The sequence below is a fragment of the Halomonas sp. H10-9-1 genome (assembly GCF_040147005.1).
GTDB lineage: Bacteria > Pseudomonadota > Gammaproteobacteria > Pseudomonadales > Halomonadaceae > Halomonas.
On record NZ_JAMSHO010000001.1, the window covers coordinates 1,191,920 to 1,306,034 of the forward strand.

General features: G+C 65.6%; 103 protein-coding genes and 2 tRNA genes (2 of these 105 cut by a window edge). 69 read left to right on the forward strand and 36 right to left on the reverse strand.

The window, feature by feature from the left end; translation table 11 throughout:
• Positions 1-141, reverse strand: partial view of a peroxiredoxin gene (locus tag NFH66_RS05360; protein ID WP_349608928.1) — the beginning only. The gene continues 336 nt to the left of window position 1, outside the view; 141 of the gene's 477 nt are visible here — the first part of the coding sequence; its start codon is at positions 139-141; its stop codon lies beyond the left edge, outside the window.
• A gap of 187 nt (positions 142-328) precedes the next feature.
• On the opposite strand from NFH66_RS05360, the gene NFH66_RS05365 reads away from it, so the two are divergent.
• Both NFH66_RS05365 and NFH66_RS05370 read left to right on the forward strand, forming a co-directional pair.
• Positions 329-1,408 (forward strand): NAD(P)-dependent alcohol dehydrogenase, encoded by a 1,080-nt coding sequence (locus NFH66_RS05365; protein ID WP_349608930.1) that lies wholly within the window; start codon positions 329-331, stop codon positions 1,406-1,408.
• A gap of 556 nt (positions 1,409-1,964) precedes the next feature.
• The gene (locus NFH66_RS05370; RefSeq protein WP_349608932.1) at positions 1,965-2,711 is read left to right on the forward strand and encodes a hypothetical protein; all 747 of its coding nucleotides are present in this window, start codon (positions 1,965-1,967) and stop codon (positions 2,709-2,711) included.
• A gap of 544 nt (positions 2,712-3,255) precedes the next feature.
• Here the strand turns inward: NFH66_RS05370 and cap2-3 are convergent.
• Positions 3,256-5,481: an anti-phage 6A-MBL system cap2_3 protein gene (cap2-3, locus tag NFH66_RS05375; RefSeq protein WP_349608934.1), complete on the reverse strand. Its 2,226-nt coding sequence runs from the start codon at positions 5,479-5,481 to the stop codon at positions 3,256-3,258.
• A gap of 2 nt (positions 5,482-5,483) precedes the next feature.
• Positions 5,484-6,587 carry an anti-phage 6A-MBL system MBL-fold protein gene (mblB, locus tag NFH66_RS05380; protein ID WP_349608936.1) on the reverse strand — a complete coding sequence of 368 codons (1,104 nt, stop codon included), beginning with the start codon at positions 6,585-6,587 and terminating at the stop codon, positions 5,484-5,486.
• 396 nt (positions 6,588-6,983) lie between these two features.
• Between mblB and NFH66_RS05385 the strand changes: the two genes are divergently transcribed.
• The 6 genes from NFH66_RS05385 to NFH66_RS05410 all read left to right on the forward strand — a co-directional run bounded on the left by NFH66_RS05385 (position 6,984) and on the right by NFH66_RS05410 (position 12,130).
• Positions 6,984-7,334 carry a hypothetical protein gene (locus tag NFH66_RS05385; RefSeq protein ID WP_161432549.1) on the forward strand — a complete coding sequence of 117 codons (351 nt, stop codon included), beginning with the start codon at positions 6,984-6,986 and terminating at the stop codon, positions 7,332-7,334.
• 51 nt (positions 7,335-7,385) lie between these two features.
• The gene (locus NFH66_RS05390; protein WP_349608938.1) at positions 7,386-8,234 is read left to right on the forward strand and encodes an MOSC domain-containing protein; all 849 of its coding nucleotides are present in this window, start codon (positions 7,386-7,388) and stop codon (positions 8,232-8,234) included.
• Complete coding sequence (locus NFH66_RS05395) at positions 8,231-10,129, forward strand: hypothetical protein (protein ID WP_349608940.1); 1,899 nt, start codon at positions 8,231-8,233, stop codon at positions 10,127-10,129. Before NFH66_RS05390 ends, NFH66_RS05395 begins: the two co-directional genes overlap by 4 nt.
• 80 nt (positions 10,130-10,209) lie before the next feature.
• On the forward strand, positions 10,210-10,650 hold the full coding sequence (locus NFH66_RS05400) for a YtoQ family protein (protein WP_232912410.1): 441 nt from the start codon (positions 10,210-10,212) through the stop codon (positions 10,648-10,650).
• A gap of 47 nt (positions 10,651-10,697) precedes the next feature.
• On the forward strand, positions 10,698-11,054 hold the full coding sequence (locus tag NFH66_RS05405; RefSeq protein WP_349608942.1) for a DUF488 domain-containing protein: 357 nt from the start codon (positions 10,698-10,700) through the stop codon (positions 11,052-11,054).
• Positions 11,055-11,155: 101 nt separating this feature from the next.
• Entirely contained in the window at positions 11,156-12,130 is a 975-nt protein-coding gene (locus NFH66_RS05410; protein ID WP_349608944.1) for an alpha/beta hydrolase, read from the forward strand.
• An 11-nt stretch (positions 12,131-12,141) separates the two neighbouring features.
• Here NFH66_RS05410 and NFH66_RS05415 read toward each other — a convergent pair whose 3' ends face one another.
• Positions 12,142-12,957, reverse strand: a complete 816-nt coding sequence (locus NFH66_RS05415) for a M15 family metallopeptidase (RefSeq protein ID WP_349608946.1) — start codon at positions 12,955-12,957, stop codon at positions 12,142-12,144.
• A gap of 178 nt (positions 12,958-13,135) precedes the next feature.
• On the opposite strand from NFH66_RS05415, the gene NFH66_RS05420 reads away from it, so the two are divergent.
• The 4 genes from NFH66_RS05420 to NFH66_RS05435 are packed head-to-tail and all read left to right on the forward strand — an operon-like array spanning position 13,136 to position 20,638.
• On the forward strand, positions 13,136-15,262 hold the full coding sequence (locus NFH66_RS05420) for a class I SAM-dependent DNA methyltransferase (RefSeq protein WP_349608948.1): 2,127 nt from the start codon (positions 13,136-13,138) through the stop codon (positions 15,260-15,262).
• The gene (locus NFH66_RS05425; protein ID WP_349608950.1) at positions 15,259-16,416 is read left to right on the forward strand and encodes a restriction endonuclease subunit S; all 1,158 of its coding nucleotides are present in this window, start codon (positions 15,259-15,261) and stop codon (positions 16,414-16,416) included. Before NFH66_RS05420 ends, NFH66_RS05425 begins: the two co-directional genes overlap by 4 nt.
• Positions 16,413-17,399 (forward strand): Fic family protein, encoded by a 987-nt coding sequence (locus tag NFH66_RS05430; protein ID WP_349608952.1) that lies wholly within the window; start codon positions 16,413-16,415, stop codon positions 17,397-17,399. The genes NFH66_RS05425 and NFH66_RS05430 overlap by 4 nt, the downstream gene beginning before the upstream one ends.
• Positions 17,399-20,638, forward strand: coding sequence for a type I restriction endonuclease subunit R (locus NFH66_RS05435; protein ID WP_349608954.1), 3,240 nt, complete (start codon positions 17,399-17,401; stop codon positions 20,636-20,638). The genes NFH66_RS05430 and NFH66_RS05435 overlap by 1 nt, the downstream gene beginning before the upstream one ends.
• Before the next feature lie 88 nt (positions 20,639-20,726).
• Here NFH66_RS05435 and NFH66_RS05440 read toward each other — a convergent pair whose 3' ends face one another.
• From NFH66_RS05440 to NFH66_RS05460, 5 genes are all read right to left on the reverse strand, one after another.
• Complete coding sequence (locus tag NFH66_RS05440) at positions 20,727-21,167, reverse strand: DUF411 domain-containing protein (RefSeq protein WP_349608956.1); 441 nt, start codon at positions 21,165-21,167, stop codon at positions 20,727-20,729.
• 277 nt (positions 21,168-21,444) lie between these two features.
• Positions 21,445-22,092 (reverse strand): response regulator transcription factor, encoded by a 648-nt coding sequence (locus tag NFH66_RS05445; RefSeq protein ID WP_349608958.1) that lies wholly within the window; start codon positions 22,090-22,092, stop codon positions 21,445-21,447.
• Positions 22,089-23,654, reverse strand: coding sequence for a PAS domain-containing sensor histidine kinase (locus NFH66_RS05450; RefSeq protein ID WP_349608960.1), 1,566 nt, complete (start codon positions 23,652-23,654; stop codon positions 22,089-22,091). Before NFH66_RS05450 ends, NFH66_RS05445 begins: the two co-directional genes overlap by 4 nt.
• Positions 23,654-24,322 (reverse strand): 2OG-Fe(II) oxygenase, encoded by a 669-nt coding sequence (locus tag NFH66_RS05455; protein WP_349608962.1) that lies wholly within the window; start codon positions 24,320-24,322, stop codon positions 23,654-23,656. The genes NFH66_RS05450 and NFH66_RS05455 overlap by 1 nt, the downstream gene beginning before the upstream one ends.
• 19 nt (positions 24,323-24,341) lie before the next feature.
• Positions 24,342-24,977 (reverse strand): CoA pyrophosphatase, encoded by a 636-nt coding sequence (locus NFH66_RS05460; RefSeq protein ID WP_349608963.1) that lies wholly within the window; start codon positions 24,975-24,977, stop codon positions 24,342-24,344.
• Positions 24,978-25,055: 78 nt separating this feature from the next.
• Here NFH66_RS05460 and NFH66_RS05465 point away from each other — a divergent pair, with 78 nt between their 5' ends.
• The 16 genes from NFH66_RS05465 to NFH66_RS05540 all read left to right on the forward strand — a co-directional run bounded on the left by NFH66_RS05465 (position 25,056) and on the right by NFH66_RS05540 (position 42,037).
• Positions 25,056-25,613: an NUDIX hydrolase gene (locus NFH66_RS05465; protein WP_349608965.1), complete on the forward strand. Its 558-nt coding sequence runs from the start codon at positions 25,056-25,058 to the stop codon at positions 25,611-25,613.
• 51 nt (positions 25,614-25,664) lie between these two features.
• A complete protein-coding gene (locus tag NFH66_RS05470; RefSeq protein ID WP_349608967.1) occupies positions 25,665-26,621 on the forward strand; it encodes a sugar-binding transcriptional regulator in 957 nt (318 codons plus the stop codon).
• A gap of 150 nt (positions 26,622-26,771) precedes the next feature.
• Entirely contained in the window at positions 26,772-28,091 is a 1,320-nt protein-coding gene (locus NFH66_RS05475; protein ID WP_349608968.1) for an ABC transporter substrate-binding protein, read from the forward strand.
• Positions 28,092-28,154: 63 nt separating this feature from the next.
• Positions 28,155-29,045: a carbohydrate ABC transporter permease gene (locus NFH66_RS05480; RefSeq protein WP_349608970.1), complete on the forward strand. Its 891-nt coding sequence runs from the start codon at positions 28,155-28,157 to the stop codon at positions 29,043-29,045.
• 15 nt (positions 29,046-29,060) lie between these two features.
• Complete coding sequence (locus NFH66_RS05485) at positions 29,061-29,957, forward strand: carbohydrate ABC transporter permease (RefSeq protein ID WP_349608971.1); 897 nt, start codon at positions 29,061-29,063, stop codon at positions 29,955-29,957.
• A gap of 109 nt (positions 29,958-30,066) precedes the next feature.
• On the forward strand, positions 30,067-31,215 hold the full coding sequence (locus NFH66_RS05490; protein ID WP_349608972.1) for an ABC transporter ATP-binding protein: 1,149 nt from the start codon (positions 30,067-30,069) through the stop codon (positions 31,213-31,215).
• A 9-nt stretch (positions 31,216-31,224) separates the two neighbouring features.
• Complete coding sequence (locus NFH66_RS05495) at positions 31,225-31,893, forward strand: HAD family hydrolase (protein WP_349608973.1); 669 nt, start codon at positions 31,225-31,227, stop codon at positions 31,891-31,893.
• A gap of 47 nt (positions 31,894-31,940) precedes the next feature.
• Positions 31,941-32,729 carry an L-iditol 2-dehydrogenase gene (locus tag NFH66_RS05500; RefSeq protein ID WP_349608974.1) on the forward strand — a complete coding sequence of 263 codons (789 nt, stop codon included), beginning with the start codon at positions 31,941-31,943 and terminating at the stop codon, positions 32,727-32,729.
• Positions 32,730-32,732: 3 nt separating this feature from the next.
• Positions 32,733-33,686: a sugar kinase gene (locus NFH66_RS05505; protein WP_349608976.1), complete on the forward strand. Its 954-nt coding sequence runs from the start codon at positions 32,733-32,735 to the stop codon at positions 33,684-33,686.
• Positions 33,683-34,963 (forward strand): D-tagatose-bisphosphate aldolase, class II, non-catalytic subunit, encoded by a 1,281-nt coding sequence (locus NFH66_RS05510; RefSeq protein WP_349608978.1) that lies wholly within the window; start codon positions 33,683-33,685, stop codon positions 34,961-34,963. The genes NFH66_RS05505 and NFH66_RS05510 overlap by 4 nt, the downstream gene beginning before the upstream one ends.
• Positions 34,964-34,973: 10 nt before the next feature.
• Positions 34,974-35,723 carry an SDR family oxidoreductase gene (locus tag NFH66_RS05515; RefSeq protein WP_349608980.1) on the forward strand — a complete coding sequence of 250 codons (750 nt, stop codon included), beginning with the start codon at positions 34,974-34,976 and terminating at the stop codon, positions 35,721-35,723.
• A 49-nt stretch (positions 35,724-35,772) separates the two neighbouring features.
• Positions 35,773-36,411 (forward strand): nucleoside triphosphate hydrolase, encoded by a 639-nt coding sequence (locus NFH66_RS05520; RefSeq protein ID WP_349608982.1) that lies wholly within the window; start codon positions 35,773-35,775, stop codon positions 36,409-36,411.
• Between the two features lie 50 nt (positions 36,412-36,461).
• The gene (locus NFH66_RS05525; RefSeq protein ID WP_349608984.1) at positions 36,462-37,949 is read left to right on the forward strand and encodes a mannitol dehydrogenase family protein; all 1,488 of its coding nucleotides are present in this window, start codon (positions 36,462-36,464) and stop codon (positions 37,947-37,949) included.
• Positions 37,949-39,442, forward strand: a complete 1,494-nt coding sequence (xylB, locus tag NFH66_RS05530; RefSeq protein WP_349608985.1) for a xylulokinase — start codon at positions 37,949-37,951, stop codon at positions 39,440-39,442. The genes NFH66_RS05525 and xylB overlap by 1 nt, the downstream gene beginning before the upstream one ends.
• Positions 39,443-39,461: 19 nt before the next feature.
• Entirely contained in the window at positions 39,462-40,412 is a 951-nt protein-coding gene (tal, locus tag NFH66_RS05535) for a transaldolase (protein WP_349608986.1), read from the forward strand.
• A 107-nt stretch (positions 40,413-40,519) separates the two neighbouring features.
• A complete protein-coding gene (locus tag NFH66_RS05540; protein ID WP_349608987.1) occupies positions 40,520-42,037 on the forward strand; it encodes a mannitol dehydrogenase family protein in 1,518 nt (505 codons plus the stop codon).
• Here the strand turns inward: NFH66_RS05540 and NFH66_RS05545 are convergent.
• Positions 41,992-42,303, reverse strand: coding sequence for a YqfO family protein (locus tag NFH66_RS05545; protein WP_349608989.1), 312 nt, complete (start codon positions 42,301-42,303; stop codon positions 41,992-41,994). The genes NFH66_RS05540 and NFH66_RS05545 overlap by 46 nt on opposite strands.
• Before the next feature lie 264 nt (positions 42,304-42,567).
• Between NFH66_RS05545 and wrbA the strand changes: the two genes are divergently transcribed.
• From wrbA to NFH66_RS05560, 3 genes are all read left to right on the forward strand, one after another.
• The gene (gene wrbA, locus NFH66_RS05550) at positions 42,568-43,173 is read left to right on the forward strand and encodes an NAD(P)H:quinone oxidoreductase (protein ID WP_349608990.1); all 606 of its coding nucleotides are present in this window, start codon (positions 42,568-42,570) and stop codon (positions 43,171-43,173) included.
• 279 nt (positions 43,174-43,452) lie between these two features.
• A complete protein-coding gene (locus NFH66_RS05555; protein WP_349608992.1) occupies positions 43,453-44,448 on the forward strand; it encodes a lipid A deacylase LpxR family protein in 996 nt (331 codons plus the stop codon).
• Between the two features lie 161 nt (positions 44,449-44,609).
• A complete protein-coding gene (locus NFH66_RS05560; RefSeq protein ID WP_349608994.1) occupies positions 44,610-45,452 on the forward strand; it encodes a fructosamine kinase family protein in 843 nt (280 codons plus the stop codon).
• Between the two features lie 3 nt (positions 45,453-45,455).
• Here the strand turns inward: NFH66_RS05560 and NFH66_RS05565 are convergent, their stop codons facing one another.
• From NFH66_RS05565 to NFH66_RS05575, 3 genes are read right to left on the reverse strand one after another with little or no spacing between them, the layout of a single operon-like run.
• The gene (locus NFH66_RS05565; RefSeq protein WP_349608996.1) at positions 45,456-46,571 is read right to left on the reverse strand and encodes an ABC transporter permease; all 1,116 of its coding nucleotides are present in this window, start codon (positions 46,569-46,571) and stop codon (positions 45,456-45,458) included.
• 1 nt (position 46,572) lies between these two features.
• On the reverse strand, positions 46,573-49,302 hold the full coding sequence (gene rbbA, locus NFH66_RS05570) for a ribosome-associated ATPase/putative transporter RbbA (RefSeq protein WP_349608998.1): 2,730 nt from the start codon (positions 49,300-49,302) through the stop codon (positions 46,573-46,575).
• A complete protein-coding gene (locus NFH66_RS05575; protein ID WP_502878637.1) occupies positions 49,299-50,135 on the reverse strand; it encodes an HlyD family secretion protein in 837 nt (278 codons plus the stop codon). Before NFH66_RS05575 ends, rbbA begins: the two co-directional genes overlap by 4 nt.
• A 12-nt stretch (positions 50,136-50,147) precedes the next feature.
• Here NFH66_RS05575 and NFH66_RS05580 point away from each other — a divergent pair, with 12 nt between their 5' ends.
• Positions 50,148-50,438, forward strand: a complete 291-nt coding sequence (locus tag NFH66_RS05580; RefSeq protein ID WP_245678664.1) for a hypothetical protein — start codon at positions 50,148-50,150, stop codon at positions 50,436-50,438.
• Positions 50,439-50,470: 32 nt separating this feature from the next.
• Here the strand turns inward: NFH66_RS05580 and NFH66_RS05585 are convergent, their stop codons facing one another.
• From NFH66_RS05585 to NFH66_RS05605, 5 genes are all read right to left on the reverse strand, one after another.
• Complete coding sequence (locus tag NFH66_RS05585) at positions 50,471-51,082, reverse strand: ABC-type transport auxiliary lipoprotein family protein (RefSeq protein WP_176760213.1); 612 nt, start codon at positions 51,080-51,082, stop codon at positions 50,471-50,473.
• 71 nt (positions 51,083-51,153) lie between these two features.
• Positions 51,154-52,092 carry an MlaD family protein gene (locus tag NFH66_RS05590; protein WP_349609001.1) on the reverse strand — a complete coding sequence of 313 codons (939 nt, stop codon included), beginning with the start codon at positions 52,090-52,092 and terminating at the stop codon, positions 51,154-51,156.
• A gap of 2 nt (positions 52,093-52,094) precedes the next feature.
• Entirely contained in the window at positions 52,095-52,886 is a 792-nt protein-coding gene (locus NFH66_RS05595) for an ABC transporter ATP-binding protein (protein ID WP_349609003.1), read from the reverse strand.
• Positions 52,883-54,004, reverse strand: coding sequence for an MlaE family ABC transporter permease (locus tag NFH66_RS05600; RefSeq protein ID WP_349609005.1), 1,122 nt, complete (start codon positions 54,002-54,004; stop codon positions 52,883-52,885). Before NFH66_RS05600 ends, NFH66_RS05595 begins: the two co-directional genes overlap by 4 nt.
• Position 54,005: 1 nt before the next feature.
• Positions 54,006-54,848: an alpha/beta fold hydrolase gene (locus tag NFH66_RS05605; protein WP_349609007.1), complete on the reverse strand. Its 843-nt coding sequence runs from the start codon at positions 54,846-54,848 to the stop codon at positions 54,006-54,008.
• Between the two features lie 124 nt (positions 54,849-54,972).
• Here NFH66_RS05605 and NFH66_RS05610 point away from each other — a divergent pair, with 124 nt between their 5' ends.
• From NFH66_RS05610 to NFH66_RS05625, 4 genes are all read left to right on the forward strand, one after another.
• On the forward strand, positions 54,973-56,475 hold the full coding sequence (locus NFH66_RS05610; protein WP_232912893.1) for a TolC family outer membrane protein: 1,503 nt from the start codon (positions 54,973-54,975) through the stop codon (positions 56,473-56,475).
• Positions 56,476-56,592: 117 nt separating this feature from the next.
• The gene (locus NFH66_RS05615) at positions 56,593-57,858 is read left to right on the forward strand and encodes an efflux RND transporter periplasmic adaptor subunit (RefSeq protein WP_349609009.1); all 1,266 of its coding nucleotides are present in this window, start codon (positions 56,593-56,595) and stop codon (positions 57,856-57,858) included.
• Entirely contained in the window at positions 57,855-61,034 is a 3,180-nt protein-coding gene (locus NFH66_RS05620) for an efflux RND transporter permease subunit (protein WP_349609011.1), read from the forward strand. The genes NFH66_RS05615 and NFH66_RS05620 overlap by 4 nt, the downstream gene beginning before the upstream one ends.
• 185 nt (positions 61,035-61,219) lie before the next feature.
• Positions 61,220-61,888 (forward strand): hypothetical protein, encoded by a 669-nt coding sequence (locus tag NFH66_RS05625; RefSeq protein WP_349609013.1) that lies wholly within the window; start codon positions 61,220-61,222, stop codon positions 61,886-61,888.
• Positions 61,889-61,901: 13 nt separating this feature from the next.
• Here NFH66_RS05625 and NFH66_RS05630 read toward each other — a convergent pair whose 3' ends face one another.
• Complete coding sequence (locus NFH66_RS05630; protein WP_349609015.1) at positions 61,902-62,510, reverse strand: TetR family transcriptional regulator; 609 nt, start codon at positions 62,508-62,510, stop codon at positions 61,902-61,904.
• A gap of 378 nt (positions 62,511-62,888) precedes the next feature.
• On the opposite strand from NFH66_RS05630, the gene NFH66_RS05635 reads away from it, so the two are divergent.
• Positions 62,889-63,920 carry a succinylglutamate desuccinylase/aspartoacylase family protein gene (locus NFH66_RS05635; RefSeq protein ID WP_089676833.1) on the forward strand — a complete coding sequence of 344 codons (1,032 nt, stop codon included), beginning with the start codon at positions 62,889-62,891 and terminating at the stop codon, positions 63,918-63,920.
• 30 nt (positions 63,921-63,950) lie between these two features.
• On the opposite strand, the gene dusA is transcribed toward NFH66_RS05635, so the two are convergent.
• On the reverse strand, positions 63,951-64,946 hold the full coding sequence (dusA, locus tag NFH66_RS05640) for a tRNA dihydrouridine(20/20a) synthase DusA (protein WP_349611667.1): 996 nt from the start codon (positions 64,944-64,946) through the stop codon (positions 63,951-63,953).
• 128 nt (positions 64,947-65,074) lie between these two features.
• Here dusA and NFH66_RS05645 point away from each other — a divergent pair, with 128 nt between their 5' ends.
• Positions 65,075-65,680 carry a hypothetical protein gene (locus NFH66_RS05645; protein WP_349609018.1) on the forward strand — a complete coding sequence of 202 codons (606 nt, stop codon included), beginning with the start codon at positions 65,075-65,077 and terminating at the stop codon, positions 65,678-65,680.
• Between the two features lie 25 nt (positions 65,681-65,705).
• Here NFH66_RS05645 and NFH66_RS05650 read toward each other — a convergent pair whose 3' ends face one another.
• Entirely contained in the window at positions 65,706-66,302 is a 597-nt protein-coding gene (locus tag NFH66_RS05650; RefSeq protein WP_349609020.1) for a helix-turn-helix domain-containing protein, read from the reverse strand.
• A gap of 404 nt (positions 66,303-66,706) precedes the next feature.
• On the opposite strand from NFH66_RS05650, the gene gltX reads away from it, so the two are divergent.
• The 3 genes from gltX (at position 66,707) to NFH66_RS05665 (ending at position 68,420) form a co-directional block, all read left to right on the forward strand.
• Positions 66,707-68,185: a glutamate--tRNA ligase gene (gene gltX, locus NFH66_RS05655; protein WP_349609022.1), complete on the forward strand. Its 1,479-nt coding sequence runs from the start codon at positions 66,707-66,709 to the stop codon at positions 68,183-68,185.
• Between the two features lie 59 nt (positions 68,186-68,244).
• Positions 68,245-68,320: transfer RNA gene (locus NFH66_RS05660), tRNA-Ala, on the forward strand.
• Positions 68,321-68,344: 24 nt separating this feature from the next.
• Positions 68,345-68,420, forward strand: a tRNA-Glu gene (locus NFH66_RS05665).
• A 406-nt stretch (positions 68,421-68,826) separates the two neighbouring features.
• On the opposite strand, the gene NFH66_RS05670 is transcribed toward NFH66_RS05665, so the two are convergent.
• Positions 68,827-69,717: an NAD(P)-dependent oxidoreductase gene (locus tag NFH66_RS05670; protein WP_349609024.1), complete on the reverse strand. Its 891-nt coding sequence runs from the start codon at positions 69,715-69,717 to the stop codon at positions 68,827-68,829.
• 168 nt (positions 69,718-69,885) lie between these two features.
• Positions 69,886-71,169: a citrate synthase gene (gene gltA, locus NFH66_RS05675; protein WP_349609026.1), complete on the reverse strand. Its 1,284-nt coding sequence runs from the start codon at positions 71,167-71,169 to the stop codon at positions 69,886-69,888.
• A 450-nt stretch (positions 71,170-71,619) separates the two neighbouring features.
• Here gltA and sdhC point away from each other — a divergent pair, with 450 nt between their 5' ends.
• The 16 genes from sdhC (at position 71,620) to NFH66_RS05755 (ending at position 90,386) form a co-directional block, all read left to right on the forward strand.
• Complete coding sequence (gene sdhC / locus NFH66_RS05680; protein WP_349609028.1) at positions 71,620-71,997, forward strand: succinate dehydrogenase, cytochrome b556 subunit; 378 nt, start codon at positions 71,620-71,622, stop codon at positions 71,995-71,997.
• Positions 71,991-72,338, forward strand: a complete 348-nt coding sequence (sdhD, locus tag NFH66_RS05685; RefSeq protein WP_349609030.1) for a succinate dehydrogenase, hydrophobic membrane anchor protein — start codon at positions 71,991-71,993, stop codon at positions 72,336-72,338. Before sdhC ends, sdhD begins: the two co-directional genes overlap by 7 nt.
• Positions 72,339-72,341: 3 nt before the next feature.
• Positions 72,342-74,114, forward strand: coding sequence for a succinate dehydrogenase flavoprotein subunit (sdhA, locus tag NFH66_RS05690; protein WP_349609032.1), 1,773 nt, complete (start codon positions 72,342-72,344; stop codon positions 74,112-74,114).
• Positions 74,115-74,140: 26 nt separating this feature from the next.
• The gene (locus NFH66_RS05695) at positions 74,141-74,845 is read left to right on the forward strand and encodes a succinate dehydrogenase iron-sulfur subunit (RefSeq protein ID WP_349609034.1); all 705 of its coding nucleotides are present in this window, start codon (positions 74,141-74,143) and stop codon (positions 74,843-74,845) included.
• A 267-nt stretch (positions 74,846-75,112) separates the two neighbouring features.
• The gene (locus tag NFH66_RS05700; protein WP_349609036.1) at positions 75,113-77,947 is read left to right on the forward strand and encodes a 2-oxoglutarate dehydrogenase E1 component; all 2,835 of its coding nucleotides are present in this window, start codon (positions 75,113-75,115) and stop codon (positions 77,945-77,947) included.
• 42 nt (positions 77,948-77,989) lie between these two features.
• The gene (gene odhB, locus NFH66_RS05705; RefSeq protein WP_349609038.1) at positions 77,990-79,522 is read left to right on the forward strand and encodes a 2-oxoglutarate dehydrogenase complex dihydrolipoyllysine-residue succinyltransferase; all 1,533 of its coding nucleotides are present in this window, start codon (positions 77,990-77,992) and stop codon (positions 79,520-79,522) included.
• Positions 79,523-79,585: 63 nt separating this feature from the next.
• Positions 79,586-81,025, forward strand: a complete 1,440-nt coding sequence (gene lpdA / locus NFH66_RS05710) for a dihydrolipoyl dehydrogenase (protein WP_349609040.1) — start codon at positions 79,586-79,588, stop codon at positions 81,023-81,025.
• A 141-nt stretch (positions 81,026-81,166) separates the two neighbouring features.
• Complete coding sequence (gene sucC / locus NFH66_RS05715) at positions 81,167-82,333, forward strand: ADP-forming succinate--CoA ligase subunit beta (protein ID WP_349609042.1); 1,167 nt, start codon at positions 81,167-81,169, stop codon at positions 82,331-82,333.
• Positions 82,333-83,205: a succinate--CoA ligase subunit alpha gene (gene sucD, locus NFH66_RS05720; RefSeq protein WP_349609044.1), complete on the forward strand. Its 873-nt coding sequence runs from the start codon at positions 82,333-82,335 to the stop codon at positions 83,203-83,205. The genes sucC and sucD overlap by 1 nt, the downstream gene beginning before the upstream one ends.
• Before the next feature lie 95 nt (positions 83,206-83,300).
• Positions 83,301-84,092 carry a M48 family metallopeptidase gene (locus tag NFH66_RS05725; RefSeq protein ID WP_349609046.1) on the forward strand — a complete coding sequence of 264 codons (792 nt, stop codon included), beginning with the start codon at positions 83,301-83,303 and terminating at the stop codon, positions 84,090-84,092.
• Positions 84,093-84,473: 381 nt separating this feature from the next.
• Complete coding sequence (locus NFH66_RS05730) at positions 84,474-85,793, forward strand: IS1380 family transposase (protein WP_161430326.1); 1,320 nt, start codon at positions 84,474-84,476, stop codon at positions 85,791-85,793.
• A 160-nt stretch (positions 85,794-85,953) separates the two neighbouring features.
• On the forward strand, positions 85,954-86,733 hold the full coding sequence (locus NFH66_RS05735) for a decaprenyl-phosphate phosphoribosyltransferase (RefSeq protein WP_349611668.1): 780 nt from the start codon (positions 85,954-85,956) through the stop codon (positions 86,731-86,733).
• Positions 86,730-87,701 carry a lysylphosphatidylglycerol synthase transmembrane domain-containing protein gene (locus tag NFH66_RS05740; RefSeq protein WP_349608576.1) on the forward strand — a complete coding sequence of 324 codons (972 nt, stop codon included), beginning with the start codon at positions 86,730-86,732 and terminating at the stop codon, positions 87,699-87,701. Before NFH66_RS05735 ends, NFH66_RS05740 begins: the two co-directional genes overlap by 4 nt.
• The gene (locus NFH66_RS05745) at positions 87,698-88,999 is read left to right on the forward strand and encodes an FAD-binding oxidoreductase (RefSeq protein ID WP_349608577.1); all 1,302 of its coding nucleotides are present in this window, start codon (positions 87,698-87,700) and stop codon (positions 88,997-88,999) included. Before NFH66_RS05740 ends, NFH66_RS05745 begins: the two co-directional genes overlap by 4 nt.
• The gene (locus tag NFH66_RS05750) at positions 88,996-89,751 is read left to right on the forward strand and encodes an SDR family oxidoreductase (RefSeq protein WP_349609049.1); all 756 of its coding nucleotides are present in this window, start codon (positions 88,996-88,998) and stop codon (positions 89,749-89,751) included. Before NFH66_RS05745 ends, NFH66_RS05750 begins: the two co-directional genes overlap by 4 nt.
• The gene (locus NFH66_RS05755; RefSeq protein ID WP_349609050.1) at positions 89,748-90,386 is read left to right on the forward strand and encodes an HAD-IB family hydrolase; all 639 of its coding nucleotides are present in this window, start codon (positions 89,748-89,750) and stop codon (positions 90,384-90,386) included. Before NFH66_RS05750 ends, NFH66_RS05755 begins: the two co-directional genes overlap by 4 nt.
• Before the next feature lie 558 nt (positions 90,387-90,944).
• Here NFH66_RS05755 and NFH66_RS05760 read toward each other — a convergent pair.
• Positions 90,945-92,147: an ISL3 family transposase gene (locus NFH66_RS05760; protein ID WP_349607353.1), complete on the reverse strand. Its 1,203-nt coding sequence runs from the start codon at positions 92,145-92,147 to the stop codon at positions 90,945-90,947.
• Positions 92,148-92,284: 137 nt separating this feature from the next.
• Here NFH66_RS05760 and NFH66_RS05765 point away from each other — a divergent pair, with 137 nt between their 5' ends.
• From NFH66_RS05765 to NFH66_RS05775, 3 genes are all read left to right on the forward strand, one after another.
• Positions 92,285-92,743, forward strand: a complete 459-nt coding sequence (locus NFH66_RS05765) for a hypothetical protein (protein WP_349609052.1) — start codon at positions 92,285-92,287, stop codon at positions 92,741-92,743.
• Positions 92,744-92,830: 87 nt separating this feature from the next.
• Positions 92,831-94,192, forward strand: coding sequence for an IS1380 family transposase (locus NFH66_RS05770; RefSeq protein WP_349609054.1), 1,362 nt, complete (start codon positions 92,831-92,833; stop codon positions 94,190-94,192).
• A gap of 175 nt (positions 94,193-94,367) precedes the next feature.
• Positions 94,368-94,685 (forward strand): hypothetical protein, encoded by a 318-nt coding sequence (locus NFH66_RS05775; RefSeq protein ID WP_349609056.1) that lies wholly within the window; start codon positions 94,368-94,370, stop codon positions 94,683-94,685.
• A 223-nt stretch (positions 94,686-94,908) separates the two neighbouring features.
• On the opposite strand, the gene NFH66_RS05780 is transcribed toward NFH66_RS05775, so the two are convergent.
• The gene (locus tag NFH66_RS05780; protein ID WP_349609058.1) at positions 94,909-96,270 is read right to left on the reverse strand and encodes an IS1380 family transposase; all 1,362 of its coding nucleotides are present in this window, start codon (positions 96,268-96,270) and stop codon (positions 94,909-94,911) included.
• Between the two features lie 12 nt (positions 96,271-96,282).
• Here NFH66_RS05780 and NFH66_RS05785 point away from each other — a divergent pair, with 12 nt between their 5' ends.
• Positions 96,283-96,684, forward strand: coding sequence for a hypothetical protein (locus NFH66_RS05785; protein WP_349609060.1), 402 nt, complete (start codon positions 96,283-96,285; stop codon positions 96,682-96,684).
• 188 nt (positions 96,685-96,872) lie between these two features.
• Here the strand turns inward: NFH66_RS05785 and NFH66_RS05790 are convergent, their stop codons facing one another.
• The 9 genes from NFH66_RS05790 to NFH66_RS05830 form a co-directional block, all read right to left on the reverse strand.
• Positions 96,873-97,196 carry a type II toxin-antitoxin system PemK/MazF family toxin gene (locus NFH66_RS05790; protein WP_253026867.1) on the reverse strand — a complete coding sequence of 108 codons (324 nt, stop codon included), beginning with the start codon at positions 97,194-97,196 and terminating at the stop codon, positions 96,873-96,875.
• Positions 97,193-97,426 (reverse strand): antitoxin MazE family protein, encoded by a 234-nt coding sequence (locus NFH66_RS05795; protein ID WP_349609063.1) that lies wholly within the window; start codon positions 97,424-97,426, stop codon positions 97,193-97,195. Before NFH66_RS05795 ends, NFH66_RS05790 begins: the two co-directional genes overlap by 4 nt.
• A gap of 110 nt (positions 97,427-97,536) precedes the next feature.
• A complete protein-coding gene (gpgF, locus tag NFH66_RS05800) occupies positions 97,537-98,556 on the reverse strand; it encodes a glucosaminyl phosphatidylglycerol flippase (protein WP_349609065.1) in 1,020 nt (339 codons plus the stop codon).
• The gene (gene gpgS, locus NFH66_RS05805; protein WP_349609066.1) at positions 98,549-99,667 is read right to left on the reverse strand and encodes an N-acetylglucosaminyl phosphatidylglycerol synthase; all 1,119 of its coding nucleotides are present in this window, start codon (positions 99,665-99,667) and stop codon (positions 98,549-98,551) included. Before gpgS ends, gpgF begins: the two co-directional genes overlap by 8 nt.
• Before the next feature lie 146 nt (positions 99,668-99,813).
• Positions 99,814-101,754 carry an exoribonuclease II gene (locus NFH66_RS05810; protein WP_349609068.1) on the reverse strand — a complete coding sequence of 647 codons (1,941 nt, stop codon included), beginning with the start codon at positions 101,752-101,754 and terminating at the stop codon, positions 99,814-99,816.
• A 166-nt stretch (positions 101,755-101,920) separates the two neighbouring features.
• Complete coding sequence (locus tag NFH66_RS05815) at positions 101,921-102,361, reverse strand: universal stress protein (RefSeq protein WP_349609070.1); 441 nt, start codon at positions 102,359-102,361, stop codon at positions 101,921-101,923.
• Between the two features lie 99 nt (positions 102,362-102,460).
• Entirely contained in the window at positions 102,461-103,504 is a 1,044-nt protein-coding gene (locus tag NFH66_RS05820; RefSeq protein WP_349609072.1) for a TIGR01620 family protein, read from the reverse strand.
• Positions 103,501-104,892: a YcjX family GTP-binding protein gene (locus NFH66_RS05825; protein WP_349609074.1), complete on the reverse strand. Its 1,392-nt coding sequence runs from the start codon at positions 104,890-104,892 to the stop codon at positions 103,501-103,503. The genes NFH66_RS05820 and NFH66_RS05825 overlap by 4 nt, the downstream gene beginning before the upstream one ends.
• Before the next feature lie 11 nt (positions 104,893-104,903).
• Positions 104,904-105,086, reverse strand: a complete 183-nt coding sequence (locus NFH66_RS05830; protein ID WP_161422179.1) for a hypothetical protein — start codon at positions 105,084-105,086, stop codon at positions 104,904-104,906.
• An 87-nt stretch (positions 105,087-105,173) separates the two neighbouring features.
• Here NFH66_RS05830 and NFH66_RS05835 point away from each other — a divergent pair, with 87 nt between their 5' ends.
• From NFH66_RS05835 to NFH66_RS05845, 3 genes are all read left to right on the forward strand, one after another.
• Entirely contained in the window at positions 105,174-105,719 is a 546-nt protein-coding gene (locus NFH66_RS05835) for a DUF924 family protein (protein WP_349609076.1), read from the forward strand.
• A gap of 51 nt (positions 105,720-105,770) precedes the next feature.
• Positions 105,771-106,016: a GlsB/YeaQ/YmgE family stress response membrane protein gene (locus NFH66_RS05840; RefSeq protein WP_349609078.1), complete on the forward strand. Its 246-nt coding sequence runs from the start codon at positions 105,771-105,773 to the stop codon at positions 106,014-106,016.
• Between the two features lie 282 nt (positions 106,017-106,298).
• The gene (locus NFH66_RS05845; protein WP_349609080.1) at positions 106,299-107,699 is read left to right on the forward strand and encodes a xanthine/uracil/vitamin C permease; all 1,401 of its coding nucleotides are present in this window, start codon (positions 106,299-106,301) and stop codon (positions 107,697-107,699) included.
• Between the two features lie 69 nt (positions 107,700-107,768).
• Here NFH66_RS05845 and NFH66_RS05850 read toward each other — a convergent pair whose 3' ends face one another.
• Positions 107,769-108,518 (reverse strand): glycerophosphodiester phosphodiesterase family protein, encoded by a 750-nt coding sequence (locus NFH66_RS05850; RefSeq protein ID WP_349609082.1) that lies wholly within the window; start codon positions 108,516-108,518, stop codon positions 107,769-107,771.
• A gap of 144 nt (positions 108,519-108,662) precedes the next feature.
• Here NFH66_RS05850 and NFH66_RS05855 point away from each other — a divergent pair, with 144 nt between their 5' ends.
• Entirely contained in the window at positions 108,663-109,241 is a 579-nt protein-coding gene (locus NFH66_RS05855; protein WP_349609084.1) for a hypothetical protein, read from the forward strand.
• An 81-nt stretch (positions 109,242-109,322) separates the two neighbouring features.
• The gene (locus tag NFH66_RS05860) at positions 109,323-110,300 is read left to right on the forward strand and encodes an NADPH:quinone reductase (RefSeq protein ID WP_349609086.1); all 978 of its coding nucleotides are present in this window, start codon (positions 109,323-109,325) and stop codon (positions 110,298-110,300) included.
• A 25-nt stretch (positions 110,301-110,325) separates the two neighbouring features.
• Here the strand turns inward: NFH66_RS05860 and NFH66_RS05865 are convergent, their stop codons facing one another.
• Positions 110,326-111,231, reverse strand: coding sequence for a MurR/RpiR family transcriptional regulator (locus NFH66_RS05865; protein WP_349609088.1), 906 nt, complete (start codon positions 111,229-111,231; stop codon positions 110,326-110,328).
• A 141-nt stretch (positions 111,232-111,372) separates the two neighbouring features.
• Between NFH66_RS05865 and NFH66_RS05870 the strand changes: the two genes are divergently transcribed.
• From NFH66_RS05870 to NFH66_RS05880, 3 genes are all read left to right on the forward strand, one after another.
• Entirely contained in the window at positions 111,373-112,701 is a 1,329-nt protein-coding gene (locus NFH66_RS05870) for an aspartate aminotransferase family protein (protein WP_349609090.1), read from the forward strand.
• Positions 112,702-112,806: 105 nt separating this feature from the next.
• A complete protein-coding gene (locus NFH66_RS05875) occupies positions 112,807-112,929 on the forward strand; it encodes a hypothetical protein (RefSeq protein WP_349609092.1) in 123 nt (40 codons plus the stop codon).
• Positions 112,930-112,992: 63 nt separating this feature from the next.
• Positions 112,993-114,115, forward strand: the 5' portion of a protein-coding gene (locus tag NFH66_RS05880) for an SLC13 family permease (RefSeq protein ID WP_349609094.1). The gene runs 797 nt beyond the window's last position; only the first 1,123 of its 1,920 coding nucleotides appear in the window; its start codon is at positions 112,993-112,995; its stop codon lies off the right edge, out of view.

The following is a 114,115-nucleotide window of genomic DNA, read 5'->3' on the forward strand; positions in this document are numbered from 1 at the left end:
GGGAGTGAAGGCGCCGGGTACCGCGAACAGCACCACCTTGCGGCCGGCGAAGAAGTTGCCGGTGCTGAGGTCCTCGGGGCCATCGGGGCCGTTGGTCTTGATGGTGACGTCGGGGAACCGGTCGCCGGTGGCAATCGTCATGGGGTACTTCCTTCTTCTGATGAAAGGGTGGGATACCGCGACTCGCCAGTCTGCCTCGACCAGGCGGAGAACACCAAACACCGCCTTTCACGCTTGGCCGGCCACTCCTTGATGTCTGTCATGGTGGAATCGCGTTTGCCTGCTATAGCTGTAGGGGTCACCCTTCCTCGCCATCCAGGAGTCCGCCATGCCCGCCATGATGAAAGCCGCCGTCTTCGTCGAGCCCGGCCGCATTGAGATCGATGACCGCCCGATCCCCGACATCGGCCCCAACGACGCCCTGATCCGGGTGACCACCACCACCATCTGCGGCACTGACGTGCATATCCTCAAGGGCGAGTACCCGGTGGAGAAGGGGCTCATCGTGGGCCACGAGCCGGTGGGGGTGATCGAGAAGCTCGGGGCCAACGTCCAGGGCTATCGGGAGGGTCAGCGAGTGATCGCCGGCGCCATATGCCCGAGCTTCACCTCCTACGCCTGCCAGGACGGCTGCAGCTCCCAGGACGGCGGCCACCACGCCCACGGCTACAAGCCCATGGGTGGCTGGCGCTTCGGCAATACCATCGACGGTGCCCAGGCCGAGTACCTGCGGGTGCCGGATGCCCAGGCCAACCTCTCTCCGGTGCCCGACGGTCTCACCGATGACCAGGTGCTGATGTGCCCGGACATCATGTCCACCGGCTTCGCCGGGGCGGAGTCGGCCAACATCAAGATCGGCGACAGCGTGGCGGTGTTCGCCCAGGGCCCCATCGGCCTGTGCGCCACCGCCGGCGCCAGGCTGCGCGGCGCGGGGCTGATCATCGCCGTGGATGGCGTCGACGAGCGCCTCGAGATGGCCAGGAAGATGGGTGCCGACGTCACCCTCAACTTCCGCCAGGTGGACGTGGTGGACGAGATCCGCAAGCTCACCGGCGGACGCGGGGTGGACGCCTCCATCGAGGCGCTGGGGCTGCAGCAGACCTTCGAGCAGGCGCTGCGGGTCATCAAGCCCGGCGGCACCCTGTCGAGCCTCGGGGTCTACTCCGAGAACCTGAGCATCCCGCTGGACGCCTTCTGCGCGGGCCTGGGTGATCACCGCATCGTCACTTCGCTCTGCCCCGGCGGCAAGGAGCGCATGCGCCGGCTGATGCAAATCATCGACAGCGGCCGCCTGGATCTCGGCCCCATGGTCACCCACCGCTATCCGCTGGAGAAGATCGTCGACGCCTACGACCTCTTCTCCCACCAGCGCGACGGCGTCCTCAAGATCGCCCTGGAGGTCTCTTGAGGTTCGCTACTCCCCGGCCGGGCGGAATGTTCCGCCCGGCAATCCTTTATTCCCTGTCGGCAATGTCTCACAGGCCATATGGTGAATCGCTGACAGGGTGACTGGCGGATTGCGTAATCTGGACCAACGTTGACGGGTGATGCCGCAAATATGGGCATTATCGGTTAGGCTGCTGGCTAATGGTCCTTTGGGTAATGAGGTGCAGGGGCTTATGCCGCAGTCAGCGTCTTCCCTCGCGTCGTCGTCATGTTGCCTGTAGGAGCTCGATTTATCGGGCGAAGAGCCGCTATCGACCCATAGCTGCCATTAAGATGAAAAGCGCGCGCCTATGGACCGCCTCGCCGCTACTGGATTCCATGCTTTGGCAAATCGGAGCCGGAAGCAGTGATGAAGCTACTATCGATGAGGGGTTAAAGCGGACCGATGGCCAGCAGCCAATGCACATACCATCATGAGATGATCAATTTTTATCTCTTCCTGGTCAGTCGCAAAAATAGCGCTAAGTTACACTGAAGAATTGGTGCGAGATCATGGTATGACAGTCACGGAGAGCTGTATGGAAGTTTTCAGCCAATTCGACACGTACAGCCTGAAGGCACGTGTCTTCCCTGCTCTAATATCGGGCCTACCTACACTCGTTTTATTGTTCATGCTTGTACCTTGGGATCGCCTCGCTCTCTCCCAAGTGATCGCAGCCAGCATGGGCCTAGTGCTTATTTTTGCATTCGCCGACATGGCTAGGCACAAAGGGAAAAAGCTCCAAGAGCGTCTAGGAACGGGCGAAACGCCGAACCAATGGCACCGGGGAAACCCGGATGTTCCGGAAGCTTCGAAGGATCGGTACCGAAGCTTCATCGCCGAGCAGTTGGCGCTAACCGCACCTACACCCGAGGATGAGCAAAATTTTCCGAAGCGTTCCACCGATTTTTACCGGTCTGCTAACGCCTGGTTGCGCGAAGAAACACGCGATCACACTGCATACCCACTTCTCTTTGCTGAAAACATTACGTACGGTTTCCGCCGAAATCTCTCAGGCCTCAAGCCAATCGCTCTGGTGTGCAATCTGTTGGTACTGCTTCTCTGTGTTGGAATATTGTACTTAGAACCAAGTTACTTTGTCGCGCTTCCAAATATGGGGGAAAAAATCTATCTGACCGTAGCCGCCGTATTTCTGCACTCTGCTTACTTAATGACCGCAGTTAACGAATCGGCAGTGAAAGAGGCCTCTCGAGCCTATGGCCGACAACTAATCCTGAGTTGTGAAGCACTGATTCGCTCCCACAAATCCAACATGACCAAGTAAGGTGCGCCATGGCCGTACGCGATCACACGATGAGCTGCGGCCGATTTTGCCGTAGGTTCTTCAGCAAAGAGCCCTTGAAGGTCTTGCTGAACACTTTGCGCATGATGGTCTTCCGAATAACATTACGCAGAAACGGAACGGAGTTCGGCCAGCACTCACTCGGCGTCCACTTCCCCAAATTTGCTGGCCGACACGCCAAATGAAGACAGCCGACCGCTCGGCGACCAGCGCACTTAGGTAGGCCACAGCTTTAACGCCGTCTGAGGGAGTCAGCGCCCTTCTGAGAGCGGGCTTGGCGAATCTACAACGAGGGAGTTCCCGCGCCCTGGCCTCGAATGCCTCATAGTCTCCTGGGTAGCTTCAGCAAAGGCCCGCCAGTACACTTCCACTCGAAACGGCGTTGATCGTTAAAATCCACTGAAGTACCCCCAGGTCGCAACGCACGCAGGCAGCCCAAATGGAAGGTCATAGCTCTGGAACCACCGGCTGACAAAGCCAATGTATCTTATCGGTATCCTGAGCCTAAGAGGCTAATAAAGCTTCATTAATGGCCATGCGTTACCACTCCTTCGACCGCCCCACGCTCAGTCCAACCAGCTCGAATCCAGGAATCACGTTCACCGCAAATGGCCATAATGTACGGTGAGCCTACCGATCCCAAATGAGTTTCGAGGTGGGCAAATACCCCTTCGTCATCATCACTGGGTCTGGCAGGCACGGCTCCAGGGTGGCTATGCCATTCTCCGATATAATGCAAACGCCCCGCTGAGCTAGCTGCCAATGCTTCAATCCGAGGCTTGAGATCTTCCTTGCCACGAATGAAAAAAGTCGGGGCTTGCTTGCTGTCGGGAGGAGCCGTAAGCGCCGCAACGACATGAGCCACATTACGAACCAGGTCAAAGGTGCCTACAAGTACACCTCCTGTTTCGTTTCTGCCCGCTTTACGACGAAGCTCCCGCATCGTGCTGACGACGTCTTCCGTAATAGATACCCGCATAGAGCCTACTTGATAGCGATGTACCTGTTGCACAGGGATAATCACTGCTTGGACAGCTCCCGTCTCAGGTTCCAACCTCCAGACCTTAAAGCATGCGTCGTCGCTCTCGATTAGCTGTGCCACTTGCCCGGCAGCAAGACCACAGAGCGTTTGAAGCTGCCATGGCGGAAGCGGACGTGACAGGTCTTGACAGGCATTGGCATAGCGAATTTTATCCAACCGTGCAGCAGACAAATGTCCGTTCAACTGTGGCTCTGTGGCCACAGACCAGAAGTACTGAGCTTCTATTTCATCAACTTTGACTGCACGTGATTTATTCTCTGCGAGTACAACCAGGTCGGAACCATCGGGCCCGAAGAAGGCACTGGCTCCCCGCCTTACAGGCTGATCAGACAGCCAACCTAATACCGCAGGTGACGCACTGAAATCGATAGCAATCTCAGCTTTTTCTACAGCAGCATCCAGCACAGGTGCCTGCTCCCCAGGTGCGAAAACATTGGCAGGAATCGCTGTATTCCCGCCTTCTTCAAATACCTGATCAAGCTCAATCTCCAATACCGAAGCCTTCGGAAAGCCTATGGAGCCATTTTTCTGCACTTGGCGAACTGTGTTATGTGGCAGAGTAATGTCCTCGTCAACCACCGCCCATGGTCCTATACCGGAGCGAGTCGCCATCATGGTCACGTTCGACCCGATAGCACCGGCACCGATTGCTAGTAAAGGGGTATCTGTTTTATGCGCTGTGCCCGCAAAGTGGCGCGCTGAGGCACGATCCAGCCTTTGTACAACTCGCCAAGGGAGCATGTGAACAGATGCAAGATTTGCATTACTGACATTCCCAAAAAGCTTTTCTGTGGTCAGTCCCGTCTTCTGTTCAGTAATCGTGACGTTCAGCTGTTCTCCAAGCTCAGCTAGGCTTTCGCCAAGGGTATAACACCAAACTTCCGGCTGCTCATCAGGCCCTTCCTCCACACGACGTTTTGGTACCGTAATAATCAACATGGGTTGACGGTTACGCGCGTTTCTCAACTGCTCGGGCGAAAGCAACCACTGCACTAAGCCTTCAATCAAATTGAAACCAAAGCCTAAACATAAGCGCTGTAGGGCTCCTAAATCGAAGGGCGTTCTAGCAAGACCGCGATGCAGTTGACTAGGAAGTTCAGGCGTATAGATGGCGAAATTGTGGTTAGTGACTTCTTTTTCAGGCTTCTCTTTAGACATGCCAAGAGTGATAAGCCCGTTATGCTCGAAGGCCAAACTGGTGTACCAAGGACCTTGCATTTCACCAGACGGGATGATCAGCGTATGTGGGCTTGAGAAGATCAACGGCTCCAAGAACTGATCATCAGCATGAGCGGTGCCAGCGGCCATTAAAGAGAACCAGGTACGCATTCTTTCGATAAGTGCCTGACCTGTGAGATTGGTCGCCAAATCCGACCACGCCTCCTCCCATATACACAGGGCTAACCCGCCCGCCTCACGATCCAGGTTGGTATGGACCATACCGACCGGAAAGTCCTCACGCCTCGACAGCACTCGCGGATGACAAGCGTCGTCGTTCGACATGAAAATGAGCCGAACTGGCTCTCTAGGTCGAATCGGTACTTTGCGACGCTGCTCCAGCTCGATCTCAAGCTCGATATCTAAAACATCAAATGTGTCGTCTCGGCTGATGCTGGTTACCGTCGCATAGGGATGATTCGGAGACTCGACCAGATACCGGACAACCGAGCGAGCCAACTGAGATCGGAGTGCTTCGAACGCCTCACCCATTATCAAACTCCTGCGCGCGGTGCAGCAGTAGTGATGACAACCTTGGAGGTCTGCTTCTGGATCTTGTAACCATTGCTCTTTATCTCGATTACCAATGGCTCTGGTTTAGTTTTCGTGGGGTGCTCCATCGAAACGACCCACTCGCCGTTCAGCTGTTTGGCAACATCCTTGTAGTAAGCAGCTGCCTGCCGATGTGGAGGCTGCCTGTCCTCATCATCAGTTGGAATGACCTTGGAGGTGCTGACCAGCAGCCCACCGGGCTGACCAGCCACTTCGTACAACCACTTGGATGTATCCGTAGGCTTGGTCTTGTTGTCACCCTTCTCAGCAGAAAGAGATTTGTAGCTACAGTGATGCGGGATGTTGTTGATATCCCATTCGAGTCGAGACTCTCGACCGTGAAACTTGGTCACCTCAACAATATCGTCGATGACCTCATGAGTGACGTCAGCCGACAAAATCATCTTCGTCTGATGACCATCCACCTCAAACGCAGCCTGCATAAACAGGGCGTCGTTATTCCGGACGCGCACCACATCATCTTCATCACGTTTACCGAAAGGCGAATGCACGAAAAACTCCACCCCGTCGTGACCCTGGTTGAACTCCGGGCAAAGGGTGCCGGCGTCGCTAATCAGGTTTCGGCGCTTAGCTGGATCGATGTCGCGCTCGGTGAGAAAATCATTCAGCTCTTCAGGCCGGGAAAACACCCGTACCCCTTCGCCGTTAATAAAGCGGTGCCGTGCTTCCGCGCGAAGGGTGCGTGCTTGGCCTTTGATCCCCTTCTCCAGCACAGCATGGGCAGGAACCCAGAGCGTTTTGATCTTGATCCGATCATCATCCTGGTACTTTTCAGCGTGCTCCAGCCAAAAAATTTCCTTGGCGCGGTGACAATGGTCACGGTCCAGATGAGTAAACGCAACAACGTCTATGACCTTCTCATCCCCGAGAATATCGCGTAGCTCTTTCTCAAGGTCGCAACGCCTGTCATCAGGGTCATCGGGGTTATGCATATCCGCATAGTCGAAGAGGATTCGACGACCGTTGGCAAGCTCAATCAGGCAGGTATCGGCGTTACCGATAGGGAAAAAACGAACAATATGCATGCTAAGTCCCTTAGGGTGGGTCGTCGTTAGACTGGCTGAAAGCCTTTACTCATCAAAATACCAGCATACTACATGCTGTAATGCAAAATCAACATAGGTACTATATGAGCCATTTCGCTGAAAATTTGCCTATATGAGAAAGAACTGCTTTAACATGCTTATGGGTAATCTTGCTAAGCGTGTAAAGTCCGAATGGGCTCACCCTACCCGGTAGCGCATCCGGATTGCTGCAATCAGATCGGTTGAATCAACTGACCGCTTTTGGCCGAAACCGGTCCTCCGACATGTTGGTCAACAGCGACACCAGCCCCGCGTCATGCGGGATGCGGACGATAGTGATGGCTTCGGCGCAACTTCTGGTACACTCCCGCCATCCCTGAAGTAGACGGAGACACGATGGAAACGGAATTGAGCGAGTTCGAGCGGCAGATGCGCCGCGACATCAACGCCTTCATGGACAACGCGCAGGAAACACGCCGCAAGGCGGCTACCGCGCCCCCCGAGTGGCCCAGGGAAGCCGGTGAAGAGCCCAAGGCCAAGGCGCCGCGCAGCAAGCCCGAAGGCGCACCCAAGACCGGCCATCTGGTGAAGCTGGCCGTACGCACCAAGCAGCTCGAGATGGACACCGTGTTCGAGCATGTCTCCTCCAGCATCTCCAAGGTCGAGGCCCAGTTGGAAGCCGAGAAGGCCGCGCGCAAGGCCGGCTATCCCATCATCGGTTATGTGATCGAAACCAGCCGGCTGTAATCCCCCCTCGGCTGGGATAGGCTTTGGGCATCGCCCTGCCAGGAGCCCGCCGTGAAGATCACCCAGCTCAACATCTATCCGGTCAAGTCGCTGGGCGGCATCGCCCTGGACACAGCCGAGCTGACCGCCGAGGGTCTCGCCTGGGATCGCCGCTGGATGGTGGTGGACGACGTGGGGCGTTTCGTGACCCAGCGTCAGCTGCCGGCCATGGCACGCATCCGTGTGCATCTCGAAGCCGATGCCCTGGTGCTCAGCCACCCCGAGGCGGCGCCGCTGCGCGTGCCGCTGGCGGTGGGGGCGCTTCCCCTCCTCCCGGTGTACGTGTGGGAGGACCGTTGCGAGGCCCTGGAGGAGGGCGTCGAGGCACGCGACTGGCTGGGCGACGTGCTTGGCGACTGGCGCGGCAGCGGCCTGCGCCTGGTGCGTTTCGCCCCCGAACAGCGTCGTGCCGTCGAGCCCCACTACCTGGCGCCCGGCGAGCGGGCCCATACCGGCTTCGCCGACGGCTATCCGCTGCTGGTGGTGAGCGAGGGCTCGCTTGACGAGGTGAACCGCCGGCTGGCCGCCAAGGGGCTCGATCCGGTGCCCATGAGCCGTTTCCGGCCGAGCCTGGTGGTCGATGACGCCGCCCCCTTCGCCGAGGATGGCTGGGACACCCTGGCCGCCGCTGACAGCAGCTGGCGCCTGGGGCTGCGCAAGCCCTGCCAGCGCTGCAAGATCACCACCGTGGACCAGCACAGCGGGGAGATCGCCGTGCCCGGCGAGCCGCTGCGCACCCTGGTGGAGATGAGTACCCGCGCCGCTCCCGGCGGCTACTTCGGCCAGAACGCCATCGTCCTCGAGGGTGAAGGGACGAGGCTTTCGGTAGGTGATGGCATCACCATGAGGACACACTCATGACCATTGGCGCCATTCCCGTCGACCAGCGGGTTATCGGCATCGACTCGCGCCGTTTCGCCTCCATCGAGAAGGCCCTGGTGGAGCTGATCACCAACAGCGACGACAGCTACGGGCGCCTCGCGCGCGCGGGCGAGAGGGGGAGGGAAGAGGACCCGAGCGGCGAGATCCGTATCGAGTACGAGCGCCACCAGAACGGTGCCCTGCTCAAGGTGACCGACCAGGCGGAGGGCATGTCGTTCGAGCGTGCCGCCAGCATCCTCACCTACGGCGGTGCCCACAGCCCGCTCTCCCGCGGCGAGGGGGAGGGGCGCGGCTTCTTCGGCCGGGGCCTCAAGCAGGCGATCTACGGCCTCGGCCACGGCTGGCTGGAGACCCTCCATGAGGGCCGCCACACCCGCATCGAGCTGTTCCGTGACGCCAATGGCGGCTACCTCTTCGATGACGGTGAAGGCGACCGCGAGGCCACCGAAGGCGACCAGCGTCGGCTCGGTATCCATCGCAACGGCACACGGGTGACCATCGTGGTGGAGAACCCCCAGGTCGCCATCACCCAGTTCCATACCCTGGTGCAGGCACTGGCCGACAACGTCTACCTGCGCGATATCCTCGAGCGGCGCGAGATGAGTCTGGCGCACCTGAGGCGCGGCCGGGTGGTGGAGGAGAGTGGGCGCGTCTGCTTCCAGGAGCCGCCGTCGCTGCTGCTGGTCGGGCCGGAGCAGGCGAGCAGTTTCGTCTTCCAGCAGCAGGAGTTCCCCTTCACCCTGACCCTCAAGCGCTCCCGCGAGGCCGAACTGACCCAGCATGGCGACGACCGCACCAACGGCCTGGTGGTGTTCTCCGGCATGGCGGCCCTGGACTGCCAGCTGTTCGAGTTCGAGAACCAGGTGGGCACCGAGTACCTGTTCGGCAGCGTGCGCTGCCCGGCGCTGCTCGAGAAACTCGCCGAGGGCGAGGCGATCATCAGCGACGAGCGCGAGGGGCTCAATCCCCGCAACGCCTTCGTCAAGGACTTCTCCCGCGCCGTCAGCCGCCTGGTTGCGCCTCACGTGCTCGCCGAGCAGGAGAAGCTCAAGCATCTGGCCCGGGCGACCACCTCGCAGCGCACCGACCATATGATCGAGCACCTGCTGCAGCGCATGAGCCGCGCGGCGGTGCAGGACCTGGGGCTTACGCCACCGCTGGCGAGCGAGCCCGCCGAGGCGCCTGCGCTCGACACCGCCCTGCGCTTCACCACCCCCTTCTACTACCGCCGGCCGGGCCACTCCTTCCATGTCACGCTGCTGGTGGACCGCGCGCAGCTTCCCCAGGGGGCGGAACTTGCCATCGACTATGTGCTGCCCGACTCGCTCGCCATCGACGCCACTCCCACGCAGGTGAGGGTGGAGGAGCTCGGCGAGGAGGGGCGCCTCACCTGGACCCTGAGCGGCGAGGAGGAGGGGGCCCGGGGCGAGATCAACGTGCGTGCCGGCGCCTACTGGGCCTGGTGCGAGATCGTGCTGGCCCGCCACGCCTCCCACCACGGCCATGGCGGCGTGCCCCATGCGCCGCGTCGCGGCCCGTCGCGAGATCACGGCGAGGCGATGTTCCTGGGCTACGAATTCCGCAACCTCGAGGAGACCCTGGACCGTGCCGTCTACAGCCCCGAGGAGCGCAAGATCCTGATCAACACCGGGGCCCCGACGGTACAGCTCTACGTGGATGGCCGTGGGCACTTCCGTGACTCCGCCAGGCTGCTGTTGGCCGAGCTCTTCCTGGAGGTGATCGCCGAGGAACTGGCCACGCGCACCCTGGAGAAATCGGGGCGCCAGGGCAGTGTCGCCGACTTTCACGCCACCAAACGGGCGATCGTCCGGCGCTATGGAAGCGAGATCCATCGCTCCTTCCTGAGCGTCTGATGGCGTATAGTGGAACTATTTTCCAATAACTGTTCGCCGCGTTATCATGGGTCTTCAGCCTCGACATTCAGGAGCCCTGCATGAGCTTTCACGTCTATCTATCCGGCGAGATCCATACCGACTGGCGCGACGAGATCCAGCGTGGCGCCGAGGCGGCCGGCCTCGACGTGGTGTTCACCGCTCCGGTGACAGACCACGACGCCAGCGATGCCGCCGGCGACCACCTCGGCGAGACCCCCAGCCAGTTCTGGCGCGACCACCAGTCCTCCAAGGTCAACGCCATCCGTACCCGCACCCTGATCGAGCAGAGCGACATGGTGGTGGTGCGTTTCGGCGACAAGTACAAGCAGTGGAACGCGGCCTTCGACGCCGGCTACTGCGCGGCACTCGGCAAGCCCTACGTGACCCTGCATGGCGAGGAGATCGTCCATCCGCTCAAGGAGGTCGATGCCGAGGCCCAGGCCTGGTGCACCACCACCGACCAGGTGGTCGAGATCCTGCGCTACGTGCTCAAGGCCTGAGGTCGGTCGGCTACACTGGGGGCGTCACCCATCACAGGAGGACGCCCATGAGCCTGGCCCTCAAGCGCGCCTTCGAGGCGCCTGCCCCCGAGGATGGACACCGTGTGCTGGTCGACCGGCTATGGCCACGGGGCGTGGCCAAGGCCGACGCCAGCATCGATGCCTGGCCGAAGGAGGTCGCTCCCAGCGACGCCCTGCGCAAGGCCTTCCACGCCGGGGAGCTCGGCTGGGGCGAGTTCCGGCTCCGCTACCTGGCCGAGCTCAAGGCGCACCGCGAGACCCTGCGCCCGCTGGCTGAGCGCGCCGCCCGGGAGCCCGTGACCCTGGTGTTCGCCGCCAAGGATGAGCGCCACAACAACGCCGTGGTGCTCGCCCAGTATCTGGCCATGCTCAAGCCGCGCTAGGTACCTGATAGTCGTTAACGGGACAAGGCGGCCAAATCCGCAGCAACTGCTAACTTCAAGGTTAAGGCGGTGTCTTGCCGCCATCCTGCGAGGTGGCCGTCATGCTGTTCATCACCAACCGTTTTCCTACCCAGAGCATCCGTACCCGAATCGACCGCAACTTCACCTTCGATCTCAACAACAACGCCTCCAGCAACTCGGTGTTCTACTGCGAGCGCCAGGCAGAGGGGAATTATCAGGAAATCGGCAGCTCAGCTTTCCTCCAGCGGCTCAAGGAGACCGAGGCTCGCCAGGTGCTGATCTATATTCATGGCTTCTCCAACCTGCCCGAAGACGTATTCACTGCGGTTCGGGAGTTTCAGGGGCTCTGTGATGCCGCCAGGCCCGGCGAGGTGCTGGTGGTCCCTTTGGTCTGGCCCTGCGACAACGACCTGGGCGTGGTCAAGGATTACTGGGACGATCAGGAATCTGCCGACTTGAGCGCCTTCTCCTTCGCCCGGGTGCTGCAGCGTTTCCTGGACTGGCGCGAGGGCGAGCAGTTCGAGCAGGATCCCACCCCCTGCCTCAAGCGCATCAATGTGCTGGCCCACTCCATGGGCAACCGCGTGCTGCGCGAGACACTGCGCGTCTGGCGCAAGTACTCGCTGCCGGGCGGGGTGCCGCTGCTGTTTCGCAACACCTTCCTTGTCGCCGCCGATATCGTCAATGAGTCGTTGGAGGAGGGGCGCAGTGGCGAGCTGATCGTGCATAGCTCACGCAACGTGACCGTCTACTTCGCCTCCGATGATCTGGCGCTGCGTGCCAGCAAGGCCTCCAACCTGAAGAACCGCATCGCCTCCCGGCGGCTCGGCCATACCGGGCCGGAAGACATGACCCGGGTGGCACGCAATGTGTTTGCGGTCGACTGCGACGACGTCAACACCCGCTATGACTACCCCAAGGGGCACTCCTACTTCCGTTCCGGCGAGAAGCACGGCGAGCCCGGTGTGGTATTCCAGCATCTGTTTGTTGCCCTGGAGAGTGGCCGTGTCTTCCCCGAAGACGAGACACGCCGCATGACCATCCTGCGGGGCTGAGGTGCCTGGCATCATAGCTTGACCGCCTGCACGTGCATCCAGTCGAAGTTGCGTGTGCGTCCCAGGCTGACCCAGCCCTCCTCTTCCCAGAGGCGCCACCAGGTGTCGTATTCTGGCCGGGCCAGCCGTGCCCGGTCGCGTCCCCACTTGAGCTTGTTGTGGGCCGGGTCCCAGTCGATGGCCAGGCCCCAGGCATGGGTCGACCAGCGGGTGCCGCCGCGCTTGCGACGCTTGTTGTAGCAGCCGCCATACCGGTGAAGACCCAGTTCCCTGAGGCGTTGCGGCCCGTAGTGGTCATGCGCCCGACTCAGGATGCGAGCCAGGCTGTCGGCTACCAGTTCGTGGCAGCCGATGCCGCTGGGGCAGGTGTTGAGGTCCCAAGCCAGCGCGAGTTTCCAGGGGCAGGGTACTACCGTCAGCGGCGGCTTGCGTGTCGGCGAGCCCAGCGCCTGTTCAAGCTCGGCCTCTCGATACCAGTTATTGGGGTTGGCATCCGTCGGCTGCCGGTCGCGCCAGGGATCTGGCTTGCTGCCGGTTGTCTGCAGCGTGGCCAGAACGCTCGCCGCATACTCGGTCTGGGGACCCCAGAGACCGTCGATGGGGCCGGCCTCGATCTTGCTCAGTTGGCAGGCCAGCTGCAGGCACGCGACGGCGCGTCGTCGGTCGCTCCAGCGCTCTGCCCCGTCGGGCAATTGGCTGGCATGGTTCCTTAACGTGGCATTGACGGCGGCAAGGGTCTTCGGTCCGCGAATGCCATCGATACTGCCATGGTAGGTCTTCTGGTCAGAAAGGAACTGTTGCAGGGTGCGAACGGCGCTCTTGTTCATGTTTTGGTCTCCTCCTCCCGTGATCCTGGCGCACCTGTCAGCATGGCTAGGCGGCTGCCCTTAGTGTAGGCGGCTGATGCCCAGCGCGTTCGGTGGTACTGTTCCCTCATTCGAATGAACTCAGGCTTGGGCGGCGTTAGGCCGCCCGGGGCAACAGGGAACAGCAACGGAGCGGGCCTTGGCTCAACTCGAACATATCCAGGCGCTGGAGAAGCGCCTGTGGAGCGCCGCGGACAACTTGCGCGCCAACTCGAACTACGCCAGCAATGAATACTTCCTGCCGGTGATGGGCCTGGTCTTCCTGCGCCACGCCTACAGCCGCTACCTGGCGGTGAAGGACGATATCCAGGCCAGCCTGCCGTCGCGGGGTGGCAAGACCCGCGAGATCACCAAAGAGGATTTCTCCCAGCGCAGCGCCATCTACCTGCGCCCGGAGGCGCAGTTCGACCACCTGGTGAGCCTGCCGGACAGCGCCGATCGCGCCCGCGCCATCATCGACGCCATGGAGGCGATCGAGAACGACTACACCTCGCTCAAGGGTGTGCTGCCCAAGAGCGAATACCAGGAGCTCGACAACGAGGTGCTGGGCCAGCTGCTGCGTACCCTCAACCCCGACGAGCTCAAGCGGGTGAAGGGCGACGTCTTCGGCCGCATCTACGAGTACTTCCTCACCCAGTTCGCCGACCAGGGCGCCCACGACGGCGGCGAGTTCTTCACCCCGGTGTCGCTGGTCTCACTGATCGCCCATGTGCTCGACCCAGAGCGCGGCACCGTACTGGATCCGGCCTGCGGCTCCGGCGGCATGTTCGTGCAGAGCGCGCGTACCGTGGAGGAGCATGGCGACAACCCTAGCGAGCGGCTCACCTTCCGCGGCCTGGAGAAGAACGCCACCACCGTGCGACTGGCCAAGATGAACCTGGCGGTTCATGGCCTGGAGGGCGATATCCAGCGCGCCATCACCTACTACGAGGACCCCCACGAGCTGGTCGGCAAGGCCGACTACGTGATGGCCAACCCGCCGTTCAACGTCGACGAGATCGATGCCGAGAAGATCAAGGCCGACCCGCGCCTGCCCTTCGGCTTGCCGGGGGTGAATAAGAAGGGCAAGGTCTCCAACGGCAACTATGTCTGGATCAGCTACTTCTACAGCTACCTGAGCGAGCGCGGCAGAGCGGGCTTCGTGATGTCCTCCCAGGCCTCCAGCGCAGGTCGAGACGAGGCGCGGCTGCGCCAGGCGCTGGTGGAGACCGGCGACGTCGACGCCATGATCGGCATCCGCGGCAACTTCTTCTATACGCGCAGCGTGCCCTGCGAGCTGTGGTTCCTGAACCGCGCCAAGCCTGCCGAGCATCGCGACAAGGTGCTGATGATCGACGCCCGCCAGATCTATCGCCAGGTGACGCGCAAGATCTACGACTTCAGCCCCGAACAGCAGCAGAACCTGCAGGCCATCGTCTGGCTCTACCGTGGCGAGACCGAACGCTACCTGGCGCTGGTGGAAGCGTATGGCCGGCGCACCCTGGCCGAGGCCGCCGGTTGCTTCGAGCGGCAGGATGAGGAGGGCAGCACCGACGCCCCCCTGGCCGACTTCGACACGGCTCTGGATGCCCTGGGCGAGAGCGCCTCGCCCTTCCTCGATAGCCTCAACGACGCCTCTCCCTCGCTGGCGCCGCTCGCGGAGGCCCGCGAGGAGCTGGCCCAGGCGCGTCGCGCTTTTGCTACCGATGTCGCGGCCTTCCGCGAGACGCTGGCCGCCGAGCAAGCAGAATGGCGCGGGCCGTCATTGACCAACGTTGCCCTCAAGCGGGCCGTCGACCGCCTGACGCCCCTGGCCGAGGCGAGCCGCGATCTGGTCAGGCAGACGGACCTGCTCTACAAGCTGGCCTGCCGGGTCATCGACAGCTGCGAGCAGGAGTATGCCGCCAAGAAGAGCCGCCTGTGGCCCAGCCGCGAGATCAACCGTGCCCGCAAGACCGCCGACGCGGCGCGCCATGAACTGGTCGAGAAGCTCAAGGCCGTGCGCTATGTCTGGAAGCAGGCCCACTGGCTCACCGAACGCTTCCCGGAGGCCAAGCTGCGCGACGTGGAGGGCCTGGTCAAGCTGGTCAGCATCGAGGAGATCGCCGCCAACGACTGGAGCCTGACCCCCGGCCGCTATGTGGGTGTCGCCCCGGAAGAGGAGGACGAGGACTTCGATTTCGAGGAGGCCCTGCGCGAGATCCATGTGGAACTCGCTGATCTCGACGCCGAGGCGACCAGGCTGGCTGCGAAGATACGCCGCAACTTCGAGGAGTTGGGGGTATGAGCTGGGCCACCATGAAGCTTGGCGATGCAATAACACTCAAACGCGGCCATGATCTGCCAAGCTCTCAACGAAAGGAGGGTGCGGTTCCGGTGGTGTCATCATCAGGCATTACCGGCTATCACACAGAGGCGAAAGCCACTGGGCCTGGGGTTGTGACCGGGCGCTATGGGACCTTGGGGGAGGTTTTCTATGTCGAGGGCGACTACTGGCCTCTAAATACCTCGCTGTATGTCTGTGACTTCAAAGGCAATAGCCCGAGATACGTGGCTTACCTTCTTAGGAATTTGCTGAGGAATTTCCAAAGCGAGAAGGCGGCCGTTCCGGGAGTCAATAGAAACGCCCTGCATCAGCTTGAAATCAGGATGCCATGCGTGAGCCTTCAGCAAGAAATTGAAGGAGTTTTGTCCTGCTACGATGACCTCATCGATAACAATCAGCGCCGCATCCAGCTCCTCGAGGAATCGGCTCGATTGCTCTACAAGGAGTGGTTCGTCCATCTACGTTTCCCCGGCCATGAGCACGTCAAGGTCACTAATGGCGTGCCGGAGGGGTGGTCAAGAAGAAAGCTTGTTGATGTGACTTCGAAAATTGGCAGCGGTGCAACCCCGAAAGGAGGGGCTTCGGCCTACCAGTCGGAAGGCATTGCCTTGATCAGAAGTCAGAATGTCTATGACTATCGTTTTGACTCTAGTGGACTCGCCTTTATCAATGATGAGCAGGCTGATAGGCTCTCCAACGTTGAAGTTAACGGCTCCGATGTGTTGCTGAATATCACTGGGGCATCGGTAGGGCGATGTTGCTTGGCCCCCGATTATCACCTTCCTGCCCGCGTCAATCAGCATGTGATGATCATTCGATCCGATTCTGAAAAGTGCGGGCCACACTACCTGCTGCATTTCATTAACAGCTATCGTGAGAAGCAGAGAATCCTTGCCTCGGCGGGTGCAGGTGGCTCCACTCGCGAGGCCTTGACCAAGAGCTTTGTACAGAACCTTAAGATTACGCTTCCTTCAAGAACTCTGATGGAGCAGTTCGAGGAATTTTCCAAAGACTGTTTCGAGCAGAAGCAAAAGCTGGAAATGCAGAATATTCGCCTCGCCAAAGCCCGCGATCTGCTGCTGCCCAAACTGATGAGCGGAGAGCTGGCCGCATGAATCGCCAGGCGCTGAACGACCTGCTCGCGCTCGGGGAGGGCTTTACCACCGAGTTCAAGAAGGCCGGTACCTCCGGCCTGGGCCGGGAGATCTGCGCCTTCGCCAACGCCACCGGCGGGGTGATCCTGATCGGCGTCACCGATGCCGGCGAGGTGGTCGGCGTGGCCGACCATAACAAGCTGAAGTCCGACGTGCAGGCCACGGCGCGCTCCGCCGAGCCGCCCATCGCCGTGGAGGTGGAGAGCACCGGCGAGGTGCTGTGCGTGACCGTGCCGGCCCAGCACAGCAAACCCTACTCCTTCGGCGGCAAGTTCTACCTGCGCGAGGGCGCCTCCTCCCAGCAGATGTCGCGCCAGGAGATCCGCGAATTCTTCTACCATGTCTACGTGTTCAAGGATCGGGTCGAGGTGGTCAGCCCCGGCGGCCTGCCCGCTGGCATGAGCGAGGCGGACCTGGGCATCAAGAGTATCCCGCGCAATCCGCTTCTGTTCGGCATGCTGCACCGCATGGAGGCCGTGGAGCATATCGGCTCCGGCATCCGGCGCATCCGCCGGCTGTGCGCCGAGTATGGCGTGGCCGAGCCCGAGATCGAGGTATCGCCCCACTGGTTCGTGCTGCGTTTTCCGCGGCCGAGTATTGCCGAAGAAGCGGGCCAGGAGCGACTGGGTCCCGATGCTGCGGAAGTCACCCCGGAAGTCACCCCGGAAGTCACCCCGGAAGTCACCCCGGAAGTCACCCCGGAAGTTCGCCTGTGTGGGGTCTTGGATGGGGAAATGTCGCGGCAGGCGCTTCAGGAGAAGCTTACCTTGAAGGATGCCGAGTATTTCCGTAAAGCTTATTTAGTGCCTGCCTTGGAAAAGGGGCTGATAGAGATGACCCTGCCCGACAAGCCCCGCAGCAGCAAGCAGCGCTACCGGCTGACCGAGCGCGGTCGCCGCTATCTTGAGGAACACGCCCCGGAGCAGAACGACAAGGATGCGTGATGAGCCCGAGCCCCTACAGCGAAGATACCCTGGTCCAGCAGACCACCGCCGACTATCTGGAACAGCGGCTCGGCTGGCGCTCGGTGCTGGCTTGGAATCAGGAGGACTTCGGGCCGGATAGCCTGCTGGGGCGAAGCTCCGAGCGCGAGGTGGTGCTCACTCGCACGCTGCGCGAGCGGCTGGTTCGGCTGAACCCCGGGCTGCCGGCCGAGGCCTACGACGATGCCGTGCGCCAGGTAGTGGCCTCGCCGGTGGCCCAGTCCCTGGCGGCCACCAACCGCGACAAGTATGCCCTGCTGCGCGACGGCGTCTGGGTCACCTTCCGCGACGCCAAGGGCGAGCGCTGCCGCGAGCGCCTGCGGCTGATCGACTTCGACGAGCCGGACAACAACGACTTCCTCTGCGTGCGCGAGCTGTGGGTGCAGGGCGACCTCTACCGCCGCCGTGCCGATATCATCGGCTTCGTCAATGGCCTGCCGCTGCTGTTCATGGAGTGCAAGAACATCGGCAAGCACCTGCGTGCTGCCTTCGAGCAGAACTTCTCCAGCTACAAGGGCGAGGTGCCGCACCTCTTCCATCACAATGCCCTGGTGGTGTTCGGCAACGGTGAGAAGGCCAAGCTGGGGTCGCTGACCAGCCGCTGGGAACACTTCACCGACTGGAAGCGCCTGGCCGAGGAGGACCCGGGCTCGGTGGACATGGAGACCCTGCTCAAGGGTGTCTGCGAGCGGCGCAACTTCCTGGATATCGTCGAGAACTTCATCCTCTTCGACGATTCGGCAGGTGAGCCGAAGAAGATCATCGCCCGCAACCACCAGTTCCTGGGCGTCAACCGGGCGGTTCAGGCCGTGCGCGAACGCCACCAGCGGCAGGGCAAGCTGGGCGTGTTCTGGCATACTCAGGGCTCCGGCAAGAGCTACTCCATGGTGATGTTCACCCGCAAGGTGCACCGCAAGCTGGGCGGCAACTTCACCTTCGTGGTGCTTACCGACCGCGAGGACCTCGATACCCAGATCTACAAGACCTATGCCGGCTGTGGGCTGGTGGACAACGATCGGGACCCCTGCCGTGCCGGCAGCGGCGACCACCTGGAAGCGCTGCTGGGGCAGCACAAGGCCTACCTGTTCTCGCTGATCCAGAAGTTCCGCCCGGAGATGCCGCCCAACCGGCGCGACGACATCATCGTCATCTCCGACGAGGCCCACCGTACCCAGTACGGCAGCCTGGCACTGAACATGCGCAACGCCCTACCGCAGGCCAGCGTGATCGGTTTCACCGGCACGCCGCTGTTCAAGGACGACGAGATCACCCGGCGGATGTTCGGCGACTACGTTTCCACCTATGACTTCCAGCGCGCCGTGGAGGACCAGGCCACGGTGCCGCTTTACTACGACGCCCGCGGCGACAAGCTGGGTGTGGCCATCGGCGATATGAATGAACGCATCGCCGAACGCCTGGAGCAGTTCGAGACCGACGATGTGGACGTGGAGCAGCGCCTCGAACGGGATCTCAAGCGGGACTATCACATCATCACCGCCGGCAAGCGGCTGGACAGGGTGGCCCAGGACTTCGTCGAGCACTACGCCAACGCCTGGGAGACGGGCAAGGCGATGCTGGTGTGCATCGACAAGATCACCTGCGTGCGCATGCACAAGCTGATCGGCTTCTACTGGGACGCGAAGATCCACGAGCTGGAGAGGTCACTGGCCAGGTGCGCCGATGAGCAGGAGGAGCTGTTCCGGAGTCGGCAGCTCGCCTGGATGCGCGAGACGCGCATGGCTGTGGTGGTCAGTGAGGAGCAGGGCGAGGAGGAGAAGTTTCGCCGCTGGGACCTGGATATCACACCCCACCGACGGCTGATGAAGGAGGGCATGGCGCTCCCCGAATCGATGCGCGAGCTGCCCCAGTTCCGCCACATGCAGCGCATGGCCCTGGATGACGCCTTCAAGGCCGAACAGCACCCGTTTCGTATCGCCATCGTCTGCGCCATGTGGCTGACCGGCTTCGACGTGCCGAGCCTCGCCACCCTCTACCTCGACAAGCCGCTCAAGGCTCACACCCTGATGCAGACCATCGCCCGCGCCAACCGGGTCAGCGAGGGCAAGAACAACGGCCTGATCGTCGACTACTGCGGCATCCTGCGCCATCTGCGCAAGGCGCTGGCGACCTTCGCCGGCACCACCGGGAGCGGCGACCCGGGGGATGGCCGCGATCCTGCACGCCCAGAGGTAGAGCTGCTGGCCGACCTGGATGAGGCGGTGGCGATGACCAAGGCCTTTCTTGAGGAGCGCGGGGCCTCGCTGGCGGCGGTGCAAACCACCAGCGGCTTCGAGCGTAACGCGGCCATCGTCGCTTGCAAGGAGGCGGCCAACCAGAGCGACGAGAGCCGCAAGCGCTTCGAGGTGATGTGCCGCGAGGTGTTCAAGAAGTTCAAGGCCTGTCTGAACGCCAAAGGCATCAACGCCCGCCGTGCCGACCGGGATGCCATCGATATCGTCTACAAGAGCCTGCAACAGGACCGCGAGCAGGCTGATATCTTGCATATCATCCGCGAGCTGCATGGCGTGGTGGATGAAGCCATCGAGGTTCGCGAGCCGAACGATCGCGTGCGTGAAGCCGGCGTCTACGATATCAGCGCCATCGACTTCGAGCGCCTCAAGAAGGAGTTCGAAAGGCACAAGCAGCAGCGCACCCTGGTGCAGGAGTTGAGCCAGGTGGTCGAGCAGAAGCTGCAGCGTCTGCTGCTGCAGAATCCGTTGCGTACCGACTTCCAGAACCACTACGAGAAGCTGGTGGCCGACTACAACCGCGAGAAGGATCGCGCGACTGTCGAGCAGACCTTCGAGGGACTGCTGGATACGCTGTCTGAACTGGATGAAGAAGCGGCCCGGGCCAAGCGGGAGGGGCTGGATGAAGAGTCGCTGGCGATCTTCGATCTGCTGCGCAAGCCGGAGCTCAGCGGCGCCGAGATTCGCCGCATCAAGCGGGTGTCGGTGGAACTGCTGGAGAACCTGAAGGTGAGGATCACCGAGATCGACCATTGGCAGGAGCGCGAGTCCAGCCGCGATTCGGTTCAGATCATCATCCGCGACTTCCTGTGGGACGACCGCACCGGTTTGCCGGTGGACCATTACAGCGAGGAAGAGGTGCTGGAGAAGACAGGCGAGGTCTTCCGGCACGTGATGCGAGCTTACCCGCGTGTACCCTCGCCGGTCTACTCAGGGCAGGCGTTGCACTGAGCCACGTTCGACATGGGTATGTGCCCGTTACAGCGACGCCGCCTCCGGCCAGTGCCGGGGCGGCGTCGTGATCAGTGGTGGGTACGCCCTACAGCGTCATGAAGGGCTGGGCCTCGCCGTCACGGAACTGGTAGACGTTCCATGCCTCCTGCTTGGGTCCCGGCATGCCGGGGGTGCCGATGGGCATGCCGGCAAGGCCGATGCCATCGGTGTCAGGGCGCTCCTCGAAGAGCCTCTCCAGCGCCTCCATGGGCACATGCCCCTCGATGACATACTCGCCCATCTCGATGGTGTGGCAGGAGCCCAGGCCATAGGGCAGGCCGGCGTCCTGCTTGACCTTGCCCAGCTCGACATCATCGACGATGGTCACCTCAACGCCATGCTCCTCGAGATGGCGGGCGTACTCGTCGCAGCAGCCGCACTGCGGGTTCTTGTAGAGGGTCGCCTCGGCGGGCAGGGCGGCATGGACGGTGCCGGCGCCCAGCAGAAGCGCCGCGGAGACCAGCAGGGAGGAAGGGGTTCGTTTCATATGAGGGTTCTCCTGAGTGGCGAAAGGCGTCCGGGGCTTGCCGGTCATGCGACGGCCGGCCTTATGGATGCCCCATTGTGCACCGTGCGTCTTCCGGTCGTATATGATCCAGCGCAAGTGACGCTGCGGCGACCGACCGGCGCCTGATGGCAAGCAGCCGGGGGCAAGGCGCGTCATCATGAGGCTAGTGGGGATGACGAGACTGGCATTCACCATGAGCTTACAACCTATGGGTTACCCCATGGTCAAGGGCTGCCTGTCACGAATCACGGATGGATCAGTCGCTGTCGGCGGGATGTTGCGGCAGCGCTTCCACCAGGCCCAGCGCCACGCACAGACGCACCAGCACGGCCAGGTTGGCGGCACCCAGCGCCTTCATGGCGCGCAGCCGGTAGACTTCCACCGTCTTGGGGCTGATCCCGAGATGGTCGGCTACCTCGCGGCTGGTCAGGCCCCGGGCCACGTGGACCAGGATCTGGCGCTCCTTGGGGCGCAGCGCCGCATAGCGTTCACGCAGTGCCTCCAGGCGGGCGAGGGCCTGGCGCGCCTGCTGGTGGGCCAGCAGTGCCTGCTGCACGGTATCGATCAGCTGCTGGTGGTTGAAAGGCTTCTCGAGGAAGTCGCGGGCCCCGGCCTTGAGGGCGGCGACGGCCATGGGCACGTCGCCGTGGCCGGTCATGAAGATGACCGGCGGGGTGTTCTCCCGCTCGGCGAGGCGCTGCTGCACCTGGAGGCCCGAGAGACCGGGCATGCGCACGTCCAGCAGCACCGTGTCGAATCCTGCAGGATCGGCGGCCAGGAAGGCCTCGCCATCGGCGAAGGGGCAGCTGGCGATGCCCACGGAATCCAGCAGCCAGGCCAGGGAGTCACGCAGGGCCTCATCGTCGTCGACGATAGCGATGCAGGGTGGAGCTGTGTCGGTCATGGGCGCGTCATGGCGTCGGCGTGGGAGGGCTCGGCGAGCAGTGTAGCGGCAAAGGTGGCGCCGCCGGAACCATCCGGCGAGAACAGGCGCAGGTTGCCGCCCATGGCCTCCATCAGCGAGCGGCTGATGGCCAGGCCCATGCCCAGGCCCTCGGCACGGCCCGAATGGAAGGGTTCAAAGATGCTCTCTGCCTGGTCGACCGGTACCCCGGGGCCCTGGTCGTTGACCGTCAGGGTCACCTCGCGACGCCCACTGCGCCGGGCCCTGATCTCGACCCGCCCGGCGTGGGGCTGTTCGCGACTCGCCTCCAGGGCGTTGAGCAGCAGGTTGACAAGCACCTGTTCCAGCGCCACCGGATCGGCGATCACCCGCGGCAACGGGTCCGCGAGGACCAGTTCGAGGTCGACCCGGGCCTGCTGGTACTGCCATTCACAGAGCCGGCAGGCGGCGTCCACCACCTCGGCCAGCGTCACGGGGCGCGACCGGACCTGTCCCTTGCGCACGAAACTGCGGATATGGCGCAGGCGCTCCGCGAGACGCTCTACCTGTGCCTGGATCCGCTCGAGAGGCAGGCGCAATGCCTCGGCGGGCTGGCCTGCATCGAGCTTGAGCAGGGCGCCGCTGGCGTAGTTGGCGATGGTGCCCAGTGGCTGGTTGAGCTCGTGGGCGATATTGGAGGCCAGCTCGCCGGTGGTCGCCAGCCGATTGGCATGGGCGATCTGCGCCTGATGCTGGCGCGCCTGCTCCTCGGCGGCCTGGCGCAGGCGGATATCGCGATTGAGCAACGACACATGGCCAGGCTCGGAGCCGGGGCCCGAGTGCGCCATGACCACGCTGAGTACCGGCACCGGCCCCTCGGGGCCGCGCATCTCCAGCTCCCCGCTCCAGGAGCCGTAGCGGGCCACGGCGGGCAACACGATATCGCGCAGGTCGGTCAGCGAGCCCTCGACATAGGCATCGGACAGGTGCACGGTACCGCCCGTGCGCGGCAGCTGCAGGAGATGGCGTGCGGCCTGGTTGGCGTAGAAGAGCCGCTCATCGTCATCCATGAACAGCACGAACTCGGTGGTCGACTCCACCACCCGCGCCAGGCGTTCGCGGTTGGCCTCGGCGTGGATGCGACGGCCCACGTCCCGGGAGACGCAGAGGATATCGAGCAGCTCGCCGCTCTGCGGGTCGCGCCGGGTGCGGCTGGTGGTCTCGAACCAGACGTAGTGGCCGTCCCGGGCGCGGAAGCGGTAGGTCTGCTGGTAGAAGCCATCGTGGTAGTAGACCCGCGGCGACTTGTTGAGCAGGTCGGCCAGGTCGGCGGGGTGGAAGAGGTCGTAGGCGGAGACCCCGATCAGTTCCTCCGGCTCATAGCCGAGCAGGTCGCGGGCGGCACGGGAGGCGTACAGGAAGGTGCCATCCCGGGCATGGCGCGAGATCAGGTCGGTGCTGCTCTCGGCCAGCCACTGGTAGTGGTCGCGCTGCGCCGCGAGGGCGCGGTTGTGCTCCTCCAGCTCGGCACAACGCGCCTCCAGGTCGGCCAGGCGGGTGGTGCTGTCGCCTTGCCTGGTCATCAGCGCGCCGGGTCGACCAGGCCGCCCAGCGAGGCATTGCGCCGGAACCAGCCGGCGATGCTGGCGCGGGGCAGGCGGGTGGGGAGCACCTCATGGGGTACCGTCTCGGAGAGGAAGCAGGCGAAGTTGCCGGCCGCCGGCCGGACTCGAGCCACCTCGCGCTCGGGGTCGTCGGCAGCGAATATCAGCATCTCGCCGCCGCCGTCCTCGGGCCAGTCGGGGTTGAGGTAGCCCACCGTGGAGATCACCCGGTTGGCGCGGCCACGGAAGCTGTCGAGGTGCTTGCGATAGAAGGCCCCGGGCGGATAGTGGGCGAAGTGCGCCTCGTACTCGAAGAGCCCCAGGAACAGCGCCTGGTTGAGCGAATGCTGCAGCTCGCCCATGGCGGCCAGGTAGCGCCGCTGGGCCTGACTCTCGCGGTCGAGCCAGTGGATGGCGTCACCGCGGATGTCGCGGCGCAGGGCGTGCTCGTTGCCGCGGCCGATACCGGCCGCGGCCAGGGCATCGCGCTCGGCGCGCTCGCATAGCTCGGCATGCAGGGCGGCGCAGACTCCGGCATCGAGTACCCCTTCGCCCAGGTACCAGCCCTGTTCCACCAGAGCGTCGATCAGGTGGGGCAGGGTCGCGGGGGACAGCACGGGAGGGGCATTCGGCGTGGCAATCTGCATTCGGCGTCGGATCCGCGGCTCAGGTGGTGGCGTGCTGCTGGATGCGCAGCAGGCGATCGGGAAAATAGCACAGCGGCCCCGGAGGTTCGCGATGCAGGTCGATCGGCTGGCCGAAGCCCTCGGCCAGCAGTTCCACCAGCATCATCGCCGAGAGCCCCCAGATCACCTGGCCGTCGACGTGGTAGTTGGGCACATACCAGGGGCGGCCGTCCACCGGGATGACGTCGGTATGGTGGCGGCGATCCTCCAGGAACAGCGCCAGCGGCACCTCGAAGATGATGTCCAGTTCGGTGGGGTCGGCGACCAGTGGCAGGTCGGGCGGAATAAGCCCCACGAAGGGAGTGACTCTCAGGCCGTGCAGCGAGACCACCTCCGAGAGCCGGCCGAGCAGCTCCACGCGCTGGGGGGGCAGGGCGATCTCCTCCTCGGATTCGCGCAGGGCGGTGCTCAGCAGGTCGGGATCGTGGGCTTCGCGCTTGCCACCGGGAAAGGCCACCTGGCCGCTGTGGGTATTGAGGTGGGCGGCACGGCGGGTAAACAGCAGGGTCGGCTCGGGGCGGTCGACGAGGGGCATCAGCACCGCCGCCTCGGGCAGGCGCAGCCCCAGGCGGCGGGGACGGTGCGCTTGCAGGCGTTCGCGAAGTTTCTCTAACATGGGGTGTCCGTCGGGTTTGCTTCCTTCTACCCGGCCCCCTTCCGCGGCGTCAAGCCCGCCAGCCTGCCAGGGAGCCCCATGAACTTCTGCAGCCACTGCGGCCATACCGTGCGCTTCGCGATTCCCCAGGGCGACGACCGTCCCCGCTACCTCTGCGACGCCTGCGGCACCATCCACTACCAGAACCCGCGCATCGTCGCCGGCACCCTGCCGGTGAGTGGCAGCCGGGTTCTGCTGTGTCGCCGCGCCATCGCCCCGCGCAAGGGCTACTGGACCCTGCCGGCGGGCTATATGGAGAACGCCGAGACCACCGTCGAGGCGGCCGCCCGGGAGACCCTCGAGGAGGCCTGCGCCGAGGTCTCAGTCCATGGCCTCTACACCCTGATCAACCTGCCGCATATCAACCAGGTCTACATGATGTTCCGGGCCGACCTGGTCGGCGGCTTCGACGCCGGGCCAGAGAGCCTTGAGGTGGCGCTCTTCGAGGAGCATGAGATTCCCTGGGACGAACTCGCCTTCCCGACCATCGAGCGCACCTTGCGGTACTTCTACCGCGACCGCCTGGAAGGCGACTTTCCGCTGCATATCAGCGACATCACCGCCGAGGATCGCGAGCGCTATTTTGGTTCAGCCTGACGGGCTCGGCCTGGCGCCGACCCCGCGGAGCAGCGAGGACAAGGACGCACCGTGGACAAGTTCGAGGTAAAGCTGGATCAGGCGGCGCGTGCGGCCTGGATGTCCTTCGTGGGGGGCATGACCCAGGACGAGATCGCCCAGCAACTGGGCGTGTCGCGCCCCGGGGTACAGCGCCTGCTGGCCCTGGCCCGCCAGGAGGGGCTGATCAAGGTGCACATCGACCACCCCATTGCCTCCTGCATGGCCCTGGCCGGCGCCATTCGCGAGCGCTTCGCCCTGGACTTCTGCGACGTGGTGCCCGCCGAGCCGGGTGCCTCCGATGGCGCCGCGAACTACCTGGCGGTGGCCGGCGCCGAGCGCATCGCCCGCCTGGTGGAGCGCAGCGAGCCGCTGACCCTGGCGCTGGGTACCGGCCGTTCGGTGCGCGCCACCGTGGAGTCGCTCAGCCGGATGGAGCGCCCCCAGCACCGCTTCGTCTCGCTGGTGGGCAACGTCGCCCGCGACGGCTCGGCCAACCGCTACGACGGCGTCATGGTGCTGGCCGACAAGACCGGCGGCGAGCGCTTCTTGTTGCCGGCGCCGGTGGTGGCCGGCTCCGTGGAGGAGAAGGAGGCGATGCAGCAGCAGTACCTCTTCCGGGCCATCACCGAGGTCGCCCGCCGGGCCGAGGCGGGTTTCATCGGTATCGGCAAGATCGACCGCCAGGCGACCCTCTTCCAGGATCACTTCATCACCGAGGAGGAACTCGAGGAACTCCTCGACCTGGAGGCGGTGGGCGAACTCCTCGGGTGGCCGATGAACGCCCGAGGCGAGTTGATCGACTGCTCGACCAGCCGCCGCATCACCAGCCTGCCGCTGGAGATGCTGGCCGGCCAGTCGCTGGTGGCCCTGGCCGGGGGGCTCGACAAGGCGCCGGCCATCCTCGCCGCCCTGCACGGCGGTTGGCTCAAGGGGCTGGTCACCGATGAGGTGGCGGCGCGCTATATCACCGAGCGGGCGGGGAACTGAGCCGCCCGTCCACCCGACTCTCTCCGACCAAAGTCTAGGGCTCCAGGCTTTGCTTTTTTTGGGTCCGTGTCCAATCATTTGATTGATCGATGATCAAATTGATCAAGATGACGCGACACACAACAACACGAGTCCCGAGAGGAGCCCATCATGAAGCTCACCCGAGCCCTGCCGCTGGCCACCCTGACGGCGGCCGTCGCCGCCGCCTCCCAGGCCCAGGCACAGACCGAGATCACCGTCGCCACGGTCAACAACAACGACATGGTGATCATGCAGAGCCTCACCGAGGAGTTCGAGGCGGCGCATCCCGATATCGAGCTCGACTGGGTGGTGTTGGAGGAGAACGTGCTGCGCCAGCGCATGACCACCGATATTGCCACCCAGGGCGGCCAGTTCGACGTCATGACCATCGGCACCTACGAGGTACCCATCTGGGCCGAACGCGGCTGGCTGACGCCCCTCGACGACCTGCCGGAGGCGTATGACGTCGACGACCTGTTGCAGACGGTTCGCGATGGCTTATCACACGGCGGCACCCTGCATGCGCTGCCGTTCTATGGCGAGAGCTCGATGATGTTCTACCGCACCGACCTGTTCGACGAGGCGGGCATCGAGATGCCCGACCAGCCCAGTTGGGAGCAGGTCTACGATTGGGCCGGCCAACTCCACGACCCCGACAATGAGGTCGCCGGCATCTGCCTGCGGGGCAAGCCGGGCTGGGGCGAGAACATGGCCTTCGTGTCGACCCTGGTGAACACCTTCGGTGGTCGCTGGTTCGACATGGACTGGAACCCCGAGATCGATTCCCCCGCCTGGCAGGAGGCGATCTCGTTCTACGTCGACCTGCTGGGTAACTATGGCCCGCCGGGTGCCAGCTCCAACGGCTTCAACGAGAACCAGGCCCTGTTCTCCAGTGGCAAGTGCGCCATGTGGGTCGACGCCACCTCGGCGGCGGGCCGCATCTACAATCCCAATGAGTCCGAGGTCGCCGATCGGCTGGGCTTTGCCCCGGCCCCGGTCGCCGAGACACCCAAGGGCTCCCACTGGCTGTGGTCCTGGGCACTGGCCATCCCGGCCTCCTCCGAGAAGCAGGAAGCCGCCAAGACCTTCATCCAGTGGGCGACCTCCAGGGAGTATATCGAGCTGGTCGGCGAGACCGAGGGCTGGACCAGCGTGCCGCCGGGCACCCGCGAGTCCACCTACGCCAACGAGAACTACCAGCAGGCGGCTCCCTTCGCCGACTTCGTGCTCGAGGCAATGCGCGGTGCCGATCCCACCGATTCGACGCTCGAGCCCAATCCCTACGTCGGCGTGCAGAACGTCGGCATTCCGGAGTTCCAGTCGATCGGCACCCAGGTCGGCCAGACCATCGCCTCGGCGTTGACCGGTGACGTCACGGTGGAACAGGCGCTGCAGAGCGCCCAGCGTGCCACCGAGCGCACCATGCAGCGCGCCGGCTATCTGGACTGATCCCTCGCGCCGGCCGGGGCCACCCCGGCCGGCTGAATTCCCCCCATCCCAATGGGCCAGATCATGACCAAGACACGAGCCGCCGGGCGCACCGTCGGGGGCCTGCGTACCCTGTCGTTGCAGGCGCCCGCCGTTACCCTGCTGTTGCTATGGATGATCGTGCCGCTGGCGATGACCGTATGGTTCTCGCTGCAGCGCTACAACTTGCTGATGCCGGAGATGACCGGTTTCGCCGGTCTGGAGAACTACCGCTACCTGTTTACCGACCCCGCGCTGTGGACGGCGATGGGCAATACGCTGCTGCTGGTCGGCGCGGTGCTGGTGATCACCGTGGTCGGCGGCACCCTGCTGGCGGTGCTCTTCCAGCAGGAGTTCCCCGGGCGCGGCGTGGCGCGGGTGCTGGCCATCTCGCCGTTCTTCGTGATGCCCACGGTGAGCGCCCTGGTATGGAAGAACATGATGATGCACCCCTCCAACGGCGTGCTCTCCTGGGTGGCCGAATCCTTCGGCCTGCCCGCCGTGGACTGGTTCTCGTCGCTGCCGTTGACCTCGATCATCATCATCGTGGCCTGGCAGTGGCTGCCCTTCGCCCTGTTGATCCTGCTCACCGCCATCCAGTCGCTGGACGAGGATCAGGTGGAAGCGGCGCGCATGGACGGTGCCGGGCCGGTGGCGATCTTCTTCTTCATCACCCTGCCGCACCTCAAGCGGGCGATCAGCGTGGTGATTATGATCGAGATGATCTTCCTGCTGACCATCTTCGCCGAGATCTTCGTCACCACCTCCGGCGGGCCGGGGCTGGCTACCACCAACCTGGCCTACCTGATCTACATCCAGGCCCTGCTCGACTTCGACGTGGGCATGGCTTCTGCCGGCGGGGTGATCGCCATCATTCTCGCCAACATCGTCGCCATCTTCCTGGTCCGCATGGTGGCCAAGAACCTGGAAAGCTGACGCCGGAGGCCTCTCATGACCACTGCCAAGACCAAGACCCTCGCCACCACCGGTGGCCAGGCTTCGGCCACCCCGGTACCCCGCACCTCGCCGCGGGGTTCGGCGCGGACTCGCCGGCTGGGCCTGACGCTGTTGGGCTGGGCGATCGCCTGCCTGATCTTCTTCCCGATCTTCTGGATGGTGCTGACCGGCTTCAAGACCGAGGCGGCGGCCATTGCCGACCCCAGCCTGATCTTCTCGCCGACGCTGGAGAGCTATGCGGCCGTCCAGGGACGTGCCGACTACTTGAAGTTCGCCCTGAACAGCGTGGTGGTGGCCTTCGGCTCGACGCTTGCGGCGCTGCTGATCGCCATCCCCTCGGCCTACTCCATGGCCTTCCTGCCCACCAAGCGCACCAAGGGCACCCTGCTGTGGATGCTCTCCACCAAGATGCTGCCGCCGGTGGGCGTGCTGGTGCCGATCTATCTGCTGTTCCGCGACGTCGGGCTGCTCGATACCCGCACCGGCCTGGTCATCGTCTATACGCTGATGAACCTGCCGATCGTGGTGTGGATGCTCTACACCTTCTTCAAGGACCTGCCCAAGGACATCCTCGAGGCGGGCCGCATGGACGGTGCCAGTACCCTGCAGGAGGTGGTGTTCCTGCTGCTGCCGCTGACCCTGCCGGGCATCGCCTCCACCGGGCTGCTGTCGGTGATCCTCAGCTGGAACGAGGCCTTCTGGAGCCTCAACCTCACTTCCTCCAAGGCGGCGCCGCTGACCGCCTACATCGCCTCCTTCTCCAGCCCCGAAGGCCTGTTTTGGGCCAAGCTCTCCGCTGCCTCGACCATGGCCATCGCGCCCATCCTGGTGTTCGGCTGGTTGACCCAGAAACAGATGGTCCGCGGCCTGACCTTCGGCGCGGTGAAATAGGCTTTCGACGATGCCGAACACTGGTCTTCGGCTGGCGCTCTCGCCAACCACAAAACAGATGGTCCGCGGCCTGACCTTCGGCGCCGTCAAGTAATCCGGGAGTCCCCACATGGCAACACTACAACTTAATCGGGTCACCAAGAGCTTCAACGACACCCATGTCATCAAGGGCGTCGACCTGGAGGTCAACGACCGCGAATTCGTGGTCTTCGTCGGCCCCTCCGGCTGCGGCAAGTCGACCCTGCTGCGCATGATCGCCGGGCTGGAGAGTGCCACCTCCGGCGACATCCTCATCGACGGCCAGCGCATGAACGAGGTGGGCCCCGCCGATCGCGGCCTGGCCATGGTGTTCCAGAGCTATGCGCTCTATCCGCACATGACCGTCGAGGACAACATGGGCTTCAGCCTGCGCCTGGCCGGCGTCGGCAAGGAGGCACGTCGCGAGAAGGTGGGCGAGGCGGCGCGGATCCTGCAACTCGAGCCGCTGCTCGACCGCAAGCCCAAGGCGCTGTCCGGTGGCCAGCGCCAGCGCGTGGCGATCGGCCGTGCCATCGTGCGCAACCCCAGCATCTTCCTGTTCGATGAGCCGCTCTCCAACCTCGACGCGGCGCTCCGCGTGCAGATGCGCATCGAGCTGGCGCGGCTCCATGAGGAGCTCGACGCCACCATGATCTATGTCACCCACGACCAGATCGAGGCCATGACCATGGCCGACAAGATCGTGGTGCTGCAGGGCGGCGTGGTGGAGCAGGTTGGCTCGCCCATGGAGCTCTACCACCATCCCCGCAACCGTTTCGTGGCCGGTTTCATCGGCTCGCCGAAGATGAACTTCCTGCCGGTCGAGGTGGTGGAGGCCGACGCCGAGGGGGTCCGCGTGCGCCTGCCCGGGGGCGGTGTCACCAAGGTGCCGGTCGAGGGCCAGGGCCAGCGTCCCGGTACGGCGCTGGAGCTGGGCATCCGCCCCGAGCACCTGGTGCTCGACGACGACCAGGGGCCGCTCTCCGGCGAGATCCAGGTCCTCGAGCGTCTGGGGGGCCAGACCTCGCTGTACGTCCGGATGGATGACGCCATGGTAACCATCATGGCCGACGGCGATGTCGCCCATCGCGTGCACGACAAGGTGCGCTTCGGCTTCGAGCCTGGCCGTGCCCATCTCTTCGATGCCGAGGGGCTGGCCCTGCCCAGCCTGGAACAGCACCCGCTGGCCGGTCTGCGCCGCCAGGACAATCGCGCCTCCACCGACGCCAATGGCGCCTGAGGGGACTCCATGGAGACCCTGATCTTCGACTGCGACGGCGTGCTGGTGGACAGCGAGGCGATCGCCGAGGCGACCCTGGTGGAGCTGCTCGGCGAGTGGCTGCCGGACCTGGATGCCGACACCGTGCTCAGCCAGGCGCTGGGCATGACCACCGCCCATATCCTGCGTCACCTCGAGGGCCTGAGCGCGCATCGCCTGCCGCCGGCGGCCACCGAGCGGGTCGACGAGACCATCGAGGCGCGGCTGGCCCGGGAGCTCCAGGCGATGCCCGGGGTGGCTGCGGCGATCGCCGCCATCGACCTGCCCAAGGCGGTGGTCTCCAATAGCCGCCGCCGGCGCGTGCTGGCGTCGCTGGCCACCACCGGGCTCGACGCCTGGCTCGACGGAGCGCCGGTCTTTACCGCCGAGCAGGTGGCTAGCCCCAAGCCGGATCCCGCCCTCTATCGCTTGGCCGCCGAGACGCTGGGCATCTCGCCGGCGCACTGCCTGGTGGTGGAGGACAGCGTCTCCGGGGTCACCGCCGCTCACGCCGCCGGCATGACGGTGATCGGCTTCATCGGCGCCAGCCATGTGCAGGCGGGCCAGGCCGAACGCCTCCAGGCGGCCGGCGCCTGGCGGGTCATCGACCGCATGCAGGCGCTGCCGGCACTGGTGGAGGCGGCCCTGCGTTCTTCCTGAGACGGGCGATTCTCTCGATTCATTACCACAACTGCGAGGAACGAGACATGAAACTACAAGATCAGAGCGCCGTCGTCACCGGTGGCGCCCGCGGTATCGGCCTGGCCATCGTTCGCGCCTATGTGGAGGAGGGCGCCAACGTGGTGGTCGCCGATATCGACCAGGGCGCCATCGACGAGGCCCTGGCCACGCTGGAAGGCGAGGGTCACGCCGTCTCGCGTCTGATGGGCGTGCGCCTGGACGTCTGCGATCGCCAGGCCATCGACGCCATGGTGGAAAGCGTCACCGAGCGTTTCGGCGGCATCGACATCCTGGTCAACAACGCCGCGGTCTTCGACATGGCCCCGGTGCTGGAGGTGACCGAGGCGAGCTACGACAAGCAGTTCGCCGTCAACGTCAAGGGCCTGTTCTTCACCCTCCAGGCGGTGGCCAAGGCCATGGTGGACCGCGGCCAGGGCGGGAGAATCATCAATATGGCCTCCCAGGCGGGGCGCCGCGGCGAGCCGCTGGTGAGCATGTACTGCGCCACCAAGGCGGCGGTGATCAGCCTGACCCAGTCCTGCGCCCTGGACCTGATCCAGCACGGCATCCGCGTCAACGGCATCGCCCCCGGGGTGGTGGACACCCCCATGTGGGGCGAGGTGGACGCCCTCTTCGCCCGCTACGAGGGCCGGCCCCTCGGCGAGAAGAAGCGCCTGGTGGGCGAGGCGGTGCCCTACGGACGCATGGGGCGACCGGAGGACTACGCCGGCCCGGCGGTCTTCCTGGCCAGCGACGACAGCGAGTACGTGGTCGCCCAGACGCTGAACGTCGACGGCGGCAACTGGATGAACTGAACCATGTTCGATATCGCAACCAGCGGCGAGCTACTCGCCGAGTTCATGGCCGAGGCCCGTGGCCAGCGCTTCGACGCTTCCGGGCGTTTCTCGGGCCCCTTTCCCAGTGGGGCGCCGGCGATCTTCGCCTCCCAGGCGGCACGCATGGGGGCCCGGGTCGCCTATGCCGGACGGGTGGGGTGCGACGGCTTCGGCGACCTGGTGGTCGAGCGGCTGCGCGGCGACGGCATCGACGTCACGGCGGTTCAGCGTGACCCCGAACGTCCCACCGGCACCGCCTTCGTCAGCTACCAGGAAGATGGCAGCCGACACTTCATCTTCAACCTGGCCCACAGCGCCAGCGGCCAGCAGACCCTGAGCGAGGGGGAGCTGGAACACCTCTCGGCCTGCCGGTACTTCCATGTGATGGGCTCCTCGCTGGCCTCAAAGGGAGCCATCGAGATCCTGCTGCGCCTGGTGGAGCGGGTGAAGGAGAGAGGCGGCAGGATCAGCTTCGACCCCAATGTGCGCCTGGAGCTGGTGGCGAGTCCCGGGGTGCGCGAGGCGCTGCTCGCGGTGCTGGCGCGCTGCGATCTCTTCCTGCCCAGCGATGCCGACCTGGAGTGGTTGGCCGAGCCGGGGGAGGATGCCGACGCCACCGTGGCGCGGCTGCTGAGCGAATACCCCATGTCGCTGGTGGTGCTCAAGCGCGCCGCGGCGGGCTGCCGGGCCTATACCGGCGAGGAGGTGATCGAGATGCCCGGACTCAGCGTGGAGGAGGTGGATCCCACCGGTGCCGGCGACTGCTTCGGTGGTGCCCTGGTCGCCGCCCTGGTGGCCGGGCGCCCGCTGCCGGAGGCGCTGCGCCTGGCCAATGCCGCCGGCGCCCACGCCGTGACCGTGCTGGGACCCATGGAGGGCTGCAGCGACCTGACCACCCTGGAACGGCGGCTGGCCGCCGCGGGAGAGACAACATGATCCATCCCCTCGACGCCATCGTCGCCGCCAACCGTCGCGGCGAGCAACAGGGCATCACTTCCGTCTGCTCGGCTCACCCCCTGGTGCTGGAGGCGGCCTGTGAACGCGCCCTGTCCGATGGCTCGCCGCTGCTGGTGGAGGCCACCTGCAACCAGGTCAACCAGGAGGGCGGCTACACCGGCATGACCCCGGCGGATTTCCGGGATGCGGTAGGGATCATCGCCGATCGGGTGGGCCTGTCCGCCTCGCAGCTGATCCTGGGGGGCGACCATCTGGGCCCCTCGCCCTGGCAGGGACTGCCGGCGGAGGAGGCCATGGCCCGCGCCGAGGCCATGGTGGCGGCCTACGCCGCGGCGGGTTTCGAGAAGCTGCATCTGGACGCCAGCATGGCCTGCGCCGACGATCCAGGCGTGCTGGACGACACGACGGTGGCGCGGCGTGCCGCCCGCCTGGCCCGGGCCGCCGAGGCGGCCGCCGGCGACGGGCGCGACCGGCTTCGCTACGTGGTGGGCACCGAGGTGCCGGTACCCGGCGGCGCCCAGGAGCACCTGGACTCTCTTGCCGTCACCGATACCGCTGACCTGCGGGCGACCCTGGAGACGCATCGCGAGGTGTTCGCTCGGGAAGACCTGGACGCTGCCTGGGGCAGGGTGCGAGCGGTGGTGGTACAGCCCGGGGTGGAATTCGGCCATACCGAGGTAGTGGACTTCGTGCCCGAATCGGCCCGCGAGCTGAGCCGTGCCATCCATGCCTGGCCCGACCTGGTGTTCGAGGCCCACTCCACCGACTACCAGACGGCATGGGCCTACCGGGAACTGGTGGCGGGTCACTTCGCCATCCTCAAGGTCGGGCCGGCGCTGACCTTCGCCATGCGCGAGGCGCTGTTCGCCCTGGACCGTATCGCCGAGGAGGCGCCGGGCATGCATTGGCCGGTATCGCTACGCGAGGTGCTGGAAGCGGAGATGCTGGCCGAGCCGCGCTACTGGCAGGCCTATTACGAGGACGATGCGGACGAGCAGCGCTTCGCCCGGGCCTACAGCCTGAGCGACCGCAGCCGCTACTACTGGTCACGCCCCAGGGTCGCCGAGGCCTTGGAGAGTCTCTTCCAGACCCTGTCGGCGGCACCAATTCCGCCCACTCTGATCAGCCAGTACCTGCCGGGCCAGTATGTCGCCATCCGTCGCGGTGAGCTCGCCCCCGAGCCACGTGCCCTGGTCCGGCATCGCATCGACGAGACCCTGGCGGCCTATGCCGCGGCCTGCCGACCGAGCCATTGAGGAGACGATGATGGGTGACCTGAGGTTCGATTTTTCCGGCCGGGTGGCGCTGGTCACCGGTGCCGCCAGTGGCATCGGCAAGGCCCTGGCCGAACGACTTGCCGCCTGCGGGGCGCGCTTGGTGCTCGTGGACCGTAGCGAGTCGGTGCGCGAGCTGGCCGAGACGCTGCCCACCGAGGCCCTGGTACGGGTCCAGGACGTGGCCGACGAAGCCGCGGTGATCGAGAGCGTGGCGGCCGTCCACGAGCGTTTCGGTCGGGTCGATGTGCTGGTCAACAATGCCGGCATTGGCCCGCTGGAAGCGGCCGAAACGATGTCCTGCGAGCTCTGGGACCAGACCCAGGCGGTCAATCTACGTGGGGTTTTCTTGTTCTGCCGTGAGGTAGGCAAGGGCATGCTGGGGCAAGGCGAGGGGCGCATCGTCAACCTGGCCTCCCAGGCGGCCAGCGTGGGACTCGACAGACACTTGGCCTATTGCAGCAGCAAGTCCGGGGTCCTGGGGCTGACGCGGACCCTGGCCCTGGAATGGGGGCCGCGGGGCGTTACCGTCAACGCCGTTTCGCCCACCGTGGTGGAGACCGAACTGGGGCGTTACGGCTGGGCCGGCGAGAAGGGCGAGCGCATGAAGGCGCTGATCCCCACTCGGCGCTTCGCGCAACCGGACGAGATCGTCGCCGCCATCCTTTATCTGGCTTCCCGGGAAGCCGCGATGGTCAACGGCGCCGACCTGCGTGTCGACGGCGGTTACACCGCGATCTGAAGCGAGAATGATGACCCACACGTATCCAGTTCATGCCCGGAGAGGCGCCATGAGTTCCGTTCCCCATGTCGATTCGTTGGACGAAGTGACCCGGCGGGTCATCGATGCCGCCGACGGTCACGATCGCTTTCTGGTGGCCCTGGCCGGGTCGCCGGGTGCCGGCAAGTCCCATCGCTCGGAGCAGCTCTTCCAGGCCATCGACGAGGCACTGCCGGGGCAGGTGGTGGTGGTCCCCATGGACGGCTACCACTACGACAACGCCGTGCTCGAGCTCCAGGGGCTGGTACCCGTGAAAGGGGCGCCGGAGACCTTCGACTGCGATGGGCTCAAGCACGACCTGGAACGCATTCGCCGCAGCGATCGCAGCATCGCCGTGCCGGTGTTCGACCGGCCCCTGGACCTGGCCCGTGCCGGGGGGCGGCTGGTCTCTCTCGAGCACCGCATCGTCATCGTCGAGGGCAACTACCTGCTGCTCGACCAGGGACCCTGGCGCGCCCTGCATGACCTCTTCGACCTGCGCGTGATGCTCGACGTGGACGACGCGATCCTGGAGCAGCGCCTGATCGAGCGCTGGCTGGCCATGGGCCAGGACGCCGAGGGGGCACGCCGCAAGGCCCTGGACAAGGACATGCCCAACGCCCGCCTGGTCAAGACCACATCCATCCCGCCCGACCTGGTGTGGCGCTGACGCCGTGCCACGGGCCGACACGCCGAGCGCGACTCGGCAGGAGACCCATCATGACCCGACTCAACAACGCCAACCTGGGCCGACTGGCCCCCGAGGTCGCCACGCCGAGCTATGATCGCGGCGCCGTCACCCCCGGCATCGTCCACTTCGGGGTCGGCGGCTTCCACCGCGCCCACCAGGCCATGTACCTGGATGCGCTGATGAATCGCGGCGAGGCGCTGGACTGGGGCATCGTCGGCGTCGGGGTGATGCCCGGCGACCGCCGCATGCGGGAGGTCCTGGCCGCCCAGGACCACCTCTTCACCCTGGTGATCAAGCACCCCGACGGCCGCCGCGAGCCGCGAGTCATCGGCAGCCTGGTGGATTATCTGTTCGCCCCCGACGACCCGGCGGGAGTGGTGGAACGCCTCGCCGATCCGGCGATCCGCATCGTCTCGCTGACCGTCACCGAGGGCGGCTACAACTTCCATCCGGTCTCCGGCGAGTTCGACCTGGAGAATCCCGACATCCGCCACGACCTGGCCCATCCCGAGGCGCCGAAGACGACCTTCGGGCTGATCGTCGAGGGCCTGGCGCGTCGCCGCGAGCGCGGCATCCCGCCCTTCACCCTGATGTCCTGCGACAATATCCAGGGCAACGGCGAGGTGGCGAAAGAGACCTTCACCGCCTATGCCCGGGCGCGGGATCCCGAACTGGCCGCGTGGATCGCCGCCGAGGTGGCCTTCCCCAACGCCATGGTGGACCGCATCACCCCGGTGACCGCCGAGTCCGACATCGCCGAGCTGAGCGAACGCTTCGATGTCGAGGACGCCTGGCCGGTGGTCTGCGAGCCCTTCACCCAGTGGGTACTGGAGGATCGCTTCGTCGCCGGCCGCCCGCCGCTGGAGATGGCCGGGGTGCAGCTGGTGGACGACGTGGTGCCCTATGAGCTGATGAAGCTGCGCCTGCTCAACGCCAGCCATCAGGCGCTGTGCTACTTCGGCACCCTGGCCGGCTATCGCTATGCCCACGAGGTGTGCCGGGACCCGCTGTTCGTCGACTTCCTGCTCGACTACATGCGCCTCGAGGGCTCGCCGACCCTGGCCCCGGTGCCTGGCATCGACCTGGAGGACTATCGCCTGACCTTGATCGAGCGCTTCGCCAACCCCGAGGTGAAGGACACCCTGGCGCGGCTGTGCGCCGAGAGCTCGGATCGCATTCCCAAGTGGCTGGTGCCGGTGATCCGCGAGCAACTGGCCCGGGGCGGCGAGATCCGGCGCAGCGCGGCGGTGGTGGCCAGCTGGGCGCGCTACGCCGAGGGCGTCGACGAGCGGGGCGAACCCATCGCGGTGGTGGATCGTCTCAGGGAGGAATTGATGGCCATCGCCGCCGAGAATTGCATCCGGCCCACCGCCTTTATCGAGAATCGCGAACTGTTCGGCGACCTGGCCGAGGACCCCCGCTTCCGCGAGGCCTACCTGTCGGCCCTGACCTCGCTTCACGAAGGCGGCAGCCGTGCCACACTGGAGGCACTGGTGACGACACGAGGAGAGGCTTGATGTACATCGGCGTGGACTGCGGGACCCAGAGCACCAAGGTGGTGGTGGTCGATGTCGACCGCGCGCGGGTCCTCGGCGAGGCGAGCCGGCCGCACCGCCTGGACGAGGGGGAGGGCGGCCGCCGCGAGCAGGACCCCGGCGAGTGGATCGCGGCGCTGCGTGGCGCCTTCGATGAGGTGCTGGCGATGACCGGCATCGACCGTCGGGCGATCCGCGCCATCGGCGTCTCCGGCCAGCAGCACGGCCTGGTGGCCCTGGACGCTGCCGGCGAGGCGGTGCATCCGGCCAAGCTGTGGTGCGATACCGAGACCGCGGCCTGGAACGCCGAGCTGATCCAGCGCCTGGGCGGCGAGGCGGGCTGCCTCGACCGGCTCGGCCTGGTGCTGCAGACCGGCTACACCGCCTCCAAGATCGCCTGGCTGCGTCACACCCGGCCCGAGGCCTATGCGCGCATCGCCACCCTGCTGCTGCCCCACGACTACCTCAACTTCTGGCTCACCGGCGAGCGGGTGGCCGAGGCCGGCGATGCCTCCGGCACCGGCTACTTCGACACCCGCACGCGGCGCTGGCGCCACGACGTCCTGACCGAGATCGCCCCGGAGCTCGACGCCGAGCGGGTGCTGCCGCGGCTGATCGAGGCCCATGAACCGGCCGGCACCGTGCGCCCCGAGGTGGCCCGCGAGCTGGGGCTGGCCGACGATGTGCTGGTGTCGAGCGGGGGCGGCGACAATATGCTCGGCGCCATCGGCACCGGCAACATCCGCCCGGGCCTGGTGACTCTGAGCCTCGGCACCTCGGGCACCATCTGCGCCCACTCCCCCGAGCCGGTGGTGCCCGACAGCGCCATGGTGGCCAACTTCTGCGCCAGCCACGGCGGCTGGCTGCCGCTGGTCTGCACCATGAACGTGACCTCGGCGACCACGCGGATCCGCGAGCTGTTCGGTCTCGACCTGGCGAGCTTCGGCGAGCGGGTGGCGGCCGCGCCCATCGGCGCCGAGGGGGTCTCCCTGCTGCCCTTCTTCAACGGCGAGCGGGTGCCCATGCTGCCCGAGGCCACCGCCAGCCTCGACGGCCTGACCAGCGTCAACACCACCCAGGCCAACCTGTGCCGGGCGGTGGTGGAGGGCGCCACCCTGGGCCTGCGCTACGGCCTGGAGCAGTTCGGCTCGCTGGCCGAGGGGCTGCACGAAATTCGCCTGATCGGTGGCGGCTCGCGCAGCCCGGTGTGGCGGCAGATGGTCGCCGACGTCACCGGCAGCCGGGTGATCTGCCCCGAGATCGCCGACGCCGCGGCCCTGGGCGCCGCCCTGCAGGCGGCCTGGTGTCATCATCAGTTCCAGTCGGGCGGCGGCGAGCTGGCCGACCTCTGCGCGCGCCTGGTGCACCTCGACGAGGCCTCCCGGGCCGAGCCCGACCCGGCCGGCGTCGCCGCCTACCGCGAGGTCTACGCCTGCTATCGCCGGCGCCTGGCCGAACGCCATGGCACTCACTGAACCTTTCCGGAGGAACCGCATGACCACACGACTCGACTCCCTGAAGACGCACTCCCTGGTGGTCGCCGACACCGGTGACCTGGACGCCATCGAGCGCTACCGGCCCCACGACGCCACCACCAATCCCTCGCTGCTGCTCAAAGCCTTCGACATGCCGGGCTACCAGGCGTTGATCGACGCAGAGCTCGCCGCCGTCAAGGGCGAGTTCCGGGACCCCCAGGCGCGCCTCGAGCATGCCGTGGATCGCCTCGCCGTGGCCAAGGGCGCGGAGATCGCCAAGCGCGTCCCGGGGCGGGTCTCCACCGAGGTGGCCGCGCGGCTCTCCTTCGACACCCAGGCCAGTATCCGCAAGGCCCACGAGCTGGTGGAGCTCTACGACAGGCGCGGCGTGGGCCGCGATCGCGTGCTGATCAAGCTCGCCTCTACCTGGGAAGGCATCCGCGCCGCAGAGGTACTGGAACGCGACGGCATCCAGTGCAACCTGACCCTGCTGTTCAGCGAGGCCCAGGCCCAGGCTTGCTTCGACGCCGGGGTCTTCCTGGTCTCGCCCTTCGTCGGCCGGGTCACCGACTGGTACAAGCAGGCGACCGGCCGTGACTATGCCCCCGAGGAGGACCCGGGCGTGCGCTTCGTGCGCGGGGTCTGCGAGCGGGTCGGCCGCGGCGGCTATGCCACCGTGGTGATGGGGGCGAGCTTCCGCACCGTCGGCCAGGTGCTGGCGCTGGCCGGCTGCCCGCGCCTGACCATCTCGCCGGCGCTGCTCGAGGAGTTGGCGGCCGAGGAGGGCGAGGTCGCCCGGGGGGTGGAGATCCCTGCCGCCGGCGAACGTCCCGCGCCGCTCGACGAGCCCGCCTTCCGCTGGGGTCACAACCAGGATGCCATGGCCAACGACAAACTGGCCGAGGGCATCCGCCGCTTCGACGAGGACCAGCGCACCCTGGAGGCGCGCCTCGCCGAGCGGCTGGGGTGACGGCGGGTGGTCGAGTCGCCTGAGCGTGGGTGCGCCGCCGGCTTGCAGGGACGATAATACTGTCGACCAATGTCGCCTATCCCGCTGAAAGGCCCGGAGTAGAGCCGATGGGGGTGCCACTCTCGCAGAAGACGCTTGCCGCCGTCGGCCCAGCGGTTCGTGTGCCGGCCTACGATCGGCGGCGATTGCGCCCCGGAGTCCTGCATATCGGCCTGGGCAACTTCCATCGCTCACACATGGCGACCTACCTGGATCGCCTCTTCGCGCATGGCGAGGCCCATGACTGGGCGGTCATCGGTGCCGGCGTGATGCCCGCCGATGAGCGGATGCGTCGGCGCCTGCACGCACAGGACTGGCTCTCCACCGTGGTCGATCTCGAGCCCGAGGGGGCGGCGGCGCGGGTGGTGGGGGCCATGGTCGATTTCGTTCCCGTGGTGCCGTCGGCCATCGTCAAGACATTAGCCGACCCGCGTATTCGCATCGTCTCTCTGACCATCACCGAGGGGGGCTACTTTCTCGATGCCGCCACCGGACGGTTCGATGTCCGCCACCCGCTGATTCTGGCCGACATTGCGGATCCGAGGCATCCCCGGACCCTCTTCGGCATGATCCTCAGGGCACTGGCCGATCGCCGGGCAAGAGGGCACTCGCCTTTCACCGTGCTCTCCTGCGACAACCTCCCCGGCAATGGCGACGTGGCACGCCACGCGGTCACTGGTATGGCCGAACGCCTCGACCCTGACCTGGCCGCCTGGATCATGGGGGAGGTGGCGTTTCCCAACTCGATGGTCGACTGCATCACGCCGCGTACGACCGAGCGGGAGCGGGCACTGGTCAGCCAACGCTTCGGTATCGAGGATGCCGCCCCGGTGGTGTGCGAGCCCTTCCGCCAGTGGGTGGTAGAGGACCGCTTCTGTGCCGGTCGCCCGCCGCTGGAGAAGGTCGGCGTCGAACTGGTCGACGATGTGTCCCATTACGAGACGATGAAGCTGCGGATCCTCAATGCTGGGCACGCCAGCATCGCCTATGTCGGGGCCCTGTTGGGGTATCGCCTCGTCCATCACGCCATGGCGGACCGGGATATCCGCGACTGGCTGGAGGCGCTGCAAACCCGCGAGATCTTGCCCGGACTGCATCCGGTCGCTGGCGTGGACTACACCGCCTACCGGGCACGGGTCATGGAGCGTCTGTGCAACCCCGAGATCGGCGACACCATCTCGCGGCTGTGTGCCAACGGCTCGACTCGCCAGCCCAAGTTCATCCTGCCGGCGCTCCGCGACGCCCTGGGTCGGGGCCTCTCCGTGGCGGGGCTCGCCCTCGAGCTGGCGCTATGGTGCCACTATTGCCGCGTGGCCGACGACACTCCCGGGATGCCCCCACTCGCCGACCCCTTGGCCTCACGCCTGAGGTCGGCGGCCCGGAAAGCTACCGCGTCGCCCCTCGCCTTCCTGGGGATCCGCGAGGTGTTCCACGACCTGGGAGACGAGTACGGGCTACGAGACGCCTTCGCCGGCTGGCTGGCGACCATCGAGCGCCAGGGGCCACGGGCAGCGATTCGGCGCTACCGCGACCATGGCGATCACAGCGTCTCCAGCCGCCAGACATCGAAGGCCGGCTCCTCGTAGGGGTGGGCACGCTTCAGCGCCGCGATTGCCTCGCGGATCAGCGCATCCTCGCAGACCAGCTCCACCTTGAACTCCTCCACCCGCTCCAGGTCGCCGACCCGGCCGATATGCGGGTCGGCGCCCTCCAGGGGGCGAAACTGGCCCGTGCCCCGGGTCTGGAAACAGCACGCCTCGTAGTCACCGATGCGCCCGGCGCCGGTGGCGAACACCGCCTCCTTGACCGCCTCGGCATCCTCTGCGGGGACGAAGAAGGCTAGTTTGTACATGATCGCTCTCCCTTGATGCCTGCCATCTGCAGTGGACCGCTGGTCTCATGCGCCAAAAAATATCTCGCATCACGTGTGAATAATTCAACAGCAGTGGCTTGGCCCGCTGCTAATTTACATGGGCCAGGCTTGGCCATTCGAGTGCGCTAAGCCCTGCCGGTTCATTGGCGGCGCTCCATGGCGTTGGCATCACTGACCGAGACGCTTGTTCGTGTGCTCGGTCAATCGAAAACTCGTAACCTGACTCCTCAAGAGATACAGCCCATGACCAAGGTTCTTGTTCTTTATTACTCCATGTACGGCCATATCGAGACCATGGCGAAAAGCGTTGCCGACGGCGCGCGCCAGGTGGATGGCGTTGAGGTGACGGTGAAGCGTGTGCCGGAAACCATGGCTCCGGAGGCCTTGAAGGCAGCGGGGGGCAAGTCTGACCAACAGGCTCCGGAGGCGTCTCCCAAGGAACTGGCCGACTACGACGCGATCATCTTCGGCACGCCTACGCGTTTCGGCAACATGGCCGGCCAGATGCGTACCTTCCTCGACCAGACCGGTGGCCTGTGGGCCAACGGCGACCTGGTGGGCAAGGTGGCCAGCGTCTTCACCTCCACCGGTACCGGTGGCGGCGAGGAGATGACCATCGCCTCGACTTGGACCACCCTGGCCCATCACGGGATGATCATCGTGCCGCTCGGCTATGCCACCCCTGAACTGTTCGATATCTCCCAGGTCGGCGGCGGGACGCCCTATGGCGCCTCTACCATCGCCGGGGGAGATGGCTCGCGCCAGCCCGATGACCGCGAGCTGGCCATCGCCCGCTTCCAGGGCGAGACCGTGGCCAGGGTCGCGGCCAGGCTCAAGGCCAACGCCTGATTCCACCACCGCAATCCAGCCACCTCTGATGTCACCCGTCGGCAAGGACCCGTATCGCGGGCCTTGCCGCCTTTTTACCATGGAGCTCCATTTCCTGCGGATCTGGATCGGGCCGCGGCAACCCGGTATCGCGCCCGGCTACGAGCAGCAGGCCTTTCCGACCCAGGAACGGCAGGGAGAGTGGCGCCTGGGGAGCGTCGGGTGTTTCTCGTTGACTGGGCCATTGGTTGCTTTATTATTCCCGATAAATACATTCTTGTTTGTATGTAAGGGTTTCGCATGGTGCAGGTACGAGCCTGGGTATTGGGTGGGGTGCTGTTTGGGTTGACTTCGCTTGCGCATGCGCAGCAACCCACAAAGGGGTTGCTGACGATAAAATCCGAGAACGACAGCTATTCCTATGAGGGGGATGATGGCCACTACACCAACGGTGTGGAGCTCACCTTGTCCTTCGAGCTGGATGACGCCCATTGGCTGCGCGACCTCGCTGCTGTGTTGCCGGGGTGGGATCGTGACGGCGTGGATGGAGGCGCTTATCGCCTGACGCACCAGATGTATACCCCCGAGGAGATCCGTATCCCCCGGCTGGTCGAGGACGACCGCCCCTATGCGGGGGTGCTGCTGGGGGGAATCTCGCTGTTCGACAACATTCGCCACGCTGGCTGGCGCGAGGCGAGGAACCTCAACCTGGACGTGGGGATGGTGGGGCCGGCCTCGGGTGCCGAGGTCCTCCAGCGCGAGTTTCACGAGTTCATCGCCACCGACGAGCCGCGTGGCTGGGATCATCAGCTGAATAACGAGCCGGTGGTCAACCTGGCCTACAAGCACGCCTGGATCGATCGCACTTCAGTGGCGGGGCTCGACCTGGAGTACGGACCCCGGCTGGGCTTCGCGTTGGGTAACCTCTATACCTACGCCGCCTCGGGCCTCGGGTTGCGTCTCGGCTCCAACCTCGATGCCAGCTTCGGCATCCCGGCCATCGCCCCGGCCCAGGGCGGCTGGTCATACTTTCGACCCGACCAGGACTTCAACTGGAGTGCCTTCGCCTCTCTGGAGGGGCGCTACATGGCCCACAACCTGCTGCTCGACGGCAATACCTTCGAGGATAGCCACTCGGTGGATCGCGAGGAGTGGGTGGGGGATGCCTTGAGTGGCGTGGCGCTGTCCTGGGATCGCTGGCAGCTCTCCTTGGCTCACGCCTGGCGCACCAAGGAATTTGCCTCCCAGAATGCCCACCACGCCTTCGGGTCGCTCACCCTGTCGCGCTGGTTCTGAACGGTCGCCATCGATAAGTCCGAAGCGGCGGTGTTGGCGTAAGCCCCTCACTGCAGCGAGCGACGCGGCCGCGACAGGTCGATCATCAGGAAGACGCCGCCCCTTGACGCCCATCGCCACGACGGCAAGCCTGATGCTCCTGGCCACAGTGGGAGAAACGTATGGAGTCGAGTCTGCAGAGTTGCCTGGCCGCAGCCGGGCTGACGCCGAGAGGTGGGCTCGAGCCCCTCTCGGGTGGCGATATCGCCGCGGTCTATCGCCTGGCCACCGACTGTGGCGAGGTGGTGGTCAAGCGCGACGCCGCCGAGCGCCTGGCGGGTGAGGCCGATGGGCTGCGTGCCCTGGCTGCGGCAGGCTCTGGGTTGGTGGTGCCAGAGGTACTGGCCGAAGGCGATGGCTGGCTGGTGATGGAGGCGCTTGAGGTGGCACCCGGTCGCCGTGATCCGGTGGCCCTGGGCGAGGGATTGCGACGGTTGCATGAGGCTACCGGCGAGCCCCATGGCTGGCCTTGCGACAACGCCTGCGGGCGGACTCCCCAGCCCAATGCGCCGCTCTCCGATGGCCGTGCCTTCCAGCGCGAGCGTCGGCTGCTGCCGCTGGCCGAGGCGTGCCATGCGAAAGGTCTACTCGATCATCGATTGCGCGCCCGGGTGGAGGCCATCGCCCACGGCCTGGAGGCATGGCTGCCTGACGCCCCGGCGAGCCTGGTGCATGGTGACCTGTGGTCGGGCAACGTGCTCTTCACGCCGTCGGGGCCCGCGCTGATCGACCCGGCGGTCTATCGCCACTATCCGGAGGTGGACCTGGCGATGCTGACCCTGTTTGGTGCGCCGGGCGAGGCCTTCCTTGAGGCCTACTGGGATGGCGAGCCGCCAGGGGAGTGGCCGCGACGCGAGACGCTGTTCCAGCTCTACCCGCTGCTCAACCACCTGCTGCTGTTCGGCGGTGGCTATCGTGGAGCCGTGGAACGTGCGGTAGCGCGGCTGGAGGCCGGCATATCGTGAATGTTACTGCAGCGAGCGACGCAGGCGTGACAGGGCAATCACGAAGAAGCCGGCACCGATGGCGGCCAGGGCCAGCAACTGGGGCCAGATAACCGCGACCCCGGCGCCGCGGAACAGCACCGCCTGGGCCAGTTGGATGAAGTGGGTGGTGGGGGCAGCGAGCATGATCTGCTGCACCAGCTCGGGCATGCTCTCGCGGGGTGTCATGCCACCGGAGAGGATCTGCAGTGGGATCAGCACCAGGATGATCAGCAGGCCCAGCTGAGGCATCGATCGGGCCAGGGTGCCGAACAGGATGCCCATGGAGGTGGTGGCGAAAAGGTGCAGAGCGGCGCCGAGCAGGAACAGTTCCAACGAACCTCGCACCGGCACCTCCAGCCAGCCCTGGACTACCAGGCGCAGGGCCAGCGCCGAGGCGACCAGCACTACAGCGGCCATGGACCATACCTTGGCCAGCATGATCTCCAGTGGCGTGATCGGCATCACCAGCAGGTGCTCGATGGTGCCGTGCTCGCGTTCGCGGATCAGCGCAGCCCCGGTGAGGATGATCGACAGCATGGTGATCTGGTCGATCACCGAGTTGATCGCACCGAACCAGGCACGATCCAGGTTGGGGTTGTAGGCGGTGCGTATCACCGCCTCCACCGGCATGACCGGTTCGGCGCGGTGGCGGGCCAGGAACTCGGCCACCTCGGCGTTCATGATCTGCTGTATATGGCCGGCGCCGGTAAAGGCCTGGGAGACCTGGGTGGCGTCGACGTTGAGCTGGATTTCGGCACCGCGTCCACCAAGCAGGTCGCGCTGGAAGTCGGGGGGAATGTCCAGAGTGAAGGTAAAGCGACCACTATCCATGCCAGTGTCCATCTGTTCCCGGGTAATTGATTCAGGGGGGAGGAAGTAGGGCATTTGCAGGGCGTCCATCAGCCGCCAGGAGAGGGCCGAGGCGTCTTCGTTCACCACCCCGACGGTGGCGCGATGCGGCGACTCGGGGACGGCCGTGGCGCTGGTATGGATACTCAGGCTGAAGGCATAGAGGATCAGAAGTACCATCGCCGGGTCCCGGGCCAGGCTGCGCAGCTCCTTGATCCCCAGCTGCAGGATGTTGCCCAGTGATGGCATTTTATTTCTCCTGGTCGCGCAGGCCGGCCACGCTGGCCAGCGTCAGTAGCGGAATCGCCACCAGCAGCGGCACGAAGTAGGGCCACAGCTCGGTGAAGCCCAGGGCCTTGGAGAATACTCCCCGTGTGATGATCAGGAAGTGCGTGGTGGGGTAGGCCTGGCCGACCAGGGCACTGATGCCCTCCATGGCCGAGACCGGGTGGAGCATCCCCGAGAATTGCACCGCTGGGATCAGGGTGAGAACCGCGGTGCCGAAGATGGCAGCTATCTGGCTGCGCAGCAGCGATGAGATCAGCAACCCCAGGCCGGTGGCACACAGCAGATAGAGCAGGGCGGCCAGGCCAAGGGTTGCCAGGCTGCCGCTGATGGGGACCTTGAAGACCCAAACCGAAAGTGCCACCAGGGTGACGAAGTTGACCATGCCCATGGCCACGTAGGGCAGCTGCTTGCCGAGCAGGAACTCGGTACGGGTGACCGGCGTGACATAGAAATTGGTGATCGATCCCATCTCCTTCTCGCGCACCACGCCGAGCGCGGTGAGCATTGCCGGAATCATCATCAGCAGCAGTGGAATTACCGCCGGCACCATGGCGGGCAGGCTCTCCACTTCTGGGTTGTAGCGATAGCGAAGGACGATCTCCACGCCCGGGGTTGCCATGGGTGCCCCCGACTCGCGAGCCAGGGTCTGCAGGTAGTGGGCGTGCAGGCCCAGGGCGTAGCCCTTGATGGTATCGGCTCGGGTGGGCATGGCACCGTCGATCCAGAAGGCAATCTCGGGAACCGCGCCGCGCTTGAGGTCACGACCGAAGCCGGGTGGGATCTCCACCGCCAGGCTGATATCGCCACTGCGCATTCGTGCCTCCATCTCGGCCTGGCTGGTCAATGCCGGGCGTTCGGTGAAGTAGCGCGAACCGGACAGGTTGAGGGCATAGGCCTGGCTGGTGGTGGTTTGGTCGTGGTCGAGGACCGCATAGTCGAGGTTCTCGACATCCAGGCTGATGCCGTAGCCGATGATGAACATCAGCAGTACGCTGCCGAACAGGGCCAGGATGCCGCGCAGTGGGTCGCGGCGCAGCTCCATGCTCTCCCGCCGGGCGTAGCTCATAAGACGCTTGAGACTGAAGGCCGGCGGATCGTGCTGGGGAGCGTTCGACCCGGTTGCACGGGGCGTGGCCTGCAGGTCGGCGGGAGGCTCGTCGGAGGCCTCCTCGAGCCAGGCGATAAAGGCCTCCTCGAGGGTGTCGGTGCCGCGTTCTTTGCGCAGCGCCTCGGGAGTGTCACAGGCCAGTACACGTCCCGCGTGCATCAGTGAGATCCGATCGCAGCGTTGGGCCTCGTTCATGAAGTGGGTGGAGATGAAGATGGTCACGCCCTCTTCCCGCGAGAGCCTGACCAGTTCGCGCCAGAAGGCATCCCTGGCCACTGGATCGACCCCGGAGGTGGGTTCGTCGAGGATCAGGATCTCGGGGCGGTGCAGCACGGCCACGGCCAGGGAGAGCCGCTGCCGAATGCCCAGCGGCAGCCCGCCCGACAGGCTGTCGGCAACCACTGTCAATGCGAAGCGCTCGAGCATCTCCTCGATACGCGCCTCGTGTTCGGCCTGGGGCAGATGGAAGAGCCGCGCGTGCAGGGCGAGGTTCTGGCGCACACTGAGCTCGCCATACAGGGAAAATGCCTGGGACATGTAGCCCACCCGGCGTCGGGTCGCCAGATCCCGGGGATCGACCCGCTGGCCGAACAGCTCGGCCTCGCCTTCGCTTGCCGGCAGCAGGCCGGTGAGCATCTTCATGGTGGTGCTCTTGCCGCAGCCGTTGGAGCCCAGGAAACCGAAGATCTCACCACGCTCGATGCGGAAGTCCACGCTGTCAACGGCGGTGAAGTGGCCGAAGCGCTTGGTCAGCCCGCGGGCCGTGATGGCGATGCTGTCGCTGGCGGTGCGTTGCGGGATGCTGATGGGGTGATGCTGGCGGCGCCTCGCCTCGGGCAGCAAGCCGATGAACGCGTTCTCCAGATCGTGCGTCCCGGTGCGTTCCAGTAACTCTGCAGGCGACCCGCTGGCCAGTGGCCGGCCGGCATCCATGGCGACCAGGTGATCGAAGTGCTGGGCCTCATCCATATAGGCGGTGGCAACGATCACGCTCATTTCCGGGCGCGCTCTGCGGATGCCCGCGATCAGCGCCCAGAACTGACTGCGTGATAGCGGGTCGACGCCGGTGGTGGGTTCGTCGAGAATCAACAGGTCTGGGTCGTGGATCAGCGCACAGCACAGCCCCAGCTTCTGTTTCATGCCGCCGGAGAGCTTGGCCGCCGGTCGCTCAGTAAAGGAAACCAGCCCCGTGGCGCGGGTCAGTGTCGCGATACGTCGATCCCGTTCGGCGCCATCCTGACCGAATAGCCTGCCGAAGAACTCGAGATTTTCGCGTACCGATAGGGTGGGGTAGAGGTTCCGGCCCAGTCCCTGGGGCATATAGGCGATGCGCGGGCAGGTCAGGCGCCGGTGGTGGGCATCGCGCATATCACCGCCCAGTACCACGATTTGACCCTGCTGCAGGCGTCGAGCCCCGGCGAGCAGCGCCAGCAGGCTGGACTTGCCCACCCCGTCGGGGCCGATCAGGCCGACCATCTGGCCGGCCGGAAGGTCCAGACTGATATTGTCCAGGGCGAGGATTTCGCCGTAGCGCTGGGTTACCCCCGCGATGCTGGCGACCTGAGCTGCCTGCTGCGGACTCATGGCGTGACTCGGATCTCGAGGGTGTCGGGCCAGTTGGCTGCGTCGTCGAGCTTCAGGTAGGCCAGGCCCGGCAGCCCGGTCTTGACCTGTTCGATATGACGGCGCAACAGTTCGGGATCGATCCTGGCGCGCACGCGGAACATCAGCTTCTCTCGCTCGCTCTCGGTCTCCACGCTCTTGGGGGTGAACTGGGCGACGCTGGCCACGTAGCTGACACGCGCGGGGATCACATATTCCGGCGCGGCGTCCAGCACCAGGCGGACCTCGTCGCCGATGGCCACCCGGCCCGCTTCGCGGGTGGGCAGGAAGAAGGTCATGTAAACGTTGGTGAGATCGACCAGGTTGAGCACCTTGCCCCCGGCCCCCAGTACCTCGCCGGGCTCGGTGATCCGGTACTGCACGCGGGCTAGGCGGTCTGCCGTCAGCACGCTGTCATCCAGGTCGGCCTGGATACGCGTCAGGGTCGCCTCACTGGCCTCGACCTGGGACTGGGCCTCGATGACCTGTGACTCGGTGGCACGGATGGCGGCACGGGCGGAGAGTACCTGGGCATTCGCCGAGGCCAGGCCCGCCTGCTGGCTCTGCCAGGCGGCCAGGGTGTCGTCGAACTGCTGTCGCGAGATGGCATTACGCTCCACCAGGCTGGTGGCGCGCTCGTAGCGCTTGCGCGCTGCTTCGAGCTCGGCCTGGCGCTGGCTGACCACCGCCTGGGCGGCGCTCAGCTCGCTCTCGCGGAGTGCCACCATGGCCCGGGCCGTTTCCAGGGCATTCTCGGCGCGGCGCCGCTGGGCCTGGGCCTGGGCGAGTTCGGCCTCCAGGGTTGCGGTATCCATGCGGGCAACTGCTTGGCCGGTCTCGACGATCTCGCCTTCGTCGACCAGTACCTCAGCAAGGCGGCCGGGAAGCCGCGTGGCAACATCGATCTCGGTGGCTTCAATTCGGCCATTTCCCGATGTCAGGCTCGGATGTTCGGTTTCCGGCTGCAGCGCCCACCAGGCTACCCCTGCCAGCAAGGCAAGCGCTGCCATGACAAGGACCACCTTCAGCAAGCGCCCGGTAACGCGTTTGTCCATGCCGATTCTCCCCATTCCTTAAACTCCCTTGATGATGCACGTTATCCGCCGGAGGTGCCATGAGCTATATCAAGGAGCTGTGGCATCCTGATGATCTACTGGTCCTCCAGAACCTCTATCGCCCAGCCTGTCAGAACTTCGGCGAGCTCATCGCTTGCCACACCGAAGGACATCACCGCCGCCTCGGGCGTGGCGTCGCTGGCCTCGGCCATGGTCTCGAAGCGGCGGCTGGCCAGCAGCTTGCGACTGGATTCGTCGATCAACTGGGCGTCCAGGCGCACCACGGCCCGGCGAGTATCGCCGTCGAGGCGCAGGTGAAAGGCGGCAATATGGCCGCTCAGGACCGCGTCGCTGCGTGCGTTGCTGTTATCGTCGATGACGCCGTCCAGGCGTCCCGCATGACGAAAGGCCTCGAGCAGTCGCTCCTGCAGAAGTCGTGGGGCATCGTCCCGCCAGCGCACGCCGGCCCAGGCCTCGTATTCGTCCGGGGCGGGCATCACCAGCAGCTGGTTGCCGCCGTGAGGCGCGCTGGCGGTAAGCGAATCGATGCGCAGGGTAGCGCTTGTGGTCGGGCCCGAGGCATCGATATCGGTACCCCCGGGCAGGGCGAACAGCCGCTGGGGCTCGCGCTCGGGCAGGATCGTGCAGCCGGCCGCAAGCACCAGCAGCAGGGCCAGCAGCGTGGGGGCAAGGTGGCGTGGGCTCATGGGCTGGACTCTCATGGCGTGTGCGTTCAAGGGGTGTACTTTCAAGGGTCGTACTTTCAAGGGTCGTACTTTCAAGGGTCGTACTGGGGCAGCGGGTCGCGGCCCAGCAGGGCGTCGGCGGGGCTCTCCTCGAGGCGCCGCACCAGGCGGTTGAGGGCGCGCAGCGCGGCGTGCAGTTCCCGCATGGCAGGATCGAGCTCGCCGATGCCCTGCAGCCCCCGGGCGATATCCTGTTCGTGGTCGGCGGTCAGGCGGGCCAGCCGGCCGGCACCCTCTTCCAGGGAGGCCATGGCGCGTTCGGCGTGGCTCAGGGTGCGCCGGCCCTCCTCGTCGAGCAGCCGGTCGGCACGCTCGCCAAACCGGGCGTAGGTCTCAAGCGTCGCCTCGGCCTGGATCAGGGTGGCTTCGACGCGCTCGCCGAGGGCCGCCAGGTCGAGCTCGTCGCCGGAGAGGCGGGCGGTGGCCTGCTCCAGATTGGCCAGGCTCCGCGACAGGTGCGCGACGTTGTCGTCGGAGAGCAGCTCGCTGGCGCCATCGAGCAGGCGATTGAAGCGGATCATCAGCTGTTCGCTGTTGCTGAGCAGCGAGCTCAGCGGTGAGGGGCGGGCCCGGATCACCGGGGGATTCTCGCGATTGCCCACCAGGCGCTCGCTCTCCGGGGTGCCGCCATAGAGCTGGATGTTCATGCTGCCGGTGATATTGGCGAGTGCCAGGCTGGCGCGGGTATCGGCCTTGATCGGCACGCTGGCATCGATACGGATCAGCGCGCGCACCCGGCGTGGATCCTTGGGGTCGAGGTGCAGTTCGGCCACGTTGCCCACCTCGATGCCGCTGTACTGCACGGCGTTGCCCTCGGCCAGGCCGCTGACCGCCCGGTCGAAGACCACCTCGTACCAGGTGTCATTGCGGTCGAGACTCGACTTGCCCATCCATAACGCGAACAGCAGGGCGCCACCCAGGGCGAGCACGGTGAACAGGCCGATCAGCACATGGTGGGCGCGGGGCTCCATGGTCAACTCTCCTTGGCGGTGCGAGCGGCGCCTTCGGCCGCGCGGCCACGTGGGCCGTGAAAGTAGTCGCGAATCCAGTCGTCATCGGTGGCCGCCACGCTCTCGAGGCGGTCGGCCACCAGCACGTGCCCGCGGGCCAGCACCGCTACCCGGTCGCAGGCCGTATAGAGGGTATCCAGATCATGGGTGACCAGGAAGACGCTCAGCCCCAGGGCGTCACGCAGGGTCAGCAGCAGCTGGTCGAAGGCGGCCGCCCCGATCGGGTCCAGGCCCGCGGTGGGCTCATCCAGGAACAGGACCTCGGGGTCCAGCGCCAGGGCGCGGGCCAGTGCGGCGCGCTTGATCATGCCGCCGGAGAGCTCGGCCGGGTACTGGGTGGCGGCCTGGCCCGGCAGTCCGGCCAGGGCCAGCTTGAGCCGTGCCAGCGCCTCGGCCTCGGGCCGGGGCAGGCCGGCATGCTCGATCAGCGGCAGGGCGACGTTCTCGGCCAGGGTCAGCGAGGTGAACAGTGCCCCGCGCTGGAAGAGCACGCCGAAGCGCTGCTCGAGGTGCGAGCGCTCTGCGGCGGCCAGGCGCTGCAGGTCCTGGCCGAACACCTCGATGCTGCCGGCGCTGGGGCGCAGCAGGCCGACGATGCTGCGCAAGAGCACCGACTTGCCGGTGCCGGAGCCGCCCACCACACCGAGGATCTCGCCCGGGTAGAGGTCCAGGTCCAGCCCCTGGTGCACGACATGGCGGCCGAAGCGGTTCTCCAGGTCGCGCACGCGAATCAGTGGTTGCGGCGTCTCGCTCACCAGCCCATCTCCATGCAGAACAGCGCGGCCACCGCATCGAGCAGGATCACCATGAAGATCGACTGCACCACGCTCGAGGTGGTGTGTTCGCCCACCGACTGGGCGCTGCCGCTGACCTTGAAGCCCTCCAGGCAGCCGATCACCGCGACCACGAAGGCGAACAGCGGCGCCTTGCCGATGCCCACCAGGAAGTGCTGCACGGCGATGTCGCGTTCGAGGATGGCCAGGAACTGGGCCGCCGAGATGTCCAGGGCCACCAGGCAGACCATGGCGCCGCCGAGGATGCCACTGAGCATCCCCACGAAGGTGAGGATCGGCAGGCTGATGCAGAGTGCCACCACCCGCGGCAGCACCAGCAGTTCCACCGGGTCGAGGCCCAGGGTGCGCAGGGCGTCGAGCTCCTCGTTGGCCTTCATGGCGCCGAGCTGGGCGGTGAAAGCGCTGGCGGTACGCCCGGCCAGCAGGATGGCGGCCAGGATCACACCGAACTCGCGCAGGAAGGCGTAGGCCACCAGGTGGACCGTGTAGAGGGTGGCGCCGAAGTCGCGCAGCACCGTGGCGCCGAGAAACGCCACCACCGCCCCCACCAGGAAGGTGAGCAGGGCGACGATGGGCAGGGCATCCAGGCCGGTCTGGTGAACCTGGGAGACCACCGAGGTGAGGCGCCAGCGCCTGGGCCGCCAGAGGCTGGTGGCCAGGGTGGCGAGTACCTGGCCGATAAAGCCGAGCAGCTGCGTCTGCTGACGGCCGATGCCTTCCATGCGCCGGCCGATATCGGCCAGCGGGCCACGCAGGGGATGGGGGCGTGGCGCGGCCGGCGCCTCGCAGCGGGTGAGTGCCTCGCCCACCGCTCGCAGCAGGGCTCGGCGTTCGGCGGGAAGTCCCGGGGCCCGCTCATCGATTCCTGCCAGATACTCGGCACCGGTGAGCTCGGCAAGCAGGGCGGCACCGGCGGTATCGATGGCGGCGATCTCGTCAAGTGACTCGGGAGCACCGGCCCCCGCACGGCGCGCCTCATCGATACGGTGGCGCAGGTTGGCGTGGTGCGCGAGGGTCCAGTCGCCACGCGGGTGCGGGGTGCCCGCCTCGAGGAGCAGCTCTCCGGGTTGCGATGCCACCTCAGGGCTCCTCGGCGGCGAGGAAGCGACGCAGCGGCTCGACCTGGCTGTCGCGATCGAGGAAGGGGGCATGGCCGCAGCCGGCCGCCTCAAGAGTGATGAGCCCGGGCTGCGTCTCGGCCATGCGCGCCACCGTGGCGGCGGCAAGCAGGGGCGAGTCGGCGCCGCGGATCACCATCGCCGGGCAGCGCAGGGCATGCCAGTCGGCCCACAGGTCCCGCGGGGTATCGTGGGCAAACTGTGCGGTGATGGCCGGGTCGTAATGGAAGCTCCAGCGTCCGTCCGGCAGGCGCCGGGCGCTCTCCAGGGCCAGGCGGCGCCAGCCGTCGTCATCGGCGATGCCGAAACCCGCGTAGTGATGGCGCAGCTCCGCCTCGAGGTCGCGGAAGCTCGTGAACTCGTGGGGACGTGAGAAGTACTCGCCCAGTTCGCTCAGCCCTGCCGGTTCGAGCTCGGGGCCGATGTCGTTGAGCACCAGGCGTGCGATGCGTGTGGCGGTGGCGGGCTCGGCGGCCAGGCGCAGGCCCAGCAGGCCGCCCATGGAGGTGCCCAGCCAGGCCACGCGTTCGAGGGCGAAGTGGTCGAGCAGCGCCACGGCGACCTCGGCATAGCGGGCGTAGGTGTAGTCGCGTTCGGGCCGGGGCGACCAGGTAGAGAGGCCGCGCCCCGGGGTATCCGGCGCCAGCACGCGCCACTCGGGCCCCAGGCGGCGGGCGAGGGCGGCGAAGTCGCCGCCGTGACGGGCGAGGCCGTGCCAGGCCACCAGGGTACGGGGCGCGTCGGGGTGCCAGACCCTTACCGCCACGTCGAGAGCGTCTACATTGATCCACTCAAGCTGCTGCATGCTGCGCCTCTGCCACCGGGGATACTACAATATGCCATATTGTTCCTCGATGATAAGGTGGAATCGATCCGCGAACATGCGACAATGTATGTATATCAACTTCCCATCGATCGAGGATGAGCCGATGACGTCACCCTGCCCGTCGCGTTGTGCCCGCCCTGCGCGAGTCCTGCGCCGTGCCCTGCTGCCGATGATGGTGGCTTCCGCCCTGGCGGCGCCCGCCCAGGCGGCGGACCTGCTGACCATCGCCCGGGACGCCCTGCAGAACAACGCCGAGCTGGCCTCGGCGCGCTCCCAGACCAGCGGCGTCGAGGCGGGGCGTGACGTGGAGCGGGCGGACCTGTTGCCCCAGGTCGAAGCTAGAGGCAGCGCCACACATAGTCGTGACTATGAAAATCAATCAAGTTCCAGGTCGGGCTCGGACTTTAGTGGGCTTACCGCTGAGCAGCAGCAGATTGCCGCAGCGCTTGCGAGTGGTACGTCCTCGCAAGATGACAACGTCAACAGTGTTGGGCTGGAGTTACGTGCTACCCAGGCGCTGTTCAACGCCATCGATAGCCGCCAGGTGGAGCGCAGCGAGCGCGAGATCGACCAGCAGCTCTATCGCCTGGCCGCCACCGAGCAGGGCGTGCTGATCAACGTCTCTACCGCCTACTTCGAGATCCTGCGCGCCCATGAGGTGCTGGAGGCGCGCCGCGCCCAGGAGCGCGCCATCAACCGCCAGCTCGAGCAGGCCCGTGAGCAGTTCGAGGTGGGCCTGATCGCCATCACCGAGGTGGAGGAGGCCAAGGCGGCCTTCGACCAGGCCAGGGCGATCCGTATCGCCGCCGAGAGCGACCTGCAGGTGCGCTTCGAGGCCCTCGAGCGGCTCACCGGCCAGCGCTACGAGAGCATCGACGCCCTGGGCGAGGCGCTCGCCATCGCGCCCCCGACGCCGACCGACCGCGGTGCCTGGGTCGAGCTGGCCATGCAGAACAATCCCCAGGTGCTGGCCAGCCAGGCCGGCATCGAGGTATCGCGCAGCGCGGTGGAGATCGCCCGCGCCGGGCGCCTGCCCCGGGTCAACGCCTTCGCCAACTACAGCTACGCGGACAGTGATGCAGATGGTGTAAGTGGTTATGACTCAAATAGTCAAATTGGTCTGGAGGCAACTTTGCCGCTCTACACCGGGGGCCGCACCAGCGCCTCGGTACGCCAGAACACCTATCTGCTGGAGTCCTCCCAGTATGACTTCGAGGACCAGCGTCGCAGCACCATCCAGGACGTACGCTCCAGCTATACCCGGGTGACCAACGACGTCTCCACGGTGGAGGCGCGCGCCCAGGCGGTGGTCTCCAACCAGAGCGCCCTGGATGCCACCCGCGCCGGCTACGAGGTGGGTACCCGCAATATCGTCGATGTGCTCAACGCCGAACAGAACCTCTACAACGCCATCGCCGAGCTGGCCGGTGCTCGTTACGACTACGTGATCAACCTGCTGACCCTGCGCCAGCAAGCCGGCACCCTCGACGAGGAGGCCCTGGCCGAGGTCAACGCCTGGCTCGATGGCGGCAGCGTCGATTTCCAGCTGCCGGACGAGAGGGGCAGCGACCCGGTGATGGATATCGGCGAGCGCCCCACCCCCTAGCGACAGGTATCGCCGGCAATCGCCGCCTGGCCTTTGCTTAGGCGGCTAATGTTTACATCCATACAAGAATGAATGTAAGATTCGATCCAACTTGACGCCATAACGGGAACCCCACGCATGAAAACCGCATTCCGATTCGGCCGGGCGGGCCTTCTCGTCCTGGTCGCCGGCCTGTTCCTGGCCGCCTGTGGTCAGGACGAGGCACCTGCGCAGGCCCAGCAGGGCGGGCAGGAGAAGCCACCTCACTCGGTGGAAGTTGCCGAACTGATCCGCCGGGACATCGATCTGGAACGCTCCTACCCTTCATTGCTGCGCAGCGACGACGAGGTCACCCTGGTGGCGCGCGTCACCGGCACCCTGGAGCAGCGTCACTTCGAGCCAGGCGAGATGGTGGGAAAGGGTCAGGTGCTCTACTCCATTGAGCCGGATGTCTACCAGGCGGCGGTCAACCAGCGTGAGGCCGACCTGCAGAGCGCGCGTGCCGAGCTGGAGCGCGCCCAACGCGATGCCAGCCGCTTCGAGCGCCTGCTCAGCCAGAATTCGGTGAGCCGCCAGCAGTATGACCAGGCACGTTCCGAGCTCGGTGTGGCGCGAGCGGCGGTGGCTCAGGCCGAGGCGGCGCTGGCCAGTGCCCGGATCGATCTCGACTACGCCGAGGTCACCGCGCCGGTGTCGGGAATGATCAGCCTCTCCCGGGTCAACGTGGGCAACCTGGTGAGCAACGGCACCCAGCTTGCTACCATCACCCCGCTGGACCCGTTGGAAGTTCGTTTCCAGCTGCCCCAGCGCGATGCCTTCGAGCTGCGTCGCCAGTTGGATGACCTGGGTGCCATCGAGGAGATCCGCGCCGTGCTGCAGGTTCCCGGCCTGGACGGCGGCGATGGCGAGCCCCTCGTGGGTCGCCTGGACTTCCTCGGCTCCCGCGTGGAGGAGGCCACCAGCACGGTGCAGGCCAGTGCCACCTTCGCCAACCCCGAAGGGCGCGTGCTTCCCGGCCAGTTCGTGCGCGTGAGCCTCGAGGGGCTCAAACGCTTCGACGTGCTGGCGGTGCCCGAGATCGCCATCGGCCAGGGGCTGATGGGACCCCAGGTGTTCGTGCTCGACGAGGACAACGTGGCGCGTGCGCGGCCGGTCGACCTGGCCGAGACCGCCGGTCCCTGGCAGATCCTGAGCGGCGGCGTCGAGCCCGGAGAGCGGGTGGTGGTCGGCGACCTGGCCGGCATCGAGCCGGGTGTCACCATCGACCCGCAGCCCTTTGATGGCGAGGCCGGCGAGATCGTTGAGGAGGTCGAGGAACAGGAACGGCAGGCCGAGCAGCAGGAGATGGAAGCGGCGGACGAGTCCGGGGCTCTCGCTGAGGACGCCGAGGACGACGCCTCATGAATTTCTCCAACTTCTTCATCAAGCGGCCGATCTTCGCCACGGTGCTGGCGATCATCCTGACGGTAATCGGGGTGGTCAGCATGCGGGTGCTGCCCATCGAGCAATACCCCAGCGTGGTGCCTCCCACCGTTTCCGTGAATGCTCAGTTCCCCGGGGCCGACGCCGAGACGGTGGCCCAGACGGTGGCGGCCCCCCTTGCGGAGGCGATCAACGGCGTCGAGGACATGCTCTACATGACCTCGACCAGCGCCGATAACGGCATCATGAGCCTTCAGGTCGCCTTCGACATCGGGACCGATGGCGACATCAACACTATCAACGTCAACAATCGGGTGCAGGGGGCGCTGTCGCAGCTCCCCGAGCAGGTGCAGGCCCAGGGCGTGACCGTGGAGTTGCGTTCCAGCTCGATCCTGATGCTGGTGGCGCTGATCTCGCCGGAAGGCGACTACGACAACGTCTACATGCAGAACTACGCCACCCTCAATATCCTCGACGAGCTGCGCCAGGTGCCCGGCGTCGGCGAGGCCGAGGTGCTGGGCGGCGGCGAGTTCGCCATGCGTATCTGGATGGACCCGGACAAGCTGGCCCAGTACGACCTGACGCCCACCGAGGTGGCCGCGGCCATTCGTGCCCAGAACACCGAGGTGCCGGCGGGCAGCCTGGCCGGCACGCCCCAGAGTGACCCGCGCGCCTTCACCTATACCATCACCGCCGGCGGGCGCCTCAACAACGTCGACGACTTCCGCAACATCTTCCTGCGCACCAACCCCGACGGCTCGTCGCTGCGTCTGGATGACGTGGCGCGTATCGAGCTGGGGGCGTCATTCTACGGGGTCGGTGCCGAGCTCAACGGCGCCACCATGACGCCGATCATCATCAACCAGCAGCCCGGGGCCAACGCCCTGGCGACGGCCCAGGCGGTCCACGACACCATGGCCGAGCTGGAGGGGCGCTTCCCGCCGGGGCTGGAGCAGGTGGTGCCTTATGACACCACCCTGTTCATCGACGCCTCCGTCAACACCGTGACCAAGGTGTTCATCGAGGCCTTCCTGATCGTCGGTGTGATTCTGTTTATCTTCCTGCAGAACTGGCGCTTCACGGTGATCGCCATGTCGGTGGTGCCGGTCTCGGTGCTGGCCACCTTCGCCGGCTTCTACATGTTCGGCTTCTCCATCAACCTGCTGACGCTGTTCGCCCTGGTGCTCTCCATCGGCATCGTGGTGGACGACGCGATATTGGTAGTAGAGAACGTCGAGCGGGTGCTCAGCGAGGACGAGGAGATCTCCGTTACCCAGGCCACCATCCGTGCCATGAAGGAGGTGGGGGGGCCGGTCATCGCCACCTCGCTGATCATGGCGGCGGTATTCGTGCCGGTGGCCTTTCTGGGCGGCTTCACGGGGCAGATCTACCAGCAGTTCGCGCTGACAGTGGCGATCTCGGTGGCCTTCTCGGCGCTGATGGCCTTGACCTTCACCCCGGCGCTGTCGGCGATCTTCATCAAGCACAAGCCGCAGATGGGCGAGTCGAAACTGATGCGCGCGATCAACACGCCGCTGCGCCTCTTCGACAGCCTGTTCGCCGGCATCACCGCCGGCTACATGTGGGTGGTCAGGGCGCTGGTGCGCTTCTGGGGGCTGGCGCTGCTGCTCACCGGCCTGATGATCGGCGGCTCCTGGTGGCTCTATCAGGCGACGCCCTCGACCCTGGTGCCCGAGACCGATCAGGGGGTGGTGCTGGCCAGCATACAGTTGCCCGATTCCGCCTCCCTGGATCGCACCGAGTCCTATATGGCCGAGCTGAGCTCCCGGATCGAGGAGATCGAGGGGGTCGAGTACAGCTCCGCGGTGGCGGGCTACGACATCCTCTCCAGCGCGGTGAATACCGCCCGGGGCGTGATGTTCATCAATATGGTGCCCTGGGAGGAGCGCGAGCTGACCGCCGATGAACTGGTAGGCCGCATCATGCAGCTGGGCGCCGAGATTCCTGGCGGCTCGGCCATGGCCTTCAACGTGCCGCCGATCATGGGGCTCTCCACCACCGGTGGCTTCACCGGCTATCTGCAGTCCTTCGAGGGGGCCAGCTCCGAAGAGCTCTTCCAGGCCTCGGTGAAGGTGATGCAGGCGGCGGCCGAGCACCCCGCCCTGCAGCGGGTGTTCACCACCTTCAACGTCAACGTGCCGGGCTACCGTGCCGAGATCGACCAGCAGAAGGCGCTCAGCTACGGGGTGCCGCTGGAGGAGCTCAACGCCACCCTGTCGAATACCTTCGGCAACGGTTTCGTCAACTACTTCAGCTACCAGAACCGCAACTTCCAGGTCTACCTGCAGAACGAGGACGAGTTCCGCAAGACGCCGGATGACATGAGCAAGGTCTATGTGCGTGGCGGCAACGGCGAGCGTATCCCGCTCTCGGAGTTCGTGACTCTGGAGCGCCAGGCCAAGCCGGCGGTGGTGTCGCGCTTCGGTGTCTACCTGGGGGCTCAGTTCCAGGGCGGCCCGGCCGAAGGCTACAGCTCCGGCCAGGCGATCGCTGCCATGGAGAAGATCGTCGAGGAGGAGCTCGGCGGCAACTGGGGCATGGGCTGGACCGGCACCGCCTACCAGGAGAGTAAGGTGGGCAGCACCGCCAGCCTGGCGATCATCTTCGGCCTGCTGATGGTGTTCCTGATCCTGGCCGCACAGTACGAGAGCTGGTCGCTGCCGCTGGCGGTACTGACGGCCACGCCCTTCGCCTTCCTGGGCTCCATCGGCGGTATCGCCCTGCGCGGGCTGGATACCAGCGTCTACGTGGAGATCGGCATGCTGGTGGTGGTGGGCCTGGCGGCCAAGAACGCCATCCTGATCGTCGAGTTCGCCGAGCTGCAGCGCAAGGAGCTGGGCAAGACGATCCGCGAGGCCGCCATCAGCGCCGCGGAGCTGCGCTTCCGTCCCATCGTGATGACCTCCGTGGCCTTTATCTTCGGCACCCTGCCGCTGGCGCTGGCTACCGGCGCCAGCGACGTCAGCAGCCACCACATCGGCACCACGGTGGTGGTGGGCATGGCCTCGGTGGCGATACTGGGCAGCTTCTTCATCCCCAGCTTCTACGCCATGATCGCCGCCATCTCCGACTGGCTGGGACGCAAGCTGCAAGGCAAGGAGACGCAGCGCCAGGCCCCGGCATCCGAACAGGGCTAGCCCTGCTCGCAGTCGGGCCAGCATGACAAGGGGCGCCTCACGGGAGGCGCCCCCTGTTGTCATGGGCCCTTGTGCGACGGGCCATGACGCAGGTCACGGGGGGCTCGCCACGGGACGCGGCGGATCGGCTATAGTGAGGAGCAGGAGTTGATTCGTTGGCTAAACATTACCGCGAGGAGGTGGCCATGCAGTTCATTGTGGAGATTGCGCTGAGTTTTCCGGTGGTGGTATTCAGCGTGCTGATGCCGCTGGTACTGCTCTACTGGGTGCTGGTGGCGTTGCGCCTGGTGCCGCTGGAACTGTTCGAGCACGACAGCCTGAAGGGGGACTACCTCTCGAGCTCGCTGGTCGCTCTGGGCTTCGCTGGGGTGCCGGCCTCCTTCTCGCTGTCGGTGCTGCTGTTGCTGGCCGCGGCCATCACCCTGGCGGTGGAGCTGCTTGGCCTGCGCTGGCTTGACCTGGGCTTCTTCCGGGTGCCGCTGGGCGTGGTGGTGCTGTGGGGCGCCTTCGCCATCGCCTCGCCGTTGGCCGCGGCTCTCTGCGGTTCGATGCGGCGCTGGTTTCACCGCCACCTGCTCGGCCACCAGCGCTGCCTGCTGGGGGAGCATGTCGAGGTACTGGCCGAACCGGATGGCGAGGGCTGGACCCGCGCCTCCCTGCTCGATGACCCGCAGCATGAGGTGCGTCTGCACGGCAAGGAGGGCAGCATGCCACGCGTCGGTGAACACCGGGTGCTGGTCAAGTATGTGGCGGAGGAGGGGGCCTATCGCAGCGTCGACGCCGGGGAGTTTCGTGAGGCGCGCTCACACCTCCACCGCCTGCGCCTTGGTGGAGGCCGCTCGGCCACCGTTTGATGGGTCTGAGTGGTTAGGCACGACGCATCAGGGCGAGCTGGGTATCCACCAGCTCGCGGCCCTTGGCCACCAGCGAGAAGCGCTCGTGGTTGCGCAGCCAGTCGTGGAAGAGGCCGCCGAGCATCGCCTGCATCAGCTCGGCGGCGATGACCGGCGAGAGGTCGTCGCGCAGATGGCCCAGGCGGGCGGCGCAGGCGAAGTAGTCGGCCAGCGCACCGCAGGCCTCGTCGGCCATCTCGTTCTGCATGGCCAGCGGGTCGATATCGCCAAAGAACTCGCAGCGGTGGACCAGGATGGCGAGGACGCGCCGGTGGCGGGGTTGCTCCAGGCGCAGCAGGCTCAGTTGGATGCCTAGCCGGACGGTCTCCAGCGGTGAGGCGTCCGTGGCGCCGTTCTCTGCCACGAGTTCCTCGAAGGGCATGCGTATCCGGTCGAGCATGGCGCGAAAGAGGTCCGCCTTGTTCTTGAAATGCCAGTAGACTGCACCGCGGGTCAGGCCGGCGTGGCGGGCAATCTGTTCGAGCGAGGTGCGCGCGACGCCATTGTCGAAGAACACCTCTTCGGCGGCGCTGAGCAGTGCCTCGCGGGTGGCTTCGGCTTCGGCCTTGGTGCGTCGGGCCATGGGGCGAGCCTCGTGCGGGAATAGATGCCACCATTCTACCCGAACCGGCCAGCTTTTACATGCATGGGTGTATGCCAGGCAGGGCTATCGCAGTTACCGAACCAAGGGGCGCTGGGGATAAGCCGAAGAGGAGGTCCGAGGACCAGGGACGGCCGAGGTAGCGTACAGGGAGGTATTTACAGCGCCTCCTCGTAGGCTTATCGCCAGATCAGCCCCGAGCTATCGAGCAGCCAGGCTATCTGCGATAGCCCTGGTATGCCAGGAGGCCCTGTCGTCGTGCGCCAGGACGCGCCGGCGAAGTGGGTCATGCCAGCCCTCGCCAGCGTGCCTCGCGGGGCGTATAAGGAGTCGGTAAACGAAAGCGCAAGGAGTGCCCCCATGGCCCGAGCCCCCTTCGACCTCGCCGGCGTGCGTGTCGCCGCCGGCAGCCGCACCCAGATCGAGGTGCCCGCTGCCAGGCTCTACACCCATGCGCCGCTGTCGATCCCCGTGGAGGTGGTGCATGGCCGCCAGGCGGGGCCCACGCTGCTGGTGTGCGGCGGCATCCACGGCGATGAGATCAACGGCGTGGAGATCGTGCGCCGGCTGCTGCGCTCGAAGCAGCTGCAGGGGCTGCGCGGTACCCTGGTCGCCGCGCCCATCGTCAACGTCTTCGGCTTCGTGCAGCACAGCCGCTACCTGCCCGATCGCCGCGACCTCAACCGTTGCTTCCCGGGCAGCGAGACGGGCTCGCTGGGCGGGCGCATGGCGGCGCTGTTCCGTGAGGCGATCGTCGACCAGGCCACCCATATCATCGACCTGCACACCGGGGCGATCCACCGTACCAACCTGCCCCAGATCCGCGCCCAGCTGGTGGCCGGCAGCGAGACCGAGCGCATGGCCAACGCCTTCGGCGCCCCGGTGATCCTCAATGCCGAGCTGCGCGAGGGGAGCCTGCGCCACTATGCCCAGAACCGCGGCATCCCGGTGCTCACCTACGAGGCCGGCGAGGCGCTGCGCTTCGACGAGTGGGCGATCACCCCCGGGGTGCGCGGGGTGCTGCGGGTGATGCGCCGGCTGGGCATGCTGACCGGCGAGCATCGACGCCGGGCGCCGCCGGCGGCGGAGATCGCCAACGGCTCCAGCTGGGCGCGGGCGCCCATCGACGGCATCCTGCGCCCCAGGGTGCGCCTGGGGGCGCGGGTCGCCAAGGGCGACGTGCTGGGCCGGGTGGCCGACCCCTTCGGCAACGCGGAGGGGGAGGTGCGGGCCATGGCCGACGGCATCGTCATCGGCATGAGCCGCTTGCCGCTGGCCAACGAAGGCGAGGCGCTCTTCCATATCGCCCGCTTCGATGCCATCGAGGAGGCGGAGAGCGCCATCGAGGACTTCCACTCCAGCCTGGAGCCGCCGCCCGACCCCCTGTACTGAATCGTTTGATGCCTATCGTACTGAGTGGCCTCAGGCCACGGCGGCGGCCTCGCGTTCGGCGACCAGGCCCAGGGCGTCGTCGAATACCGCCAGGCTCGCGCCCTCACGATGGGCGTTCTCGGAGAGGTGACGGCGGAACTTGCGTCCGCCCGGCTGGCCCTGGAAGAGGCCCAGCAGGTGGCGGGTGAGGTGGTTGAGCTTGGCGCCCTCTTCGAGTCGTCGGGAGATATAGGAGCGCAGGGCACGGGCCGCCGCATGGCGGCTCACTGCCGGCCCCGGCTCGCCGTAGAGCGCCTCATCGACGCCGGCCAGCAGCCAGGGATTCTGGTAGGCCTCGCGGCCGACCATCACGCTGTCGACGTGCTCGAGCTGTTCGCAGCAGGCATCGAGTGTCTTCAGTCCGCCGTTGATGCCGATATGCAGCTCGGGGCGGCTCGCCTTGAGGCGATGCACCCGGGGGTAGTTGAGCGGCGGCACGTCGCGGTTTTCCTTGGGGGAGAGACCCTCCAGCCACGCCTTGCGCGCATGCACGATGAAGGTGTCGCAGCCGGCGTCGGCGACGATATCGATGAAGCGCGAAAGATCCCTGTCCTCGTCCTGGTCGTCGATGCCGATGCGACACTTGACTGTGACCGGGATCGATACAGCCTCGCGCATGGCGCGCACGGCGGCGGCGACCTTCTCCGGGTGGCCCATCAGGCAGGCACCGATCAGGTTGTTCTGCACCCGATCGCTGGGACAGCCGACGTTGAGGTTGACCTCATCATAGCCCCACGCCTCGGCGATGGCAGCGCACTCGGCCAGCTCGCCGGCATCGCTGCCGCCCAGCTGCAGGGCGATGGGGTGCTCCACCTCATCAAAGCCCAGGAAGCGCTCGCGAGGACTACCGTGCAGGATGGCCCCGGTGGTCACCATCTCGGTATAGAGCAGGGCGTGGCGCGTCAGGGTCCGGGCGAAGGCGCGGTAGTCGCGGGTCGTCCAATCCATCATGGGCGCCACGGAGAAGGTACGGTCGAGCTGGGGCATCGGCATCACGGGTGTCGGTCGAGAAGGCGCATAGTTTATCAGTCCCCCGCGGTCAGGCCGAGGGGTGGACGACGCCAGTCCCCCGGGAGTGGTAGCCTGAGAGTTAATGACATAGTCGGAGATGGCAGATGGCAAGGGCTCGATGCGCGATACTTTCGTGGGCGTTGCTGGTAGGAATGGCGCTGGCGACGGCCGGGTGCGGTGGCGAGGGCGAGCCGCCGGCGAGCGAGCCAGCCGAGACGAACTCCGCCGCCGAGACTCCTGAGCCGCAGGTTGCGCCCGAGCCCGAGGCACCCGAGGTGCCGCCCTTCGACCAGCCGGTGGCGATCGAGATTACCTCCCGACTGGGTAGTGATCGGCGCCTGACGGTGGAGGGCGATACCAACCTGCCCGCGGCAACTCGCCTGCAGGTCATCGTGGAGAGGGAACTCAGCGGGGTGCGCTGGCGCGAGCGCGTGTCGGTGGAGGCTGGCGGTTTCGTGGCGGGTCCCTTCGGCCCCGGCAGCGGGCTGCCGGATGGTGGCTATCGCGTCACCGTCGATGTGCAGGAGAGCAGCGTTCAGCCACGTTCGGTGCGTGACCGTCTGGGCGAGGAGAACGAGCATCTCAGCGGTCCCCTGGTGGGGCAATCCAGGCATGGCCTGGGGCAGGTGGCGAGCTTCAGCCAGCGTTTCCTGGTGGGCAGCGAGACGCGCCGTACCCACGATCGGGTGGAAGTGCTGCGGGTCGAGTAGGCGCCCGGAGGGCGCCGCTAACCGATCATGGCTGGAGCTGGCCGGGCTGCCAGCGCGCCAGCAGCTTGCCCAGCAGCAGGGTGTTGGCGGTGTAGGCCGAGGGAGTCTCGGCGTCGGGGCGGGCGAAGCGCAGGCCGCCATCCACGGCCTGGGTGACGTGGCGTACCCGGTGCTCGCCCTCCTGTTGGATCAGGTAGAGGCCGGGGCGGCGGAAGATGTCGGTGGGCGCCACGGCGACCAGGTCGCCGGGAGCGAGGAAGTCGAAGGGTTCTTCGGGCGCCGGGGTCACCAGGAAACAGTCGCCCTCCCACTCCAGGCCGGGTACCAGCTCGAAGGGCAGGTCGATGCGCCCTGCATGGCGATCATGCCAGGGGGCCGGGGGGTATCGGCGCAGGTAGAGCGGGGCGGCACGGCCGCTGCTGTCACCCTCCAGCAAGCGGGAGAGCGGGCACTCCAGGGCTCGGGCCAGGGCGACCAGGCGTTCATGGCCGATCTGCTTGATGGCTCCGGACTCCCAGTAGGAGATGGTGACGTCCGATACGCCAACCCGGCGCGCCAGGGCGGCTTTGTTGAGCTTGGCTTCCTCGCGCAGCGCCTTGATCCGCGGGCCTAGTGAGTGCATGTCTCCATCCTGTCGACTTTCGAGGGGTTCTTGTGATGACCCGCGATGATCTGCGATCACCGCGGCCTGTGCAATAGCGCGCAGCCAACGCTGCATCAGCGAGGGCTGCCTGGCGGCCGGTTCGCCAGCCTGGTCGTAGACGCAGCTGCTCTCCGCGAGGGTGCATTCGCCCAGCATAGCGAGCAGTCGCGCGGCGACGCGGGCCGGGGAGAGCCGCTTCTCGTCGGCACCCGGGCCTGGAAGGGCGTTGTCAGGCAGTTGGCCTGCAGCGCGCTCTTCTTGGCAGGTGACCAGACATTGACCCCGGTCAGGTAGGATGATTCCCGACCACGGCTGCCGAGGCGTCGGCAGGTGCGTATAATGCCGCCATCCATCCACCATCGGACCCGGGACACCGCAACGATATGACCGTACGCACGCGTATCGCGCCATCACCGACCGGCGACCCCCACGTCGGCACCGCCTACATCGCCCTGTTCAACCTCTGCTTCGCCCGTCAGCACGGCGGCCAGTTCATCCTGCGCATCGAGGATACCGACCGGGCGCGCTCCACCGCCGAGTCGGAGCAGATGATCCTCGACTCCCTGCGCTGGCTGGGCCTCGAGTGGGACGAGGGGCCCGACGTGGGCGGCCCCCACGGCCCCTATCGCCAGAGCGAGCGGGGCGGCATCTACGCCGAGTATGCCCGCCAGCTGATCGAGTCGGGACACGCCTTCCGCTGCTACCGCACCAGCGAGGAGCTCGACGAGTTGCGCGAGGCGCGTAAGGCCGCGGGCATGCACCTGGCGCTCAAGCCCGCCGACCTGGCCCTGCCCGCGGAGGAGCAGGCGCGCCGCGAGCGCGAGGGCTGGCCCCATGTGGTGCGCATGCAGGTGCCGGCCAGTGGCACCTGCGTGGTGCAGGACATGCTGCGCGGCACCATCGAGGTGGAGTGGGCCCAGGTGGATGCCCAGATCCTGCTCAAGTCCGACGGCATGCCTACCTACCACCTCGCCAACGTGGTGGATGACCACCTGATGGGCATCACCCATGTGCTGCGTGGCGAGGAGTGGATCAACTCGGCGCCCAAGCACCAGCTGCTCTACGAGTACTTCGGCTGGGAGATGCCCGAGCTCTGCCATATGCCGCTGCTGCGCAACCCCGACAAGTCCAAGCTCTCCAAGCGCAAGAACCCCACCTCCATCAACTATTACCGGCGCATGGGTTACCTGCCCCAGGCGGTGACCAACTACCTGGGCCGCATGGGGTGGTCGATGCCGGACGAGCGCGAGAAGTTCAGCCTCGATGAGATGATGGCCCACTTCGATATCCAGCGGGTCTCGCTGGGCGGGCCGGTCTTCGACCTGGAGAAGCTCACCTGGCTCAACGGCCTCTATATCCGCGAGGAGCTCGACGACGAAGGCTTCCTCAAGGCGCTGATGGAGTGGGCCTTCAACGAGGCCTACGTCCAGGAGATCCTGCCTCAGGTACGCCCGCGGGTCGAAACATTTTCAGAGGTCGCCCCTCTGGCCGGCCACTTCTTCTCCGGTGTGCCAGCGATCAGCGAGAGCAGCTTCGACGCCGTCAAGCTGGGCCGCGAGGACCTGGTCAAGCTGCTGCAGTTCCTGGTGTGGCGCTTCGAGGTCCTGCCTGCCTGGAACAAGGAGGCGCTGCTGGCCGAGGTGAAGGTGCTTTCAGCACACTTCGAGCTGAAAATGAAGGACCTGCTGGCGCCGGTGTTTATCGCCATCACCGGCTCCAGTGCCAGTACCTCGGTGATGGATGCCATGGCGATCCTGGGTTCCGACATGACCCGGGCTCGCCTGCGCCACGCCATCGAGGTGTTGGGCGGCGTCTCCAAGAAGCAGGCGAAACGCTTCGAGAAGGAATACAGGGAACTCTGAAAAATAGTTGACGAAGTCGGGGCGGATCAGTAACATGCGCTTCGTCTTCACGGCACGTTGGGGCCTTAGCTCAGCTGGGAGAGCGCGACACTGGCAGTGTCGAGGTCAGCGGTTCGATCCCGCTAGGCTCCACCAATTCGTGCGCAACGTGAAGGTCACGTCCCATTCGTCTAGTGGCCTAGGACACCGCCCTTTCACGGCGGGAACAGGGGTTCGAACCCCCTATGGGACGCCATCTTTCTTCAGGAAGGGCACCCCCTCGCGGGTGCCCTTCTTGTTCCCGGCGCACCCCCACGGCAGATGCTGCCAGCGTTGGCATTTCTCACGTTATACCCTCCTCCCGATGCCTGTTTCAAGGCGATTTCTGCTTGACTTGTCCACCCCGTGTGGTTCCGGGGGGCTTTCTGTGCACAGTCCGATCGCAAAGCCCCGTGGCGCCTAGGCTCTTATTAAAATCCTTATAAAACAACGGGTTAAACAAGGTCAAAAAATGACCAATCTAAGCCGAACCCGCTGATCATGGCGATTGTGAGACTTTCCCGAGAGGTTTTGAACAGGGTTATCCACAGAATGTGTGGAAAACGTTGGTGCGCTGGAAAAGTGGCCTTGCAGCGGCCCTTCCGGGCCGCTGCTCGAAGGGGTCAGTCAGGCTTCACGGCGCGCAGCCGGCGCAGCAGCGAGGAGGTGTCCCAGCGGCCGCCGCCCATCACCTGGACGTCGGCGTAGAACTGGTCCACCAGGGCGGTTACCGGCAGGCGGGCCTGGAGTCGGCGCGCCTGCTCCAGGCAGATGCCGAGATCCTTGCGCATCCAGTCCACGGCGAAGCCGTGCGCGTACTCATCATCGATCATGGTCGCGTGGCGGTTCTCCATCTGCCAGGAGCCGGCGGCACCCTTGCTGACGACGTCCACTACCCGCTGACGGTCGAGACCGGCCTGTTCGGCGAAGTGCAGCCCCTCGGCCAGGCCCTGGACCAGGCCGGCGATACAGATCTGGTTGACCATCTTGGTCAACTGGCCGCTGCCGGCGGGACCCATCAGTGTCACGGCTCGGCCGTAGTGGGCGAGCACCGGCTCGATGCGGGCGAAGTCGGCCTCGCTGCCACCGCACATGATGGTCAGGGCGCCGTTCTCGGCGCCCTGCTGGCCACCGGAAACCGGGGCGTCCACGAAGCCGATGCCGTGTTCGCGGCAGGCGGCGTCGAGTTCCTCGGCGAGATCGGCGGAGGCGGTGGTGTGGTCCACCAGCAGGCTGCCCTTGGCCATGCCGGAGAGGGCGCCCTGTTCGCCGGTGGTGACCTGGCGGACGTCATCGTCGTTGCCCACGCATACCAGTACCAGGTCGGCGCCACTGGCGGCCTCGCGCGGGGTGGTGTGGTGGCTGCCGCCGTACTGCCGGGTCCAGGTCTCGGCCTTTTCAGGGGTGCGATTGAAGACGCGCACATTGAGCCCGGCGCGGGCCAGATGACGGGCCATGGGGAAGCCCATGACGCCCAGGCCGATAAAGGCGACGGTGGTGATGTTGTTGCTCATGCTGGCTCGTTCCTTGTTGAAGTGAGGAGGGAGGGGTAGGAGTAGGGTAGCGGAAGTGGGGCCCGGTAGCAGGGGTGGGAGGGGCGGGCCCGGCCAGGCAGTAGAAAGCCGCCCGGAGGCGGCTTTCTGTAACGCGGCGTGTGTGCTCTCAGGCGGCGTCTGCCGACCTCACTTGGTCGGGTAGTCGCGCTGATCGTGGCCGGTGTAGAGCTGGCGCGGCCGGCCGATCTTGTAGCTGTCGCTGAGCATCTCGTGCCAGTGAGAGATCCAGCCGATGGTACGGGACACCGCGAATATCACCGTGAACATGTTGGTCGGGATGCCCATGGCCTTGAGGATGATGCCGGAGTAGAAGTCGACGTTGGGGTAGAGCTGGCGCTCGACGAAGTACTCGTCCTCCAGGGCGATCTGCTCCAGGCGCTTGGCGATCTTGAGCTGCGGGTCGTCGATGCCGAGTTCCGCCAGGACCTCGTCGCAGGTCTCCTTCATCACCTTGGCGCGGGGGTCGAAGTTGCGGTAGACACGGTGACCGAAGCCCATCAGCTTGAAGGGATCATCCTTGTCCTTGGCCTTGTCGATGAAGCGCTGGATGTTCTCCTCGGAGTCGTCGCCGATCTCGTCGAGCATCTTCAGCACCGCCTCGTTGGCGCCGCCGTGGGCCGGGCCCCAGAGGGCTGCGATGCCGGCGCTGATGCAGGCGAAGGGGTTGGCGCCGGTGGAGCCCGCCAGGCGCACCGTGGAGGTGGAGGCGTTCTGCTCGTGGTCGGCGTGGAGCATGAAGATGCGGTCCATCGCCTTGGCGTAGACCGGGTTGATCTTGTACTCCTCGCAGGGGGTGTTGAAGATCATGTAGAGGAAGTTCTCTGCATAGTTCAGGTCGTTGCGAGGGTAGTTGAACGGCTGGCCCACGTTGTACTTGTAGGACATCGCGGCGATGGTCGGCATCTTGGCGATCAGGCGGATCGCGCTGATGATGCGGTCCTCCTCCACATTGATGTCCATATGGTCGTGATAGAAGGCGGCCAGGCCACCCACCACGCCGCACAGGATGGACATCGGGTGGGCGTCGCGCCGGAAGCCCTTGAAGAAGTTGTTGATCTGGTCGTGGACCATGGTGTGGTTGCTGACCCGCGACTCGAAGTCGGCGTACTGCGCATCGTCGGGTAGCTCGCCGAACAGCAGCAGGTAGCACAGTTCAACGAAGTTGGAGTCCTTCGCCAACTGATCGATGGGGTAGCCACGGTGCAGCAGTACGCCCTTGTCGCCATCGATATAGGTGATGGTCGACTGGCAGGAGGAGGTGGCCATGAAGCCAGGGTCATAGGTGAACAGGCCCTCGGCGCCGAGTCCGCGGACGTCGATCACGTCGGGGCCCAGGGAGCCTGAGTAGACGGGCAGTTCGATCGTCTTGTCCAGGCCGTCAACCGTCAGCGTCGCTTTCCTGTCAGCCATGCAAGGCCTCCTCTCGAGTTCGTGATAGGGCGATAAGTTATTCATTCTCTGGCGTCTTCGCAGGGGGTGCCGGCGAAAAGGTTCGCCCACTATAGAAGCGTCCCAGCGATTGTCAATTAGCTCATGGCAGACGCTGTCATGTACATAGATATTGTAGGTGTATAGAGTTTGTAAACAAAATGATGCAAAGCACCATTCTGGCGCGGCCTCCCGGCGGATCCCGCCCGCGCGCAGCCGAAAAAGAGAAGCCGCAGGCTTTGTACCATGGTCTAGGCGGGCCTCGCCCGGTTTGTCATGGGGCGGGCGGGCCCCTATAATCCACCCCGCGCGACTGGCAGGTATCGTCGGCCTTGCCGCCCCCCGGCAACGGCCAATGCCTTCCCGAAACCACCGCCCGTCCGGAGCCTGTCCAAGCTTCCCAAACGGGCCATAGAGAGTGTGTAGAGAGCCGTGAATAGCAAACGACCCGTAAACCTGGATCTGTCCACGATACAGTTTCCGCTACCCGCCCTGACGTCGATCGCCCACCGCATCACCGGCGTCATCCTTTTCATCGGCCTGATCTTCGCCTTCTGGGCCCTGAGCGCATCGCTCTCGTCGCCCGCCGGCTTCGTGGCCGTGAGCGACGCCCTGGCGCATAACTTCCTGGCCAAGTTGATCGCCTGGGGACTGCTGTCTGCCCTGGCCTTCCACTTCGTGGCCGGCATCAAGCACCTGCTGATGGACATGGATATCGGCGTGACCCTCGAGGGCGGCCACAAGAAGGCGCAGGTCACCGTGGTGGTGAGCGCCGTACTGATCATTCTGGCGGGAGTCTGGGTATGGTAACCAACGTCACGAACCTCGGCCGTAGCGGCCTCTCCGACTGGCTGATCCAGCGAGTCTCCGCCGTTGTCCTGGCGGTCTACACGCTCTTCATCGTTCTCTATCTACTGTTCAACCCGAATCTCGACTACGCCACCTGGAGCGGCCTGTTCGCCCAGACCTGGATGCGCATCTTCTCGCTGCTGGCCTTCATCTCCGTGGCTGGCCACGCCTGGGTGGGGCTGTGGACCGTGACCACCGACTATCTCAAGCCGACCGCCATCCGCGTGACCGTTCAACTTCTTGTCATCCTGGCCATCTTTGCCTTCCTGGTCTGGGGCATTCAGATTCTGTGGGGAGCCTGATTCATGTCCAACATGCGTAGCCTGACCTTCGACGCCATCATCATCGGCGGTGGCGGTGCCGGCCTGCGGGCCGCCCTCGAGCTGGCCAAGTCCGGCAAGAATACTGCGGTACTCTCCAAGGTCTTCCCGACCCGCTCGCATACCGTGTCCGCCCAGGGCGGCATCACCTGCGCCATCGCCTCGGCCGACCCCAACGACGACTGGCGCTGGCACATGTACGACACCGTCAAGGGCGGTGACTATATTGCCGACCAGGACGCCGCCGAATACATGTGCTCCGAGGGCCCCAAGGCCGTCTTCGAGCTCGAGCACATGGGCCTGCCATTCTCGCGTTTCGACAATGGCCGCATCTACCAGCGTCCGTTCGGTGGCCAGTCCAAGGACTTCGGCGCCGGCGGCCAGGCGGCACGCACCTGTGCGGCGGCCGACCGTACCGGTCACGCCCTGCTGCACACGCTTTATCAGAACAACCTGAAGAACAATACCACCTTCCTCAACGAGTGGTATGCCGTCGACCTGGTCAAGAATGCCAACGGCGACGTGGTGGGCTGCATCGCCATGGACATCGAGACCGGCGAAGTGGTGCATGTGAAGTCCAAGGCGACCGTGCTGGCCACTGGTGGCGCCGGGCGTATCTATGCCTCCACCACCAATGCCCTGATCAATACCGGTGACGGCGTCGGCATGGCGCTGCGCGCCGGCTTCCCGATGCAGGACATGGAAATGTGGCAGTTCCACCCGACCGGTATCTACGGTGCGGGTACCCTGGTGACCGAAGGCTGCCGGGGTGAGGGTGGCTATCTGGTCAACAAGGATGGCGAGCGCTTCATGGAGCGTTATGCCCCCAACGCCAAGGACCTGGCCGGCCGCGACGTGGTGGCTCGCTCCATGGTCATGGAGATCCTCGAGGGACGTGGCTGCGGCGAGAACGGCGACCACGTCTACCTCAAGCTGGATCACCTGGGCGAGGAAGTCCTCGGCAAGCGCCTGCCCGGCATCGTCGAGCTCTCCAAGACCTTTGCCCACGTGGACCCGGCCAAGGAGCCGATCCCGGTGGTGCCGACCTGTCACTACATGATGGGTGGCGTGCCGACCAACGTGCATGGCCAGGCCATCATGCGTGGTGAGGATGGCAAGGACCAGATCGTCAACGGCCTGTTCGCTTGCGGCGAAGTGGCCTGTGTGTCGGTCCATGGTGCCAACCGTCTGGGCGGCAACTCGCTGCTCGACCTGGTGGTGTTCGGGCGCGCGGCCGGCATGTTCATCGAAGGAGCGCTCAACGAAGGGATCGACTACCTCGACGCCTCCGAGTCCGATATCGAGACGGCGATGAAGCGCATCACCCGTTGGAACGAGTCCGAGGGCGGCGAGACCGTGCCGGAGCTGAAGCGCGAGCTGCAGGCCATCATGCAGAACTCCTTCGGCGTGTTCCGCGAGGAAGAGAACATGCAGAAGGGCGTCAAGCAGCTGGCCGAGCTGCGTGGCCGTATCGCCAACGCCTATCTGCCCGACAAGAGCAACGCCTTCAACACCGCGCGCGTCGAGGCTCTCGAGCTGGATAACCTGATGGAGGTCGCCGAGGCCACCGCCATCACCGCCCTCGAGCGCAAGGAGAGCCGTGGCGCTCACTCTCGCTACGACTACCCGGACCGTGACGACGTCAACTGGCTGAAGCACTCGCTCTACTTCCCGGCCGACAAGACGGTTGGCAAGCGCGACGTCAACTTCACGCCCAGGACCGTCGACACCTTCGAGCCGAAAGTCCGTACCTACTAATTCAGCAAATACGAGGGTGAGCCACGATGCTTCAGGTATCCATCTACCGCTACAATCCGGAGACCGACTCCGCGCCCTACATGCAGGAGTTCCAGGTCGACACCCAGGGCCGTGATGTCATGGTGCTCGACGTCCTGCACCTGATGAAGGAGCAAGACAACGGCCTGGCCTATCGTCGCAGCTGCCGTGAGGGTGTGTGCGGCTCCGACGGCATGAACATGAACGGCAAGAACGGCCTGGCCTGCATCACGCCGCTCTCCGAGGTGGTGAAGGGCAACAAGCTTACGCTGCGCCCGCTGCCGGGCCTGCCGGTGATCCGCGACCTGGTGGTCGACATGGGGCTGTTCTACCAGCAGTACGAGCGTATCCAGCCCTACCTGCAGAACGACGAGCCGGCGCCGGCCATCGAGCGCCTGCAGTCGCCGGAGGACCGCGACAAGCTCGACGGCCTCTACGAGTGCATCCTGTGCGCCTGCTGCTCGACCTCCTGTCCGTCGTTCTGGTGGAACCCGGACAAGTTTGTGGGGCCGGCCGGTCTGCTGCAGTCCTACCGCTTCCTGGTGGACTCCCGCGATACCGCCACCCGCGAGCGCCTGTCCGAGCTCGAGGATCCGTTCAGCGTGTTCCGCTGCCGCGGCATCATGAACTGCGTGGCGGTGTGCCCCAAGGGCCTCAACCCCACGCGTGCCATCGGCAAGATCCGCGAGATGCTGCTGGCCAGCGGCAGCTGAGTCGATGGTACTTAAATCGTGTCCCGCGGCTTGGTATCATATGCCCGGCCCACTGCCTGCGACCATGGGCCGCAGGCAGTAGGGATGCAGTGTTGGAAGCCGGTGCCCTGGGTGCCGGCTTCTGACCATGAAATTCAAGGTTTCCGGCCAGCGACGGCCGGAGGCGCCGGATTCGCATAGGCCCCAGCCGGCAGGGCACCCCCGATGTCGCCGTGGCTGCGTCGCGGTGACGCCGATCACACCCCATCAGTGCAGGGTGACCGAGAGATGCAACAAGGCATAATGGAGTTGATGTGGCGCTCCTCCCACGTCACGGGCAGCAATGCCCACTACGTGGAAGCGCTCTACGAGCAGTACCTCGATGACCCCTCCGCCGTTCCCGACGAGTGGCGCCAGTACTTTGACGAGCTGCCTCGCCCCGAAGGCGGCCCCTCCCACGACGTTCCCCTGGCGCCGGTCCGCGAGCAGTTCCACCAGCTCGGCAAGCAGCGTCGCACGGCACTCGCGCCGGCTGCCGCCGATGGCGAGGAGAGCCGCAAGCAGGTCAGGGTCCTGCAGCTGATCAACGCCTACCGCTTCCGCGGTCACCAGAAGGCCAATATCGATCCGCTGGGCCTGCGCAGCCAGTTGCCGGTTCCCGACCTCGACCTCTCCTTCCACCAGCTGTCGAAGAACGACCTCGATACCGAGTTCCAGACCGGTTCGTTCTTCCTGGGCATGGACAAGGCGCCGCTCAAGGAGATCGTCGACGCCCTGGAGCAGACCTACTGCCGCTCCATCGGCTGCGAGATCATGCATATCGTCGATACCGAGGAGAAGCGCTGGCTGCAGCAGCGCTTCGAGTCGGTGCGCAGTGCGCCGACGTTCAGCAACGAGGTGCGCACCCACGTGCTCGAGCGGCTGACCGCCGCCGAGGGCCTGGAGAACTACCTGGCCTCCAAGTACCCGGGTACCAAGCGCTTCGGCCTGGAGGGGGGGGAGTCCTTCATTCCGATGATGGACGAGCTTATCCAGCGCTGTGGTGGTTACGGGGTCAAGGAGGTCGTGATCGGCATGGCCCACCGCGGCCGCCTCAACTTGCTGGTCAACATCCTCGGCAAGAACCCCGGCGAGCTGATCGACGAGTTCGACGGCAAGAAGGTGATCGAGCGTGGCTCCGGCGACGTCAAGTACCACCAGGGCTTCAGCTCCAACGTCATGACGCCGGGCGGCGAGGTCCACCTGGCGCTGGCCTTCAACCCCTCCCACCTGGAGATCGTCTCCCCGGTGGTCGAGGGCTCGGTGCGTGCTCGCCAGGATCGTCGCGACGACACTGAAGGCACCAAGGTGCTACCGATCAACGTCCACGGCGACGCCGCCTTCGCCGGCCAGGGCGTGGTCATGGAGACCTTCCAGATGTCCCAGACCCGTGCTTACAAGACCGGCGGCACGGTGCACATCGTCATCAACAACCAGGTCGGCTTTACCACCTCCAACCCGCTGGACTCGCGCTCCACGGAGTACTGCACCGATATCGCCAAGATGGTCCAGGCGCCGATCTTCCACGTCAACGGCGACGATCCCGACGCCGTGCTGCACGCCACCCAGGTGGCCCTGGACTACCGCCAGCAGTTCAAGAAGGATGTGGTGATCGACCTCGTCTGCTACCGCCGCCGTGGCCACAACGAGGCCGACGAGCCCAGCGGCACCCAGCCGATGATGTACCGCAAGATCAAGGAGCATCCCTCCTCGCGGGCCATTTACGCACAGCGTCTGGTGGAGCAGGGGGTGCTCACCGAGGACGAGGCCCAGGCGATGATCGAGACCTATCGCGAGGACCTGATGGCCGGCAACCACGTGGCCAATGCCCTGGTTCAGGAGCCCAATGCCTCGCTGTTCGTCGACTGGAAGCCCTACCTCGGGCACGAGTGGACCGGCCACGCCGACACCTCGGTGCCCATGAAGAAGCTGCGGCGGCTGGCCGCGAAGATGTGCGAGATCCCCGACGGGATCGAGGTCCAGCGTCAGGTGGCCAAGATCTACGACGACCGCCGCAAGATGCAGGCCGGCGGCATGGCCCTCAACTGGGGCTTCGCCGAGACCCTGGCCTACGCCACCCTCATCGACCAGGGTCATCCGGTTCGCATTACCGGCCAGGATGTGGGTCGCGGCACCTTCTCCCACCGCCACGCGGTGGTGCACAACCAGAAGGACGGCTCCAGCTTCGTGCCGCTGCAGCACATGGCCGATGGCCAGCCGCGCTTCACTATCCATGACTCCTTCCTCTCCGAGGAGGCCGTGCTGGCGTTCGAGTACGGCTACGCCACCACCGCACCCAATGATCTGGTGATCTGGGAAGCGCAGTTCGGTGACTTCTTCAACGGTGCCCAGGTGGTGGTCGACCAGTTCATCTCCTCCGGCGAGACCAAGTGGGGCCGGCTGTGCGGCCTGACCATGCTGCTGCCCCATGGCTACGAGGGCCAGGGCCCTGAGCACTCCTCTGCGCGCCTGGAGCGCTTCCTGCAGATGTGCGCCGAGCACAACATGCAGGTCTGCGTGCCCACCACTCCGGCGCAGATCTTCCATCTGCTGCGTCGTCAGGTGGTCCGCAAGGTGAGAAAGCCGCTGGTGGTGATGTCGCCCAAGAGCCTGCTGCGCCACAAGGATGCCACCTCCAGCCTCGACGAGCTGGCCGAGGGCAAGTTCCAGATGGTGCTGCCCGACCAGGCCAATCTCGAGGCGGCCGGCGTGGAGCGCATCATCCTGTGTGCCGGCAAGGTCTACTACGACCTGGCGGCCTGGCGGCAGGAGAACGCCCGGGATGACGTGGCCATCCTGCGCGTCGAGCAGCTCTACCCCTTCCCCAAGGAGGAGCTGTACGAGGCGATCCAGGCCTATACCAACGTCACCGATATCGTGTGGTGTCAGGAAGAGCCGCTCAACCAGGGCGCCTGGTATCCGAGCCAGCACCATATGCGTGCCGTGGCGGACATGCTCAGGGACGGCCTGGGCGGCAAGCTGAAGTTTGCCGGCCGGCCGGCTTCGGCGGCTCCCGCGGCCGGCTATATGTCCGTGCACACCGAACAGCAGCGCCAGCTGGTGGAAGACGCCTTCAACCTGTAACGGCGCCCACCAGGACGAGAGAGAACTCACAAGGGATACGACATGGCTACCGAGATCAAGGCCCCAACCTTTCCGGAATCCGTTGCCGAGGGCAGCGTTGCTGCCTGGCACAAGAAGCCGGGTGACAGCGTCGAGCGTGACGAGCTGATCGTCGAGATCGAGACCGACAAGGTCGTACTCGAGGTACTGGCTCCCGAGGCGGGCGTGCTCGCCGAGGTGCTCGCCGAGGAGGGCGAGACCGTGGAGTCCGAGCAGGTGCTGGGAAGCATCGGCGAGGGCGCCGGCAACAAGCCGGCGGGCAAGGCCGAGAAGAAGGACGACGCCAAGGCCGAGCAGCCTGCCGGCGGTGGCAAGCAGCACGAGGTGGAAGCGCCGACCTTCCCGGAGTCGATTCAGGAAGGCACCGTGGCCAGCTGGAGCAAGCAGGTCGGCGAGGCGGTCAAGCGCGACGAGGTGCTGGCCGAGATCGAGACCGACAAGGTGGTGCTTGAGGTGGTCGCCCCCGCCGACGGCGCGCTCGCCGAGATCAAGGCCGGAGAGGGCAGCCAGGTGACCTCCGAGCAGGTCCTGGCGATCTTTACCGAAGGCGCCGGCGGCGCGGCGCAGACTTCTGCCGATGTCGCGCCGTCGGCCTCCGCCGACGACGGTGCCAGCGACGAGAGGGTGGGCGACAAGATCCTCGCCCCGGCCGCGCGCAAGCTGGTGGCCGAGCACGACCTCGATGTCAGCAAGATCGAAGGCACCGGCAAGGGTGGACGTATCCTCAAGGAGGACGTACAGCGCGCCGTGAAGGAGGGTTCCGCCAGCAAGTCCGCCAAGGCTTCCGGTGGTGGCGCCGCCAGGGCCGCCGCCGCTGCTCCGGTCGTCGAGGGCGAACGCCCCGAGAAGCGCGTGCCGATGAGCCGTCTGCGCCAGACCATCGCCAAGCGCCTGGTCCAGGCCCAGCAGACCGCCGCCATGCTGACCACCTACAACGAGGTGGACATGGGGGCGGTGATGGAGCTGCGTGCCCAGTACAAGGACACCTTCGTCAAGACTCACGACGTCAAGCTCGGTTTCATGGGCTTCTTCGTCAAGGCGGCGAGCGAGGCGCTCAAGCGCTTCCCGGACGTCAACGCCTCCATCGATGGCAACGACATCGTCTATCACGGCTACCAGGACATCGGCGTGGCGGTCTCCACCGACCGTGGCCTGGTGGTGCCGGTGCTGCGTGATACCGACAGCATGAAGATCGCCGACGTCGAGAAGGGCATCGTCGACTTCGGCAAGCGGGCTCGTGACGGCAAGCTCGGTATCGACGAGATGCAGGGTGGCACCTTCACCATCACCAACGGCGGGATCTTCGGTTCGTTGATGTCCACGCCGATCATCAATCCGCCGCAGACCGCGATCCTGGGCATGCACAAGATCCAGGAACGCCCCATGGCGGTGAACGGCAAGGTCGAGATCCGCCCGATGATGTACCTGGCGGTCTCCTATGACCACCGTATGATCGACGGCAAGGACGCGGTGCAGTTCCTGGTGACCATCAAGGAGCTGCTGGAGGATCCGGCGCGCCTGCTGCTGGACATCTGAGTGGTACGAGCCACCGGTTGATGCCGGTGGCGCCTGAACCCAAGACATGCAACAGGAGCCAACATGGCCGACAAGTTTGATGTGATCGTGATCGGTGCGGGCCCCGGTGGCTACGTGGCCGCCATTCGTGCCGCCCAGATGGGCCTCAAGACCGCCTGTGTCGAGAAGTGGATCGGCAAGGAAGGCAAGGTCGTCTTCGGCGGTACCTGCCTGAACGTGGGCTGTATCCCGTCCAAGGCGCTGCTCGAGGCCTCCCACAAGTTCGTCGAGGCCAAGCATGACTTCGACGGCATGGGCATCCAGGTCGGCGACATCCAGATGGATGTCGCGAAGATGATCGCCCGCAAGGACAAGATCGTGAAGAACCTCACCGGGGGCATCGCCGGCCTGTTCAAGGCCAACGGCGTGACCGGTATCGAGGGGACCGGCAAGGTGATCGGCAGCCAGCAGGTCGAGGTCACCGATCTGGATGGCAAGGCCACCACCTACGAGGCCGGCAACATCATCATCGCCGCCGGCTCCGTGCCGGTGGAGATTCCGCCGACCCCGCTCACCGATGACATCATCGTCGACTCCACCGGCGCCCTCGAGTTCACCGAGACGCCCAAGCGCCTGGGCGTGATCGGTGCCGGGGTGATCGGCCTGGAGCTGGGTAGCGTCTGGAACCGCCTGGGCTCCGAGGTCACCGTGCTGGAGGCCATGGACAGCTTCCTGCCGATGGTCGATGGCGCCATCGCCAAGGAGACCCAGAAACTGCTCAAGAAGCAGGGCCTGGACATCAAGCTGGGCGCTCGCGTCACCGGCTCCGAGGTCAAGGATGGCGAGGTCATCGTCAAGTACAGCGATGGTGACAACGACCAGGAGATGACCTTCGACAAGCTGATCGTCTGCGTCGGCCGCAAGCCCTACACCCAAGGCGTGATCGCCGACGGCGTGGGCGTGGAGACCGACGAGCGCGGCTTCATCCGGGTCGACGATCAGTGCCGCACCAGCGTGCCGAGTGTCTACGCCATCGGTGACTGCGTGCGTGGCCCGATGCTGGCCCACAAGGCCTCCGAGGAGGGCGTGATGGTGGCCGACATCATCGCTGGTCACAAGGCGGAGATGAACTACGACGCCATTCCCAACGTCATCTACACCTTCCCCGAGGTGGCCTGGGTCGGCATGACCGAGCAGGATGCCAAGGCCAAGGGCATCGAGATCAAGACGGGGGCGTTCCCGTTCGCGGCCAGCGGCCGTGCCATGGCCAACAATGCCACCGAGGGCCAGGCCAAGATCATCGCCGACGCCGAGACCGACCGCGTGCTGGGCATGCACATCGTCGGCCAGCACGCCGGCGAGATGATCGCCCAGGGCGTCATCGCGCTGGAGTTCGGCTCCAGCGCCGAGGACCTGGCGCTGACCTGCTATGCCCACCCGACCATGTCGGAGGCGGTCCACGAGGCGGCGCTCGCCGTGGAGGGCCACGCCATCCACATGGCCAATCGCAAGAAGCGCAAGTAAGCCGCACAACGAGCGCCGCCGTCAGCCGGCGGCGCGCCCCTTCCGGCCATGCATCGGAGGGGACGGTGGTGCCCCGCACCCTCGGCCCGCGCGGCCATGCAGGGCGCCGTTCGAGTCACATGCAACCAATGGCATGAATCGATGAACCTTCACGAGTATCAGAGCAAACAGCTGTTTGCCGACTATGGTCTGCCGGTGTCCAAGGGCTTCGCCGTGGACACCCCCGAGGAAGCCGCGGAAGCCTGCAAGAAGATCGGCGGCGACATGTGGGTGGTCAAGGCCCAGGTCCACGCCGGCGGTCGCGGCAAGGCGGGCGGCGTCAAGCTGATCAAGAGCGCTGATGAGGCCAAGGCCTTCGCCGAGCAGTGGCTGGGCAAGAACCTGGTGACCTTCCAGACCGATGCCAATGGCCAGCCGGTCGCCAAGATCCTGGTCGAGACCTGCACCGACATCGCCAACGAGCTCTACGTCGGCGCCGTGGTCGATCGCGGCACCCGCCGCGTGGTGTTCATGGCCTCCACCGAGGGTGGCGTCGAGATCGAGAAGGTCGCCGAGGAGACCCCCGAGAAGATCCTCAAGGCCGAGATCGACCCGCTGGTGGGCGCGCAGCCCTACCAGGCGCGCGAGCTGGCCTTCGCCCTGGGCCTCAAGGGTGACCAGGTCAAGCAGTTCACCAAGATCTTCCTGGGCCTCTCCAAGCTGTTCCACGACAAGGACCTGGCGCTGCTCGAGATCAACCCGCTGGTGATCACCGACGAGGGCAACCTCCACTGCCTCGACGCCAAGATCAACCTCGACGGCAACGCCCTCTATCGCCACCCGGACCTGCAGGCGATGCGCGACCCCTCTCAGGAGGACGAGCGCGAGGCCGAGGCGGCGGCGTGGGAGCTCAACTACGTGGCCCTCGACGGCAACATCGGCTGCATGGTCAACGGCGCCGGCCTGGCCATGGGCACCATGGACATCGTCAACCTGCATGGCGGCAAGCCGGCCAACTTCCTTGACGTCGGCGGCGGTGCCACCAAGGAGCGCGTGGCAGAGGCGTTCAAGCTGATCCTCTCCGACGACAACGTCAAGGCGGTGCTGGTCAACATCTTCGGCGGCATCGTGCGCTGCGACATGATCGCCGAGGGCATCATCGGTGCCGTCGAGCAGGTCGGCGTCAACGTGCCGGTCGTGGTGCGCCTGGAAGGCACCAACGCCGAGCTGGGCGCCGAGAAGCTGGCATCCAGCGGACTCAACATCATCGCTGCCGAGAGCCTCACCGACGCGGCTCAGCAGGTAGTCAAGGCAGCGGAGGGCAAGTAATGAGCATCCTGATCGACAAGAACACCAAGGTCATCTGCCAGGGCTTCACCGGTGGCCAGGGGACCTTCCACTCCGAACAGGCGATCGCCTACGGCACCCAGATGGTCGGCGGCGTGACCCCGGGCAAGGGCGGCCAGGAGCACCTCGGCCTGCCGGTGTTCAACACCGTCAAGGAAGCCGTGGAGAAGACCGGCGCCGAGGCCAGCGTGATCTACGTGCCGGCCCCGTTCTGCAAGGACTCCATCCTGGAGGCCGCCAACGCCGGCATCAAGCTGATCGTGTGCATCACCGAGGGCATCCCGACCCTCGACATGCTCGATGTCAAGGTCAAGTGTGACGAGCTGGGCGTGCGCCTGATCGGTCCCAACTGCCCGGGCGTGATCACCCCCGGCGAGACCAAGATCGGCATCATGCCGGGCCATATCCACAAGCCCGGCAAGGTCGGCATCGTGTCGCGCTCCGGTACCCTGACCTACGAGGCGGTCAAGCAGACCACCGACTACGGCTTCGGCCAGTCCACCTGCGTGGGCATCGGCGGCGACCCGATCCCGGGCTCCAACTTCATCGACATCCTCGAGATGTTCGAGAAGGACCCGGCCACCGAGGCGATCGTGATGATCGGCGAGATCGGCGGTACCGCCGAGGAAGAGGCGGCGGCCTACATCAAGGCCAATGTCTCCAAGCCGGTGGTCTCCTACATCGCCGGCGTGACCGCCCCGGCGGGCAAGCGCATGGGCCACGCCGGTGCGATCATCGCCGGCGGCAAGGGCACCGCGGACGACAAGTTCGCCGCCCTGGAAGCCGCGGGTGTCAAGACCGTGCGCTCCCTGGCCGAGATCGGCGACGCTCTGAAGGAAGTGACCGGCTGGTAAGCCGAGTACTCCTCCAGCGATGTTGAAAGGGCGCCTTCGGGCGCCCTTTCTCGTATCATGCCAAGGCGACAGGACGCGTGGGAGGGGAGAGGTGCATGACGCGGTTCGTCTGGATACTGGTGGCTGGTGCGTTTCTGCTCGCCGGCTGCAGCGAGGCCCCAACCGGGCGTTCGCGCCTGGCGCTGGTGCCCGAGGGCATGCTGGCCCAGATGGGCGAGCAGAGCTTTGCGGAGATGCGCCGCCGGCGCCCCGCGGTGACCGGCACGCCGGCCAATGCCCTGGTGCAGTGCGTCACCCGCGAGGTGGCGGCCGCCGCGGGCGCGGTCTATCCCGGTGTCACCCTGCCCGATGCCTGGGAGGTGGTGCTGTTCGAGGATCCCAGCCCCAACGCCTTCGCGTTGCCCGGCGGGCGCATCGGCGTGCATACCGGGCTGCTGCGGGTCGCCGAGTCTCCCGCCCAGTTGGCGGCTGTGCTCGGCCACGAGGTGGCCCATGTGCTGGCCGAGCATGGCAACGAGCGTCTCACCCAGCAGCTTGGCATCCGCGCGGTGCTGCTGGTGGTGGGGCTGTTCAGCGAGGGCGACCTGGCCGGCGATACCCTGATGCGGGCGCTGGGCCTGGGCGCCCACCTGGGCATTGCCTTGCCCTTCAGCCGCGCCCACGAGGAGGAGGCCGATGCCATGGGGCTCGCCATCATGGCCGAGGCGGGCTTCGATCCCCGCGAGAGCACCGCGCTGTGGCGCAACATGGCCGCCGCCGGCGATGGTCAGCCGCCGGAGTTCCTCTCCACTCACCCGGCCCATGAATCACGCATCGAGGGCCTCGAGGCCGCCATGGACGCGGCCCTGGCGCGCTACCGCGAGGCCGCCCCAGCTACCTGCGGTTGATGAACGCCGACGGCCAGCAGCAGTGAATCTAATGAGCCAGGGAAACGGCGTTCTTGTCAGAGATAATGTATTGTTATTACAGCTATATTTGGCGAACTACTGGCGAAGCTGCATCGCAGCAAAGAAATCTTAACCGCATCCCTGTAGAATCCCCAGCCAAAACGCCACCTATCGCAGGGATGCTTTCTATATGCGGTCAGTCTTGAAACTGGTCCGGCCCCACCAGTACCTGAAGAACGGCTTCGTGCTCCTGGGGCCGCTGTTCGCCCACCAGTGGGATCTTGTCACGCTTAGCCTGGATATTGCATCAGACATGAAAAAGGCGGCTGAAAATCGGTTATAATTCAAGCTCCTACACAAGAACCAACCGCTTCAGCCGCCATGACAAAATGTACCACGCCATCCGCTTCCTTTCCACGCTGCAAAGGTCGTCAGATCATCGCCCGTTTTGATGGCGGTGATGTCACTTCTGACGGCGGTATCCTGCTGCTGCGGCAGCTCGATCGCGAGATGGGCCTGACCCGCGCCGTCGCTCGCCGACTCAGCGACGAGCGCGACGCTCAGCGCTGCCTGCACCGCACCGAAACCCTGGTCCGGCAGCGCGTGTTCGGCCTGGCACTGGGCTATGAGGATCTCAATGACCACCATGCGTTGCGTCACGACATCGCCCTGCAGACCGCCGTCGATACCGATGGCGTGCTGGCCAGCCAGTCCACCTTGTGCCGCTTCGAGCAGCAAGCTGACCGGGACTGGGCGATCACCATCCACGAGGAGATGATCGAGCAGTTCATCCGCTCGTTCCGGCGGCCACCCAAGAAGCCGCTCTACCTCGACTTCGATGCTACCGACGATCGGGTGCATGGCCAGCAGCTCGGGCGGCACTTCAACGGCTACTACAACCACTACATCTTCCTGCCGCTGTTCGTGTTCTGTGGCGACCAGCTGCTGGTCAGCTACCTGCGTCCGGCCTCGCTGGATGCCGCTCACCACGCCGGTGCCATCCTCGCTCTGTTGGTCCGTCGGCTGCGCCAGGCGTGGCCTGAGGTGAAGATCGTCTTCCGAGGCGACAGCGGCTTCTGCCGTCCGCTGATCCTCAACTGGTGTGACCGCCATGGCGTCGATTACATCATCGGCCTCGCCGGCAACAAGCGCTTGGCCAAGCTGGCTCTGGACATCGACTACGAATCGGCCATCCGCTTCGAGAAGAGCTGGGAGAAGGAACGTGTCTTCGGCTTCATCGAGTACGCTGCCAAGAGCTGGAAGGAGCGTCGACGAAGGGTGATCGTCAAGTCCGAGACCAGCCGGCGTGGCTTCAACACCCGCTATGTGGTCACCAGCCTGCGCGGCTGCAGCGCCGAGTGGCTCTATGACCACCGCTACTGTGCCCGGGGCGAGATGGAGAACCGTATCAAGGAGCAGCAGTTCCTGTTCTCCGACCGCACCAGCTGCCACGAATGGTGGCCCAACCAGTACCGACTGCTGCTCTCGGGGCTGGCCTACCTACTCCTGGAGCGGCTGCGTCGGGTTTACCTCAGGCGCACAGCCTTCGCCCAGGCCCAGGTCAACACCCTCCGCCTGAAGCTGCTGAAGATCGGCGCCGTCATCACCCGCAACACGCGCACGATTCGGCTGATGTTGAGCAGCCAGTACCCGGAGCAGGACCTCTTTCTGAAGTTGGCCAGCAAGCTGGTGCCGGGATAGCGCCGCGGCGTGCTGTCCCCGGCACAGAAAACACATGGGGGTTGGGGGCAGTGCGTCTTGAACTCAGTAATTTGATCAATATGTAGCCAATTTCAGGCCCAAAGAGGGATCACACTCTCCGGGCCTGAAACTTGAGCACTTCTGATCAGCCCGATGCAACATCCGGGTTAGCCAGGCGCTATTGGCCTTTCTCGCCTTCTGTTGCATGGCCAGTGCGGTCTACGTGCTCAACGACATCATGGACATCGAGGCGGACCGGGCGCACCCCATAAAGTGCCGTCGACCGCTGCCCAGCGGAGCCATCTCGCTGGGCACCGCCAAACGTCTGCTGGCCGGCCTGGTGGTGGGGTCGGTGGTGCTGTCGCTGCTGGTCAGTGGCTGGGTCACGCTGTTCGTGGCGGCCTACTTCGTCATCAATATCTTCTACTCCTGGCACCTCAAGCACGTCGTGATCCTGGACGTGTTCCTGATCTCCTCCGGCTTCATGCTGCGCATCCTGGCCGGCACGGTGGGCCTGGGCATTGCACCGTCCGCCTGGCTGCTGCTGTGTGGCCTGATGGTCACCCTGTTCCTGGGCTTCGCCAAGCGCCGCGCCGAGCTGCTGATGCTGGAGGCCACCGACGGGGCCAACAACGGCCTCACGCGGCGGGTACTGGACGACTACAGCCCCGAGATGCTGGAGCAGTTCATCGCGGTGACCGCCGCCTGCACGATCATCGCCTATGGCCTCTACACGGTCTCCCCGAAGACCGTGGCGATTCACGGCAGTGACGATCTGATCGTGACGCTGCCCTTTGTGGTCTACGGCATCTTCCGCTACCTGTTCCTGCTGCACCGGCGCTCCAAGGGCAATGACACCGCCAAGGACCTGGTGCAGGACCGCCACCTGCTGGTGACGGTGGCCGCCTGGGTGGGCACCACCCTGTGGGTGCTCACATGACCTCGGCGGTGAACCACCTGGAGGGGTGGCGTCTGCGCGCGCTGATCCTCTCCATCGTGGTGGCAACCGCCGGCTACCTGGCGTTCTCCCTGTGGGGCGGCTGGGAAGAGGTCGTGGCTGCCTTCGTCCAGATCGGCCTGCTGGGCACGCTGATCGCCCTGAGCCTGTCCCTGGTGAACTATGGCCTGCGCTTCGGGCGCTGGCAGCTCTACCTGTCGCAGCTGGGCCATCGCGTGCCCTGGTCACCGAGCCTGCGCATCTACTTGAGTGGCTTTGCCCTGACCACCACCCCCGGCAAGGCGGGCGAGGCCTTCCGCGGCGTGCTCCTCAAGCAGCGTGGCGTACCGTTCCCGGCGACCTTCGCCGCCTTCATCAGCGAGCGGCTCTCCGATCTCGTCGCCATCGTGCTGCTCACCCTGGTGGGGCTGGCCCAGTACCCCCAGGCGCGGGGTATTGTGCTCGCCGGGGTGCTGGGCATCGGGGTGGTGCTGGCCTGCCTGTCGAGCCAGACGCTGCTAGACCGGCTGCACCGCTGGGCCTCGGCCCGCCAGGGCAAGCTGATGGCCCTGGTCGCCCATGCCAGCGAGATGCTGGGCGGCGCGCGGCGCTGTCACCGTCCGGGCCTGCTGGGCGTGGCCACCGTGATCAGCGTGGTCGCCTGGGGCGCCGAGGCACTGGCCTTCTACTGGATGCTGGGCTGGCTGGGCGCCGACATCTCGTTGTCATTCGCCATCTTCGTCTACGCGCTGTCGATGCTGGCCGGCGCGCTGAGCTTCCTGCCGGGCGGCCTGGGCGGCGCCGAGGCGGTGATGGTCTCGCTGCTGGTCCTCAAGGGCATGACGATGCCCGCCGCCATCGCGGCGACGGTGTTCATTCGCCTGGCCACGCTGTGGTTTGCCGTGGTGATTGGCCTGGTGGCCCTGATCCGTAGCCGTCACGGGGAAGTCCCGGCGGAGGAGGCTGCATGAGCGCCCCGCGTTCCTGGAACCGCCTGCCACGTGTGGCCCCCGACGCGGTACATGCGCTGACCCAGCGCACGGCGGGCGTGCCGGGCCACCTGCCCAGGCCGCTGCTGGCCCACGGCAACGGGCGCAGCTACGGCGATGTCTGCCTGACCGAACAGGGCACCCTGCTGCTGACTCGCGGGCTCGACCGCTTCATCGAGTTCGACCCGCAGCGCGGCGTCGTGCGCTGTGAGGCGGGCGTGACCCTGGCCGAGGTTCTCGCCCTGGTGGTGCCGCGAGGCTGGTTCCTGCCCAGCACGCCGGGCACGCGCCTGGCCACCGTGGGCGGCGCCGTCGCCAACGACGTGCATGGCAAGAACCACCATGCCGTGGGCAGCTTCGGCCACCATGTGCGTGCCCTGGAACTGTGGCGCAGCGATGGCAGCGTCATCGAGTGCCGACCGGAGGATGACAATGGCTGGTTCTCGGCCACCGTCGGCGGGCTGGGCCTGACCGGGCTGATTCGCTGGGTCGAGCTTCAGCTGATGCCCATCCAGAATCCCTGGATGTGGGTCGAGTCGCAGCGCTTCGCCAACCTGGAGGAGTTCTGGACGCTCAATCGCCGCGCCGAGGCCCGTTGGCCCTACACCGTGGCCTGGATCGACTGTCTGGCCAAGGGCAAGGCCCAGGGCCGGGGCATCCTGCTGGCCGGCCAGCATGCGGCGGCACAGGCCGACCTGCCGACCTTCAAGGAGGGCGGCAAGCGGATTCCCGTCGATCCACCGTTCTCGCTGGTCAATGGCCTGAGCCTGCGCGCCTTCAATACCCTCTACTACCGACAGCCGGTGCGGCCCCAGGGGGCGCTGACTCACTATGTGCCGTACTTCTACCCGCTGGATGCCATTCAGGACTGGAACCGCATCTACGGGCGGCGGGGCTTCTACCAGTATCAGTGCGTGATCCCGCCCCGCGAGGCCGAGGCCGCCACGGCGGCGCTGCTCGACACCATCGCCAGGCGCGGCGAGGGCTCGTTTCTCGCCGTGCTCAAGACCTTCGGGCGCAAGCCGTCGTTGGGCATGCTGTCGTTCCCGCGCCCCGGTACCACCCTGGCCCTGGACTTCCCCAACCGGGGTGACAAGACCCGGCGCCTGTTCGAGGCGCTGGATGCCATCGTGCGTGAAGCCGGTGGCACCCTCTACCCCGGCAAGGACGCCCGCATGCCGGCGAACCTCTTCCAGTCCGGCTTCCCCCAGTGGGAAGCCTTCAGCGAGTACGTCGACCCCGGCTTCTCTTCCCGATTCTGGCAGCGTGTGACCTCATGAACTCCCTAAAGCGTGTGATCCTCTTCGGGGCGACCTCCGCCATTGCCGAGCAGACCGCCCGGCAACTGGTCGCCCAGGGCGCCTCCCTCTACTGCGTGGGGCGCAATCGCGACAAGCTGATGGCCCTGATCGACGACCTCAAGGTACGGGCCAGCAGCCAACAGCGCATCGATGGCTGCGTGGCCGACCTGACCGACAGCGCCCAGCATGCCCACCTCATCGATGCCGCCGAGCACCTGCTGGGCGGCATCGATGGCGTGCTGATCGCCCACGGCACCCTGCCGGACCAGCAGGCCTGCCAGGCGGATACCACCCTGACCCGCCAGGAAATCGAGACCAACGCCCTGAGCGTGATTAACCTGCTCACCCTGCTCGCCAACCGCCTTGAGCAGCAGCAGCGCGGCGTGATCGCCGTGATCAGCTCGGTGGCCGGTGACCGGGGGCGGCAGAGCAACTACGTCTACGGCGCCGCCAAGGGCATGGTTACCCTGTTCCTCCAGGGGCTGCGCAACCGGCTGGCCAAGGCCAACGTCGACGTGGTGACCATCAAGCCCGGCTTCGTGGATACCCCCATGACCGCCGCGTTCGACAAGGGCGGACCGCTATGGGCCAAGCCCGAGCAGATCGCCAAGGGCATCATCACGGCCATGCAGAAGGGCAAGGGCGAGGTGTACCTGCCGTGGTTCTGGTGGGGGATCATGCTGATCATCAAGCATATCCCCGAGGCCATCTTCAAACGGATGTCGCTATGAGCCACAACGACGCCTCCAACGCCCGTCCCGTGGCGTTCTTCGACTTCGACGGCACCCTGACGACCGGCGATACGCTGATGCCGTTTCTCAAGTTCGTCGTCGGCACGCCGACCTACTACGCCAAGCTCGCCTTGGTCAGTCCAGTTCTGGCCGCTTACTTCGCCAAGTTGCTGCGCAACGACATCGCCAAGCAAATCGTGCTCAAGCAGTACCTGGCCGGTTATCACATCGATGATCTCTTCGAACGAGGGCAGCGCTTCAGCGACGAGGTGATCCCCACCATGTTGCGCCCCGAGGGTATGGAACGTCTCCGATGGCACCAGGAGCAGGGCCATGAGTGCGTGCTGGTGAGTGCCTCGATGGACGTTTACCTGAATGCCTGGGCACAGCGAGAGGGCTTCTCCGAGGTGATCTGCACCGCCCTAGAGAAAGATGCCAATGGGCATGTGTCGGGGAGCATCCAGGGAGAGAACTGTCATGGAGAGGAAAAGCTAAGAAGGGTGGTGAAATGGCGATCTAGCCGTAGCCATGGAGAAACGTTTGCCTATGGTGACACATCAGGGGATATTCCCCTGCTTACTTCAGTTGGCAAAGGTTTTATATTAAAAAAATCAGGTGGTTTTTCTGTAGTATAAGGGGTATTTGTTTTCATGAATTATTTTAGAAGTTTTTGGAAGCCTGATTGGAATGTTTTTTTTGGTTGTGTTTTATTTACTAGTGCTGCCATCATTTGGGGTTGGGTTGTAATTTCTCATGACGTTTTTGAAGAGTGGGATGGCGTCATGCACTTTTTTAGCGGCTCTTTTTTCTGGGAGAGTTTTAAATATGAAGGGTGGGCGTCTAATTTCTGGCCGCCGTTGCAGCCCTTAGTGATCTCTTTGGGTGATCCACTTTTTATAGGGAAGTGCGTTGCTGTGCTTGCCGGGTTTGCAACTTTGTTTTTTGCTTACCAGAAATCGCTTGATAACGGGCTAAGTCAAAGAGATTCTTTTTTTGTAGCGTTGCTTGCAGTTACCTCATCTTCTTTTATTTTGGCGTTTTCTGTAGTTGAAAATCATGCTATGGAAACAGGGTTCTCTCTACTTGGTATGATGTTTTTCTCTCTATCTAAAAAAGGGCGTAAGTACTTGGCTCTGTCAGCATTTTGTGTGGCATTGGCCGGACTTACTAGATATACATCATATATATTTGGTTCATCGCATTTTGCCGGGAAACGCGGCACGGATCTTCAGGAAGAAGTACGCCGTGTCGCGGTACCCGTAGGCCATCCGCTTGATGACCTTGATTCGGTTGTTCATACCTTCCAGCACGCTGGTGTTTAGCCGGTGGCGAGCACTGGATACGATGCCATCCAAGTAGGGCTCCAGCTTCTTGGTGAAGCGCACCAAGGCGTCGATACCGCTGCTCAACGCCATACCGGCCCACTCTTGCCAACCGCTGCGTGCCGTCGCCTCGTCCTCGGCAAACCACAGTGTCTTGAGCTGGTCTTTGAGCAGATACACCTTGGTCAGTGAGGCATTGGCGGCCAGCAGTTCCTCCAGCTTCACCGCTTGCTCAGGCTTGAGGTTGTCTTGATTGCGCAGCAGCAGCCAGCGGCTGCCCTTGATCACCTTGCGGGCCGCCTTGTCGTCGCGCAGCTGATTGGCCTGATCGACGCGCACCCGGTCCATCACTTCACGCCCGTACTTGGCCACGACATGGAAGCGGTCGTAGACCACCTCGGCGTTAGGGCACTGGTCCTTCACTTCGAGATCGAAAGACGCGTTCATGTCCATGGCGACGGCCTCGATCTGCTGTCGCGCATCACCCAACCATTCGAAGAACGGGCGGATCGCCTCCCGGGAGCGACCTTCGCCGATCCACACCACCTGCTGGGTGTCGGCACACGCAATCACCGTGGCGTAGCGGTGCCCCTTGTGGAGGGCGAACTCGTCCATCATCAGGCGACGCAGCCGCGTCGGGTCCGGCGCCGGCAGGTCACGCTGTAGGCGCTGCTTATCGATGGCCTTGACGGTATGCCAGTGCAGGCCGACCAAGTCGGCGACATGCCGGATCGGCAGCAACTCGACCAGACGCTCCACCCACTGGCGCAGCGTGGTGGTCACCGGTGAACGACCCGGCAACCAGTCAATGCGCTCGCGTGTCGGGCCGCAGACGGGGCAGCGCAGGCGACGTACCGGCACCTCCAGCTCCACCCGGTAGATCAGCAACGGCGCCTCTCGGACGCGACGGTGATGCACGTCATGGACGAGAAAGCAGGCATGGTCACAGCCGCTGCAGACTGGCGGGATCAGGTCATCAGGCGCCAACTGGAGCCGTAGTGTTTGCTCATCCAGGAATTCGTGATGGGCGACGGTGAAACCTTTCCAGAACAGGCAGAGCGGGGTAGCATCCATGGCAACGGCGGTATCCGTAGGCTGGGGTTTGTGGTGAACATCAGTTTACTCGGATTTACCGCCGTTTCTCTATCCCGCCTCTGCCTAAGGTTGCTTCGCTTTCACGCCAGTCTGCGAAGAACCATATATTTGCCCTGATGCTAGCTGTGATATGCGTTTCAAGATTTAATCGGGAAGGTTTCTTTGATGCATTAGTGTTTTCGAGCGTCTTTGTAGTTGTTTCTTTGCTTTGGTGGGTTCCGAACTATGTGATGAATGGGTCTCCACTAGCGACTTGGCAATATCTCAATGTTGGGTCGAGGATTCATCCTGAAGGGAGTTTGGCTTGGTGGTGGGGTAATCAAGATAATTATGATGGCTTGTCTGGATTAGTAAGAGACTACCCCATTGCTTTCATAGAGAATTTTTTTAAAAATGCTGTTATGGCTGTGGTGCTAACTTTAAAAGGGGTTGCATCGCATGTGTATATCTCAGCATTCTTATGCATTGCGGTGATTTTTTTGTTGGCTAAAAGGTGGCGGTCGTCTATAGATTTTATTATTTTTAATAAGGCAGAAGTTGTGACGGCTGTTGGCTATATTCTTCTATGTACCTGAATCCGTGAGACCAGCCCCCAGAAATGCTTCTAACCTACTGAACTGCATGGCAATATAGCGAATATCGCCATTCACCCAGATAGTGCCATGCCCAACGTCAAGTTCCGTGCCAGTCGCCGCACCCTCACCAGCCACGCCGGGCTGTCCATCATCGGGCAGTGCTTCGAGATCGCTGGCGTCGATAGCATCGACGGGCGCTTCCCCACCACGCTGGGCATGCGCACCAGCGATGTGGTCAAAAGCTACCTGGGCCTGCTGTGTCTGGGCATGAGCGACTATGACGCCATCGAAAACTTCCGCCGCGACAAGCCCTTCCAACAGCTGCTGACCCTGCAAAAGGTGCCGAGCACGGCGACGCTGCGACAGCGGCTGGAGAAACTTGCCGCTAACGACCTGCAGGCGCGCACCGCCACCTGGTCCACGACCCTGCTGTCACTGGTCGAGGCACCGATCACCGCCGAGACGACGCACGTCTGCCTGGACATCGACACCTTCGTCATGGACAACAGCAACTCGAAGAAGGAAGGCGTCTCGCGGACTTACCAGAAGGTCGATGGCTACACCCCGATCGCCGCCTATCTGGGCAACGAAGGGTGGTGCCTGGGTCTGGAACTGCGTCCTGGCAAGCAGCACACCATGAAGGAGAGCAACGCCTTCCTGGAGCGGGTACTGCCTCGCGCCCAAGGCCTGACCGAGCAACCGATCCTGTTACGCGAGGACAGCGGCTTCGACAGCCAGGCGCACCTGGCGCTTCTCGAACAGCAGCGCCAGGTCTTTGCCGACGAGGGGCGCCGGCTCGACTATGTCGTCAAATGGAACCCGCGCGGCTCGGCCACGGCCGATCAGGATACCTGGTTGGCTGTGGCGGCGGACTACTGGGAAGAGCTGCGTCCTGGCAAGCGCCAGGCGCTGTGGACGCAGACCGTCTCGATCCACGACGACAACAAGACCGAATACGTCGTCCAACGCGTGATGCGCCTGGTCGAGCGCACCGCCGATCGCGATGGCCAGTTGCTGCTCGAACCGGACTATGAGTTGGAAGGCTGGTGGACCAGCCTGGACGAGGCGCCGGAGGCGGTGATCAAGCGCTATCAGGCGCATGCCACTCACGAGCAATTCCACAGCGAGATCAAGACGGATCTCGACCTGGAGCGGCTGCCGTCGGGCAAGTTCGCCACCAACGATCTGATCCTGCATCTCGCCCAGCTGGCCTACAACATCCTGCGGCTGATGGGGCAGCTGGGCATGACCGGCGAGCTGAGCCCGGTGCGCCATCCCGCCAAGCGGCGGCGGATCCGCACCGTGCTACAAGAGCTGGTGCATCGTGCGGCGCTCGTGATTCACAAGGCGCGGCAGATCATCCTCGACTTCGGGCAGGACATCGGACGCATGACGGTGTTGAACACCTTGCGAAGCCGCCTGCGCTATCCCCGAGGCACGCCATGCTGATCGTCTGTCGGACAAAGGCACCACGCAGAGGGCTGACGGTCACCGGCAGCCAGCATCACCGTACCCGGCGGGTAGCAATGCATGAGCAAACGGGTCATCGTCGCCGGCCGATGCCGCTATGGTTGGCCATGGCAGATATGCATTCGGCGGTTGAGACGGAATCGGAGGTCAAAAAATGCTCGCTGACGGCGATAGGGAAAGTGTCGACGCCGGCATCACGGATTCAGGATGTAGTCTGGCATTTGTTTTCCATGATGCGCTTCTGCCGGTGATAATGATTTTTACAGTTTTAGTTGGTGTTTTTATTATGAAGAATTTTAGGTATGGAGTGTATGTCATCCTAGTTGCGTCATCGGCAAATGCTTTTGCTTCATACCATAAGGCATCTGAATATTTAAACTTCCAAGATGAAAGAGGTGGGCAGCTTGCTAGCCTCAAAGAAGTTTCAGAGGTTTTGAAAATTGATGATGTTGAAATAGTGTCTTCTACCTGAATCCGTGATGCCGGCGTCGACACTTTCCCTATCGCCGTCAGCGAGCATTTTTTGACCTCCGATTCCGTCTCAACCGCCGAATGCATATCTGCCATGGCCAACCATAGCGGCATCGGCCGGCGACGATGACCCGTTTGCTCATGCATTGCTACCCGCCGGGTACGGTGATGCTGGCTGCCGGTGACCGTCAGCCCTCTGCGTGGTGCCTTTGTCCGACAGACGATCAGCATGGCGTGCCTCGGGGATAGCGCAGGCGGCTTCGCAAGGTGTTCAACACCGTCATGCGTCCGATGTCCTGCCCGAAGTCGAGGATGATCTGCCGCGCCTTGTGAATCACGAGCGCCGCACGATGCACCAGCTCTTGTAGCACGGTGCGGATCCGCCGCCGCTTGGCGGGATGGCGCACCGGGCTCAGCTCGCCGGTCATGCCCAGCTGCCCCATCAGCCGCAGGATGTTGTAGGCCAGCTGGGCGAGATGCAGGATCAGATCGTTGGTGGCGAACTTGCCCGACGGCAGCCGCTCCAGGTCGAGATCCGTCTTGATCTCGCTGTGGAATTGCTCGTGAGTGGCATGCGCCTGATAGCGCTTGATCACCGCCTCCGGCGCCTCGTCCAGGCTGGTCCACCAGCCTTCCAACTCATAGTCCGGTTCGAGCAGCAACTGGCCATCGCGATCGGCGGTGCGCTCGACCAGGCGCATCACGCGTTGGACGACGTATTCGGTCTTGTTGTCGTCGTGGATCGAGACGGTCTGCGTCCACAGCGCCTGGCGCTTGCCAGGACGCAGCTCTTCCCAGTAGTCCGCCGCCACAGCCAACCAGGTATCCTGATCGGCCGTGGCCGAGCCGCGCGGGTTCCATTTGACGACATAGTCGAGCCGGCGCCCCTCGTCGGCAAAGACCTGGCGCTGCTGTTCGAGAAGCGCCAGGTGCGCCTGGCTGTCGAAGCCGCTGTCCTCGCGTAACAGGATCGGTTGCTTGGTCAGGCTTTGGGCGCGAGGCAGTACCCGCTCCAGGAAGGCGTTGCTCTCCTTCATGGTGTGCTGCTTGCCAGGCCGCAGTTCCAGACCCAGGCACCACCCTTCGTTGCCCAGATAGGCGGCGATCGGGGTGTAGCCATCGACCTTCTGGTAGGTCCGCGAGACGCCTTCCTTCTTCGAGTTGCTGTTGTCCATGACGAAGGTGTCGATGTCCAGGCAGACGTGCGTCGTCTCGGCGGTGATCGGTGCTTCGATCAGTGACAGCAGGGTCGTGGACCAGGTGGCGGTGCGCGCCTGCAGGTCGTTGGCGGCAAGTTTCTCCAGCCGCTGTCGCAGCGTCGCCGCGCTCGGCACCTTCTGCAGGGTCAGCAGTTGTTGGAAGGGCTTGTCGCGGCGGAAGTTCTCGACAGCGTCATAGTCGCTCATGCCCAGACACAGCAGGCCCAGGTAGCTCTTGATCACGTCACTGGTGCGCATGCCCAGCGTGGTGGGGAAGCGGCTGTCGATGCTGTCGACGCCAGCGATCTCGAAGCATTGCCCGATGATGGACAGCCCGGCGTGGCTGGTGAGGGTGCGGCGACTGGCGCGGAACTTGACGTTGGGCATGGCACTGTCTGGGTGAATGGCGATATTCGCTATATTGCCATGCAGTTCAGTAGGTTAGAAGCATTCCTGGGGGCCGGTCTCACGGATTCAGGTTCTATTCACCCCTCGAGAGCATTTTATGCTGATTCAGGGTGGATTATGTTTCCGCTTCATGGTGTTTCATCTATTTGTGATGTTGTGGATTATAGTGTTAGTGAGAGGGTCTATAACTATGCTCCCAAAATGCCAGTTAATTTGAATAAAGATGAACTTTCAATATCACATGTTGTGGCAGGGCCACGGCTTAAAAGCATGCACAGCTTTTTGGGTGGTGAAGAGTACCTAGGAGAGGGTTATGATTGCGGTAATTATTTTGTCCGCAGTATATACGAAGACAGTAAAGATGTTTCGGTTTACAAAGTTGTAAATAAATAGGTCGTTTTCTTTACACGCGCCGGCCGCCCCTCCAGGAAGCCCTGGAGAGGCGGTTTTCTGTAAAGAAGCCACGTAAACCTTGGCGTGCACAAAAAACGGGCCTTCTCCCCCCCCCCCCCGCTGCGAGGGGTCTTGGCTGAGCGTTGGGTAGGTCTCAGGAAGGCATGGGGCACCGATGTGAGCCACGCTCACGCGAAGCCCAGGAAGACGGCCAGCGCTCTGTTGACGGCGACCATGGTGCTGTCATCGAGGTGGCCGAAGGCCTCTCCCACCCTCTCTCGCTTCACCGTCATGGGCTTGTCCACCATGATCTGGGAGCGTCGCTGCAGGCCATTCTCGGTGGTGGGCTCCACATCGAGGCGGATCAGTGGGGCATCGACCCGGGTGCTGGAGAGCAACAGCACCGTCACACTGCCGGTGCCGGCAAACTGATCTGACTGGATGATGAGGGCGGGACGCGGCTTCCCGAAGTCACCCGACAGGGCAATGGTCACCAGGTCGCCACGCCTCATGCGTCATACTCGTCGTCGTCCAGGTCCAGGAGAGCGGCATCCATGAAGTCCTGCAGTTCCTGATCCCCGGCGTCGGCGGCCGCGACGGCAGCGCACTGGCGGCGGGCCTCTTCAGCGAAGCCGGGTTGGCGGGTATCCGGCACCCAGATCTGGATCGGGCGCAGCCCGGCCGCTCGCAAGGCGTCACGGTGCCTCTTCACCCGGTTGTTCACGTCATTGGTAGCTACCATGGCGAATTCCCCCCTTGTTTCATGCAACAGAGTAGAGCAATCCTTTGTTACATGCAACACGCTTGTCCGGAGAATGCGCCGTAGGCGGTTCAAGCCCATGGCTATCGCAGTTACCGACAGGGTGAAAGCGAAAGGCGTCGTCGACAGGCCAGCAGCAGGAACATCGGCGCCCCGGCGACCAGATAGAGATGGTAGCAGACCAGGCGCCATACCAGCACCGCGGCAGCGGCCTGTTCTCGCCCGACCACCGGCAGCAGCAGCCCGCCGACGCCCAGCTCGGCCGCTCCCGCACCGCCGGGCAGGAAGCTGAACTGGCTCGCCGCCATGGCCAGCATCTGGGTCAGGAAGGTCCACAGCCACTCGATATCGCCGCCGACGCCGATCACCGCCAGGTAGAGCAGGCTGTAGCGCAGCAGCCAGTGTGCCGTGGTGAGCACCAGCACCGCCAGCAGCGTGGTGAAGGGCAGCGCCAGGGTGGCACCTAGCGCTTGCCGGCACCTGAGCAGGCGTCGGGCCAGCCAGCGTCGACGATAGCCGCTTGGCCAGCGTGCTAGCGGCGTCGCGGGGTAGCGCAGCAGGCGTGGCAGCCAACCCAGCGCCAGGGTGGCGCCAATCACCACCAGGGCCAGCGCGACCAGCGCCATCCGGATCAGCGCCTGGTGGGGCCAGGCTGTCTCGACCAGCAGGGAGTAGGCCACCACGCTCGACAGCATGCACAGGAAGAACAGCAGGTCACAGCCCTGGTCGAGGAGGAAGACCGCGGCCCCCCGCGGGGCCGGCAGGCCGCGCCGGGCCAGCAGCACCAGCAGGGTGGCCGGGCCGCCGCTACCTGCCGGGGTGGCGCACAGGGCGAACTTGGAGGCAAGTTCGATGCCCAGCGCTCCACGCTGGCCGAGTCGCCCCGCACGACCGTCCAGCATCAGGCGTAACCGGGCGGCATTGAGGTTCCAGCACACGAAGGCGACCAGCAGCATCAGGACCAGAATGCCCGGCGGGAAGCGCCGGGCCTCCGCCAGGGCATCCAGCCCGCCCATCCAGGCGGTGATCGGCAGCGGGGCGAGGAGCGCCAGTACGACCAGCAGGCCATGCCATGGTCGCCAGCGCGGCAACTGACGGCGTGGATCAGCCACTTTGGGAGTGCACCTGGTCCTGGCTGCCATGGCGCAACCGTCGATAGTGTCCCAGCAGGTCGCCGATGACCCGCTCCCAGTCGAAGTGGCGTTCGACGTGACGGCGGGCGTGGCGGCCCATGGCCTGCGGGTCGTTGAGGAACAGCTCGCGGGTGGCCCGTGCCATGTCGTCAGGGTCGCGGGGGCGGCACAGGATGCCGGCACCCAGCGGTACATACTCCTTGAGGGCGCCGGCCCGAGCTGCCACGACGGGTAGCCCGCTGGCCATGGCCTCCTGGGCCACCAGGCCGAAGGTTTCGCGGGTGCCGGCGTGGAGCATGGCGTCGGCACTGGCCAGGGCGCTGGCGACCTCGTCGGGCGGGCAGTAGCGTGGCACCACGCTGACGTTGGCGGGAACCCGGACGGGCATGCCCGGGCCCATCAGCAGCAGGTGGTAGTCCGCCCCCAGTCGCCCCAGGGTGGCGAGCAGCACGTCGACGTGCTTCTCTGGGGAGTGGCGCCCGGCGAAGACCAGCAGCCGCTGGTGGTCGCCGAGCCCCAGGCGGCGGCGCAGTGCCGGATCGCGATGGCGTGGGTGGAAGGTCTCCAGATCGACCCCCAGGGGCTGAACCCGCAGATTGGACACGCCCCAGTCGGCCAGGCGCTCGGCCATGGCGGTGCAGGGCGCCAGCACGCTATCGAACTGACCATAGAGCTCGCCCACGTAGCGCTGCAGGCGCAACCGCACGCCGCGCCCCATGCGGTCGCCCATCAACCGCGGCAGGTCGGAGTGGAAGAAGCCCACGCTGGGGACCCCCAGCGCCTGGCCGGCTTCCAGTGCGGCCCAGGCTGTCACGTAGGGGTCGCCGGCCTCGATGAGGTCCGGCGCCATGCCGATCAGGGCCTCGCGCCAGGGCGCGCGGCGTAGCGGAAACCGATAGCCCTGGCCCAGCGGGATGCGCGGCGCGGGAAGGGTATGCACCCCACCCAGCGAGCCGCGCTCCGCACCGGGGACCAGCAGGCTGGTGCGCAGCTCGGAGTGGCGGGCCAGGAGGCGATGCTTGGCCTGTAGGTAGGTGCGAACGCCGCCGCTGGCGGGGGCGTGGAACATGGTGACATCGACGAGGTGCACATGGCCTCCTGACGGTGGGGTTAGCGTCAGGCTAGGGCCACTTTGCGACATTTCGAAGACAGCCGCGTAGTGGGCGGCCATAACGCACCACGGCGGCCCGAGGGCCGCCGTGATGTCGGTCATTGGTCATGGCCGGGATGCGCGGCTCAGTCGGCCGGGCGGGCCACCAGGGAGCGGGTCTCCTCGCGGGCCTCGACCAGCGCCACGCGCAGATGGTCGCCCAGCTTGTAGCGTTCCTCGCTCTCCACCTGGATGCGCCCCTCCTTGTCGTCGATGGCGACCTTGTTGCGCTCGCTGTGCATCATCGGCGCCGGCACGAAGGCGGTGGCGCCGTTGGCGGTCAGGCGCACGCGCATGCCGCCGCGGTTGATCTGGATGACCTCGGCGTCGAAGGTCTCCTGGGCCTCGGCCGCGGGGCTCAGGTAACGCACATAGAGCCAGTCCTTGACGTCGCGTTCGGCCATCCGGTTGAGGCGGCGACGCTCGGTGAGCTGCTCGGTGAGCTCGAGGCTCGCCTCGGCCGGCGCTTGCTCTCCCTTGAGTACCCGCTTGATCAGGCGATGGTTGACCATGTCGCCATACTTGCGGATCGGCGAGGTCCAGGTGGCGTAGGCGGGCAGCCCCAGGCCGAAGTGCGGGCCGGGCTTGGCCGACATGCTGGTGAAGCCCTGGAAGCGGCGCAGCCGGGCGTCGAGCCAGGCATCGTCGCGTCCCTCGAGCTCGCGCTTGAGCTCCTTGTAGCGGGAGAGCTCGGTAAGCGCCTCGCGCTCCACCGCGATCGCCTGGCTGGCCAGGAACTCCTGGGCGGCCTCGGCCTTGTCGTCCTCGAAGGCGCGGTGCACGTTGAAGATGCCGTGGCCCACGTGCTGTGCCAGCAGGTCGGCGCAGCAGGCGTTGGCGGCGATCATCGACTCCTCGATCATGCGATTGGCGATGCGCCGCTCCTCGGTGCGGATATTCAGCACGTTGCCGGCCGCGTCCAGGTCGAAGACGAAGTCGGGACGGTCCTTGAACACCAGGGCGTGCTTGGCGCGCCAGGTGGCACGGGCCTCGGTGAGGTCGCGCAGCGCCTGGAGCTGCTCGCCGATGGCGGCCTCCGGTGCCCAGTCGCCCTGGCCCTCGAGCCAGTCGGATACCCGGTCGTAGGCCAGGCGGGCATGCGACATCGCGGTGGCGGCGAAGAAGCGGTAGTCGCCCAGGCTGCCATCGGCGTTGACGGTGAGCGTGCAGGCCAGCACGGGGCGCTCCTTGCCCTCCCACAGCGAGCAGAGGTCGTCGGCCAGCTGCTCGGGCAGCATGGTGACGTTCTGGCCCGGCAGATAGACGGTGAAGGCGCGGGTGCGTGCCTCGAGGTCGGCGGCATGCCCCTCCTCGACGTAGGCGGTGGGGTCGGCGATGGCCACGCTGAGGTCCCAGCCGCCCGTGGCGCGCGGCACGATGCGCAGCGCATCGTCCATGTCGCGGGTCTTCTCGCTGTCGATGGTGAAGAACGGTTCGGCGGTCAGGTCCACCCGCTCGAGGCCCTCGTCACGCAGCGGCCAGTCGTCTCCGGCGTCCGGGCACTCCTGTTCCAGGGCGTGACGGGCGAGGGTCACGCGCCACGGCACGGCCGGGTCGTCGGCCTTGGCCACCAGTTCGTCGATCTGGGTGAAGAAGCCACGATCGTCGGCCTTGAGGGGGTGGCGGACCAGGCGTGCCACCACCCAGTCGGCATCGCCGATGGTGCTCTCATCGAGGCTGCGCTTGATGCGTGCCTTGAGGACGTTCTTGATGGAGGGGTGGTCGGGCACCACGGCCAGGCGGCCCTCGCGCTTCTGCACCCTGGCGATGAAGCGCTCGAGCCCCTGTTCGATCAGGGTGTCGGGCTCGACGCTCTTCTTCTCGCCCTCCTCGTGAAGCACCGCCGCGACGCGGTCGCCGTGCAGCACCTGCTTCATAGCGGGGGGCGGCACGAAGTAGGAGTCGCCCTCGTCGGTCTCGAGGAAGCCGAAGCCCTTCTCGGTGGCCTTGATCACGCCCTCGACACGAGGGGTGGTGGAGCGAATCTGTTGCTTGAGTTGGGCAAGCAGGGCGTTGTTCTGGAGCATGATCACGAACGTGTGGCGGGGGTAGGCTGGCCACTATACGGATTCCCGCGCGCCGCGCCAAACGTGGCGCGAGGGCACACCATGAATCAGTGGCTTGGAGCAAAACGCAGCTGCCAGTAACGCAGAACGGCGCCTGCTGGCGCCGTCATCCGAGCGTCTTGCGGGCTCAGCTCACCGTGATCACCGAGCACTCGGCGGCGTGTGCCACCTTGTGGGAGACGCTGCCGACCACGAAGCCCTTGAGGTCACTGAGGCCGCGGCTGCCCATGACGATGGCGTCGACGCCTCGCTTGCGTGACTCGCTGAGGATGGCGCGGGCTGGGTCGCCCTGGGTGATCATCGTCTCGACGTGGGAGACGCCGGCGTCGCGGGCGGCCTGCTCGGCGCGCGCAACGATCTTGCGACCGGCCGCCTCGAGCTCCTCGTTGGAGGCCTCGAGTGCGACGGCGCCGATGCCCCACACCAGCAGCGTATCGTGGGCGAGCCTTTCGGGAATGTGCAGCAGGATCAGCCTGGTCTCTTTCTGCTGCGCCAGCCGGCAGGCCACGGCGAGCGCCTGCTGGGCATGCTTGGAGCCATCGACGGGAACCAGGATGGAGGTATACACGGTGCAACTCCTTATCGGTTGAGGGCTATCTCGAGCCTAGCTGCTTTCCCTGCCGGGGTCATCTCCGATACTGCCCGGCGGGCGCAACCTTGATCTGCATCATGGCTGCTGGTGTTCGCCGTCCGCCTCGAGCCGACGCAACTGCTGCCACAGTTCCCGGCGCAGGTCCGACAGGCGCGGGGCCTGGTCCTCGTGGAAGGGCAGCGGGCGGGTCAGGCGCTGGGTGCGCAGCCCGAGGCGGGCGCTGGTCAGGCCGATGCCCAGGCCCTGGGCGGCTCGCGTGGAGAGGCGCCCGGCGAGGTTCATCGACAGCATCTCCATGCCGGCGTCGCCGGCCATCTCGGTGGCACCGGCGAAGGCCATCTGGCGCAGCACCTCGCGCAGCAGGCGCAGTCGTGCCGCATAACCCAGCTCCAGGCCGTAGAGCCGGCACAGGCGGTCGACCATGGCCAGGCTGCGCCAGGCCACCAGGGCCATGTCGACGAGGGTAAGCGGGCTGACCGCCACCATGACCGCGGTCTCGCCGGACATCCGCGACACCAGGCGGCGTGCCTGGCGATCCCTGGGGGCCAGCAGGTGGTGGTCGAGCAGGGGGTAGAGCTCGGCCCCGCCGTGATGGGGCTGTCGCGCGGCCAGGAAGGCCTGCCAGTGGGGGTGGTCGGTATCCAGGTCCAGGGCGTGACGCAGGGCCTCGGCGGTGGCATCGGCCTCGCGGCGGGAGGCCGCGGAGAGCTCGCCCAGGCGCTCGCGGAGCCGATCATGGCGGCGCAGTCGGCGCAGGCGCCACAGCTCGCGGCCGAGGGCGCCGCCGCCGAGGGCCAGGGCGAGCAGCAGCAGCAGGCTCCAGGCGCCGGCCAGCCAGTCGCCGCCCAGACCGGCGGCGTAGAGGGTGGTGCCGGCCTCCACGGCGCCCAATCCCAGGCTGCCGCCGAGCAGCATGAGCAGCCCCCAGCGCCGCCGCCGTGGCCGGCCCAGGCTGGCCGCAAGCGCGGGCTCGGACGACGCCTCGCGTGGCGTGAGTGCCTGGCTCGGCAGGTCGTGGGCGAAGGCCTGGCGTGGGCGCGGGTCGGTTGCCGTGGGGGGCGGGGCCGACTCCTCGGTGGGGAAGTGTCGGCCGGGGCGGGGGTCGCGGGGCGAGCTCACGTCAGCTTGTCTCCGATCAGCCAGTCGAGGGCAACATCCATGCGGATATGGGGCAGCGCGCCACGCTCCAGGGGCAGTGGGCGGAAGGCCGGGAAGTCGAAGCCCTGGCGGGCCCAGAAGGCGTCGTCGGGGAGCCGTTCCGGCACCTCGCCGGGATACATCAGCAGTGGCTCGCCATCGAGGCCGGTGCCGCGCAGTGCCGGGGTGCGCCGCCCCTGGCTCTCGACCTCGCGTGATTCGCTGGCGCGGATCGCCGCCAGCGACAGGGCGCGCACCGGGACATCGGCATAGCGCAGATCCTTCAGCGGCTCGGCGAGCAGCGCCTCGAGCAGTGCCACCAGGTGGGGGTGCTGTTCCGGGGTCACATGGTCGGCCTTGGTGGCGGCGATGGCCAGCCGGTCGATGCGGGGAGCGAACAGTCGTGAGAGCAGGCTGCGCTGGCCGTAATCGAAGCTCTGCATCAGGTTGGCGAGCGCACGCGAGAGGTCCTGGAAGCGTTCGGGACCCGCATTGAGCGCACCCAGCAGGTCGACCAGCACGATCTGACGGTCGAAGCGCCGGAAGTGGTCGCGGTAGAAGGGGCGCACGATATGCTGCTGGTAGTAGCGGAAGCGTCGCGCCAGGGTGGCATAGTTGCTCGACTCGGGTAGGCTGGCCAGCGCCCCGGGGTCCGCCGCGGCGATGCCGGGGAGCGGGAAGAACTGCAGTACCGGCGCGCCGGTGAGATCCCCCGGCAGCAGGAAGCGTCCGGGTTGCAGGTCGGCGAAGCCCGCCTCCCGAGCCCTGCGTAGTCCGGCGGCGAAGTGCTCACTGATCTCGGCCAGCTGCGCCTCGTCGGCCTCGGCGGCGGGCTCGAGTCCCGCCACGGCCGTTTGCCAGGCGGCGAAGTGGGAGGCTCGCTGGCGGCCCTCCAGGGCGCGCTGGCGCGCGCACCAGCCAGGATAGTCGAGCCCCAGCAGCGGCAGGTCGAGAAGCCATTCGCCGGGGTAGTCGAAGAGGTCCAGGGTCAGCTGTCGCGAGTCGCCGCCAAGCAGGCCACGCCGTGCCGGACGGTAGCGGATCGTCAGGCGCAGCTCGCTGATACCGCGGGTGGGCTCGGGCCATCGCGGCGGCGTCGCCGTCAGTGCCGCCATGGCCTGGTCGTAGGGAAAGCGGGGCACCCCCAGGTCCTGCTGATTGACGCGCCGGGCTCCCAGCAGGCGACCCTCCCGGGCGGCGGGCAGCAGGTCGAGCCGCGCCTCCAGTCCGGCATGTCGCAGCTGGTTGACCAGGGAGGTGAGAAAGGCGGTCTTGCCGGCGCGGGAGAGGCCGGTGACCGCCAACCGTAGCTGGCGGTCGCGGCCGCGCTCCAGCAGATCCTGAAGCTCACGGGTGAAGGGCTGGCGCATATGGGGCTCCGTCAGCCGGCAACGAGGCCGTAGAGGGTCGGTGAGGCGGCCAGCAGGAAGCCCGCGCCGGCGATTATCCGTCCCGGCCACAGGTGGCGGCTGTAGTGGGCCAGGCTCAGTCCACCCAGGCAGATCAGCATGCCGAGGATATTGAACAGATAGGTGATCATCGACCAGAGAGGGTCGGGGTTCATGCGCTGACGCTCCTCGCTTGTGGTGTCACGCCAAGGATGGTATCAGGAGAGTTGCGCCGGCGGCAGCGCAGCGATCAAGGATGGCATATGACGACGACCCCCGATGAGGTGCTGAGGTTCTGGTTCGATGAACTCAAGCCGGCCCAGTGGTTCCGTCAGGATCCACGCCTGGATGCCGAGATCACCAGACGCTTCGGCGCCTGTTTGGCGGCGGCCTGGCGTGGTGAGCTGTGGCGCTGGCGAGAAACCTCGGCGGGCCGTCTCGGCGAGGTGATCGTGCTCGACCAGTTTGCACGCAATATCCATCGCGGCACGCCTGCCGCCTTTGCCGGCGATCCGCTGGCGCTGGTACTGGCCCAGGAGGCGGTGGCCCGCGGCGCCGATGCGTCGCTGCCGCCGGCGAGGCGTGCCTTCCTGTATATGCCTTTCATGCACAGCGAGTCGGCGGCGATCCATGAGGAGGCCCTGCGGCTGTTCGCTCAACCGGGGCTCGAGGAGAGCCTGCGTTTCGAGCATGGCCATCGGGATATCATCCTGCGCTTCGGGCGCTATCCGCACCGCAACGCCATCCTCGGCCGGGTTTCCACGCCCGCGGAACTGGCGTTCCTGGCGCAGCCCGGCTCTTCCTTCTAGCATCCTCACCACCTCATGCTTTCCACCCTATCCACGACAACAGGAGGCACCATGGGAATCATCGCCTGGTTGATCATCGGCGGGCTGGCCGGCTGGATCGCCGGTCACATCATGCGAGGAGGGGGCTTCGGCATCCTCGGCAATATTGGCGTCGGGGTGGTCGGCGCGGTAATCGGCGGCTTCATCTTCCAACAGGTCCTGGGCATGGGCACCGGCGGTTTCCTGGGCTCGCTGTTCAGTGCCGTGGTTGGCGCGGTGATTCTCCTGTGGGTGATCAGCAAGGTGAAGACGGGGTAGCGAAGGTCGAACAGGACTAAAGTTTACGTTAAAGCAACCTTCACCAATGGGCGTCGTTATTGTTGACAGTAACGGCGCCCGTTTGCGTCAAAATCCCCGCTATTCGTAACAAACGGCGCTGTTTTGAGTTTTCCTGTCGACAACGATTTCGTCCTCGGCGGTGTCGGTGCTGACACAAGGTCGAATGTTCGCGCCTGCAGCATGTACGTAAAGCCTCTTGACCATAACAACAACGTTACAAGGATCTAAAGAGATATAACCAGAACTCAAGAGGATACGTCGGTGCTGCTGAAACGCGAACATGGTGACGAACACCCCTATTGGCCGCTGGGGCCCTTCAAGCTACGCCTGCCCTTCGTCCATTTCCGCTGGGAGATCCCCGAGACCATCCAGGCGCTGGTGATGTTCGTCATCGCCATGGGCATGATCCCGCTGCTCGAGCAGTACCTGGGGCTGCCCTACGAGGTGGCGCTGGCCTATGTGGTGGTCTGTGGTGTCGGCTTCATGCTGCCGCCGCTACTCGGCGTACCCTTCATCGCCGGCTGGATCACCCCGGCGATTCCGGTGGTGCTGTTGTTCCTGAGCGACTTCACGCCCGGCCCGGAGGCGATTCGTGCCATGGTCGCGCTGCAGCTGGTGGTGACCGCCATCTTCCTGATCATGGCGGTCACCCGACTCGGCTCGAAGCTGGTCAACAACGTGCCGGACTCCATCAAGGCGGGCATCCTGCTGGGCGCCGGCATCGCCGCCATCAGTGGCGAGATCAGCGCTGGGGGGCGGCTCTACAACACGCCGATCTCGCTGGGCATCGGTGGCCTGGTGACCCTCTACGTGCTGTTCTCGCTCTCCTTCCGTGACCTGACCGAGAAGTATCGCTGGGCGCGTAACATCGCTTCCTACGGCATGGTCCCCGGCATGCTGGTGACCATGGCCATCGGCTGGGGGGTGGCGGAATACCCGCTGCCGGCGGTGGAGTGGGGCATGGCGGTGCCCGACTTCAGCGGCATCTGGGCCTACCTGCCCTTCACGGTTGGTCTGCCCGGCGTCGAGCTGCTGCTGGCCGCCGTGCCCACCGCGGTCATCGCCTATATCATCGCCTTCGGTGACATCATCGTCGGCCAGAGCCTGATCAAGCGCGTCGATCACCTGCGTCCCGACGAGCGGATCGAGGTCAATGTCGATCGTGTTCACCTGATCACCGGCATACGTAACCTGATGCACTCGCTGCTGGCCCCCTACCCGGGCCTGGCCGGGCCGCTGTTCACCGGGGCCATGGCCACCGTGGCGGAGCGTTATCGTTATGGCCGCAAGGCGATGGACACCATCTATGGCGGGACCTCGGTGTTCTGGATCGTCGGCTTCCTGGCCCTGTTCATGCTGCCGCTGATCACCCTGTTCCGCCCGGTGCTGCCCATCGCGCTGTCCATTACCCTGCTGATCACCGGTTATCTGTGCATCGCCGTCGCGGTGGAACAGATCAAGAACGCTACCGCCATGGGGGTGGCCGGCATCATGGGGGTGGTGTTGGCGACCCACGGCGCTGCCTGGGGACTGGGCGTGGGCCTGGTGCTCTACTTCCTGGTCGAGCATCGCCTGCGCGGTGCCCGCGAGGCCGAGGAGCAGGAGCCGATCCATGTGGAGGATGACATGGCGGTGGAGCGCGAGGAGCCCGCGCCGCGCTGAACCCGTTGACTCAAGGAACTGAGCTGTCGGGCCGCCCTCGGGCGGCCCGGCGTCGTGATGGGAGCAGGGTCAGGGCAGGTGCCCGGCGAAGCGGCCCGGGTCGTCGCTGATCGCCGCATCCACGCCCCACGCCCACAGGTGGGCGAAGGCGGCCGGGTCGTTGGCCGTATAGCCGAGCAGGGCGTAGCCGTCCTCCTTGACCGCCATGGCACTGCGGCGGCTCAGGCGACGCCAGTCGGCGTGGACGCTGAACGCCTCGACCGCCGCGCAGCGAGCCCGCCAGCCGCGGCCGACGCCCTCGTACAGCACGCCCAGCGCCAGCCGCGAAGCGGGCGCCAGGCGGCGGGCGTCGGCCAGGGCGTGGTCGTCGAAGGAGGAGACGATCAATCGCTCCGGCGGCAGGGCCGCGAGGGCGGCGGGCACCGCCTCCTCGACCAGGGCCGCGGCACTGCGCCCGCGGTTGACCTTGAGCTCCAGGTTGAGCCCCATCCCCAGCTCGACGATCAGCGCCAGCATCTCGGCCAGGCTCGCGATGCGTTCGCCACGGAAGGCATCGGAGAACCAGCCCCCCACATCGAGCCGGCGCGCCGCGGGCAGGTCCAGGTCGGCGAGCCTGCCGCGGGCATCGGAGCAGCGCCGTACCCCGGGGTCATGCCAGATCACCGGGGTGCCATCGCCGAGCAACTGGACATCCAGCTCGACCCAACTGTAGCCGGCGCCGTGGGCGGCGCGTACGGCGGCCAAGGTGTTCTCGGGGGCATGGGCGGAGAGGCCGCGATGGGCGATCAGGCGGGGGAGAGAAATATCGGGGTGTGGCATAAGCCGTCGTCCTGGTCAGCGAGACGCCGCCACTGGCGGCGAGAAACCTGCCGCTAGCGTAGCGCCTCCACCCCGGCCTGGATATGGTAGGCTGCGCGGTTTTCGGTCCTGGTGGCAGCGGTCCAACGATGTGAGGAGAGTAAGATGAGAGTCGTGCATATCAAGAACCCCGGGCAGCGCGAGGCCTGCCTGGCGCGGTTGTGTGCCGAGGCCTATGGCCATGAGGCGGGACTGCGTCCCTTGGCGACCTTCGCCGGCACCCTGGGGGTGCTGGTCAAGCAGGAAGCGGCCCGGGTGCTGGCGCTGGTGGATGATCACTCGCGCCCAGTGGCGCTGGCGCTACTAGTACTCGACGAGCTCGGCAGCAGCATGACCGTGATGCTGCTGGCCGACCTGGATCAGGGTCAGCAGGAGGTGGCGGGGCCGGCCGAGCGGCTGGTCGCCGAGCTGGCGCAGAAGGCGCCCCTGCGCGTCGATGCCCAGGGTGCCGAGCAGGAGGCACGCTTTCGCGAGGCGGGGATCTCGCGCTGGCTGGACGGCAAGGCCGGGGTGCGTATCGGGCTGGGTCCCCGGCACCCAGCCGGCTCCCTGGCGGACCTGCCGCGGGCGCTGAGCTTCGACGAGGCGGCGGTGATCCAGTCCTTCAAGCAGGACCGTCGGCAGTTCGAAGACTACAAGGCGCGTTTCATCCGTGGCCTGGAAGCCTTTCCCGCCACGCTCTGAATGGGGCACGGCTTGACCACGGGAGGCCTTGGCGCTTGACTGGTGGGACCATCCAGCAGGCAGCACAAGGGAACTACCTTCATGGCCAAGCGTATTCAGTTTGCCCGTACCGGCGGCTCCGAGGTCCTCGAGCTCGTCGACATCGCCCCGGCGGACCCCGGTCCCGGCGAGGTCAGGGTCGCCAACTATGCCGTTGGCCTCAACTTTATCGACATCTACTTCCGCACCGGCCTCTATCCGGCGCCGTCGCTGCCCTCCGGTCTCGGCACCGAGGGCGCCGGCGTGGTCGATGCCGTGGGCGAGGGGGTGACCCACCTCAAGCCGGGGGATCGCGTCGCCTATGCCCAGGGCCCCCTGGGTGCCTATGCCGAGCAGCACGTGCTGCCGGCCGACAAGGTGGTGGTGCTGCCCGCGGGGATCGACTTCGAGACCGCCGCCGCCAGCATGCTCAAGGGGCTGACGGTACAGTACCTGATGCGCCAGACCCACCGCCTCCAGGCCGGTGAAACCATCCTCTGGCACGCCGCCGCCGGCGGGGTGGGCTCCATCGCCTGCCAGTGGGCCAGGGCGCTGGGTGTCAAGCTGATCGGCACCGTCAGCTCCCCGGAGAAGGCGGCGCAGGCCACGGCGAACGGCGCCTGGGCCACCATCGACTACACCAAGGAGAACGTGGTCGAGCGGGTGCGCGAGCTGACCGGCGGCGCCATGTGCGACGTGGTCTACGACTCGGTGGGCAAGGACACCTGGGAGATCTCGCTCGACTGCCTCAAGCCGCGCTCGCTGATGGTCAGTTTCGGCAACGCCTCCGGGGCCGTGGAGGGGGTCAACCTGGGAATCCTCAACCAGAAGGGCTCTCTTTACACCACGCGGCCCAGCCTCAACGGCTATGCCGACACCCGCGAGCGCCTGGAGGCGATGGCTGGCGAGCTGTTCGCGATGCTCGAGAGCGGCAAGGTGACGGTCGATATCGCCCAGCGTTACCCGCTCGCCGAGGCGGGCAAGGCCCAGGACGCCCTGCAGGGCCGCCAGACCACCGGCTCCACCATCCTGCTGCCCTGATTCCTGGCTAAAGCGCGGGCGGTGCCTAGAGCGACTCGTTGAGCTCGTCGATTAGCCGCTCGCGCCGCCGCAGCGCGGCGAGCCCCGCGTCGCCCAGCCGATTCGCCGCCTCGCAGAGCAGCCCCTCGGCCAGCAGCATGAAGGCACACATACTGTTGCTGAAGAAGAGGCTGTGGTCGGGGACCGGGAAGGCGTGGTGCGCCACCCGGGCGAGCGGTGAGCCAAGGGAGTCGGTCAGGGCGATGACGCGGATGCCCTGGCGCGCCGCCACCTCCGCCGTGGCCAGCACGCTGGGGGTGTAGGGAAAACAGCTCACCACCACCAGTACATCCCCCGCCTCGAGCTGGGCCAGCGCGTCGGCGACGCCGTGGCGCATGGCGTCAAGCGGTGCGGCATCGGCACGCAGCATGCCCAGGCCGTAGGCGAGAAACGAGGCCAGCGAGGCGAACTGGCGCATGCCATGGACCCGCACGCGCTTCGCCTCCACCAGCAGCCGCGCCGCCGCGCTGAAGGCCTCGCCGTCGATGCCTGCCACCGTGTCGGCGATATTGGCGCTCTCCTGGCGGCCCAGGCGGCCCAGCCGGGCGAGGGCGTCGTCGTCCCCGTCGCTGTCCAGCAGGCGCGACACCTGATCGCTGTAGAAGCTCTTGCCCTCGGTGACATGGCGGCGAAACACCGCCTGCAGGCCGGCGAAGCCGTCGAACCCTAGCCGCTGGGCCAAGCGCGACAGGGTCGAGGGGCTGACGCCCAGGCGCTCCGCCAGTTCGCTGATCGACGACACCGCGGCCTGCTGGGGTGCTGTGACCATCGCCTCGAGCACCCGGCGCGAGCGCTTGCCCAAGCGCAACGCGCCCTCGCCCCGCTCGAGAGTGGCGAGCAGGCGTTCGAGGTCGTCGAGGGTGTCCGGTCGTGGCGGCGTGGGAGAGCTCATGAGGGGCATCGGCGGCAGTGATCGAGGCGCGCATTGTAGCCTTCGTCGCCCCCGGCGTCAGGCGTGGTCGAATCTGTTTGCAAATATATTTCCGTTTTATAAGAATGGTTGTTGTCTTTGCATATCCGTCGAGAGGATCGCATGAGCCACGTCTTCCACCGCCACCTGACGCACGCCTACCCGACCGCCGTGGGTGGCGACGGGCCCTACCTGATCGACGCCCAGGGCAAGCGCTACCTGGATGCCTGCGGCGGGGCCGCGGTCTCCTGCCTGGGCCACAGCGATGCCGAGGTGATCGAGGCGGTGCGTGACCAGGTCGGCCGGCTCGCCTATGCCCACAGCTCCTTCTTCACCACCGCGCCGATGGAGGCGCTGGCCGACTTCCTGGTCGAGCGGGCGCCGGCGGGCCTCTCCTCGGTCTACTTCGTCTCCGGCGGCTCCGAGGCGGTGGAGGCGGCCCTCAAGCTGGCGCGCCAGTACTTCATCGAGCGCGGCGAGCCCCAGCGCAGGCACCTGATCGCCCGGCGCCAGAGCTATCACGGCAACACCCTCGGGGCGCTCGCCACCGGCGGCAACGCCTGGCGCCGGCAGCAGTTCGAGCCACTGCTGGTCGAGGTGAGCCACGTCAGCCCCTGCTACGCCTATCGCGACCAGGCCCCCGGCGAGACCCCGGAAGCCTACGGCGAGCGCCTGGCCGCGGAGCTCGAGGCCGAGATCCAGCGCCTGGGGCCACAGAGCGTGATGGCCTTCGTTGCCGAGCCGGTGGTCGGCGCGACCCTGGGTGCGGTGCCCGCGGTGCCGGGCTACTTCAGGCGGGTGCGCGAGATCTGCGATCGCCACGGCATCCTGCTGATCCTCGACGAGGTGATGTGCGGCATGGGGCGCACCGGCACCCTCTTCGCCGCCGAGCAGGAGGGCGTGACCGCCGACCTGGTGACCGTCGCCAAGGGCCTCGGGGCCGGCTACCAGCCGATCGGCGCGACCCTGGTCAGCGAGCGCATCCGCGCGGCCATCGCCGAGGGCTCGGGCTTCTTCCAGCACGGCCACACCTACATCGGCCACGCCACCGCCTGCGCCGCCGCCCTGGCGGTGCAGCGCGCCATCGAGGAGCGCGGGCTGCTCGAGCGGGTCGTGCGCCTGGGCGAGGGGCTCCAGCAGCGCCTCGAGGCACGCTTCGCAGAGCATCCCCACGTCGGCGACATCCGCGGCCGGGGGCTCTTCCGTGGGCTCGAGCTGGTCGCCGAGCGCGACGCCAAGACGCCCTTCGACCCCGCGCGCAAGCTGCATGCGGCGGTCAAGCGCGCCGCCATGGATGAGGGCCTGATGTGCTATCCGATGGGCGGCACCCTGGACGGCCGCCGCGGCGACCACATCCTGCTGGCCCCGCCCTTCATCCTCGACGATGTCCAGCTCGATGAGATCGTCGACAAGCTCGACGCCGCCCTGGCGCGCGTCCTCACCCACTCGTAACGGCCGCTGTCGAGCGGCTTTCGCCTCGCCTCCGAAGGGCGCCTGCACACGAGCCTGCCCCTACCGCCATTGACCGACGCCCGCCTCACCACACGAGAGATGGCGATGGCGCAACGCACCGAGCTCAAGGACTTCCTCGAGCTCGGTGCCGCCCTCCAGGGCGGGTGCCACAACGAGCCCGAGCACCTCGAGGCGGTCAACACCAGGCGGGAGAAGAGGGCGAAATAATCCTTGTCGCCATCCGTTTGCCTGGCGATGCTGGGGCCATCCGAACTCACAGGAGGTGAAGCGATGGCCGACAGCACCCTGGTCTTCATCGTGCTCGGCGCGACCCTGGTCGCCTTCGTCTGGGGCCACTTCCGCTATGACCTGGTAGCGCTGGCGGCGCTGCTCGGCTCGGTGATGCTGGGCCTGGTGCCAGGCAATGAGGCCTTCCTGGGGTTCGGCCACCCGGCGGTGATCACCGTGGCTGCGGTGCTGGTGCTCAGCCGCGGCTTCGAGCACTCCGGGGTGGTGGACGTGATCGCCGACCAGGTACTCAAGGTGGGGGAGCGGCTCTTTCTGCAGCTGGCGGCGCTCACCGGCACCGTGGTGGTGCTCTCCGGTTTCATGAACAACGTCGGGGCGCTGGCGCTGCTGCTGCCGGTGGCCATGCGCCTCGCCCGGGAGCACGATACCTCGCCGTCGCTGCTGCTGATGCCGCTGGCCTTCGGTTCGCTGCTGGGTGGGCTCACCACCCTGATCGGCACCCCGCCCAACATCATCATCGCCAGCTATCGCGGCGACGTCACCGGCGAGGGCTTCGGTCTGTTCAGCTTCACGCCGGTAGGGGCCACGGTGGCCGTGGCGGGCCTCGCCTTCATCCTGCTGATCGGCTGGCGGCTGGTCCCCCAGCGGGCCGGCAAGGCCTCCACGGAGGCGATGTTCGACACCGCCCACTACCTGGTGGAGCTGCGCGTCGGCGAGGAGTCGAAGGCCAATGGCCTGAGCCTGCGTGAGCTGCAGCAGGAGTTGGAGGAGAGCATCCCGGTGCTGGCCGTGGTGCGCAACGACAAGCGCCGCGCCGGCCACGCCTTCTTCGGCACCCTCAGGGAGGGCGATATCCTGTTGCTGGAGGCCGGCCCCGAGGAGATGAAACTGCTGGAGGAGAAGGCGGGGCTGAGCCTGGGCCAGGACGCCGAAGAAGAGGAGCAGGAGGAGCAGGAGGAGCAGGAGGAGCAGGAAGAAGAGCAGGAAGAAGAGCAGGATGAGGCGAGGCGTCGCCGTGAGGATGCGACCGGGGAGCGGGCCGGGGACAGGGAGACGGACAAGGGCAAACGCAAGAAGAAGGAAGAGAAGCGCGGCGTGGACACCGAGGGGCTACAGCTGATGGAGGCGGTGGTGCGCAACGACTCCATGATGGTCAACCGCACCG

Coding starts and splice junctions, on each gene's coding strand:
- NFH66_RS05365 (WP_349608930.1), top strand. CDS start 329: ATGCCCGCCATGATGAAAGCCGCCGTCTTCGTCGAGCCCGGCCGCATT.
- NFH66_RS05370 (WP_349608932.1), top strand. CDS start 1,965: ATGGAAGTTTTCAGCCAATTCGACACGTACAGCCTGAAGGCACGTGTC.
- cap2-3 (WP_349608934.1), bottom strand. CDS start 5,481: ATGGGTGAGGCGTTCGAAGCACTCCGATCTCAGTTGGCTCGCTCGGTT.
- mblB (WP_349608936.1), bottom strand. CDS start 6,587: ATGCATATTGTTCGTTTTTTCCCTATCGGTAACGCCGATACCTGCCTG.
- NFH66_RS05385 (WP_161432549.1), top strand. CDS start 6,984: ATGGAAACGGAATTGAGCGAGTTCGAGCGGCAGATGCGCCGCGACATC.
- NFH66_RS05395 (WP_349608940.1), top strand. CDS start 8,231: ATGACCATTGGCGCCATTCCCGTCGACCAGCGGGTTATCGGCATCGAC.
- NFH66_RS05400 (WP_232912410.1), top strand. CDS start 10,210: ATGAGCTTTCACGTCTATCTATCCGGCGAGATCCATACCGACTGGCGC.
- NFH66_RS05405 (WP_349608942.1), top strand. CDS start 10,698: ATGAGCCTGGCCCTCAAGCGCGCCTTCGAGGCGCCTGCCCCCGAGGAT.
- NFH66_RS05410 (WP_349608944.1), top strand. CDS start 11,156: ATGCTGTTCATCACCAACCGTTTTCCTACCCAGAGCATCCGTACCCGA.
- NFH66_RS05415 (WP_349608946.1), bottom strand. CDS start 12,957: ATGAACAAGAGCGCCGTTCGCACCCTGCAACAGTTCCTTTCTGACCAG.
- NFH66_RS05425 (WP_349608950.1), top strand. CDS start 15,259: ATGAGCTGGGCCACCATGAAGCTTGGCGATGCAATAACACTCAAACGC.
- NFH66_RS05430 (WP_349608952.1), top strand. CDS start 16,413: ATGAATCGCCAGGCGCTGAACGACCTGCTCGCGCTCGGGGAGGGCTTT.
- NFH66_RS05435 (WP_349608954.1), top strand. CDS start 17,399: ATGAGCCCGAGCCCCTACAGCGAAGATACCCTGGTCCAGCAGACCACC.
- NFH66_RS05440 (WP_349608956.1), bottom strand. CDS start 21,167: ATGAAACGAACCCCTTCCTCCCTGCTGGTCTCCGCGGCGCTTCTGCTG.
- NFH66_RS05445 (WP_349608958.1), bottom strand. CDS start 22,092: ATGACCGACACAGCTCCACCCTGCATCGCTATCGTCGACGACGATGAG.
- NFH66_RS05450 (WP_349608960.1), bottom strand. CDS start 23,654: ATGACCAGGCAAGGCGACAGCACCACCCGCCTGGCCGACCTGGAGGCG.
- NFH66_RS05455 (WP_349608962.1), bottom strand. CDS start 24,322: ATGCAGATTGCCACGCCGAATGCCCCTCCCGTGCTGTCCCCCGCGACC.
- NFH66_RS05460 (WP_349608963.1), bottom strand. CDS start 24,977: ATGTTAGAGAAACTTCGCGAACGCCTGCAAGCGCACCGTCCCCGCCGC.
- NFH66_RS05465 (WP_349608965.1), top strand. CDS start 25,056: ATGAACTTCTGCAGCCACTGCGGCCATACCGTGCGCTTCGCGATTCCC.
- NFH66_RS05475 (WP_349608968.1), top strand. CDS start 26,772: ATGAAGCTCACCCGAGCCCTGCCGCTGGCCACCCTGACGGCGGCCGTC.
- NFH66_RS05480 (WP_349608970.1), top strand. CDS start 28,155: ATGACCAAGACACGAGCCGCCGGGCGCACCGTCGGGGGCCTGCGTACC.
- NFH66_RS05485 (WP_349608971.1), top strand. CDS start 29,061: ATGACCACTGCCAAGACCAAGACCCTCGCCACCACCGGTGGCCAGGCT.
- NFH66_RS05490 (WP_349608972.1), top strand. CDS start 30,067: ATGGCAACACTACAACTTAATCGGGTCACCAAGAGCTTCAACGACACC.
- NFH66_RS05495 (WP_349608973.1), top strand. CDS start 31,225: ATGGAGACCCTGATCTTCGACTGCGACGGCGTGCTGGTGGACAGCGAG.
- NFH66_RS05500 (WP_349608974.1), top strand. CDS start 31,941: ATGAAACTACAAGATCAGAGCGCCGTCGTCACCGGTGGCGCCCGCGGT.
- NFH66_RS05505 (WP_349608976.1), top strand. CDS start 32,733: ATGTTCGATATCGCAACCAGCGGCGAGCTACTCGCCGAGTTCATGGCC.
- NFH66_RS05510 (WP_349608978.1), top strand. CDS start 33,683: ATGATCCATCCCCTCGACGCCATCGTCGCCGCCAACCGTCGCGGCGAG.
- NFH66_RS05515 (WP_349608980.1), top strand. CDS start 34,974: ATGGGTGACCTGAGGTTCGATTTTTCCGGCCGGGTGGCGCTGGTCACC.
- NFH66_RS05520 (WP_349608982.1), top strand. CDS start 35,773: ATGAGTTCCGTTCCCCATGTCGATTCGTTGGACGAAGTGACCCGGCGG.
- NFH66_RS05525 (WP_349608984.1), top strand. CDS start 36,462: ATGACCCGACTCAACAACGCCAACCTGGGCCGACTGGCCCCCGAGGTC.
- xylB (WP_349608985.1), top strand. CDS start 37,949: ATGTACATCGGCGTGGACTGCGGGACCCAGAGCACCAAGGTGGTGGTG.
- tal (WP_349608986.1), top strand. CDS start 39,462: ATGACCACACGACTCGACTCCCTGAAGACGCACTCCCTGGTGGTCGCC.
- NFH66_RS05540 (WP_349608987.1), top strand. CDS start 40,520: ATGGGGGTGCCACTCTCGCAGAAGACGCTTGCCGCCGTCGGCCCAGCG.
- NFH66_RS05545 (WP_349608989.1), bottom strand. CDS start 42,303: ATGTACAAACTAGCCTTCTTCGTCCCCGCAGAGGATGCCGAGGCGGTC.
- wrbA (WP_349608990.1), top strand. CDS start 42,568: ATGACCAAGGTTCTTGTTCTTTATTACTCCATGTACGGCCATATCGAG.
- NFH66_RS05555 (WP_349608992.1), top strand. CDS start 43,453: ATGGTGCAGGTACGAGCCTGGGTATTGGGTGGGGTGCTGTTTGGGTTG.
- NFH66_RS05560 (WP_349608994.1), top strand. CDS start 44,610: ATGGAGTCGAGTCTGCAGAGTTGCCTGGCCGCAGCCGGGCTGACGCCG.
- NFH66_RS05565 (WP_349608996.1), bottom strand. CDS start 46,571: ATGCCATCACTGGGCAACATCCTGCAGCTGGGGATCAAGGAGCTGCGC.
- rbbA (WP_349608998.1), bottom strand. CDS start 49,302: ATGAGTCCGCAGCAGGCAGCTCAGGTCGCCAGCATCGCGGGGGTAACC.
- NFH66_RS05575 (WP_502878637.1), bottom strand. CDS start 50,135: ATGGATACCGCAACCCTGGAGGCCGAACTCGCCCAGGCCCAGGCCCAG.
- NFH66_RS05585 (WP_176760213.1), bottom strand. CDS start 51,082: ATGAGCCCACGCCACCTTGCCCCCACGCTGCTGGCCCTGCTGCTGGTG.
- NFH66_RS05590 (WP_349609001.1), bottom strand. CDS start 52,092: ATGGAGCCCCGCGCCCACCATGTGCTGATCGGCCTGTTCACCGTGCTC.
- NFH66_RS05605 (WP_349609007.1), bottom strand. CDS start 54,848: ATGCAGCAGCTTGAGTGGATCAATGTAGACGCTCTCGACGTGGCGGTA.
- NFH66_RS05610 (WP_232912893.1), top strand. CDS start 54,973: ATGACGTCACCCTGCCCGTCGCGTTGTGCCCGCCCTGCGCGAGTCCTG.
- NFH66_RS05615 (WP_349609009.1), top strand. CDS start 56,593: ATGAAAACCGCATTCCGATTCGGCCGGGCGGGCCTTCTCGTCCTGGTC.
- NFH66_RS05620 (WP_349609011.1), top strand. CDS start 57,855: ATGAATTTCTCCAACTTCTTCATCAAGCGGCCGATCTTCGCCACGGTG.
- NFH66_RS05625 (WP_349609013.1), top strand. CDS start 61,220: ATGCAGTTCATTGTGGAGATTGCGCTGAGTTTTCCGGTGGTGGTATTC.
- NFH66_RS05630 (WP_349609015.1), bottom strand. CDS start 62,510: ATGGCCCGACGCACCAAGGCCGAAGCCGAAGCCACCCGCGAGGCACTG.
- NFH66_RS05635 (WP_089676833.1), top strand. CDS start 62,889: ATGGCCCGAGCCCCCTTCGACCTCGCCGGCGTGCGTGTCGCCGCCGGC.
- dusA (WP_349611667.1), bottom strand. CDS start 64,946: ATGCCCCAGCTCGACCGTACCTTCTCCGTGGCGCCCATGATGGATTGG.
- NFH66_RS05645 (WP_349609018.1), top strand. CDS start 65,075: ATGGCAAGGGCTCGATGCGCGATACTTTCGTGGGCGTTGCTGGTAGGA.
- NFH66_RS05650 (WP_349609020.1), bottom strand. CDS start 66,302: ATGCACTCACTAGGCCCGCGGATCAAGGCGCTGCGCGAGGAAGCCAAG.
- gltX (WP_349609022.1), top strand. CDS start 66,707: ATGACCGTACGCACGCGTATCGCGCCATCACCGACCGGCGACCCCCAC.
- NFH66_RS05670 (WP_349609024.1), bottom strand. CDS start 69,717: ATGAGCAACAACATCACCACCGTCGCCTTTATCGGCCTGGGCGTCATG.
- gltA (WP_349609026.1), bottom strand. CDS start 71,169: ATGGCTGACAGGAAAGCGACGCTGACGGTTGACGGCCTGGACAAGACG.
- sdhD (WP_349609030.1), top strand. CDS start 71,991: ATGGTAACCAACGTCACGAACCTCGGCCGTAGCGGCCTCTCCGACTGG.
- sdhA (WP_349609032.1), top strand. CDS start 72,342: ATGTCCAACATGCGTAGCCTGACCTTCGACGCCATCATCATCGGCGGT.
- NFH66_RS05695 (WP_349609034.1), top strand. CDS start 74,141: ATGCTTCAGGTATCCATCTACCGCTACAATCCGGAGACCGACTCCGCG.
- NFH66_RS05700 (WP_349609036.1), top strand. CDS start 75,113: ATGCAACAAGGCATAATGGAGTTGATGTGGCGCTCCTCCCACGTCACG.
- odhB (WP_349609038.1), top strand. CDS start 77,990: ATGGCTACCGAGATCAAGGCCCCAACCTTTCCGGAATCCGTTGCCGAG.
- lpdA (WP_349609040.1), top strand. CDS start 79,586: ATGGCCGACAAGTTTGATGTGATCGTGATCGGTGCGGGCCCCGGTGGC.
- sucC (WP_349609042.1), top strand. CDS start 81,167: ATGAACCTTCACGAGTATCAGAGCAAACAGCTGTTTGCCGACTATGGT.
- sucD (WP_349609044.1), top strand. CDS start 82,333: ATGAGCATCCTGATCGACAAGAACACCAAGGTCATCTGCCAGGGCTTC.
- NFH66_RS05725 (WP_349609046.1), top strand. CDS start 83,301: ATGACGCGGTTCGTCTGGATACTGGTGGCTGGTGCGTTTCTGCTCGCC.
- NFH66_RS05730 (WP_161430326.1), top strand. CDS start 84,474: ATGACAAAATGTACCACGCCATCCGCTTCCTTTCCACGCTGCAAAGGT.
- NFH66_RS05740 (WP_349608576.1), top strand. CDS start 86,730: ATGACCTCGGCGGTGAACCACCTGGAGGGGTGGCGTCTGCGCGCGCTG.
- NFH66_RS05745 (WP_349608577.1), top strand. CDS start 87,698: ATGAGCGCCCCGCGTTCCTGGAACCGCCTGCCACGTGTGGCCCCCGAC.
- NFH66_RS05750 (WP_349609049.1), top strand. CDS start 88,996: ATGAACTCCCTAAAGCGTGTGATCCTCTTCGGGGCGACCTCCGCCATT.
- NFH66_RS05755 (WP_349609050.1), top strand. CDS start 89,748: ATGAGCCACAACGACGCCTCCAACGCCCGTCCCGTGGCGTTCTTCGAC.
- NFH66_RS05760 (WP_349607353.1), bottom strand. CDS start 92,147: ATGGATGCTACCCCGCTCTGCCTGTTCTGGAAAGGTTTCACCGTCGCC.
- NFH66_RS05765 (WP_349609052.1), top strand. CDS start 92,285: ATGCTAGCTGTGATATGCGTTTCAAGATTTAATCGGGAAGGTTTCTTT.
- NFH66_RS05770 (WP_349609054.1), top strand. CDS start 92,831: ATGCCCAACGTCAAGTTCCGTGCCAGTCGCCGCACCCTCACCAGCCAC.
- NFH66_RS05775 (WP_349609056.1), top strand. CDS start 94,368: ATGCTCGCTGACGGCGATAGGGAAAGTGTCGACGCCGGCATCACGGAT.
- NFH66_RS05780 (WP_349609058.1), bottom strand. CDS start 96,270: ATGCCCAACGTCAAGTTCCGCGCCAGTCGCCGCACCCTCACCAGCCAC.
- NFH66_RS05790 (WP_253026867.1), bottom strand. CDS start 97,196: ATGAGGCGTGGCGACCTGGTGACCATTGCCCTGTCGGGTGACTTCGGG.
- NFH66_RS05795 (WP_349609063.1), bottom strand. CDS start 97,426: ATGGTAGCTACCAATGACGTGAACAACCGGGTGAAGAGGCACCGTGAC.
- NFH66_RS05810 (WP_349609068.1), bottom strand. CDS start 101,754: ATGCTCCAGAACAACGCCCTGCTTGCCCAACTCAAGCAACAGATTCGC.
- NFH66_RS05825 (WP_349609074.1), bottom strand. CDS start 104,892: ATGCGCCAGCCCTTCACCCGTGAGCTTCAGGATCTGCTGGAGCGCGGC.
- NFH66_RS05830 (WP_161422179.1), bottom strand. CDS start 105,086: ATGAACCCCGACCCTCTCTGGTCGATGATCACCTATCTGTTCAATATC.
- NFH66_RS05835 (WP_349609076.1), top strand. CDS start 105,174: ATGACGACGACCCCCGATGAGGTGCTGAGGTTCTGGTTCGATGAACTC.
- NFH66_RS05840 (WP_349609078.1), top strand. CDS start 105,771: ATGGGAATCATCGCCTGGTTGATCATCGGCGGGCTGGCCGGCTGGATC.
- NFH66_RS05850 (WP_349609082.1), bottom strand. CDS start 108,518: ATGCCACACCCCGATATTTCTCTCCCCCGCCTGATCGCCCATCGCGGC.
- NFH66_RS05855 (WP_349609084.1), top strand. CDS start 108,663: ATGAGAGTCGTGCATATCAAGAACCCCGGGCAGCGCGAGGCCTGCCTG.
- NFH66_RS05860 (WP_349609086.1), top strand. CDS start 109,323: ATGGCCAAGCGTATTCAGTTTGCCCGTACCGGCGGCTCCGAGGTCCTC.
- NFH66_RS05865 (WP_349609088.1), bottom strand. CDS start 111,231: ATGAGCTCTCCCACGCCGCCACGACCGGACACCCTCGACGACCTCGAA.
- NFH66_RS05870 (WP_349609090.1), top strand. CDS start 111,373: ATGAGCCACGTCTTCCACCGCCACCTGACGCACGCCTACCCGACCGCC.
- NFH66_RS05875 (WP_349609092.1), top strand. CDS start 112,807: ATGGCGCAACGCACCGAGCTCAAGGACTTCCTCGAGCTCGGTGCCGCC.